This window comes from Pseudomonas sp. 06C 126, assembly GCF_001855215.1.
GTDB classification, from domain to species: domain Bacteria; phylum Pseudomonadota; class Gammaproteobacteria; order Pseudomonadales; family Pseudomonadaceae; genus Aquipseudomonas; species Aquipseudomonas proteolytica.
The window spans coordinates 114729-210764 of sequence record NZ_MIFU01000119.1 but is presented as its reverse complement, the minus strand read 5'-3'; the positions used below and the strand labels follow the sequence as shown (position 1 = coordinate 210764).

At 61.4% G+C, this 96036-nt stretch carries 91 protein-coding genes and 2 pseudogenes (1 of these 93 cut by a window edge); 48 read left to right on the top strand and 45 right to left on the bottom strand.

All coding sequences use genetic code 11. From position 1 onward, the window contains the following. Positions 1-153: pseudogene (locus BHC62_RS28380) on the bottom strand (ribonucleotide-diphosphate reductase subunit beta); the annotation flags it as partial. 466 nt (positions 154-619) lie between these two features. Here BHC62_RS28380 and BHC62_RS23610 point away from each other — a divergent pair. The 3 genes from BHC62_RS23610 (at position 620) to BHC62_RS23600 (ending at position 4400) form a co-directional block, all read left to right on the top strand. Further along, the gene (locus tag BHC62_RS23610; RefSeq protein WP_029294425.1) at positions 620-1060 is read left to right on the top strand and encodes a cytochrome c; all 441 of its coding nucleotides are present in this window, start codon (positions 620-622) and stop codon (positions 1058-1060) included. A 3-nt stretch (positions 1061-1063) separates the two neighbouring features. Beyond that, a complete protein-coding gene (locus tag BHC62_RS23605; protein WP_070996340.1) occupies positions 1064-2485 on the top strand; it encodes a cbb3-type cytochrome c oxidase subunit I in 1422 nt (473 codons plus the stop codon). A 73-nt stretch (positions 2486-2558) separates the two neighbouring features. After that, a complete protein-coding gene (locus tag BHC62_RS23600; RefSeq protein ID WP_070996339.1) occupies positions 2559-4400 on the top strand; it encodes a nitric oxide reductase activation protein NorD in 1842 nt (613 codons plus the stop codon). Here the strand turns inward: BHC62_RS23600 and BHC62_RS23595 are convergent. Further along, complete coding sequence (locus BHC62_RS23595) at positions 4394-4594, bottom strand: hypothetical protein (RefSeq protein ID WP_029294497.1); 201 nt, start codon at positions 4592-4594, stop codon at positions 4394-4396. The genes BHC62_RS23600 and BHC62_RS23595 overlap by 7 nt on opposite strands. Continuing rightward, positions 4591-5292 (bottom strand): Crp/Fnr family transcriptional regulator, encoded by a 702-nt coding sequence (locus BHC62_RS23590; RefSeq protein WP_029294499.1) that lies wholly within the window; start codon positions 5290-5292, stop codon positions 4591-4593. Before BHC62_RS23590 ends, BHC62_RS23595 begins: the two co-directional genes overlap by 4 nt. A gap of 514 nt (positions 5293-5806) precedes the next feature. On the opposite strand from BHC62_RS23590, the gene BHC62_RS23585 reads away from it, so the two are divergent. Then, the gene (locus BHC62_RS23585) at positions 5807-6994 is read left to right on the top strand and encodes an NnrS family protein (protein WP_070996338.1); all 1188 of its coding nucleotides are present in this window, start codon (positions 5807-5809) and stop codon (positions 6992-6994) included. A 10-nt stretch (positions 6995-7004) separates the two neighbouring features. Then, on the top strand, positions 7005-7436 hold the full coding sequence (locus tag BHC62_RS23580) for a hypothetical protein (protein WP_070996337.1): 432 nt from the start codon (positions 7005-7007) through the stop codon (positions 7434-7436). Positions 7437-7560: 124 nt separating this feature from the next. On the opposite strand, the pseudogene BHC62_RS23575 reads toward BHC62_RS23580, so the two are convergent. After that, a pseudogene (locus BHC62_RS23575) lies at positions 7561-8010 on the bottom strand (hemerythrin domain-containing protein); the annotation flags it as partial. Positions 8011-8188: 178 nt separating this feature from the next. On the opposite strand from BHC62_RS23575, the gene norR reads away from it, so the two are divergent. From norR to BHC62_RS23540, 7 genes are all read left to right on the top strand, one after another. Continuing rightward, positions 8189-9706 carry a nitric oxide reductase transcriptional regulator NorR gene (norR, locus tag BHC62_RS23570; protein WP_070996351.1) on the top strand — a complete coding sequence of 506 codons (1518 nt, stop codon included), beginning with the start codon at positions 8189-8191 and terminating at the stop codon, positions 9704-9706. A gap of 100 nt (positions 9707-9806) precedes the next feature. Continuing rightward, positions 9807-10454 carry a pyridoxamine 5'-phosphate oxidase gene (gene pdxH, locus BHC62_RS23565; RefSeq protein ID WP_070996336.1) on the top strand — a complete coding sequence of 216 codons (648 nt, stop codon included), beginning with the start codon at positions 9807-9809 and terminating at the stop codon, positions 10452-10454. A gap of 92 nt (positions 10455-10546) precedes the next feature. Further along, positions 10547-11101: a molybdenum cofactor biosynthesis protein B gene (gene moaB / locus BHC62_RS23560; protein ID WP_070996335.1), complete on the top strand. Its 555-nt coding sequence runs from the start codon at positions 10547-10549 to the stop codon at positions 11099-11101. Further along, positions 11098-12333: a gephyrin-like molybdotransferase Glp gene (glp, locus tag BHC62_RS23555; protein WP_070996334.1), complete on the top strand. Its 1236-nt coding sequence runs from the start codon at positions 11098-11100 to the stop codon at positions 12331-12333. Before moaB ends, glp begins: the two co-directional genes overlap by 4 nt. A 195-nt stretch (positions 12334-12528) precedes the next feature. Further along, positions 12529-13524 (top strand): peptidase U32 family protein, encoded by a 996-nt coding sequence (locus BHC62_RS23550; protein ID WP_029294516.1) that lies wholly within the window; start codon positions 12529-12531, stop codon positions 13522-13524. A gap of 10 nt (positions 13525-13534) precedes the next feature. Then, positions 13535-14425, top strand: coding sequence for a U32 family peptidase (locus BHC62_RS23545; protein ID WP_070996333.1), 891 nt, complete (start codon positions 13535-13537; stop codon positions 14423-14425). Continuing rightward, positions 14419-14895 carry an SCP2 domain-containing protein gene (locus BHC62_RS23540; RefSeq protein WP_070996332.1) on the top strand — a complete coding sequence of 159 codons (477 nt, stop codon included), beginning with the start codon at positions 14419-14421 and terminating at the stop codon, positions 14893-14895. The genes BHC62_RS23545 and BHC62_RS23540 overlap by 7 nt, the downstream gene beginning before the upstream one ends. A gap of 30 nt (positions 14896-14925) precedes the next feature. Here the strand turns inward: BHC62_RS23540 and ampC are convergent, their stop codons facing one another. Then, on the bottom strand, positions 14926-16068 hold the full coding sequence (ampC, locus tag BHC62_RS23535) for a class C beta-lactamase (protein WP_070996331.1): 1143 nt from the start codon (positions 16066-16068) through the stop codon (positions 14926-14928). A 132-nt stretch (positions 16069-16200) separates the two neighbouring features. On the opposite strand from ampC, the gene BHC62_RS23530 reads away from it, so the two are divergent. Then, the gene (locus BHC62_RS23530) at positions 16201-17085 is read left to right on the top strand and encodes a LysR family transcriptional regulator (RefSeq protein WP_070996330.1); all 885 of its coding nucleotides are present in this window, start codon (positions 16201-16203) and stop codon (positions 17083-17085) included. A gap of 217 nt (positions 17086-17302) precedes the next feature. Here BHC62_RS23530 and yghX read toward each other — a convergent pair whose 3' ends face one another. The 3 genes from yghX to BHC62_RS23515 are packed head-to-tail and all read right to left on the bottom strand — an operon-like array spanning position 17303 to position 19673. Further along, positions 17303-18190: a YghX family hydrolase gene (gene yghX, locus BHC62_RS23525; RefSeq protein WP_029294526.1), complete on the bottom strand. Its 888-nt coding sequence runs from the start codon at positions 18188-18190 to the stop codon at positions 17303-17305. A gap of 45 nt (positions 18191-18235) precedes the next feature. Next, a complete protein-coding gene (locus tag BHC62_RS23520) occupies positions 18236-18730 on the bottom strand; it encodes a PaaI family thioesterase (RefSeq protein ID WP_029294528.1) in 495 nt (164 codons plus the stop codon). A 52-nt stretch (positions 18731-18782) separates the two neighbouring features. Continuing rightward, on the bottom strand, positions 18783-19673 hold the full coding sequence (locus BHC62_RS23515; RefSeq protein ID WP_070996329.1) for a DMT family transporter: 891 nt from the start codon (positions 19671-19673) through the stop codon (positions 18783-18785). Positions 19674-19764: 91 nt separating this feature from the next. Between BHC62_RS23515 and BHC62_RS23510 the strand changes: the two genes are divergently transcribed. Next, on the top strand, positions 19765-21093 hold the full coding sequence (locus BHC62_RS23510; RefSeq protein WP_070996328.1) for a PLP-dependent aminotransferase family protein: 1329 nt from the start codon (positions 19765-19767) through the stop codon (positions 21091-21093). A gap of 75 nt (positions 21094-21168) precedes the next feature. On the opposite strand, the gene BHC62_RS23505 is transcribed toward BHC62_RS23510, so the two are convergent. From BHC62_RS23505 to BHC62_RS23490, 4 genes are all read right to left on the bottom strand, one after another. Then, complete coding sequence (locus BHC62_RS23505) at positions 21169-26163, bottom strand: glycosyltransferase (protein ID WP_083335478.1); 4995 nt, start codon at positions 26161-26163, stop codon at positions 21169-21171. 216 nt (positions 26164-26379) lie between these two features. Beyond that, positions 26380-28791 (bottom strand): TonB-dependent siderophore receptor, encoded by a 2412-nt coding sequence (locus tag BHC62_RS23500; protein WP_070996326.1) that lies wholly within the window; start codon positions 28789-28791, stop codon positions 26380-26382. Between the two features lie 65 nt (positions 28792-28856). After that, the gene (locus BHC62_RS23495; protein ID WP_070996325.1) at positions 28857-29792 is read right to left on the bottom strand and encodes a FecR domain-containing protein; all 936 of its coding nucleotides are present in this window, start codon (positions 29790-29792) and stop codon (positions 28857-28859) included. Further along, entirely contained in the window at positions 29789-30304 is a 516-nt protein-coding gene (locus BHC62_RS23490; protein ID WP_070996324.1) for a sigma-70 family RNA polymerase sigma factor, read from the bottom strand. The genes BHC62_RS23495 and BHC62_RS23490 overlap by 4 nt, the downstream gene beginning before the upstream one ends. Positions 30305-30929: 625 nt before the next feature. Here BHC62_RS23490 and BHC62_RS23485 point away from each other — a divergent pair. The 3 genes from BHC62_RS23485 to BHC62_RS23475 are packed head-to-tail and all read left to right on the top strand — an operon-like array spanning position 30930 to position 35005. Next, on the top strand, positions 30930-32339 hold the full coding sequence (locus BHC62_RS23485; RefSeq protein ID WP_070996323.1) for an NAD(P)/FAD-dependent oxidoreductase: 1410 nt from the start codon (positions 30930-30932) through the stop codon (positions 32337-32339). Next, positions 32326-33564 (top strand): NAD(P)/FAD-dependent oxidoreductase, encoded by a 1239-nt coding sequence (locus BHC62_RS23480; protein WP_070996322.1) that lies wholly within the window; start codon positions 32326-32328, stop codon positions 33562-33564. The genes BHC62_RS23485 and BHC62_RS23480 overlap by 14 nt, the downstream gene beginning before the upstream one ends. Before the next feature lie 25 nt (positions 33565-33589). Further along, on the top strand, positions 33590-35005 hold the full coding sequence (locus BHC62_RS23475) for an FGGY family carbohydrate kinase (protein ID WP_070996321.1): 1416 nt from the start codon (positions 33590-33592) through the stop codon (positions 35003-35005). A gap of 4 nt (positions 35006-35009) precedes the next feature. Here BHC62_RS23475 and BHC62_RS23470 read toward each other — a convergent pair whose 3' ends face one another. Further along, on the bottom strand, positions 35010-35789 hold the full coding sequence (locus BHC62_RS23470) for a DeoR/GlpR family DNA-binding transcription regulator (RefSeq protein ID WP_070996320.1): 780 nt from the start codon (positions 35787-35789) through the stop codon (positions 35010-35012). A 387-nt stretch (positions 35790-36176) separates the two neighbouring features. Between BHC62_RS23470 and eutH the strand changes: the two genes are divergently transcribed. The 8 genes from eutH to BHC62_RS23430 all read left to right on the top strand — a co-directional run bounded on the left by eutH (position 36177) and on the right by BHC62_RS23430 (position 45282). Then, complete coding sequence (gene eutH, locus BHC62_RS23465) at positions 36177-37421, top strand: ethanolamine utilization protein EutH (protein WP_029294550.1); 1245 nt, start codon at positions 36177-36179, stop codon at positions 37419-37421. 56 nt (positions 37422-37477) lie between these two features. After that, complete coding sequence (locus BHC62_RS23460) at positions 37478-37834, top strand: DUF1937 family protein (RefSeq protein ID WP_070996319.1); 357 nt, start codon at positions 37478-37480, stop codon at positions 37832-37834. Between the two features lie 180 nt (positions 37835-38014). After that, a complete protein-coding gene (locus BHC62_RS23455; protein WP_070996318.1) occupies positions 38015-38866 on the top strand; it encodes a DUF1989 domain-containing protein in 852 nt (283 codons plus the stop codon). Positions 38867-39118: 252 nt separating this feature from the next. Continuing rightward, positions 39119-39754: a glutathione S-transferase family protein gene (locus BHC62_RS23450; protein WP_070996317.1), complete on the top strand. Its 636-nt coding sequence runs from the start codon at positions 39119-39121 to the stop codon at positions 39752-39754. Positions 39755-39777: 23 nt separating this feature from the next. Continuing rightward, positions 39778-40797, top strand: a complete 1020-nt coding sequence (locus BHC62_RS23445) for an LLM class oxidoreductase (protein WP_070996316.1) — start codon at positions 39778-39780, stop codon at positions 40795-40797. 81 nt (positions 40798-40878) lie between these two features. Then, on the top strand, positions 40879-41385 hold the full coding sequence (locus BHC62_RS23440) for a sigma-70 family RNA polymerase sigma factor (RefSeq protein ID WP_070996315.1): 507 nt from the start codon (positions 40879-40881) through the stop codon (positions 41383-41385). Continuing rightward, complete coding sequence (locus BHC62_RS23435; protein WP_029294565.1) at positions 41382-42347, top strand: FecR domain-containing protein; 966 nt, start codon at positions 41382-41384, stop codon at positions 42345-42347. The genes BHC62_RS23440 and BHC62_RS23435 overlap by 4 nt, the downstream gene beginning before the upstream one ends. Positions 42348-42444: 97 nt before the next feature. After that, positions 42445-45282: a TonB-dependent receptor gene (locus tag BHC62_RS23430; RefSeq protein ID WP_070996314.1), complete on the top strand. Its 2838-nt coding sequence runs from the start codon at positions 42445-42447 to the stop codon at positions 45280-45282. A 103-nt stretch (positions 45283-45385) separates the two neighbouring features. Here BHC62_RS23430 and BHC62_RS23425 read toward each other — a convergent pair whose 3' ends face one another. Then, positions 45386-46195 carry a helix-turn-helix domain-containing protein gene (locus BHC62_RS23425; RefSeq protein WP_029294569.1) on the bottom strand — a complete coding sequence of 270 codons (810 nt, stop codon included), beginning with the start codon at positions 46193-46195 and terminating at the stop codon, positions 45386-45388. Positions 46196-46341: 146 nt separating this feature from the next. Between BHC62_RS23425 and BHC62_RS23420 the strand changes: the two genes are divergently transcribed. Both BHC62_RS23420 and BHC62_RS23415 read left to right on the top strand, forming a co-directional pair. Next, on the top strand, positions 46342-46653 hold the full coding sequence (locus BHC62_RS23420; RefSeq protein WP_070996313.1) for a DUF2834 domain-containing protein: 312 nt from the start codon (positions 46342-46344) through the stop codon (positions 46651-46653). After that, a complete protein-coding gene (locus tag BHC62_RS23415; RefSeq protein ID WP_070996312.1) occupies positions 46650-47081 on the top strand; it encodes an MAPEG family protein in 432 nt (143 codons plus the stop codon). Before BHC62_RS23420 ends, BHC62_RS23415 begins: the two co-directional genes overlap by 4 nt. Here the strand turns inward: BHC62_RS23415 and BHC62_RS23410 are convergent. Beyond that, the gene (locus tag BHC62_RS23410; RefSeq protein WP_070996311.1) at positions 47071-47673 is read right to left on the bottom strand and encodes a glutathione S-transferase family protein; all 603 of its coding nucleotides are present in this window, start codon (positions 47671-47673) and stop codon (positions 47071-47073) included. The genes BHC62_RS23415 and BHC62_RS23410 overlap by 11 nt on opposite strands. A 107-nt stretch (positions 47674-47780) precedes the next feature. Between BHC62_RS23410 and BHC62_RS23405 the strand changes: the two genes are divergently transcribed. Beyond that, positions 47781-48683: a LysR substrate-binding domain-containing protein gene (locus BHC62_RS23405; RefSeq protein ID WP_070996310.1), complete on the top strand. Its 903-nt coding sequence runs from the start codon at positions 47781-47783 to the stop codon at positions 48681-48683. Between the two features lie 135 nt (positions 48684-48818). Then, entirely contained in the window at positions 48819-48995 is a 177-nt protein-coding gene (locus tag BHC62_RS23400; protein WP_070996309.1) for a DUF2188 domain-containing protein, read from the top strand. Positions 48996-49092: 97 nt separating this feature from the next. Here the strand turns inward: BHC62_RS23400 and BHC62_RS23395 are convergent, their stop codons facing one another. Further along, entirely contained in the window at positions 49093-49377 is a 285-nt protein-coding gene (locus tag BHC62_RS23395; protein ID WP_029294579.1) for a hypothetical protein, read from the bottom strand. A gap of 295 nt (positions 49378-49672) precedes the next feature. On the opposite strand from BHC62_RS23395, the gene BHC62_RS23390 reads away from it, so the two are divergent. Continuing rightward, the gene (locus BHC62_RS23390) at positions 49673-50407 is read left to right on the top strand and encodes a tellurite resistance TerB family protein (protein ID WP_070996308.1); all 735 of its coding nucleotides are present in this window, start codon (positions 49673-49675) and stop codon (positions 50405-50407) included. Positions 50408-50465: 58 nt separating this feature from the next. Here the strand turns inward: BHC62_RS23390 and BHC62_RS23385 are convergent, their stop codons facing one another. From BHC62_RS23385 to BHC62_RS23360, 6 genes are all read right to left on the bottom strand, one after another. After that, positions 50466-51194 carry a hypothetical protein gene (locus BHC62_RS23385; RefSeq protein ID WP_143007584.1) on the bottom strand — a complete coding sequence of 243 codons (729 nt, stop codon included), beginning with the start codon at positions 51192-51194 and terminating at the stop codon, positions 50466-50468. A gap of 266 nt (positions 51195-51460) precedes the next feature. Further along, on the bottom strand, positions 51461-54172 hold the full coding sequence (gene mgtA, locus BHC62_RS23380) for a magnesium-translocating P-type ATPase (protein ID WP_070996306.1): 2712 nt from the start codon (positions 54170-54172) through the stop codon (positions 51461-51463). A gap of 204 nt (positions 54173-54376) precedes the next feature. Continuing rightward, positions 54377-54661 (bottom strand): hypothetical protein, encoded by a 285-nt coding sequence (locus BHC62_RS23375; RefSeq protein ID WP_070996305.1) that lies wholly within the window; start codon positions 54659-54661, stop codon positions 54377-54379. Between the two features lie 309 nt (positions 54662-54970). Next, positions 54971-55582, bottom strand: coding sequence for a LysE family translocator (locus BHC62_RS23370; protein WP_070996304.1), 612 nt, complete (start codon positions 55580-55582; stop codon positions 54971-54973). A 52-nt stretch (positions 55583-55634) separates the two neighbouring features. Next, complete coding sequence (locus BHC62_RS23365; protein WP_070996303.1) at positions 55635-56462, bottom strand: AraC family transcriptional regulator; 828 nt, start codon at positions 56460-56462, stop codon at positions 55635-55637. Positions 56463-56503: 41 nt separating this feature from the next. Then, positions 56504-57787 carry an arsenic transporter gene (locus BHC62_RS23360; RefSeq protein ID WP_070996302.1) on the bottom strand — a complete coding sequence of 428 codons (1284 nt, stop codon included), beginning with the start codon at positions 57785-57787 and terminating at the stop codon, positions 56504-56506. 142 nt (positions 57788-57929) lie between these two features. Between BHC62_RS23360 and BHC62_RS23355 the strand changes: the two genes are divergently transcribed. The 4 genes from BHC62_RS23355 to BHC62_RS23340 all read left to right on the top strand — a co-directional run bounded on the left by BHC62_RS23355 (position 57930) and on the right by BHC62_RS23340 (position 59764). Continuing rightward, on the top strand, positions 57930-58145 hold the full coding sequence (locus BHC62_RS23355; RefSeq protein WP_003212603.1) for a hypothetical protein: 216 nt from the start codon (positions 57930-57932) through the stop codon (positions 58143-58145). A gap of 191 nt (positions 58146-58336) precedes the next feature. Continuing rightward, a complete protein-coding gene (locus BHC62_RS23350; protein WP_070996350.1) occupies positions 58337-59032 on the top strand; it encodes an AzlC family ABC transporter permease in 696 nt (231 codons plus the stop codon). After that, positions 59029-59340: an AzlD domain-containing protein gene (locus BHC62_RS23345; protein WP_029294610.1), complete on the top strand. Its 312-nt coding sequence runs from the start codon at positions 59029-59031 to the stop codon at positions 59338-59340. Before BHC62_RS23350 ends, BHC62_RS23345 begins: the two co-directional genes overlap by 4 nt. A gap of 70 nt (positions 59341-59410) precedes the next feature. Continuing rightward, a complete protein-coding gene (locus BHC62_RS23340) occupies positions 59411-59764 on the top strand; it encodes a hypothetical protein (RefSeq protein WP_029294612.1) in 354 nt (117 codons plus the stop codon). A gap of 137 nt (positions 59765-59901) precedes the next feature. Here BHC62_RS23340 and BHC62_RS23335 read toward each other — a convergent pair whose 3' ends face one another. The 11 genes from BHC62_RS23335 to BHC62_RS23290 all read right to left on the bottom strand — a co-directional run bounded on the left by BHC62_RS23335 (position 59902) and on the right by BHC62_RS23290 (position 70098). After that, positions 59902-60606 carry a YoaK family protein gene (locus BHC62_RS23335; protein ID WP_029294615.1) on the bottom strand — a complete coding sequence of 235 codons (705 nt, stop codon included), beginning with the start codon at positions 60604-60606 and terminating at the stop codon, positions 59902-59904. An 80-nt stretch (positions 60607-60686) separates the two neighbouring features. Continuing rightward, on the bottom strand, positions 60687-62321 hold the full coding sequence (locus BHC62_RS23330; protein WP_070996301.1) for an ABC-F family ATP-binding cassette domain-containing protein: 1635 nt from the start codon (positions 62319-62321) through the stop codon (positions 60687-60689). Between the two features lie 255 nt (positions 62322-62576). Continuing rightward, positions 62577-63593, bottom strand: a complete 1017-nt coding sequence (locus tag BHC62_RS23325) for a DNA topoisomerase IB (protein WP_070996300.1) — start codon at positions 63591-63593, stop codon at positions 62577-62579. A gap of 66 nt (positions 63594-63659) precedes the next feature. Beyond that, the gene (modC, locus tag BHC62_RS23320) at positions 63660-64745 is read right to left on the bottom strand and encodes a molybdenum ABC transporter ATP-binding protein (RefSeq protein WP_083335477.1); all 1086 of its coding nucleotides are present in this window, start codon (positions 64743-64745) and stop codon (positions 63660-63662) included. Further along, a complete protein-coding gene (modB, locus tag BHC62_RS23315; RefSeq protein ID WP_070996299.1) occupies positions 64745-65425 on the bottom strand; it encodes a molybdate ABC transporter permease subunit in 681 nt (226 codons plus the stop codon). The genes modC and modB overlap by 1 nt, the downstream gene beginning before the upstream one ends. Further along, positions 65426-66181 carry a molybdate ABC transporter substrate-binding protein gene (gene modA / locus BHC62_RS23310; RefSeq protein WP_371128931.1) on the bottom strand — a complete coding sequence of 252 codons (756 nt, stop codon included), beginning with the start codon at positions 66179-66181 and terminating at the stop codon, positions 65426-65428. 113 nt (positions 66182-66294) lie between these two features. After that, positions 66295-67359 (bottom strand): nitronate monooxygenase family protein, encoded by a 1065-nt coding sequence (locus BHC62_RS23305; RefSeq protein WP_070996297.1) that lies wholly within the window; start codon positions 67357-67359, stop codon positions 66295-66297. 70 nt (positions 67360-67429) lie between these two features. After that, the gene (gene ada / locus BHC62_RS23300; RefSeq protein WP_070996296.1) at positions 67430-68506 is read right to left on the bottom strand and encodes a bifunctional DNA-binding transcriptional regulator/O6-methylguanine-DNA methyltransferase Ada; all 1077 of its coding nucleotides are present in this window, start codon (positions 68504-68506) and stop codon (positions 67430-67432) included. Positions 68507-68900: 394 nt separating this feature from the next. Further along, complete coding sequence (gene alkB / locus BHC62_RS23295) at positions 68901-69569, bottom strand: DNA oxidative demethylase AlkB (RefSeq protein ID WP_070996295.1); 669 nt, start codon at positions 69567-69569, stop codon at positions 68901-68903. Positions 69570-69601: 32 nt separating this feature from the next. Continuing rightward, positions 69602-69769, bottom strand: a complete 168-nt coding sequence (locus BHC62_RS28655) for a hypothetical protein (protein WP_092236342.1) — start codon at positions 69767-69769, stop codon at positions 69602-69604. Positions 69770-69795: 26 nt separating this feature from the next. After that, positions 69796-70098, bottom strand: a complete 303-nt coding sequence (locus BHC62_RS23290) for a DUF1883 domain-containing protein (protein WP_003173824.1) — start codon at positions 70096-70098, stop codon at positions 69796-69798. 213 nt (positions 70099-70311) lie between these two features. Here BHC62_RS23290 and BHC62_RS23285 point away from each other — a divergent pair, with 213 nt between their 5' ends. The 4 genes from BHC62_RS23285 (at position 70312) to BHC62_RS23270 (ending at position 72720) form a co-directional block, all read left to right on the top strand. Continuing rightward, a complete protein-coding gene (locus BHC62_RS23285) occupies positions 70312-70662 on the top strand; it encodes a hypothetical protein (protein WP_029294633.1) in 351 nt (116 codons plus the stop codon). A gap of 182 nt (positions 70663-70844) precedes the next feature. Then, positions 70845-71495, top strand: coding sequence for a cytochrome c (locus BHC62_RS23280; RefSeq protein ID WP_029294635.1), 651 nt, complete (start codon positions 70845-70847; stop codon positions 71493-71495). A 68-nt stretch (positions 71496-71563) separates the two neighbouring features. Continuing rightward, entirely contained in the window at positions 71564-72415 is an 852-nt protein-coding gene (locus BHC62_RS23275) for a c-type cytochrome (protein ID WP_371128930.1), read from the top strand. Between the two features lie 74 nt (positions 72416-72489). Further along, positions 72490-72720: a hypothetical protein gene (locus BHC62_RS23270; protein ID WP_029294639.1), complete on the top strand. Its 231-nt coding sequence runs from the start codon at positions 72490-72492 to the stop codon at positions 72718-72720. A gap of 9 nt (positions 72721-72729) precedes the next feature. Here the strand turns inward: BHC62_RS23270 and BHC62_RS23265 are convergent, their stop codons facing one another. Together BHC62_RS23265 and BHC62_RS23260 are read right to left on the bottom strand one after the other, a co-directional pair. Next, entirely contained in the window at positions 72730-73011 is a 282-nt protein-coding gene (locus BHC62_RS23265) for a hypothetical protein (RefSeq protein WP_029294641.1), read from the bottom strand. 145 nt (positions 73012-73156) lie between these two features. Next, positions 73157-73342 carry a hypothetical protein gene (locus BHC62_RS23260; protein WP_029294643.1) on the bottom strand — a complete coding sequence of 62 codons (186 nt, stop codon included), beginning with the start codon at positions 73340-73342 and terminating at the stop codon, positions 73157-73159. A 308-nt stretch (positions 73343-73650) separates the two neighbouring features. Here BHC62_RS23260 and galU point away from each other — a divergent pair, with 308 nt between their 5' ends. Together galU and gorA are read left to right on the top strand one after the other, a co-directional pair. Next, on the top strand, positions 73651-74490 hold the full coding sequence (gene galU, locus BHC62_RS23255) for a UTP--glucose-1-phosphate uridylyltransferase GalU (protein ID WP_029294645.1): 840 nt from the start codon (positions 73651-73653) through the stop codon (positions 74488-74490). Between the two features lie 101 nt (positions 74491-74591). Next, the gene (gene gorA / locus BHC62_RS23250; protein WP_070996293.1) at positions 74592-75950 is read left to right on the top strand and encodes a glutathione-disulfide reductase; all 1359 of its coding nucleotides are present in this window, start codon (positions 74592-74594) and stop codon (positions 75948-75950) included. Here gorA and BHC62_RS23245 read toward each other — a convergent pair whose 3' ends face one another. Continuing rightward, positions 75951-76958 carry a DNA-binding protein gene (locus tag BHC62_RS23245; RefSeq protein WP_070996292.1) on the bottom strand — a complete coding sequence of 336 codons (1008 nt, stop codon included), beginning with the start codon at positions 76956-76958 and terminating at the stop codon, positions 75951-75953. A gap of 195 nt (positions 76959-77153) precedes the next feature. On the opposite strand from BHC62_RS23245, the gene BHC62_RS23240 reads away from it, so the two are divergent. The 3 genes from BHC62_RS23240 to ahpF all read left to right on the top strand — a co-directional run bounded on the left by BHC62_RS23240 (position 77154) and on the right by ahpF (position 80463). Then, entirely contained in the window at positions 77154-78086 is a 933-nt protein-coding gene (locus tag BHC62_RS23240; RefSeq protein ID WP_070996291.1) for a site-specific integrase, read from the top strand. 132 nt (positions 78087-78218) lie between these two features. Next, complete coding sequence (ahpC, locus tag BHC62_RS23235) at positions 78219-78782, top strand: alkyl hydroperoxide reductase subunit C (RefSeq protein ID WP_010210361.1); 564 nt, start codon at positions 78219-78221, stop codon at positions 78780-78782. Between the two features lie 127 nt (positions 78783-78909). Continuing rightward, positions 78910-80463 (top strand): alkyl hydroperoxide reductase subunit F, encoded by a 1554-nt coding sequence (ahpF, locus tag BHC62_RS23230; protein ID WP_070996290.1) that lies wholly within the window; start codon positions 78910-78912, stop codon positions 80461-80463. 120 nt (positions 80464-80583) lie between these two features. Here the strand turns inward: ahpF and gloA are convergent, their stop codons facing one another. Continuing rightward, the gene (gene gloA / locus BHC62_RS23225) at positions 80584-81105 is read right to left on the bottom strand and encodes a lactoylglutathione lyase (protein WP_070996289.1); all 522 of its coding nucleotides are present in this window, start codon (positions 81103-81105) and stop codon (positions 80584-80586) included. Between the two features lie 192 nt (positions 81106-81297). Here gloA and BHC62_RS23220 point away from each other — a divergent pair, with 192 nt between their 5' ends. Then, the gene (locus BHC62_RS23220; RefSeq protein ID WP_070996288.1) at positions 81298-81834 is read left to right on the top strand and encodes a DUF4946 domain-containing protein; all 537 of its coding nucleotides are present in this window, start codon (positions 81298-81300) and stop codon (positions 81832-81834) included. A gap of 198 nt (positions 81835-82032) precedes the next feature. Here the strand turns inward: BHC62_RS23220 and BHC62_RS23215 are convergent, their stop codons facing one another. From BHC62_RS23215 to BHC62_RS23205, 3 genes are all read right to left on the bottom strand, one after another. Then, positions 82033-82398 (bottom strand): histone-like nucleoid-structuring protein, MvaT/MvaU family, encoded by a 366-nt coding sequence (locus BHC62_RS23215; protein WP_029294664.1) that lies wholly within the window; start codon positions 82396-82398, stop codon positions 82033-82035. A 198-nt stretch (positions 82399-82596) separates the two neighbouring features. Continuing rightward, on the bottom strand, positions 82597-84138 hold the full coding sequence (locus tag BHC62_RS23210) for an EAL domain-containing protein (protein WP_070996287.1): 1542 nt from the start codon (positions 84136-84138) through the stop codon (positions 82597-82599). Positions 84139-84352: 214 nt separating this feature from the next. After that, positions 84353-85240: a LysR family transcriptional regulator gene (locus BHC62_RS23205; protein WP_070996286.1), complete on the bottom strand. Its 888-nt coding sequence runs from the start codon at positions 85238-85240 to the stop codon at positions 84353-84355. A gap of 78 nt (positions 85241-85318) precedes the next feature. Between BHC62_RS23205 and BHC62_RS23200 the strand changes: the two genes are divergently transcribed. Next, positions 85319-86248: a DMT family transporter gene (locus tag BHC62_RS23200; protein WP_070996285.1), complete on the top strand. Its 930-nt coding sequence runs from the start codon at positions 85319-85321 to the stop codon at positions 86246-86248. A 269-nt stretch (positions 86249-86517) separates the two neighbouring features. Further along, a complete protein-coding gene (hppD, locus tag BHC62_RS23195) occupies positions 86518-87594 on the top strand; it encodes a 4-hydroxyphenylpyruvate dioxygenase (RefSeq protein ID WP_029294672.1) in 1077 nt (358 codons plus the stop codon). Positions 87595-87641: 47 nt separating this feature from the next. On the opposite strand, the gene rarD is transcribed toward hppD, so the two are convergent. Then, the gene (rarD, locus tag BHC62_RS23190) at positions 87642-88523 is read right to left on the bottom strand and encodes an EamA family transporter RarD (protein ID WP_029294674.1); all 882 of its coding nucleotides are present in this window, start codon (positions 88521-88523) and stop codon (positions 87642-87644) included. 133 nt (positions 88524-88656) lie between these two features. On the opposite strand from rarD, the gene BHC62_RS23185 reads away from it, so the two are divergent. Both BHC62_RS23185 and BHC62_RS23180 read left to right on the top strand, forming a co-directional pair. After that, positions 88657-89133: an Lrp/AsnC family transcriptional regulator gene (locus tag BHC62_RS23185; protein ID WP_070996284.1), complete on the top strand. Its 477-nt coding sequence runs from the start codon at positions 88657-88659 to the stop codon at positions 89131-89133. A gap of 145 nt (positions 89134-89278) precedes the next feature. After that, positions 89279-92053: a hypothetical protein gene (locus tag BHC62_RS23180; RefSeq protein ID WP_070996283.1), complete on the top strand. Its 2775-nt coding sequence runs from the start codon at positions 89279-89281 to the stop codon at positions 92051-92053. 64 nt (positions 92054-92117) lie between these two features. On the opposite strand, the gene BHC62_RS23175 is transcribed toward BHC62_RS23180, so the two are convergent. The 4 genes in view from BHC62_RS23175 to BHC62_RS23160 are tightly spaced (at most 54 nt apart) and all read right to left on the bottom strand, a layout consistent with a single transcriptional unit that may run on beyond the window. After that, positions 92118-93128, bottom strand: coding sequence for an aldo/keto reductase (locus tag BHC62_RS23175; RefSeq protein ID WP_070996282.1), 1011 nt, complete (start codon positions 93126-93128; stop codon positions 92118-92120). A gap of 54 nt (positions 93129-93182) precedes the next feature. Further along, positions 93183-94355, bottom strand: a complete 1173-nt coding sequence (locus BHC62_RS23170; RefSeq protein ID WP_070996281.1) for an acyl-CoA dehydrogenase family protein — start codon at positions 94353-94355, stop codon at positions 93183-93185. A gap of 8 nt (positions 94356-94363) precedes the next feature. Beyond that, positions 94364-96004, bottom strand: coding sequence for an ABC transporter ATP-binding protein (locus BHC62_RS23165; protein WP_070996280.1), 1641 nt, complete (start codon positions 96002-96004; stop codon positions 94364-94366). Continuing rightward, on the bottom strand, positions 96001-96036 hold the final stretch of the coding sequence (locus tag BHC62_RS23160; RefSeq protein WP_237150430.1) for an ABC transporter permease. 732 nt of this gene lie beyond the right edge of the window; only the last 36 of its 768 coding nucleotides appear in the window; its start codon lies beyond the right edge, outside the window; its stop codon occupies positions 96001-96003. The genes BHC62_RS23165 and BHC62_RS23160 overlap by 4 nt, the downstream gene beginning before the upstream one ends.

Sequence of the window (96036 nt, the reverse complement as noted above, 5' to 3'; positions counted from 1 at the left end):
GTCATTGGCGGTCACGGCGCGGGCTTCGATGGCAGCGGCGGCGCCGGCACCGTCGAGGCGGTCCATGTTGGCTTCGGTGGCGTGGCCGGCGTTGGCGCCGCGGATCACGGCGGTGCCGGTGTCTTCGTTGTCGACTTCATCCCAACTCAGCATGAAATACTCCTTCCTGGTCTGTTCTGACGGCGTATGAAACCGTCCAGAAAATTCGATAATTACCGGCTTCGCACACTATGTAGTGGTCGGATTCCTGGGTGGGCACACTATATGGTGTGTAGGAAATATGGTCAACGCACAAGATATGCGGTTTTCGGTCACTGCCTGGCGCAGGTTCAGCCATAACGCCTGGGTGGCTGGACGGGGCGCCTAAGGTCAATGTGGGAGCTGGCTTGCCTGCGATAGCGGTTCACCAGCCTCCGGAGATGGCTGACTGAACCACCGCTTTCGCGAGCAAGCCCGCACACAGGGGGCGTAGGCTTGAGCGAGCATGCAAAAAAACCATCTGTAGCCAACCGCCCAATCAATACCCGACCAAAACCATCGGCATTTCTTGATCGCCATCAAGCAGGTTTTACCCCCCGGCTTTCTATCATGGTCCCCGCCAAGCAATGAGGAAGCGACCATGTCAGAGACCTTCACCAAGGGCATGGCCAGGAATATCTACTTCGGAGGAAGCGTGTTCTTCTTCCTGATATTCCTGGCCCTGACCTACCACACCGAACAAACCTTTCCCTCTCGCAGCAATCAGGAGCTACTCACCGAATCAGTGGTGCGCGGCAAGGGCGTCTGGGAGCGCAACAACTGTGTCGGCTGCCACACTCTGCTGGGCGAGGGCGCGTACTTTGCGCCGGAACTGGGCAACGTGTTCAACCGCCGTGGCGGCGAGGAGGCGTTCAAGCCGTTCCTGCATGCCTGGATGAAGATGCAACCGTTGGGCGTTCCCGGCCGGCGCGCGATGCCGCAATTCAACCTCAGCGACCAAGAGGTGGACGATATGGCCGAGTTCCTCAAGTGGAGCTCGAAGATCAACACCAACGGCTGGCCGCCAAACAAGGAGGGCTGAGGGATGCGTACCGTCAATCCATATCTGAAATTCCAATCCCAGGCCGTGGCCAAACCCTACTTTGTGTTCGCCCTGATCCTGTTCCTGGGCCAGGTGCTGTTCGGTTTGATCATGGGCCTGCAATACGTGGTCGGCGACTTTCTGTTCCCGTTGATCCCCTTCAACGTGGCCCGCATGGTCCACACCAACCTGCTGATCGTCTGGCTGCTGTTCGGCTTCATGGGCGCCGCTTACTACCTGGTGCCGGAAGAAGCCGACCGCGAGTTGCACAGCCCCAAGCTGGCAATCCTGCTGTTCTGGGTGTTTGCCGTGGCGGGGGTGTTGACCATCCTCGGCTACTTGCTGGTGCCCTATGCGGCCCTGGCCAAGCTGACCCACAACGAACTGCTGCCGACCATGGGCCGTGAGTTCCTGGAACAGCCGACCATCACCAAGATGGGGATCGTGGTCGTGTGCCTGGGCTTTCTGTACAACATCGGCATGACCCTGCTCAAAGGTCGCAAGACCACGGTGAGCATGGTGATGATGACCGGGCTGATCGGCCTGGCGGTGTTCTTCCTGTTCTCGTTCTACAACCCCGGCAACCTGGCACGGGACAAGTTCTACTGGTGGTGGGTGGTGCATCTTTGGGTCGAAGGCGTGTGGGAGCTGATCATGGGCTCGATGCTGGCTTTCGTACTGATCAAAGTCACCGGTGTCGACCGTGAGGTCGTGGAGAAATGGCTGTACGTGATCATCGCCATGGCCCTGATCACCGGGATCATCGGCACCGGTCACCACTTCTTCTGGATCGGCGCGCCCGAGGTGTGGTTGTGGGTTGGCTCGATCTTCTCGGCCCTGGAGCCGCTGCCATTCCTGGCGATGGTGATGTTTGCCTTCACCATGGTCAAACAGCGCCGGCGCCAGCACCCGAACCGGGCGGCCACGTTGTGGGCCAAGGGCACCACGGTCACGGCGTTCTTCGGCGCCGGGGTCTGGGGCTTCCTGCACACCCTGGCACCGGTCAACTTCTACACCCACGGCACCCAATTGACCGCCGCCCACGGCCACCTGGCGTTCTTCGGCGCCTACGCCATGATTGTCATGACCTTGATCAGCTACGCCATGCCCCGCCTGCGCGGTATCGGTGAAGCGCCGGATGCACGCTCGCAGACCTTGGAGATCTGGGGCTTTTGGATGATGGTTCTGTCGATGGTGATGATCACCCTGTTCCTGACGGCGGCCGGTGCCGTGCAAGTCTGGTTGCAGCGTTGGCAGGTAGACGGTGTGGCACTGCCGTTCATGGCCACCATGGACCACCTGACCGTATTGTTCTGGGCCCGACTGGCCAGTGGCGTGGTGTTCCTGCTGGGCCTGCTCTGCTACCTGTGGAGCTTCCGGCAGCGGGGCAAGGGCTTGGACTCTGCCGTCCCCGTGACTGCGTGAGCGGTCAACGTTAATCCCCAAGAGGGCGGCCCGGCAGGTAGTGCGGGCCGTTTTTATGTCTGGAGCACTTCACATGGCCTTTACCCTTGAGTTGGAAGAGTGGGTCGGCAGTGTCTGGCACCGCTTTATCACCCGCCGCGCCAGTGCGGACTTCCCCGAGGCGCGGGTCGACCTGGTCGACCGCCAGCGCAGCCTGGCCCTGCTGTTCCGCGCCCTGGGCGGCGCCCACGCAATTGCCCTGGAGGCCGCCAGCGAGCGCGACCTGCTGCTGCGGCGCAACCTGTTGATGCGCATCGCCGGCACCTGCCGGCAAGCCCCCCTGGCCTCGTGCGATGGCCATCGCCTGCGCCTGCCGGCAAGCCTGGCGGTGTTTCCTTCGGCCGCCCTGAACCTGGAGTTGTACCGCTGGCTGGCGCTCCTGGCCGCACACGCCGGGCCGATGACCCACTGGGCCCGCGACAACCAGCGCTGGACCTGGCTGCTGTTGCAGCGTTACCCGGCCATGCTCCCCAGCTATCAGCGCCTGGTGGACGCCCACCTGCAATTGCGCCCGGATCCCGCCAGCCTCAACCCATCTGAAGCTGCCGTGGAAAAGGCCTTGCGCAAGGCCCTGTGCGAACCCGGCAGCATCCGCCAGTTACCCCGCAGCGAGCGCGCCGCCTGGCCGCTGCCCCTGTGGCTGTATCCACCCTTGCACCTGCACAGCCCGCAGGCCGGCGATCTGGATGACGAGGGCGATGACCTGGCGACTCGCCCCGGCGAACAACAGGGCGCGCCCAAACAAGCCAACCGGGTAGATGACAACAGCCGCGACGGCGGCCTGTTGGTGGTGCGCCTGGAAAACCTGTTCAGTTGGACCGAACACGTCGACCTCGACCGCTGGGCCGATGACTCCGAGGACGAAGATGCCGCCCGCGTTGCCGAAGACCTCGACCAGTTGAGCCTGTCGCGCCAGCGCGTGCGCAAGAGTGGCGGCTTGAAGCTGCACCTGGATCTGCCACCGGCCGATGTCGACGACATTCCCTTGGGCGAAGGCATCAAGTTGCCGGAGTGGGATTACCGCCAACAATGCCTGCAAGCCAACTTCGTCAACCTGCAACTGATGCAACCCCGCGACAGCACGCCCCAGCCGCTGCCGGCACGCCTGCTGCCCCAGGCTGCGCGGTTGCGCCGCCAGTTCCAGCAGCTGCGTACCGACCGTCAATGGCTGCGTCAACAGCCCCAGGGCGCGGAACTGGACCTGCAGGCGTGGCTGGATTTTCATGTCGAGCGCCAGCACGGCGCGTGCGCCGAGCGCGGTCTGTTCAAGGAGCAGCGCCTCACCCGGCGTGACCTGGCCTGTTTGCTGCTGGCCGATGTGTCGATGTCCACCGACGCCCACCTCAACGATACGCAAAAGGTCATCGATGTGATCCGCGACAGCCTGTTGCTGTTTGGCGAGAGCCTGGCGGGCCTGGGTGATGCGTTTGCCCTGTATGGGTTTTCATCCTTGCGCCGCCAGCAGGTGCGCCTGCAACAGCTCAAGTCGTTCCAGCAACCCTATGACGACCACACACGCGGCTGCATCCAGGGCCTCAAGCCGGGTTACTACACCCGTATGGGCGCGGCCATCCGCCACGCCACCCAGACCCTTGGCGCGTGCAAGCAACGGCGCAAACTGCTGTTGATTGTGACCGATGGCAAGCCCAACGACCTGGACTTGTATGAGGGACGTTATGGCGTGGAGGACACCCGCCAGGCCGTGATGCAAGCGCGGCGCCAGGGCCTGGTGCCGTTCTGCATCACGATCGACAAACAGGCCGGTGATTACCTGCCGTACATGTTCGGCGCCCACGGCTACACCTTGATCCGCCAGCCGGAGCAGCTGCCGCTACGCTTGCCGCAGCTGTACCGGCAGTTGACCGAAGATCAGTAAAAGTCCCGGGGCAGCCACAAGAACATGGTGATGCAGAACACGGCCAGCCCCAGGCAAAACCATTGGAAACGTTTGAGTCGCCGGGCCTCAAGGCTGGCGGTGGAGGCGGGCAGGGGCATGGCGCAGCGTGCGCAGGCTGGCTGCGTTGGCGGGTTGGCATGTTGGCAATACAGGCACACACACGCGGCGCTCATTCAAATTGCTCCAGGCGCAGGCGATCAAGAATGGCGATCTGCCGACCGTCCTGGGTGATGATTTTTTCATCGATCAGCCGGCGAATGATCCGCGAGAACGTCTCTGGCTGGATCGACAGGTGCCCGGCGATCAACTGCTTGGCCATGGGCAATTCGAACGAACTGTCGGCGCTGTGCAGGCGCACCAGTTGCGTCAGCAGGTAGCGCACCACGCGGTGGGTGGCGTTTTTCAGGGACAGGGTCTCGATCTCGTTGACCCGCTGGTGCAGGCGCACACACAACTTGCCCAGCAGCGCGAAGGTCAGGCGGCTGTTGCTGTGGAGCAGGCGCATATAGGTGGCGTTGGACAGGCGATACAACTGCGTCGGGCACACCGCCTCGGCGCAGGCCACGTAGTTGGGGGTGTCCATCAGCATCATCGCCTCGGCGAAGGTCTGCCGCTCGCCGATCACTTCAAAGACTTTCTCCTGGCCGTCCGGGGTCAGGCGGTAGATCTTCACCGCGCCGGCGATCACGAAGTAAAACCCCTCGGCCGGCTCGCCCTGGCGGAACAATGGTTCGCCCTTGTCGACACTCAGCAATTGACTGCTGGCCATCAACTCATCCATCTGCTCTTCGTTGAGCGGCTCGAACAGGTGATGGCTGCGCAGGATCTGATGATGCACGCGGTGCAGGACCCTCGGTGCGTCGGTGATCATACAAGCCACAACGACAGGCCACTGGCCGCCGCCATCATCGAACCGAGGATCACGAACCAGGCGAGGGGCTGGATGACTTTTTTCATGGGGACTCCGTGGGGCAGGGTAATGACGGGATAACCGGGTAGAGCAAGAGCTGGGCCAAAGAGAGGGCGTTGCAGAATGCGGGCTGTAGCGTCACCAGGGTTTGAATGACCCTATCAATAAGGGTTTTTTTAACCCTCTAATGGTCATTTAAACCCTCATTATCAGCGCCGATCCCATGTAGGAGCTGGCTTGCCTGCGATGCAGGCACCTCGGTCTCCCAGTAAAACCGCGGCGATGCCATCGCAGGCAAGCCAGCTCCCACCCGTGATTGCGGTGGGCATAAGGAGCCGGCCCGGCCCTTGCAATACCAATCCCGCGACGGCCCCCAGGATATTGCGCCGCCTCGAAGCCCTGCTTGATCTGCGACAAGGGCCGGGCGCGGGCAATCCCGGATGATCGGGCCGGCAATGACTTGAGGAGTGGTGGTATGCAAGTGCTGGATCGACGCAAGGCCATGTCGATAACCCCGTTGTTTCGCCTGGCTTTCCGGCCATTTTTCCTCGGTGGCTGCCTGTTGGCGTTGCTGGCGGTTCCCCTGTGGTTGCTGGCCCTGGCCGGCGACGCAGGCTGGCAGCCGGCGGGAGGCTGGCTGGCGTGGCATCGCCATGAACTGCTGTTCGGTTTCGCCTTGGCGATCATCGGCGGGTTCCTGTTGACGGCGGTGCAGACCTGGACCGGTCGCCCCGGCATCAGCGGTACGCCGCTGGCGATGTTGACCGGGGTGTGGCTGGCCGCACGCCTGGCCTGGCTGTTCAACCTGCCGTGGCCGCTGTTGGCCGTGCTGGAACTGACCTTTCCCCTGGCCGTCGCCGGCTTGATGGGCTGGACCTTGTGGAAAGTGCGGCAACAGCGCAACTACCCGATTGTGCTGGTGTTGCTGCTGTTGACCCTGGCCGACGCCCTGTCCCTGTATGGCTTGCTGCGCGGTGACGAAGGCTGGCAGCGCCAGGCGGTGTTGACCGGGCTGTGGCTGGTGGCGGCGATGATGGGCTTGATCGGCGGTCGGGTGATTCCGTTTTTCACCCAGCGTGGCCTGGGGCGCACGCAAGCCGTGAAGCCCTGGCCGTGGCTGGATTACCTGTTGTTGGTAGGCTCGGCGCTGGTCGCTCTGTTGTATGCCAGCGGTGTCGCGCTGATGCCCAGCCTCTGGGTTGGTTTAGTGTTTGCCCTGTTGGGGATCGGTCACCTGGTGCGCCTGGTGCGCTGGCACGACCCTGGCCTGTGGCGCGTGCCGCTGCTGTGGTCGCTGCACCTGGCCTATGCCTGGTTGGCGGTGGCGTGCCTGGGCATGGCGCTGTGGCACGTGGGTGTCCCATTGAACCCGAGCCTGGCGGTGCATGCGCTGACGGTAGGGGCGATGGGCGGCTTGATCCTGGCGATGATCGCGCGGGTCAGCCTCGGTCATACCGGCCGGCCACTGACGCCACCCAAGGGCATGACCCTGGCCTTCACCCTGTTGAACCTGGCCTGCCTGAGCCGGGTGCTGCTGGTACTGATCTGGCCGTACGCCGCGCTGTGGCTGGCGGGCCTGTGCTGGACCCTGGGCCTGGGCGTGTATCTATGGCGCTATGCCCCAATGCTGTGGCATGCGCGGGTTGACGGCCATCCGGGCTAGGAGAACGGGAATGCTGTATTCGTGGCTATTGATTGTGCATCTGCTGGCGGCCATTGCCTTTATCGGCACGCTGTTCTTCGAGGTTTTTATCTGGCACCGCGCCCGTGAAGAGTTGGCGTGGTCGGCGCAGTTCACCAGCGACCAAGCCATTGCCCGGCGTTCGCGGCAGGTGCTGCATGGCGTGGTGGTGCTGTTGTATGGCGCGGGCATCGGCCTGGCCTGGCATTACCGCGGCGTGCTGGGCGCGCCATGGGCCAGCCCTTTTTCGGCGATGTTGAGCCTGAAGATCCTGTTGGCGCTGAGCATCATCGGGCACTACCTGCTGCTCGCGTACTGGTTGACGCAAAAGCGCCTGAGCCCGCTGCGGGCGGTATGGATTCGCCGCAGCATCCTTGGGCATATGGTGCTGATCGTGATCCTGGCCAAACTGATGCTGCGTTAAGACACCTCGATCCCTTCCTGTAGGAGCGAGCTTGCTCGCGAGAAACTCACGGACAACGCGACTACCCAGGCAGCCCGCGTTTTGGTTGATGTTCTTCGCGAGCAAGCTCGCTCCTACAGGTCGGTCAGGCCTTTAGTGCGCGGACAAACAACACGTCGTTTTCCAGATGAATATGCTCCAGCAAATCCCCATGAAACACCTCCAGCCCGTGATACAAGGCCCGCCAGGTATTGCACGCATCGCTGGGCGGTTGGATGTGGTTGGTCAGCGCCTGCAACTGTTCCAGGGCCTGGCCATGTTGTTCGTGTTCAAAGCGCATGACCTGGATCGGCGGCGCAGCCTGGGGGCCCAGGCCCATTTGCAGCATTGGGAACAGCACTTGTTCTTCCTTGAGCATATGGCCCTCCAGTTCCTGCTCGATGTCACGCAGCAAGTCGGCCAGGCCATTGGGGCAGGCCAGGTGGTGACCGTGGACCTGCTCGACGCGGCTGGCCAGGCGAATCAGTTCCGGCAGTTGTTCGCGGTGGCGGGCGTGGTAGCGCTCCAGCAAATGTTCGATCAGTTGCGCCTGGGGCAGGGTGTCCGGGGCGATGGTGTTCATGGGGTTTCCTCATCAAGTGAACAGATGAAGCGGTGATTGCATGCCGTGTGCCATCGCCAACTTATTGAAAAATAGAAATTAATTTTTTGTAGTGGTCAGGATCACCCTGATGCTGCACGGTAGAACCGACCATACAAGGGTAGTAATGACCATGCTGCGTGAAAGTCTGTCGGCCGACCTGATTGTCGAATTGCCCAACGCGGTGCGCCTGCAACGCCTGGTGCAGACCCTGCGCGAATATTTCCATAGCGGCGCCGTGGGCCTGTTGCGCCTGGATGGCGACGACAGCCTGCGCCCCGTGGCCACCGTGGGCCTGGTGCATGAGGCCCTTGGCCGGCGCTTTGTGATTGCCCAACACCCGCGCCTGGCAGCGATCATGGCCTCCCGCGAGCCGACCTGGTTCGAACCCGACAGCCGCCTGCCGGACCCGTACGACGGGCTTCTAGACAGCCAGGTCGGCGAACCGCTGCCCGTGCATGACTGCATGGGCGTGAGCCTGTTCGTCGAAGGCCGGCCCTGGGGCGCGATTACCCTGGATGCGCTGCATGCCGGAACCTTCGATGCCAATGCCCGCGAGCAACTCAAGCGCTGCACCCTGCAGATCGAGGCGGCGGTGCGCGTCACGCGCCTGGAGCAGGAAAACCGCAGCCTGCGCCTGTCGCGCAGCGAACCGGTGGCGGGTTCGCCCAGCGTCGAAGACGGCGAGATCCTCGGCCAGAGCCCGGTCCTGCATCAACTGCTCAACGAGCTGGATGTGCTCGCCGACTCGGATTTGCCGGTGCTGTTGCTCGGCGAAACGGGGGTGGGCAAGGAGCTGTTTGCGCGGCGCCTGCATCGCCTGTCTCGGCGCAGCAAAAAGCCGCTGATCCAGGTCAACTGCGCGGCGTTGCCGGAATCTTTGGCCGAGAGCGAGCTGTTCGGCCACGTCAAAGGCGCGTTTTCCGGGGCTACCAGTGACCGTGCCGGGCGTTTTGATGCGGCCAACGGCGGCACGCTGTTCCTCGATGAAGTGGGCGAGCTGCCGCTGAGCGTGCAGGCCAAGCTATTGCGCACCTTGCAGAATGGTGAGATCCAGCGCCTGGGCGCCGACAAGCCGCTGCATGTGGATGTGCGGATCATCGCCGCCACCAACCGCCACCTGCCCGAGAGCATTCGTGAAGGGCTGTTCCGCGCCGATCTGTACCACCGGCTGTCGGTGTACCCGGTGCCGATCCCGGCGTTGCGTGAGCGCGGTCACGATGTGCTGCTGCTGGCCGGCCATTTCCTTGAACTCAACCGTGCGCGGCTGGGCTTGCGCGGTTTGCGCCTGTCGCCTGCGGCCGAGCAGACCCTGCTGGCTTATGCCTGGCCGGGCAATGTGCGCGAGCTGGAACATGTGATCAGCCGCGCGGCCTTGAAGCAGTTGAGCCGGGGTGGCAATCGCAACCAGATCATGACCCTGGAAGCCGAACTGCTGGACCTGGACAGCGCCACCTTGGCGCAGGCCCCTGTCGTTCAAGCCCCGGCGCAGGCGTTCCAGACCTTGAACGACGCGGTGGACGATTGCCAGCGCCAGAAGGTGCGCCAAGCGTTGAGCCTGTCGGGCGATAACTGGGCGAGCGCCGCGCGGATGCTCGGCCTGGACTCCAGCAACCTGCACAAATTGGCGCGGCGCCTGGGCCTCAAGTAGCAACGCTGCGACGCCATGCCGCGGCGCGCAGTTGATCGCGGTCAAGGTGCCGGGCGCCTCGGCTGATCAGACTGTGGCGAACTGACCGGAGGTTCGCCCCATGCCCCTTTCCCTGGCGCAGATGCGCCGCAACTACACCTTGTACGGTTTGCGGGATGACCTGGTACAGGACGATCCCCTCGTGTTGTTCGGCCAGTGGCTGGAGCAGGCGCGCAAGACCGAAGTGGCGCCTGTGGAGGCCAACAGCATGGCCCTGGCCACGGTCGATGCCGAGGGCCGCGCCCATTGTCGGATTCTCTTGCTCAAGGGCTTCAGTGCCGAGGGCTTCACCTTTTTCGGTCACTACCAGAGCGCCAAGGGTCAGGAACTGGCGAGCAACCCCAGCGCGGCCATGACCTTTTTCTGGCCGGGCCTGGAGCGCCAGGTGCGCATCGAAGGCACCGTCGCACGCCTGGCACCGCAGCTGTCCGACGACTACTTCCATTCGCGGCCGCTGGCCAGCCAGGTGGGCGCCTGGGCGTCGCCGCAAAGCCAGCCCTTGGCCCATCGCGCCGAACTGGAAGGGCGCCTGCGCGACGTCACCCAGCGCTTTGCCGGCCAACAACCGCCGCGCCCGGCAGAGTGGGGCGGCTATTGCTTGCAACCCGAGCGCGTGGAGTTCTGGCAAGGCCGCCCCGACCGCCTGCACGACCGCCTCGATTACCGTCGCCACGACGGCACCTGGCAGCGCAGCCGCCTGGCCCCCTGAATCCGCCTAGAGGTACCTCCTCGGAGGAATAGGCCCGCAGACCTTTGCGGTGCAGGCTTGGGCCATTGCTCATTTATCCCGGGATTTTCACCATGGCACACCTGACTCAACGCAATTTTGTCTCACTGAACATCGCCGTCCTGACCATCAGCGACACACGCAGCTTTGACAACGACACCTCCGGGCAGACCCTGTGCGACCGCGTGCAGGCGGCCGGGCACGAGTTGATCGACCGGGCGCTGGTGGTGGACGACATCTACCAGATCCGCGCACGCATTTCGCAGTGGATCGCCGACCCCCAGGTGCAGGTGATCCTCACCACCGGCGGCACCGGCTTCACTGCGCGGGACAACACCCCACAAGCGGTACTGCCGTTGCTGGACAAGCATGTCGAAGGCTTTGGCGAGCTGTTTCGCCAGGTGTCCGTGCCAGAGATCGGCATGTCGACCCTGCAGTCGCGCGCCCTGGCCGGCATGAGCAACGGCGTGCTGGTGTGCTGCATGCCCGGTTCCCCCGGCGCGTGCCGCACCGGTTGGGACAAGATCCTGCTGGGGCAACTGGACAGCCGCACCGGGCCGTGTAATTTCGCCCCACACCTCAAACCCCAGGCCGCGCAAGCGCTGGAACCCTGCGAGGCGCGGTCATGAGCACATCGGTGTGTGAAAGCGGTGAATTGATCCCGGTGGACGAGGCCATCGAACGCCTGTTGGCCCAGGCACCACCCCCACCGTCCACCCAGCAGGTGAAAACCGCCCAGGCCTTGGGCCGGGTGCTGGCTGGCGATATTTTTTCCCCGGTCAACCTGCCGGCCTGGGACAACAGTGCCATGGACGGCTACGCGCTGTGCGCCGCAGACCTGCCGGCCGAGGGCGGCTACCTGCGCCTGGCCGGGCGGATTGCCGCTGGCGACGCCGCCGCGACGGCGTTGAGCAGTGGGCAGACCATGCGCATTTTTACCGGTGCTCCCTTGCCGTCCGGGGCCGACACCGTGGTGCCCCAGGAGCGTTGCCGGGTCTATGGCCAGCGTATCTGGTGCCCGCCCATGCGCACCGGCGAACACGTACGCAAGCAAGGTGAAGAGGTGACCCAGGGCGCCTTGCTGCTGCCGGCCGGCAAGCGCCTGCGCGCCCAGGAGTTGGGATTGCTCGCGGCGGCCGGGCTGGCTCAGGTCAAGGTCTACCGGCCGCTGCGGGTGTGCCTGTTGAGCAGTGGCGATGAGTTGCGCGAACCGGGCGATCACCTGGCGCCGGGGCAGATCTACAACAGCAATCGCCACTGCCTGGCGGCACTGCTGCAAGGCTGGGGCGTGGAAGTGCATGACTATGGCGTGATGGCCGACGAACTGGCCGTCAGCCGCGATGCGTTGACCCTGGCCTCCTCGGAATGCGACCTGCTGCTGACCTCTGGCGGGGTGTCGGTGGGCGAGGAAGATCACCTCAAGCAGGCGATCGAGGAACTGGGCCGCGTGGACTTCTGGCGCCTGGCGATCCAGCCGGGCAAACCCCTGGCCTTTGGCGATGTGGCGGGTAAACCGTGGATCGGCTTGCCCGGCAACCCTTCGGCGGCGCTGATTACCGCGTTGGTGGTGGTGCGCCCGTTTCTGTTGCGCGCCCAGGGTGTGACTGACGTCACCTTGGTGCCGATGCTGCTGCCTGCCGATTTTACCTGGACCCAGCGCAACCGCCGCCGCCAATACCTGCGGGCACGCCTGGCGCCGGGCATCGACGGCCAGGCGCGCATCACCCTGCACCCACGGCAAAGCTCGGCGATGTTGAGCGCGGCGTGCTGGGCCGATGGCCTGGCGATTGTGGAGCGTGAGCAGTTGGTGGAAAAGGGCGGCCTGGTGCGGTTCGTGTCCTTCGCCGAACTGATGCAGTAACTGCTGGCGCTGCCGATGGTGGTGGTCAATGTGGGAGCGGGCTTGGGTGGGAGCGGGCTTGCCCGCGATAGCGGTGTATCAGTCACCATAAATGTCGACTGGTAGGCCGCCATCGCGGGCAAGCCCGCTCCCACACAAGCCCCACACAAGCCTGCAGCGACACAAGTGCGATAGTTTTTTTGATGAGGATCAACCATGCAACTGGTCTGCCCGGCAGGGAACCTGCCTGCGCTCAAAGCCGCCGTGCGCCAAGGTGCCGATGCGGTGTACGTGGGGTTTCGCGACGACACCAACGCCCGGCATTTTGCCGGGCTGAACATGGACGACAAGCAGTTCGACGGCGCCGTCGCCCATATCCGCCAGCACCAGCGCAAGCTGTATGTGGCGGTCAACACCTACCCGCAGCCCAAAGGCTGGGAGCGCTGGCAACGGGCAGTGGATCGCGCCGCCGACCATGGCGTGGATGCGCTGATTGCCGGTGACCCGGGCGTGCTGCAGTACGCCAGTAGCCGCCATCCGCAGATGGCCTTGCACCTCTCGGTACAGGGTTCGGCGACCCATGCGGCGGCGTTGCAGTTCTACGCCGAGCGCTATGGCATCCGCCGTGCGGTGCTGCCACGGGTGCTGTCGCTGGCCCAGGTCAAGCACGTGGCTGCCAGCAGCTCGGTGCCGATCGAGGTCTTCGGTTTCGGCAGCCTGTGCATCATGGCGGAGGGCCGGTGCCATCTGTCTTCGTACATTACCGGCGAATCCCCGAACCTGTGCGGCGTGTGCTCGCCGGCCAAGGCCGTGCGCTGGAGCGAAGACGCCGACGGCCTGAGCGCGCGCCTGAGCGAAGTGTTGATCGACCGCTATACCCCGGACGAACCGGCGGGCTATCCGACCCTGTGCAAGGGCCGTTTCATGGTCGATGGCAAGCGCTTCCACGCCCTCGAAGAACCCACCAGCCTCGATACCCTGGACCTGATTCCCGAGTTGATCGCTATGGGTGTGGAAGCGGTAAAAATCGAAGGCCGCCAGCGCAGCCCGGCGTATGTCGAGCAGGTCACCGGGGTCTGGCGCGCGGCGCTGGACGCCCACCGCAGTGCGCCGGAACGCTTTGTGGTCAAGGACCAGTGGCGCAGCGTGCTGGCCGGTCTATCCGAAGGCAGCCAGACCACCTTGGGCGCCTACCATCGTTCGTGGCAATGAGGAACCGCACATGAAACTCAGCCTGGGACCGGTGCTGTTTTATTGGGATAAGCAACAACTGGGGCAGTTCTACTCCGAGATGGCCAGCTTGCCGCTGGATGTGATCTACCTGGGGGAGACCGTGTGCTCCAAGCGTCGCGCGTTCAACCTCGATCAATGGTTGGGCCTGGGCCGTGAATTGCACTCGGCGGGCAACGCGCAAATCGTGCTGTCGAGCCTGACCCTGATCGAGGCCGCCTCGGAGCTGTCGAGCCTGCGCCGCCTGTGTGACAACGGCGAGGTGCTGGTCGAGGCCAATGACATGGGCGCCGTGCAACTGCTTGCCGAGCGCAAGCTGCCCTTTGTCGGTGGGCCGGCGTTGAATTTGTACAACGGCCACGCCCTCGTGCAACTGCTGGACGCCGGGATGATGCGTTGGGTGCCGCCGGTGGAGTGCTCGGCCGCGCTGATTGGTGATGTGTTGGAGCAGGTGCGTGAACTGGGCCGGCCGTTGCCGGAAGTGGAAGTCTTTGCCTATGGGCATTTGCCCCTGGCCTACTCGGCGCGCTGCTTCACGGCCCGAGCGGAAAACCGGCCCAAGGATGACTGCCAGTTCTGTTGCCTGAACTACCCCGATGGCATGGCCTTGACCAGCCAGGAAGGACAGGCGTTGTTTACATTGAATGGCATCCAGACCATGTCGGCGGATGTCACCAACCTGCTGGCCGACTATCCAGGGCTGGTGAGTTGCGGCGCCGACCTGCTGCGCCTGAGCCCAAGGGCGCAGGGCATGGTGGGCATCGTCGAAGCCTTTGACCGGGTGCGCCAGGGCGCCACGCCGCCGGTGTTTGTCGAGGGCTGCAATGGCTACTGGCATGGCCAGGCCGGGATGTTGCGGGTCGAGGAGGTGGGGCTGTGTTGAATCGCAAGCAATGGCTGCTCAAGGGCGCCGACCGTTTATTGCCGCTGATGCGCAAGGTGCCGTTTGTGGTGCAGCGCCTGGCGTTGCAACAGGCGTTGAACCGCTGCCTGGCCGAACCCTTGCGCGATGGCGGCTTTGAACTGCTGCGCGGGCGCTGGATGTGCCTGCGCATTCCCGATCTGGGCTTGCGCTGGTACCTGACCCTGGGCCGCGACGGGCTGCGCATCGCCGAGCGGGCCGAGGCTCAGGTGACCATCAGCGGCAACTGGCGCGAGTTCCTGCTATTGGCCAGCCGCCAGGAAGACCCGGACACCTTGTTCTTCCGCCGGCGGCTGGTGATCGAGGGGGATACGGAGTTGGGGTTGGGCCTGAAGAACCTGATCGACAGCCTCGACCCGGACGTGTTGCCGCCCTGGTTATGGCGCAATCTGGAACGGGCCGGTAAAGGCCTGGCGACAGGAGCGACCTGATACCCCTGTGGCAAGCCTGCTGCTACCGCTTCAGTGGTCCATGGCCTGCAAGATTGCATGGGCCGCTTTCACCCGCTCGGCATTGGGGTAGTTCTTGTTCGCCAGGATCACGACACCGATGCCTCTGCTCGGCACATAAGCGATATAGGCGCCAAAGCCGCCGGTCGAGCCGGTCTTGTTTACCAGGGTATTGGCGCGCAGCGGCTGGGCGGGTGTCAGCCACTTGACCGGATGCGGCTCCATGGCCATCGGCGTCGAGTTGCCTTCGACCAGGGCGTCGACGCTTAGCGGGTAGGCGTACATCTCCCAGCCGAGCCCTTGGGTGGTGCCTTCTACCGTGTAATAACCCGTGTGCGTGGCGGCAATCGCCTGTTGCAGCGGCTGCTCCAGCGACGCCGGGTGCATGTTCAGCGCCATGTAGCGAGCCAGGTCGGCGGGGCTGGTCTTCACCCCGTAGGCTTCGCTGTCCAGTGCACCGGGGCTGACGCGCACCGGCTTGCCGGCCTTGTCATAGCCCTGGGCATACAGGCCCATTTGCGCCTTGGGCACCGTGAGATAGGTGTGCTTGAGACCGAGCTTGGGCAGTAGGGTCTGTTCCATCGCCACGTCGAAGGGTTGCTGCAGGCTTTGCGCCGCCAGATAGCCGAACAGGCCCAGGCTGGGGTTGGAGTACTGGCGCTGGGTGCCGGGGGCGAAAGCGGCTTTCCAGTGCTGGAAGTAGCCGATCATCTGCTGGGCATTGTCCGCCTCGCTGGGGAACTGCAACGGCAACCCGCCTGCGGTGTAGGTGCCCAGTTGGAGCACGCTGATGTGCTCGAACAGGCTGCCGCGCAAGGCTGGCAAATAGTCGCTGGCGGGGGCAGAGAGCTTGAGCTTGCCGGTGGCCTGGGCATAACCGGCCAGGGTGGCGGCGAAGGTCTTGCTCACCGAGCCGATCTCGAACAGGGTGTTTTCGCTGATGGGCTGTAGGCTGTCCTTGGCGGCGATACCGTAGTTAAAGTATCGGGCCTTGCCGTCTTGCACGATGGCGACTGCCAGGCCGGGAATTGCCTGTTGCTGCATCAGGGGCTTGACGCTGGCGTCCACCACCTGGCGCAGATTGTCGGCGGCCATGCAGTTGCCCGCGCCGAGCAATAGGCTGAGAATCGTGACGTTGCGCACGTGTTGGTACATGATGAGGTCGCTTCCATGAGGATGATCGGAGGTATCACAGCCTGCGCAGGCGTGGCCAAGATAGGCAGTTTCAGGGCCCTGGACAACCGATGATATCTCGCACCAGTCATTAGAAAAATTTGGGTTTAAACCATGTTGCGTTCCCATCTGCCCCTCAACGCACTGCGTGCGTTCGAAGCCTCCGCCAGGCATTTGAGCTTTACCCGGGCGGCCATCGAGCTGTGCGTGACCCAGGCGGCGGTCAGCCATCAGGTCAAGAGCCTGGAGGCACAGCTCAACGTCACGCTGTTCAAGCGCCTGCCCCGTGGCCTGATGCTGACCCGCGAAGGGGAGACGTTGTTACCGGTATTGCGCGAGTCCTTCGACCGTATCGCCCAGACCCTGGGCCAGTTCCAGGCCGGTCACTACCGCGAAGTGCTGACGGTGGGCGCAGTGGGCACGTTTGCGGTGGGCTGGCTGCTGCCGCGCCTGGGGGATTTCCAGGCGCGCTACCCGTTTATCGATCTGCGCCTGTCGACCCATAACAACCGCGTGGATGTGGCCGCCGAAGGCCTGGATTACGCGATCCGGTTTGGCGCCGGCGCATGGCACGGCACCCACGCCTGTGAGTTGCTGGCGGCGCCGCTGACGGTATTGTGTGTGCCAGCGATTGCCCGCCAGTTGCACGGCCCTGGCGATGTGCTCAAGCACACGTTGTTGCGCTCTTATCGGGCCGATGAATGGAGCCTCTGGTTCCAGGCCGCCGGGTTGCCCGCCGACACCCTGGTGCCGCGCAGTATCGTGTTCGACTCGTCCTTGGCGATGATGGAAGCGGCGCTGCAGGGCAATGGCGTGGCCCTGGCGCCGGCAATGATGTTCTCGCGGCAGTTGGCCCAGGATGTGATCCGCCAGCCGTTCGACGTGGGGATCACCACGGGTAGCTATTGGCTGACGCGCTTGCAGTCGCGGGCAGAAACCCCGGCCATGCTGGCGTTTCGGCAATGGCTGGAGGAGGTGGTGGCGATTGAGATGGCTTGAGCGGCCTTGTTGTGGTTGTGGCGAGCGGGCTTACTGTGGCGAGCGGGCTTGCCCCGCGCTGGGCTGCGAAGCAGCCCCAAACCCTGCGCCCTCGGTCTCTCTGATACAACTCAGCGATCTTGTTGGGGCTGCTACGCAGCCCAGCGCGGGCGATGCGGCGTTCCGACAAGCCCGCTCGCCACAACCACAACCACAACCGCAAGACCAACATTACTGATCAGGCAAGGTACTTGCGGAACCAGCCCAACGTACGCTCCCACGCCAGGTTCGCTGCCGCTTCGTCGTAACGTGGGGTCGAGTCGTTGTGGAAGCCGTGGTTGGCGCCCTTGTAGATATACGCTTCATAGGTCGTGCCTGCGGCCTTCAAGGCGCTTTCATAGGCCGGCCAGCCTTCGTTGATTCGTGTGTCCAGCTCGCCAAAATGCAACATGATCGGCGCCTTGATCTTCGGCACGTCCTTGGCGTCGGGTTGGCGTCCGTAGAACGACACCGCCGCGCCCAGTTCCGGGTAGGCCACCGCCGCTGCATTGGTCACGCCACCGCCGTAGCAGAAGCCGGTGATTCCCACTTTGCCGGTGCTGGCGTCGTGGTGCATCAGCCATTCGATGGCGGCGAAGAAATCATTCATCAGCTTGGTCGGGTCGACGGTCTGTTGCAGTGCCACGCCTTTTTCGTCATTGCCGGGGTAACCGCCCACCGAGCTGAGGCCATCGGGGGCCAGGGCCATGAACCCGGCTTTGGCCAGGCGTCGGGCCACGTCTTCGATGTAGGGGTTGAGCCCGCGGTTTTCATGGACCACCACCACCGCCGGGCATTTGCCCTCGACCTTGGCCGGGCGTACCAGGTACCCACGCACTTGGCCGGTGCCCTTGGGCGAAGGGTAGGTGATGTAGTCGGCCACGATGTCCGGGTCGGTGAACTTCACCTGCTCGGCCAGGGCGTAGTTGGGGCTCAGGGACGCCAGCAACGCCGATGCGGTCAGCCCGCCAAAGGTGAACAGCGCTGCACGGTCGAGAAACTCGCGGCGGTTGATCTTGCCGTGGGCGTAGCCGTCGTAGAGTTCCAGCAGTTCAGGGGCGAAGTCTTTGGCGGTCAGGCGAGGCATCGGCAGGCTCCTATAGCGGCGTGTGGCGTTGAATGTAGACCATTGTCAGGCTTGCCGGCCATGGGCGGTGTCCGCCAGGCGCCCGGTATCGACCCGCACGAAGATCGAATCGCCAATCGCCGTCAGCACACCATCGGCGTACACCTCGCACACCACGCGGCTTTTGCGCCCGACCTCACCCTCCACCCTGGCGCGCAAGGCCAGTGGCACACCCATTGGGGTCGGCTTGATAAATTTGATGCCCAGGTTGCCAGTCACGCAGTCGATGCGCGGCAACTCGCCCGGTTCGCGCTGTTCGGCACGGTAGTGATAGGCCATGGCGGTCCAGTTGGAATGGCAATCCACCAACATGGCGATCAGGCCACCGTAGACCAGGTCCGGCCAGCCGCAGTATTGGGCCTCGGGCAGGTGCTCGGCGACGATATGGATGCCGTCCTCAGCCCAACGGCTCTTGATGTGCAGCCCATGGGCATTGCGCGGTCCGCAGCCGTAACAGACGCCGTCCGGCGCGGTGGTGTCTTGCAGGGAAGGGGTGTGCATCGTCGATCCTTATTGTTCTTTGGCCAATCCCTGAGCCTAAAGGCGCACGCCCCTAACGTGCAAACTTCTTCGCCCCGGCCACGCAGGCAATCACCGCGACGGTCACGGCCAGCATGCCCAGGCTTACCTGTTCATGCAGCAGGCTGGCGGCCAGCGCCAGGCCGAAGAACGGTTGCAGCAGCTGCAACTGGCCGACGGCGGCGATACCGCCCTGGGCCAGTCCGCGGTACCAGAACACAAAGCCGATCAACATGCTGAACAACGCGACGTAGCCCAGGCTGAACCAGGCCGGCAGGCTGATCCCGACGAAGGAGGAGGGCGCCAGTAGCAACGTCAGCGGCGCCACCACGGGTAGCGCCACCACCAGCGCCCAACAGATCACCTGCCAACCGCCGAGGGTGCGCGACAGTTTGCCTCCTTCGGCATAACCCAGCCCGCAGGCCAGCACGGCCAACAGCATCAGCAGGTCGGCGATGGGTGCGGCGTTCAAGCCCTGCGCCAGGGCATAACCCATGACCAGCAGGCTGCCGAGGATCGAAAACAACCAGAACACCGGCCGCGGCCGCTCGCCGCCGCGCAGTACGCCGAACACGGCAGTGGCCAGGGGCAGCAAGCCGATAAACACGATGGAATGGGCGGACGTCACAGACTGCAAGGCCAGCGCGGTCAGGAGCGGGAAACCGAGCACCACGCCGAGGGCGACAATCAGCAGCGGTGCCCATAGCTCGCGCGTCGGCCGCCTGGCCTTGAGCAGCCACAGCAGGCACAGGCCCGCCATGGCGGCGAGAGTTGCCCTGGCCACGGTGAGAAACACCGGGTCGAACTCCAGCACCGCGACCCGCGTGGCCGGTAGCGAGCCGCTGAATATCAGCACGCCAAGCAAGCCATTGATCCAGCCACTGCGGCTGTGTTGGGCAGTGATAATCCGGGAAGTCTGTTCCATGCAGGGCGTGCTCGATAAGTGAGGGTTGCGTGACCGGCATCCTAGGACTGAAGATTGGGGCAATCAAAAAATTGTCATGGATACATCGCCCATGCCCCGTGCCCGTTACAAAACCTTGGTGGACGCCTTTGCCCGGGATATCCGTGCTGGCACCCTGATGCCCGGCACCCGCCTGCCGACCCACCGCCAATTGGCAGCCAGCCACGGCCTGGCGCTGGTCACGGCCAGCCGGGTGTACAGCGAACTGGAGGCCATGGGCCTGGTCAGCGGCGAGACAGGGCGCGGTACGTTTGTACGTGAGATCGCCCTGGCGCCGGGCCAGGGCGTTGGGCAGGTTGCCGTGGCGGCGGGCATGGTTGACCTGAACTTCAATTATCCGTCCTTGCCGGGCCAGGCTGACCTGCTGCGCACTGCGCTCCGCCAGTTGGCGTTGTCGGGCGATCTGCAAGCGCTGTTGCGCTACCAGCCCCAAGCCGGGCGCTTGCACGAACGGGCGGCGATGGCGCGGCATCTGCTGCACCGCGGTTTAAGCGTCGCGGCCGAGCAGGTGTTGGTGGTCAGCGGCGCGCAGCATGGGTTGGCGGTCAGCATGATGGCCAAGCTCAAGCCGGGCGATGTGGTGGCGGTGGACGCACTGACCTATTCGGGGTTCAAGGTGCTGGCCGAGACGCTGCACCTGGAGATCGTCGCGATCCCGGTCACGCCCACTGGTCCTGATCTTGCTGCGCTTGAACAGGTCTGTCGGCGGCGCCCCGTGCGGGCGCTGTATTGCATGCCGACATTGCACAATCCCCTGGGGTGGGTCCTGGACCTTCAAACGCGCCAGCAACTGGTGCGCATCGCCCGTGAGCATGGGCTGATTCTATTGGAGGACGCGGCCTACGCCTTCCTCGCCGAACACGCGCCGCCACCGCTGGCGCAGTTGGCGCCGGAGCGCACGCTGTACATCGGTGGCTTGTCCAAGAGCGTTGCCACGGGCCTGCGCGTCGGGTTCGTGGCGGCGCCACTTGAGTGGGTGCCGGCCCTGGAGCGCACGGTCATGGCCACCGTGTGGAACGCGCCTGGGGTGATGACGGCCATTGCGGCGGGCTGGATCGACGATGGCACGGTGCTGCAACTGGAAGCGCAAAAGCGCCAGGACGCACAGGCCCGGCAGGCATTGGCGGCCCAGGTGCTGGCGGGGCTGGACTACATTGCCCATCCTGCGTCGTATTTTTTATGGTTGCCGCTGGGGGAAGACGCGCGGGCCGATCAAATCACCATGGCGCTGGCACGGGAGAATATTTCGGTGTCTGGCGCAGAGCCCTTTGCGGTGTCCGAGCATGTGCCCCATGCGATTCGCCTGGCGCTGGGCTCGGTGGACAAAAACGCGCTGCGTGCGGCGCTGTTGAGGGTGCGGTGGGTGGTGGCGGGTTATTGAGATTGGCCGAGGGGCGTAAAGCCCGTTCGACCCTCCTGCGCCGTGGCGAGGGTCGAACGGTGCACGGTTCAGCCGCTAGGCGTTGATCCAGGAGTGTTCAGCGCCAATCTTGACTTTGAACTGGTGGTACAGCGGCATGTAATGCTCCTTGGCCCTTTGCACCTTTAGGCCGAGCAGGTCGGGTGGGGTAATGCCTTTGCTCTGGTAGTAATTGCGAGCGTTGGCTTCGATGTTGACGATTGGCCCGGATGAGACGCCCCGCCCGTCGACGAGCTTTGATTCTTTGGTGAGGCCATCAAAGCCCAGGTCGTACATGTCCGGTCGTTTCGATTTAAGGATGTCATTGAACAGGTTGGGGCCCACCGTATCGAAAATCTTGCGCTCATAGGCTGCGAATTCCGGGGTGTATTGCACACGACCATCGGCCCCTCTGGAGGCCGTGGGCCGATTAGCGGCGAAATAGGCCTTGTTCTCGGCAAATCGTTTGTCCATATCGGCGATCACTTGGCTAATCACCGGGTTGCCAGGTTGCGTTGCAAAGTTGCTGGTGTTGTAGAACGGTTTGTAGTCCGTGAGGCTATGGGCAACAGGCCGATTAAGGAGGACGTCATTCGCTCCGGCATTCACTACGGCACTGCCGATATTGGCTTGGATTACATCATCGGTATCGAGATAAATGCCGCCGTATTTGTTCATGATCGGATAGCGCGCGACATCCGAGGCCGCCGCCAGGTTCTTGCCTTGTCCTTGGCGAAAGTAGTCGTACATTTCACCATTTTTCAGTTGCTTGAACACCTCATCGTCATTGAGGTTCATCACGGTCAGGCCAGGGGCTTTGCGCTCCAGGTCAGCTTTTATTTTTTGAAAGATGGCGGGGTTGTCGGCATCCACGTGCAGGATGGATTTGTACCCCGGGACCTTGGCTGCATTGTTGGCCATGTTTTCCACCAGGTTTGGCGGGATATTCTGCCCGGCCCAAAAATAGTGCAGCTGTTGGGGCAGGGGCTTTATATCTTTGGGGATGGAAACCGTTGTCGGCGCGGCAACATCTACAAACTGGAAGTGATGGGCGTCAGTCTGCTTGGCCTTTTTCAACTCACTGAACGGCCCCCGCTGCCATTTGCCTTTGCCACTTCTCCAGAAATACGTAGCGCTGTGCGCCTCAATACCGGTCGAGACGTTGGTGGCTTTCCATGCACCGGCTGAACTGTCGAAGGTGACGCTATGGTCCACGCCCTTGTAGTTGAGCGAGTAGGGGGAAGGTGGGTTATTGGTGACTTTGATGTCGTCTATCGGCACGACATAAGTGCTGTCGCCAAGCTTCCAGGGCGTGGGCGCATTTCCCGTACCGCCGAGCAGACGGTGGCTGCGTGAGGTGGGTTCCCATCCGCCGGCACCCAGGTCCCGCACGGGGATATCCGGGCCTGCGCCGCCCGCGTGACAGATCACGCGCTGGCCTTCGCTCAAGCGCGACTCATACAACTGCCCATCGACTTTTACATATTCCTTGCGGCTGCGGCCCACATAGATATTGCTCTGTGGGCCCTTGAGCTGGAGCTCGTCTAGCACGATATGTTTGGCTTCATAACCCAATAAGTCGGTGTTGAGCGATCGCACCTCGCCATTGGCGGCCACCTGATTGGCTTTGAAGTCTTTTAGCGGCGGGCCGAAGGCGCGTTTTTTCAGCGTGTCGTATTGATGCCAGTTGCCTTGGAACATCACCACCGGGCCCTCAACCGTTTCTTGCCCAACCTTGAACGTGCCGGTGGCCGCCAAGCCATGCTCTTGGCTTGCCGCTTGCGCGCCATCCTGGCTGCCGATAGCACGCAGGCTGTTGGGGTCATTTGCCTTGGGGGTATCCACCGCAAATTTTTCCAGGGCTTTGCCGTAGGCCTGTTTTGTACGTGGGTCAAAGGCGTACCACTTGTGGGTCGCCTCATCGAATTTAGCCAGGGTTCTGCTTTCAGCGGCGCCATTGAGCGCCTTGTAAGTGCCTTCGGCCAGGTCGGGTTTTTTGGCCAGTTCAAGCAGATTGATGCTGCGGTAAGAACCGCGCAGGTATTTAACTCCCTTGTGAGCGGTACGCCCCAGGCTCACCACGCCGCGGGCCAAGTCATCCACACCGCCCAATGGGTTGAGCGCGCCGATTGCCGCCCGGCCAATGATCTTGCCGGCGTTGGCAACTTTTGAAAGGGTCGAGGCCCCAACAGCCAGGGCTTTCGCGCCTTTGGCCGCAGCCCCCAGGCCCACGGCGAAACCGAAGATATCAAAGGCCAGGTCGACAATGCCGTTACCGACTTTTCCGTCGATAAAGTTCTTTATCGCGGAGCGGAACGGGATCAGATTCAACGCCACTTCTTCAAGGACTTTGTACGCCGGTACTTCTGTCTGAAAGGTTGTTGCGCCTTTGGCGTAGGCCTCGACCGCCGGCAGTTCCATATCGGTGATTATCGCATCGGCAATGTACTGGGTCCTGGGACTACTGAAACTGTTGGGTGCGCTGTGTGCCGCTGGCTGTTCATCTGTTATTGCGGGCGAAGATTGCCCCGTCGGTTTGACCGTATCAAAGCGTTTACCTTCCGAGTAGTGCACAAAGCTGCTGCGGGGCTCGAGCTCCTTGTAGGCCTGATCTGGCCGTCGAGTCACGGTGCCTTTCAAGCGGTCGATGGCGTAGGTCATGACCTTGCCATTGCGTTCGGTCTCGACCAGCAGCACGCCCGGCTCCACACGAATCGGGTGATCGGCACGGTGGTAGCGTATTTCCTTGCGCACGGATATTTTGCCGAACTCCAGGTTCTCCCGATCTTCCAGCGGCAGTTTCGAGATAAGCAGCTTGATTTGCGCCGACGTAGCTTTTTTGACGGTGTGAGCGTAATCGGCAAATGTCTTTTTGAAGATTTCCAGCGGGCGCGGCAGGTCTTTGAGCTTGGGTAAAACCTTGTTGAAGTCGACCGCGTTCGAAGACGAGACCCAGGCGGCCGGTCGGCCATCAGCGGGAATCTTGACTTGGTCAAGTGTCACAACCTGTACAAAACCCCGGCCAAATTCGCCCCAGTTATCGGCCGAAACCGGCGCGCCAAGCAGTGCGCGGCCATCGATATACAGATCCAGTATCGAGTAGGGGCCGGGAAAGAACCTGCTGGATGGCTGCGAGTCGATGCATTTTTTTTCGAACAGTGCCGGGTCCATGTCCGGCAGCGCTTTCTTCAACTGCTCCAGGGCTATGGCCTTGGTCGTAGGCATCTCTGAGGGGGGCGATTCGGCAGCTTCGCGTAGCTCGCGAACCTGCGCATTGAAGGCCTCGCGCACGGCATCGACTTCGGCTTTGGTCACGGGGTAACGCATGCCGTTGGCGACTCCCCAGTCCTTGATCGCTTCGTTCTGCGCGGCAGATTCAACCTGGCGCTCTTCAGCGGTGATCGGCGCTGTCTCGGCTTCGAGCATGACTTGTGCGTAGGTCATGGTTGCCGTTGCCCCTGGCGCTTTTGCTTCAATGCGCGCGGTCGCTGTGACGAAGCTGACCCAACTGTGGGTGCCCACCACCACCTGTTTGGGAATGTCCTTGACCAGGAAGGCGGGCGCCCGGTTGGCCAGTAACAAGTGCGCCTGGACCAGGGCCTTCTCCGGCGACGACGCTCGGTCGACGTCGAGCAGGTGGGCAGCCAATTCCTCGATGATGGTGGCGGGCGACTTGCCGGTGTTGGCCGGCGAGATCAGTCGGTAACCCTGGATCTCGCTGGGCGGTTTACCCGTGCCGCTGTCCAGCTCCACGTTCATCGCCGCCAGGGTCCAGTCGTTGGCAGTGCCTTTGATGCTGCGCGCCTCGAATGTGGATGCGATGGCATTCCCCAGTTGCTGGCCCCTGGGCGAATTGATCAAGTTGGCAATCAACAGGCGTGGATTGCGCAGCTCTTCAGGGGTGATCGGCCGATTGTTCAGCAGATAGTCGAGCACGCTCCTGAAGGGCGATAACGAGACATTGCCGAACTTGCCGGCGCTTATGTCCGTGCGCAGTTGTGCCTGGCTGCCCTGGTCAAGAGGGGCGGGCCAGGCCAGCGCACCGCCCAGGTTGCCATGGGGGGCAGCCTGGGGAGGCGGGGTGCCAAGGGCAGTTGCCAGGTTTTCCAGTTGTTGGTGGGTGGTGGGGATATCCCAGCCGTGATCCTGCAGCAATTGCAACAGGCTGAGCTCATTCCAGGTGCCGCGATTGGCGGGCTGATAGCTGCCGTCGAATGACAGGCTGACGGTCCTGTTCTTCAATTCATCTTTGATCTGCCCGGCACTGTGGCCGCCGTCTTTTACGGCGCTCGCCAGGTGACGCAGTTGGTTGCTGGCCTGGCTGCGGTTGTAGACGTCGCCCAGGTAGGCCTTCTGGACCAGGAGCGCGTTGTCGCTGCGCGCTTGAATCAACGTGCCTGCGGTCGCCGGATCAAGTTGCTTGAACCCTTGGGCCCGGTCTATCTCTTCTGCACGCCGGCGCATGGACGGCCCGGTCAGGTTCTGTGGCTCATTGTAAAAATTGCCCACGAGCGAATAGGGAACCGGCTGGTCAAGGTCGCTTTGCGGGGGGGTGAAGGTGGTATCGCCGTGGCCGGCATCAATCACCCGTGCGGCCTGCAGGATTGGCCCGCTGATCGCGGCCCAGTGCCTGTCGTCTTGCCCAAGGGTGTGACGCTTTTGTTCGGGATCCAGATGACGTCGGCGCTTGAAAGAAATTTCGCCGGTATTCAGATTGAGGGTGATGGAGTCCGGGCTGATGCCTTTTTCGTCCATCCACTGACGCACGTCGGGGGATTTGAGGGTGTCTCGCAAATGCGCCCACCACTGGCCGAAGGTGGAGTCTGGCGCAATGGTGTTGATCGTGACATTTTTCTCGCGATTGGCGGCCAGGATCAGCGCCGAGTGGTACTCCATGGCCAATGCGCGATCACCGTCAGCGCGCGCACTTTGGGGCGATTGCGCCGGCGGTGGGGCATCACGCTTGGGTCGAGCGAGCGCCAGCGCCTGGGCAGGATTGGCTAAGGCGAGCGGGTTAGGGTGTGCGGGGAGGCGATTGGAAACAGTGGTCATAAGGTCGGCTGCCTGAAGGTACGAGAGGGGGCTACGGCGGTTGTGGTCTCAACCTTGTGTAGCGATTTCCCGCAGGTGATTCCCTCGCTCGGCCAGCAGTCCATTTGCCTTATGTTTCATGGGATTGTTCTGAAGCAAAAAATCCCTGGTTTTCAACCGCTGCAATCGAGCGTTGAAAACCAGGGATCTGCGTGACACCTACACCCTGCGTGTGGCTCAGAAGCTCCAGCGCGTGGTGAGCATCACGTTGCGCGGGTCACCGTAATAAGCGGTGTTATAGAAGCCGATGTTGGTGTAGTACTTCTTGTCGAAGGCGTTGTTCAGGTTCAGGGTCGCCGACAGATTCTCGGTCACCTGATAACGCGCCATCACGTCCACCAGCCAATAGGCCTCCTGGGCAAACTCTTCATTTTTGCTTTTGTAGCGGTTGTACAGCTCTTGCCAGCTGCGACTCTGCCAGCGCGCACCACCGCCTACGGTCAGGCGGTCCAGGGGGCCCTTGAGTTTGTACGTGGTGTAGAAACTGAGCTGGTCCTGCGGCTCCCAGGTCGAGACTTTCTTGCCGCTTTCGTCGCGGATGATCTTGTGGGTGTAACCGGCCTGGGCCTGCCAGCCGGGCGCCAGTTCCCCGGACATTTCTGCTTCAAAACCCTTGGTCTTGGCTTCGATGCCCTTGGAGGCATAACCCACGGACGGGTTGGTCGGCGCGGCGTTGTATTCGGCGTCGGGTTCTGCACGGTGGCTCTGGTGTACTTCAAAATAGGCCAGGCTGGTATTGAGTCGGCCGTTGAAGAATTCACCCTTGATGCCGCCCTCGTAGTTCTTGCCTTCGGAGGGCTCCAGCAGCTTGTTGTTACGGTCGCGGTTGTAGCTTTCCGGCATGAAGATGTCGGTGTAGCTGGCGTAGGCGGTGAAGTTTTCGTTCAGGTCATAGGTCACCCCGGCGTAGGGCACCAACCGCCCGGTTTCCGTGGAGTCGTCGGTGCCACGCAGTTTGTAGTTGGCGACGCGGCCGCCAAGGAACAGGTTCAGCGGGTCGGCCAGGCTGAAGCGCGAGGTCATGTAGCCCGCGCTTTGGCGGGTGGTCAGGTCGTTGATGTAGGTGGGCGCGCCCCAGTCGGGTTCGGCAAAATTGCCATCGAAGTTCCAGAAGTCCACCACTTTGCCATTGGCGTGTGTGGGGCTGCCGTAGTCCTTGCCTTTCCAATGGGAGTTGGAGGCCGAGCCACCCACGACCAGTTCATGCTCACGGCCCAGCAGGCTGAACGGGCCGCTGAGGTATACATCGGCGGAATTGGCGCGGGTCAGGCCGGTGAATTTGTTGGCATACACCGTCGACAGGCCAGTGTCGGGGCTCGGCGCACTCTGGATCGAACCCAGGGGCGCGTCGTAGCCGCTGAGTTGGTGGGTCACTTGCGCCTTGGCTACCCAGCCGTTGGCGAAGCTGCGCTCCAGGGTGGCGAAGGCACCCCGGTTGTACTGTTCCCAGCGGCTCCACTTGGCGCCGTTGTTGTACGAGCGCTTGACGTCGATGCGGTCGCCCTTGGTGTTGAACAACGGCCGGCTGCCGGACCAGCCCGAGCTTTGCGGATCGTTGTTCTGATAGTCAAAGCCCACGGTCAGCAAGGTGTCGTCATCGAGGTCCGCTTCCAGCGAGCCGAAGTAGACGCTGGTCTTGCGCTGGTAGCGCTCCATGAACGAATGCTTGTCCTGATAGGCCGCCACAGCGCGCCCACGGATATTGCCGCTGTCGGTCAAAGGGCCGCTGACGTCGACTTGGGAGCGGTAGTTATCCCAGCTGCCGGCACCCAGTTCGATACTGGCCTTGAAGTCGCGGGTGGGCTTTTTGCGGATCAGGTTGAGGGTCGCGCCCGGCGCCCCGGCACCGGTCAGCAGGCCGGTGGCGCCCTTGAGAATCTCCACACGGTCGTAGATCGCCATGTCGGTCAGGGTCTGCCCCGACGAGTAGGCCGAGTTGCGCAGGGTCGGGATGCCGTCGTACTGGAAGTTTTCGATGGAAAACCCACGGGCAAAATAGTTGGTGCGCTCGCTGTCATAGGTCGACACGGTGATGCCGGGGGTGTGGCGCATCACATCGTCAATGGCGTTGAGGCCGAAGTCGTCCATGTGCTGGCGAGTGATCACGGTGATCGACTGTGGGGTCTCCTTGGGCGTCAGGACCATGCGCGTGGCGGTGGCGATAGTGCCCGGGGTGTAGGACCCGGTGCCCTCGGTGACGGTGCCCAATTGGTTGGAGGTGATTTCGGTGGCAGCCAGTGCCAGGGTGCCATTGGCTTGGGGCAGTGCCTGCAACTGGTAGCCATCGGCACTGGCCTGCGCGGCGAAGCCGGTGCCTTCCAGGACCTTGGCAAAGCCATCCTCCACGTTGTAGCTGCCGCGCACGCCAGCACTGTTCAGACCGGCCACCTGTTGCGACTGGAACGCAATCGGTGCGCCGGCAGCCTGGGCGTAACGGCTCAGGACTTCGCTGAGGGGGCCAGGGGCTATATCGAAGGCCTGGACCTGTTGCTGCGCGTAGGCAAAGGCCGGCAGTGCCAGCGGCAGGCAGCCAAGCAGCAAGCGGCTGGCCAGCAGCAGGCTGCCACGGGTGGAGGGGTTGGAAGACATGTAATCGGTGCTCCTTTGGATGTTGGCCAAGGAAAGGACGCGGCAAAACCGAAAACACGCAGACTTTATTGAGAATTGTTCGCGCTGTTTTTCAACGACACGCGAGTGACCCATGGGGTGTAGTTGCTGACCTCGATCGGCAGCGTGCGCTGGAGCAGGCGCAAGGCGCGCGCCGGGTCGTCGAACGGCAGCATCACCGTGACCCGCAGGCCTTGCAGGGCCTGGCGATCGAACAACAACAGGCCGCTGCGATGGCGGCCCAGGCGCTCCAGCACATCCGTCAGGGGCTCGTCGTTGGCCAGCAACTGATGGGTGTTCCAGGCCGCTTCATGGGCGCGGGCATCGAATTTTTCTACGTTGCCCGGGCCTTGTGCATCGAGTCGTACGCGCTGGCCGGGGTTGAGGGTCAATTGCTGGGTGGCGCTGTCGATGCGCGTAGACGATTCGAGCATCCTGACCACCGTTGCCTCGCCACTGCGTTCGACGATAAAGCGCGTGCCCAGGGCGCGAATGCTGCCTTGTGGGGTATCGACATAAAACGGGCGCTGGGCATCCTTGGCCACGTCCACCAGTAATTCACCGTGCAGCAGGCGCACCCGGCGTTGGTTGGCGTCAAAGTCCAGGTCCACCGCCGAACCGCCATCCAGTTGCAGGGTGCTGCCATCGGCCAGGCGTTGTTGCTGCCATTGGCCGCTGGCGGTGCTGAGGTCGGCGAACAGATAGCCGCGCTGGCTGTACTGATAGGCTGGTAGGGCGAGCAGGCCGATCAACAGGCTCAGGGCCAGGCCCTTGATCGCCTTCGGTTGGCGTGCCCGGCGCAATGCCGCACGGGCCGGAGCCTGCTTGAGGGGCGACAGGTGGCCCTGCAGGCGCGCGATAGCCAGTGGATGTTGTGGGTCGGCGGCGAGCCAGGCATGGAAGGCCTGCTGGCTAGCGGCGTCGGCCTGATGGTCGAGGCGCACCAGCCATTGGGCAGCCTCGCGCAGGATGGCCGCATTCATGGCTGGGCGCACGCGTCGCAGACCAGCAGGGCGTGCACCAGGTCCTGTTGCACGGTACGTAACGAAACCCCCAGACGTTCGGCGATCTGGGCCTGATCCAGGCCATCGAGGTGGCGCAGGATAAAGGTCTCGCGGATCCGCGGCTTCATGCGCGCCAGGGCCCGGTCAATCGCTTCGAGCACTTGCACTGCCTGCAGGATCTGCTCGGGCGAGGGCGCCTGCTCAAGGTACTGGGCACAGCGTTCCAGTTCGTCCTGGTAGGCCCGCTCCAGGCGGCGCCGGCGATTGCGGTCCATCAACAGACGGCGGGCCACGGTGGCGAGGTAGGCCTGCGGCTCGCGGGGCGCCACGTACTGCCCGGCCGACAGCAGACGGATAAATGTGTCGTGCGCCACATCGGCGGCGTGATGGGAGCAATCCATACGGCGGCGCAGCCAGCTTAACAGCCAGCCGTGGTAGCCGCGGTACAGGGCTTCAAGCGTCGCGGCTTCGGCGGGCTGGGCTGGTTTCATGCGAAAAATTCGTAAGTGGGAATTAATCTTATTCTAGTTGTTTCTGGCGGAGAGCTGCAATGGGCGAGGCAAGCTTGGTCTCAGGAACGGTCCTTTCGACGTCTTTATAGAGGTAGCCAAAAAACTTCTGGAGGCGGTATTGGTTAATACCTCGGATTCTATGTGGTTAGTGGTTGTAAATCGGTCAATATTATTTGGATTGAGTGACTGAACAGTCGTAATGGCTGGCGATATTGAGCCAATTAACGCTCGAAAACCCCTTTACGCCAGCTCTGTAAACCGCAATCTAGGCAGGCCGGGTGTGAAAAAGTAGCAATGCTTGATGTGGGCGGGTAGTCGGGTAGCACTTTTTTGGCGTATTGACCGAATCCACAGTAACGTCGTTTTGACCGAGCCGGGGTTATGCGCAACGAATCGGTCAGTTTTTCCTCGTTGCGTTTAAAGCGCCGGCATCAATAAACACTCGGTGTTTGCCTGGGAGGTTGGGCGCGACCGACGACGCAGCCGCTGGGCTGTGAATGAACCGCCTTGGCCAATCGGTCATTCCAACCTGGGTTCAGTCAGTGGCATATGCCCTGCACCTACCCCGGGCACATCCTGCGCTCACTTCACCATAGGCTTGATCATGACCAAACCCTTCCCGAATCAGAGTGGTATCTACGACGTCATCGTTGTTGGCGGTGGCGTTGTGGGATGCGCGATGGTCCGGCGCTTTACCCTGGAAGGGGCGCGGGTGCTGTTGCTGGAAAAAAGCCCGGACATTCTGTCTGGAGCGAGCAAAGGCAATAGCGCGATTTTGCACACCGGCTTCGATGCGCCAACCGGCAGCCTGGAGCTGCAATGCATGAAGGACGGCTACCAGGAATACCTGCAGATCCACCAGAAGATGTCGCTGCCGCTGCTCAAGACCGGCGCGATGGTGGTGGCCTGGAACGAGGAGGACCTGGGCAAGCTGCAAGGCATCGTCGAGCAGGCGCACGCCAATGGGATTGCCGATGTCCGCCTGATCGGCCGCGAGCGGGTGCGCGCCCTGGAGCCGAACCTGGCACACAATGCCCTGGGGGCGGTCGAGGTGCCCGGTGAGTTTCTGATCGACCCGTGGTCGGCGCCCCTGGGGTATCTGCTCCAGGCGATGATCCATGGGGCACAGGTGCGCTTCAATACCGAGGTCAATGGCGGTTATTTCGACGGCGAACTCTGGGCCCTGGAGACCACCAACGGGTTTATCCGGGGGCGCACGATCATCAACTGCGCCGGGTTGTTTGGCGATGTGCTCGAGCAACAGTTGCTGGGCGCATCGAGCTTTTCCATTCACCCGCGCAAAGGTCAGTTCGTGGTATTCGACAAGGCCGCCGCGCGCTATCTGGGCAACATCATCCTGCCGGTGCCCAATGAACGCACCAAAGGCATCGTGTTGACCCGTACGGTCTACGGCAACCTGCTGGTGGGGCCGACCGCCGAAGAACAGGAAGACCGCGTGCACGCCGGCCTCGACGGCGATGTGCTGCGTCAATTGGTGGACGCCGCCGTCGAGCGGATTCCGGCGCTCGAAGGCATGCCGGTCACCGCCACTTATGCCGCGCTGCGCCCCGCCACGGAAAAGAAGGAGTACCGGGTGCAGCGGGTCGAAGGCAAGAACTGGATCAGCGTCGGCGGCATCCGCTCCACCGGCCTGACCGCGGCGCTGGGCATTGCCCGGCACGTGTTCAGCCTTTATCAACGCGAGCACACACCGGTCCCTGCGCAAATCCTGCAATGGCCGACACTGCCCAACCTTGCCGAACATTTGCCGCGCGACTATCAGCGCCCGGGCTACGGCGAAATCGTCTGCCACTGTGAAATGGTGACGCTGCGGGAAATCGAGAATGCCTTGGCCAGTGCGCTGCCGCCCGGTGACCTGGGTGGTTTGAAGCGCCGCACGCGGGCCTGCATGGGGCGCTGCCAGGGCTTTTATTGTGGCGCGCGAGTGGCGCAGTTGAGCGCTGGCCATCTGGCCGTTCCCCTTGCAACAGGTGTTTGTCATGCAGCCCATTGAAGTCGAAAACATTGATGTCGCGATTATCGGTGGCGGCCCGTCGGGGCTGTCGGCGGCGATCACCCTGCGCAAGCTGGGCGTCGACAAGGTCGTGGTGCTGGAGCGTGAGCCCGAGGCGGGTGGCATCCCGCGCCATTGTGGGCATCCGCCTTTTGGCCTGCGTGAATACGGCAGGCTCTACACGGGGCCGGCCTATGCGCGCAAAAACGTCGCGCAGGCGTTGAAGGCAGGGGTGCAGATCCGCGTCAAGCACTCGGTGACGCAGATGGGCGAGGGCGGGCGCCTGGAACTGGTCAGCCCGGAGGGCGCCAGGGTTATCCAGGCACGCCGGGTGTTGATCGCCACCGGGGCCCGGGAAACGCCGCGCTCGGCGCGCCTGCTGGGCGGCGACCGCCCGCTGGGGGTCATCAATACCGGTGCGTTCCAGTCCTATCTGTACCTGGAACACCTCAAGCCCTTTGAGCGCCCGTTGATTGTCGGTACCGAGTTGGTCAGCCTGTCGGCGGTCATGAGCTGCCGACGTGCCGGGATCCAGCCGGTGGCGATGATCGAGGCCAATCAGCGGGCCACGGCGCGCTGGCCGTTGTCGCTGTTTCCGCGGTTGTGCGGGGTGCCGATGCATTTCGGCGCGCAACTGCTGCAGATCCATGGCACCGGGCGCGTGGAGGGTGCGACCGTGCGCCTGGCTGACGGCCAGACCACCACCTTGGACTGTGACGGCGTGCTGCTCACCGGCCAGTTCACCCCCGAATCCAGCCTGGTGCGCTTGAGCGAGCTGCGGCTTGACCCGAAAAGCGGTGGCCCGCACATCGATCAATACGGGCGCTGCAGTGATCCGGCCTACTTTGCCGCGGGTAATCTGCTGCGTCCTGTCGAGACGGCAGGCTGGTCGTTTCGCGAAGGCCATAAGATCGCTACGATGATCGCCCGCGACCTGCAGGGGCACTTGCCGGCTGGTGCGCCGAGCGTCGAGATCGCCTGCCAGGGCGACTTGAAACTCTGCGTGCCGCAACGCTTGAGCCCGTCTGCCGTGGCGGGTATGCAGCACCTGCAACTGCGGGTCAGCCGTGAGGTGAAAGGGCGCCTGGTGGTACGGGCCGATGGCACGCAAATCTGGTCGCGTGCCGGCAGCTGGTTGCCGGAGCGGCGGATCCTGATCCCCATCGCCCGCCTGAACCTGCCCCAGGGCGTACAGCAACTCGAAGTCGACTTTGTCGGCCACTAACAAGACCTGCCGAGGAGTCTTTAACATGCGGATTGCCGCGCTCGATCAAGGCACCACCAGCACCCGTGTGCTGGTGGTGAGTGACAATGGGTCTGCTGATATCCAGCTCTCGTTGCGCCATCAGCAACACCATCCCCACCCCGGTTGGGTGGAGCATGATCCACTGGAGTTGCTCAATAACCTGCAGCGTTGTCTGGAGGCCACCGGCCAGGTGGATGCCATCGGTATTGCCAACCAGGGTGAAAGTTGCCTGGCGTGGGATGCCAAGACCGGCGAGCCGTTATCCCCGGTGATCGTCTGGCAGGACAATCGCACCTCGGCCGAGATCGCCCAGTTGCGCGGCGACGGGGGCGAAGCCCTGACCCTGGAGCGTGCGGGGTTGCCGTTGGATCCGTATTTTTCGGCGAGCAAGCTGGCCTGGATCGTACGCAACCTGCCGGCTGCGCAAAGCGCCTTGAAAGCCGGGCGGCTGCGCCTGGGCACCACCGATGCGTACTTTCTCGATCGCCTGACCGGGGTCTTTGCCACCGACGTCACGACCGCCTCGCGCACTTCGCTGATGAACCTTTCGACCGGGCAGTGGGACAGCCAGCTCTGCGAGCTGTTTGGCGTGCCCATGGAAACGTTGCCGCAGATCCGCGACACCGTCGGCCACTTTGGCGAGATCGGCGCCACCCCGGTCACCGCCTCGATTGTCGACCAGCAAGCCTCACTGTATGGCCATGGTTGCCGCAACGAGGGCGACGCCAAGATCACCTACGGTACGGGGGCGTTCGCCCTGACCTTGACGGGCGAGCAGATCATCCGAGCGCCGGACAAAGGCCTGCTGGCAACCATCGCCTGGCAGATCGACGGCAAGCCCACGTATGCCATGGACGGTGGTGTCTACGATGCCAGCGCCGCCGTGGAGTGGGCCGGGCGGCTTGGCTTGTTCAGCGATTTTTCAGAGCTGGCGGCCTTCGACGAACCGCCGGCCATTGGTCGCCAACTCGCGTTTGTGCCGGCGTTGTCCGGGCTCGCTTGCCCCCACTGGGACCGCAGCGCGGCAGCCCTGTGGGTGGGCATGAATGGCAGCACCACGCGCCAGGATATGTGCCAGGCCGTGCTGGAAGGCGTGGCGTTGCGCAGTGTTGAAGTGATCACGGCCATGGACGGTTTTCTCAGCGTCACCGATCACCTGTCCATCGATGGCGGCCTGGCGCGCAGTCCATATTTTGCGCAGTTCCTTGCTGATGCCTTGCAGCGTTGCATCGTCACCCAGCGCTTCGATGAGCTGACGGCGTTCGGCTGCGCAGCGCTGGCAGCCAAAGGCCTTGGCGTGGCCCTCAAGCCGCCGCGTAACACCAGCACCAGCTTTCACCCGAAAGTCAGTGCCGCGCAAGCCCAGCAGTGGCGTGTCACGTTCAGCGATGCGGTGACCCGTTGCCGCGACTGGCGCTGACGGCTTACCACTCCGGCCGGCTCAGGGCAGGGGCCTCCAGGACTTCCACCTGGGCCTCGGCCAGGGCCTTGGCCAGTTCACCCAAGGGTTTGCGGTCGATGATCAGGCGGTCGATGCGTTCCAGCGGGAATACCTGGAACAACGCGCGCTTGCCCATCTTCGAGGAATCGGCAATGACCGTGAGGTAGCGCGTGCGGGCGATCATGGCGCGGGTGATTTCCGCCTCTTCGATGGAGAAGTCGAACGCCCCGTCGGTGTTCAAGGCGCCAATGGTGACCACCGCATGCTCTGCGTTGAAGCGCGCGATCTGCTCCATGGCCAGGGCGCCGATATTCTGTTCCGATTCAGGGCGGTATTCGCCACCGATCATGAATACGCGATTACCACTGGCGCCAATGGCGGAGGCGATCAACAAGGAGTTGGTAATGACCGTGATGCGGTTGAGCTTTGCCAGTTCACGGGCAAAGAACAGGGTGGTGGTACCGGTATCGATCAGCAGGCTGTCGCCCGGCGCATAGAGCCCGGCGGCAAACCGCGCCACCGCACGTTTCTCCTGGGAGAATTCGTTCATCCGGGTCTGGAAGGCGTTCTCATGTTCGCCGCTGGGTGGCAGCGAGGCACCACCATGGAACTTGGTGACCTGGCCATCGTCGGCCAGGGCCGTGAGGTCGCGGCGAATGGTCTCTTGCGAGGTGCTGAGGGTGCGCGCCAACTCATCGACTGAAATGCGTTCACGCTGGCGTAGCAGCTCAAGGATATGTTGGCGTCTTTCATTGGGGCGCATGGGGATCGATCCTCTTGATGCTACGTGAGTGCGCCAGCGGTGCGCAGCGCTGTTACCGAGGCACTCAAATGATGCCGCAGCAGCGTGTGTTGGGGCGCTTGAGCGCCAGCGCAGATGGCGTGAACTTGGTATTGGCGTTTGCCGTTCACGGGCTTAGAGTCCGCTGCCTTGAAAGGTATGACCAGAGATTACGCAATAGAATTGACCGATTCCAGTGTGTTTAACCCGCAAAACCACAAGAAACACACGATTGGCATGGGAAGTGGTTAGTTATAGGGTGTGAAAGCGCAACAAATGGGGCTGTAAAACGCGTTTGGCCAATGGAGCGACCGAACTGGGGCGTACTCCTACAAAAACAATTGATTCAGTACAGATGGAGCGAAAGCAATGGCGGAATTCGGCAACTACGTTATTTACCTGATCATGATCGGCGCGGTGGTGGGCGCGTTTGCGTCCGTGATCAAGCCCGACAGTGGCCTGGGCAAGGAGTTTGTCAACGGCATCCACTCCATCGGCCCGGTGTTCCTGGCGCAGGCGGGCATCATGGTGGCGATCCCGTACCTGTCCAAGTTCATCGAGGTGGCCCTGGGGCCGTACTTTGGTGCGATGGGTTCCGACGTGTCCATTGCGGCACTGTCGATCATCGCCGTGGACATGGGTGGCTACCAGCTTGCCGATGCCCTGGCGGCGAACCGCGACATGTGGATCACCGCTATGATCGTGGGCTACACCTCCGGTGCGACCATCGTCTACCTGATCCCGGTCGGCCTGATGATGCTCGAGCGCAAGGACCACAAGTACCTGGCGCTGGGGGCCATGGCCGGGCTGATCAGCATCCCGTTTGCGGTGCTTGCGTCGCTGATGATGATCACGGCCTTCAACCTGCCGGTGCGTGACATCGTCTCCACCACCTCGCCGGCCCTGCATTACCTGAGCCTGGGTTTTGTCGACTGCGTGCGCTTGCTCGCGCCCTTGTTTGTGTTCTGTTTCCTGCTGGCTGCCGGCCTGCGGTATCGGGCGTCGTGGATGGTGGCCGGGTTTTTGGTGTTCGGTAAGTTGATGGACGCGTTTATCAAGATCGTCCTGGCGCTGGCCATCGTCGAGCACTTCACTGGCTTCTTCATGAAAAACTTCGGCGTATGGGGCTTCGACCCGATGTTCGCGGACGAGAAGGAATTGTTCCGCGCCATCGAGATTGCCGGCTATATCGGCATCATGCTCGCCGGTACTTTCCCCATCTGCTACCTGTTCAATCGCTACTGCAAGAAACCCATGCAAGTGCTGGGCAAGCACATCGGGCTGTCGGCCGATGGCGCGGCGGCGTTTGTCATGGTGTTTGCCAATATCATCGCGGTGTATCACCTGTTCAAAAAGATGAATGCCCGGGACAAGGTCCTGTGCGTGGCCCTGGGTGTCTGCGCGCAAGCGACCATTGGTGATCACCTGGCCTTTACCGCCAACTTCCAGCCGACGCTGATCATGCCGATCCTGCTGGCCAAGCTGTTCGGTGGCCTGCTCGCCGTGGCAATCGCGATCAAGATCTCCGTGCCCGCCGCCCAGCGCTACGAAGCCCAGGAACGCGAGCGCGAAGAGGCCGACGCAGCGGGTGTACCAGTCGCCCAGCCGGTATGACGCCAACCGTTTAATCACCGCAAGGGTGCGAGCCCTTGCCTTGCCCTGAGGTAACAATGAGAAAGATTTTTCTGGCCTGCCCCTACAGCCATGCCGATGCGTCGGTCACCCATGAGCGCTTTATCCAGTGCAACAAGGTGGCGGCCACAATCATCGAGTCGGGTCATGGGGTGTTTAGCCAGGTGTCGATGTCGCACCCGATCAACCTGGCGTTTGAAGGCAAGGACAGCGCCACCATCGGCAAGCTGTGGGCACCGGTGGATGCGCTGTTCATGGACATGATGCAAGAGCTGATCATCCTCGACCTGCCGGGCTGGGACCTGAGCTCGGGGATCAAGCGCGAAATCGAGTTCTTCAAGAATCGTGGGCAGAAGGTCAGCCTGTGGTCGGAAGTTTCTAACGAGTTCATCTGACAACGTATAACCCTTGTGGGCGCGGGCTTGCCCGCGATAGCAGTGTGTCAGTCAAGTATTTCTAACCTGACCCACCGCTATCGCGGGCAAGCCCGCTCCCACATTGGTTTGTGTGTGCTCTTCAAGTCACGCCCGCCCCGTTGTATGGTTTTGCCAAACCCTGCCAACGAGGATCCCACCATGTACAAGGACTATCCCGCCGCTTACCAAGTCAGCAAGGGTGCAGCCTTGCAGGTCGACAAGGCGTTTTACGACCGTGTGCGCGAGTGCGGGGCAGGGCGCACCCTGGTCGAGCAGTTCGACGTGCCGATCCGCACCGGTCGCGCGTGGAAGGTACCGGCCGGCCATGTGTTCCGCGTGACCACCCCGGTCGGGCCGCAGGTCGGCGATTTCAATGTGTGGAATGCCAATGACCCGCGCGAGCGCATGTGGGCTGCGCGCACCCGCCAACTGCAAGGCGCCCATGTCAGCACCTACGACCGCCTGTGGTCGAACCTGCCGTTCCTGCGGCCGATGGTCACCATCACCGATGACAGCCTGGCCGGCTACGGCATCGACGAGCACGGCGGGCGCCTGCACGATCTGCTGGGCACGCGTTGCGATCCCTACGTGAACAAGATGCTCACCGGCGAGGACTTCCACCATCATTGCCATTCCAACCTGACCCGCGCCGTATTGCCCCATGGCCTGACCGAGTTTGATGTGCACGACGTGTTGAATATCTTCCAGTGCACCGGCCTGAATCACGACGACATGTACTTCATGAAGGCATGCCCGGCCAAACAAGGCGATTACCTGGAGTTCTTTGCCGAGATTGACTTGTTGTGTGCGCTGTCCACCTGCCCGGGCGGTGACCTGTCGCTGCCGATGTGGGGCCCGGATGCCCAGGACCCGCTGACGGTGTGCCGGCCGCTGGGGGTGGAAGTCTACCGGCTCGACGACGGGTTGCTGGAGGGTTGGAAGTCGCCTGAGCGCGCCGCGTACAACGGCAATCACGGCTTGTTGATTCCCAAGGCCGCGTGGGAAAAATAATCGAGTGGGGAAGGAACGCGCTATTGCTTTATGTGGGGCTTCTGTGGGAGCGGGCTTGCCCGCGATGCGGTGGATCAATCGGCACACTAGCTTGCTGACACACTGCTATCGCGGGCAAGCCCGCTCCCACAGAAGGGTTTAGAAAATCTAAAACAGTGGTTAAGAACGTATCGTTTCCACGCCCACTTTTACCTCACTAGTATGGCGTTCAAGCAATTTCGCCGAAGTTAGCTTGAGTGAGGTAAACCGACCATGCACAGCCCTGATCTGGTGCTCTACACCGACAGCTCGCCCAATGGTTTCAAGATCACCATCGCCCTCGAAGAAATGGGCCTGGCCTACACCCTGCGTCATGTCCAGATCGATCACGACGAGCATCGTCATCCGGATTTTCTGGCGCTCAATCCCCATGGGCGTATTCCGGTACTGGTTAACCGCGGCGCTGGCATCACCCTGTTTGAGTCCGCCGCGATCCTGCTGTACCTGGCGCAAAAGAGCGGGCAACTGTTGCCCCCTGCCGGCCCGGCGCATTGGGCGGCGATTACCTGGTTGATGTTTCACAGTTCAAGCGTGGGGCCGTTGTTGGGCCAGCGCGTGCATTTCGAACTGTTCGACGACAGCGCCAACGCCACGGCAATCCAGCGTTATCGGCAACTGACCGAAGCGGCCTTTGCCACCCTTGACCAACAATTGGCCGCCAACCCCTGGTTGGCAGGGCAGGCCTATTCCATCGCAGATATTGCGACCTTTGGCTGGATGCACATTGCCCGGGTGATTGCCTTCGATTTCAGTCAGTACCGGCACCTGAGCGCTTGGTATGAGCGGGTCAACCTGCGCCCGGCCGTGCAACGCGGTATCCGCCTGCCTGCCCCTGCCACCGGCCCCTGAGTGGCCCATTCCGAGGACCCTGTATGAACTCCACCGCCACCTGTGGCGCCAACGCGTCGGCCTTTGCCAACCACCCCGGCTACCGGCGCATGTTTGCGCCGGATCAACTGACCCTGGGGATCTTCCTGCCGCTGCGTTTCTATGAGGGCGACATGGCGGTCCTCGCCGGCCAGGCGCAATGGGTCAGCGAGATCGATCGCCTGGGCTTTGCCGCAGTCTGGGTGCGCGACGTGCCCTTGTTCGATCCTTCGTTTGGCGATGCGGGCCAAGTGTTCGATCCGTTTACCTATCTGGGCTACCTGGCCGCCCATAGCCGGCAGATTACCCTGGTGACCGGCAGTGCAGTGTTCTCGTTGCGTCATCCGATTGACTTGGCCAAGGCCGCCGCGACCATTGATCGATTGTCCGGTGGCAGGCTGGTGATGGGCATCGCCTCGGGCGACCGTGCCGTGGAGTTTCCGGCCTATGGCCTGGAGCACGGTGCGCGTGCCGAGCGTTTTGCGCAGTCGGTGGACTACTTCCGGCAATTACTGGCGGCCACGGCGCCCACTATTGAGTCACCCCTTGGGCAACTGAGCGATGCGTACTTGTTGCCCAAGCCGGTAACGGGGCGCATTCCCCTGGTTGTCACCGGGTCGTCGCGCCAGTCGATGCAGTGGCTGGGGGAGCAGGCCGATGGCTGGCTGACCTACCCGGACAGCACCCATAACGTGATGGGGCCAAGGCGCCTGGCGGAAAAAATCCGCGCCTGGCGCGATGGGATTCCAGGGGGTGGCTTCCGCCCGCATATGACCAATGAATGGATCGACCTGGCCGATGACCCGGACTTCCCGCGGACGCCCATGCAAGGTGGCTATGTGCTCAAGACCGGGCGCAAGGGCCTGATCGACCTGCTTGGCGAGTGGCGTGAAGCGGGCGTCAATCATGCCGCCCTCGGGATCCAGATGGCCCAGCGCCCGGTGGCCGAGATCATTGAGGAACTGGCGCAAGAGGTGTTGCCGCTGTTTGCGGCACTGGCTGGCCCCGAACCCCATCTGCAATAGTGGTAGCAGCGGGCGCTGTACAAGCGTCAGGTCCAGACACTAAAATGAGAAGTATTATCATTACTGCTCATTGGACCTGACATGTACGACGACAGTCTCGTCTCGCCCGTCGAACAACTCTACACCCGTCATCACTCCTGGCTGCGCGGCTGGTTGCAGCGTCGCCTGGGGCACAGCGCCGATGCCGAAGACCTGGCGCACGACACCTTCATCCGCGTGTTGCGCACGCAGCAGGATGTGCGTGAGTTGCGCCAACCCATGGCATTTCTTGCCGCGATCGCCAATGGCTTGCTGATCAACCGCTGGCGCCGCCAGGCCATTGAACGGGCCTACCTCGAGGCACTCGCCGCGCGCCCCGAAGCTGAGGAACCGTCGCCCGAAACGCGTTACCTGATGATCGAAACCCTGCTGCAACTCGACTCGCTGCTGGTGGGCTTGTCGATGCAGGTGCGCAAGATCTTCTTTTTGTCCCAGCTCGATGGCCTGACGTACCCGCAGATCGCTACGCAATTGAGCTTGAGCGTGGCCCAGGTACAGCGGGCGATGGGCAAGGCTTTCAGCGTGTGCTACGCGAGTCGTTTTGAATGACGGGCATTGCGGTTGCACCGAAAATCCGCGAAAAGGCTATCGATTGGATCGTCAGGTTTGAGTCCGGAATGATGAGCCCGGCCGATCACCAGGCGTTGCAGCAATGGCGACTGGCGAGCGCCGAGCACGAATACGCCTGGCAACGCGTCACCAGCTTGCCCCTGACGCTGCAGCCCGGTGCCCACCTGTTGGCGGATGCCACCGCGCGGCGGGCATTGGAATCTGCCGGGGCTGATCCGCTACGGCGCCGGCAGGTGCTCAAGTGCTTGCTGGGGCTGGGGCTGCTGGGTGGCCTATCGTGGCAGGGCGCCGATTCGACGCTGGTGCGCGCAGCCTTTGCCACGTACCGCACGGCGACCGGTGAGCGCCATCGCTGGACCCTGGCCGATGGCAGTTCACTGTGGCTGAACACCGCCAGTGCCGTCAGCCTGGACTTCAGCGCCTACCTGCGCAGTGTGCAGTTGATCGAGGGCGAGGTGGCGCTGGATGCACAGGTCGAGTCACGCCCGCTGCAACTGGTCACGCCGGATGCGCTACTGAGCAGCCGGGAGGCCAATCTGCTGGTGCGCCACGATCAGCAGGGCACGTGGATTACCGTATTGCGCGGCTGGGTCGACGTGAGTTCGCCGCGCAACCCGTCACCAGTCGCGGTGGCGGCGGGGTGGCAGACCCGGGTGGATCGCCAGGGTGTGGGCGCGCCACGCCAGAGCGATGGGTTTCTGGCCCAGGCCTGGTTGCGCGGGATTCTGCCTGCCGAGCGTATGCGCCTGGATGTGCTGCTCGCCGAACTTTCCCGCTACCGGCCGGGCGTCTTGCGCTGCAGCGAGCAGGTGGCGGGGTTGCGCGTGACCGGGAGCTTCCAGCTGGACGACACCGATGCTGCGCTGGCGTTGGTGGCCCAAGCGTTGCCGGTGCGCATCGAGCGTCGTACCCGCTATTGGGTGACTGTGGTGCCGGTCTGAAAATTTTTTTACGTTCCCCCCGCAGTTTTTCAAAACTCGCTTGGCCTATAGGAATAACCCACCGAGACAGGTGGGCCTTCACCTCTAGGAGCCCTGCATGATTTCTCCCGCAAGTGTCTTGCGCACCCGCACATTGGGTCTGTTATTACTCAGCCTGCAACCGCTGTACAGCACCGCGGTTTTCGCCCAGGCCGAGCGTCAGCCCTATAGCATCGACGCCGGTCCCTTGGACCAGGCGCTCTCGCGCTTTGGCGTGCAGGCGGGTATCAGCATGGCGGGCAGTTCGACGCTGACGGCGGGCAAGCGCAGCAACGGCCTGCACGGCAATTTCAGCACCGAAGCGGGCCTGGCGCAGCTGCTGGCGGGCACCGGCCTGAGTTTTCAGCGTCAGGCCGATGGCAGTGTTCAATTGCACCCGGCAACCACTGCGGTGGTGCTGCCGTCGCAGAAAGTCACCGGCGAGGACCTTCAGAAGAAAGCCGTCTACTCGGCGCCACGTTCAGCGGTTTACATCTCCCCGGAAGAAGTGCAGCGCTTTGCCGTGATTTCCCCCGGCGATTTGCTCAAGGGCCAGCCTGGGGTGCAGGTGGGCGACAGCCGCAATGGCGGCGGCCTGGATGTGAATATCCGCGGGATCCAGGGGCAAAGCCGGGTCGCGGTCACGGTCGATGGCTCGCAACAGGCGCTGGATGTCTATCGCGGTTATGCAGGCACGCAACAACGTAGCTACATCGACCCCGACCTGGTCAGTGACGTGGCCATCGACAAGGGCCCCAGCCTGACCTCCAGCGCCATCGGCGGCACGGTAGCGATCCGCACCCTGGGTGTCGATGACATCCTGCGTGATGGCAAGAACGTGGGCCTGCGCCTTAAGGGCGACGTGTGGAACAACGGCGTGGAGCCTGCCTCGCGCAACAGCCATTCGGCCACCGAAAGCCTGTATTCCGAGCCGCACCAGCATCGTGGCGGCCTGTTCGGTTCCGATTCGGAGTCGGGCAGCGCGGCGTTTGCCTACACCCACGAGCTGTTCGACGTGGTGGCGGCCTACGCCCATCGCAACCAGGGCAACTACTTCTCCGGCAAGCACGGCCAGGACCGCTACCGCACCTATGACCGCTATGGCCGCGAGAACATGACGGTGGCCACCACCTACAACCCCGGTGAAGAGGTGCTCAACTCCTCGGCAGAGACCGAATCGATCCTGCTCAAGACCACCCTGCGCCCGGCCGACGACCACACCTTCGACTTCGGCTACATCCGTTACGATGGGCGCATAGGCGAGATCATGCCGTCGGACATCTTCCGTTTCGGCACCGGTGGCATCTACCAGTACCCGCGCGGCCGCACCCAGATCGATACCTACACCGCCCGTTATCACTACCTGCCCACGGGCAATATGCTGGTGGACCTGACGACCAACCTATGGATGACCGACGCCCAGACCAGTCAGTTGACCTCGGTGCTGGCGCCCAAATCCCAGGCCTATCGCTCGGACCGCAACTGGACCCGCCAGGCCGATCGGCGCATCGGCGGGGACCTGGCCAATACCTCGCGTTTTGAAACGCAATACGGCGATTTCAAGTTGGACCTGGGGGGCTCGTTCCAGCTCGAGGAGCTGCAGCCGCAAAAGGGCGTGGTCACCACGCAGAACGATATCAACGCCAACCGCAGCCTGCGTGACGGTTCGCGCAAGGAGTTCAGCCTCAACGGTAAGTTGGAGTACCAGCCGATTGAAGAACTGACGTTGTGGGGCGGCGGGCGCTACACCTACTACCGCACCAAGGACCATGTGCCGCACGCCACCGCCCAGCGCGAGGAGCGTGAGTTGCGCTACGTGAATGTGATCAAGCCGGGCAGCTACGGCAACATGCTGTGGTTCCCCGACGAAAACGGCCAATACACCGACGCCACCGACCCGCGCCTGAACAACGGGATTGTCTTCAGCGACACCAACAATCCATTCGACGGCCCGCGCTACAACGACTACGGGGGCATTGGCACACGGGTCTATCCGTCACAGGTGGGCGAGGTGGTCACCGGCTACACCTATTCGGGCAAGCAGAGCGACAGCAAGGGCGCCTTTTCACCGGCCATCGGCATCAACTATGAGATCGCGCCGGATACCTTTATCTACGCCTCCTACACCCAGGGCCTGCGCATGCCCTCGCTGTTCGAAACCAGCCAGGGCACCTTGCAGACCATGCCTGGCAAGGGCCTGAAACCGGAGCGTTCGAGCAACTGGGAAATCGGTGCGAGCACCCTGCAAAAAGGCCTGCTGACGGACAACGACACGGCGGCGATCAAGCTGGCGTACTTCAACAACACCATCAAGAACTACGTGACCCGTTACTACGACCCAAGCCCTGGGCTGATGGGCCTGATGAACTTCAGCAATACCGACAGCTTCAAGACCAGTGGCCTGGAGTTGCAATCGAAATACGACGCCGGCTGGGTATTTGCCGATCTGTCGTCGACCTACTACCTGAAGACCGAAACCTGCGACTCGGCCTTCGCCGCGCGCTTGCGGGCCAGTTCCACCCGCTGGCAGAAGCTTGACGACACCCCCAACTGCACGCCGGGCAGCTTCATGGGCTCGTACACCAACACCCAGAACCCGCCACGGGTCGCCGGCAACCTGACCTCGGGCCTACGCTTCTTCGACCAGACCCTGACCGTTGGCGGGCGCTTGACCTACACCTCGGGCCCGACCGTCACCGCAGACAAATCCTGGCAGACCGGCGCCACCACCCCGCAACTGGTCTACCGCGAAGTGGCGCTGGTGGATCTGTTCCTCAACTACAAGTGGCAGGACCACACCAATCTCAATGTGTCGCTGGATAACCTGACCAATCGTTACTACCTGGACCCGCTGGCCCAGAGCTTCATGCCGGCGCCGGGGCGCACGTTGCGTATGGGGCTGGTGACCAAGTTCTGATGGCGTGGCGCAAATTCTGCGCCCGGCAGAGGTCCTCCGTGGGAGCGGGTTTGCTCGCGAAAGCGCTGTATCAGCAGCGGATGCCCGTCCTGAAACACCGCTCCTACAAGGTTAGAGAATGTTCGTAGGCGGCAGTCATGACGTGCCAGGTGTGGGGGTTGGCCGGGATCAGGTGCTCGATCCGCAATGAGGTGACGGTGATGTCCTGGGGCATGCCGAAGGTGGTGAAGGTGGACATGAAGTCCAACTGCCCCTGCCGCGAATTGATGCGCGTCAGCACCAGTGGCGGCAGTTCATGGGTCAGTGTTGTCGAGCCTTGTGGCACCGGCAGGCTTTCCAGCAGCGTGGCCAGGGCCGGGTTGCCCAATGCTTCCCGGGCCGCCCGTTGCCAGGCGAGGTTGCGGATTTCGTCGGCATTGAGCAAATGGTCGCCCAGGCCACCCGGTTGCAGCAGGGTCGTCAACAGGTTCAGGCCTTGTGCTGCGTCGGGCGCTAGGCCCACCAGGTCAAACAGGACCTGGGTGCTGGCGTTGGCGGCGAGTACTTCCCAGTGGCTGCCCAGCACGATGGCCGGTGCTGGGTTGTTGGCCTTCAGCACATGGTTGATGGCCTCCCGAATGGCATCCATCGCCGGCGCAGCCAGCGGCGTAGCCTCATAGCGTGGGGCGTAGCCGGCCGCGAGGAACAGGCTGTTGCAGCGTTCCAGCGGCACGTCGAGGGCCCCGAGCAGGTTGTGCAAGGTGCCAGGGCTGGCCTTGGCCCGGCCGGTTTCGATACAGCTCAAATGGCGCTGGGAAATACCGCTGATCAGCGCCAACTCCAATTGACTCAATTTCGCCTCGCGGCGCAACTGCCGCAGTTGCGTGCCGGCATTGGTATCGGGCGTGGCTCGGGGGAAAGGTGGGCGGCTCATGGGTTGACTCTGGCAGGGCGGGGCGGTTGGCGTCCATGACCTCACAGGTCATTGAGATGGCGACGACGTTATCACTAATGTGCAGCTTATTGGGGCCCTCGCCACAACGGCTTCACTCACCTTTACCTATCTAGAGGAAGGACCCTATGCACAGACCCTACATCGCCCTTGCCAGCCTGTTGGCGTTTTCCTTGTACACCCTGGGCACCTTGCTCTGGGCCGAGCAGTCGCTGCTGGCGTTCGGCCTGGAGTTGCTATCCAGGCCCGACACCGCCCAGGTGGTGATCGACCTGTACCTGATGGCGGCCCTGGCCTGTGTGTGGATGTACCGTGATGCCCGCACCCGGGGCCGGTCGCTGGCCAGTGTGTTGCCGTACTGGCTGCTGACGGCGGTGTTCGTCTCGGTCGGGCCGCTGCTGTATATCGTGGTCAACGGCTTTGCCAGGGGCCGGCAATGAGTAGTCCCCTGCATCTGTTTGCCGTCTGTGTGCTGGTGCTGTTTATCAAGATGCTGGGGATTTCCTGTTACCAGGGTTTTTTCCGCCTCAGGCACCGTGCATTCACCAATCCTGAGGATGCCGGTTTCTTCCAGCGCCCGGCCAATGCCCAGGAACTGCTGCCAGTCAGCCGGGCCGCGAAAGCCTGGGCCAATGACCTGGAAAACATTCCGCTTTTTTTCGTTCTCGGCGGGCTGTGCCTGGCGCTGGACGCCCCGGCAGTCGCGACGGCCTGGCTGTTTGGCCTGTTCACCGTCGCGCGCGTAATGCATACCCTGATGTACCTGGGCGGCCGCCAACCCTGGCGCACCCTGGCCTATGGTGTTGGCCTGGCGTGCCTGCTGGGGCTGGCGGGGTTGGTTGGCGCGGCGTTACTGCCTATTCGATAGGGTATTTGCCGAACGCCGGGTGTTGCTCGGCCCATTGGGCGTGGCGCTGCAAGTTGGGAAAGTCCTCGGCTTTGACCACCGAGGGCACGGCGTACCTTGAAAACGACCAGGCCACCGCGGCGCTCAGCGACGCTAGGTTCAAAGGCTGGCCAGGAGCGTTGGCCAGCAGTTTTTCCAGGCCCCCGTAGGCTGCCAGCAGTTGCCCGGTTACTCGCTCAAGCCACGGCTCATGTAGTTTTTCTGTGGGGCGCAGGTTGTGCTCGTAGTAGATCTGTACGCTCTTGTCGCAGGCAGCCAAGGCCAGGCCGATCACTTGCAGGTCCCGCGCACGGGCGGCTGCGGTCTGGGGCAGGAGCTTTTTATCGGTCGGCGCCAGGCTTTCGAAATAGTCCAGGATCAGGCTGGAGTCCATCAGCACCGTGCTGTCGTCGAGCACCAGTGTCGGCGCCTTGACCACCGGGTTGATCCTGGCAAATTCAGCGAAGGTACTGAACACCGACAGCGACTGCTGCTCAAAATCGACCCCATACAGGTCCAGGGCAATCGCTACGCGGCGCACATAAGGTGAGTCGAGCATGCCAACCAGTTTCATGAAGCCTCCATTCTTGATGGTGTGATTGTTAATTGCGGATTACTTTATAGCGGCCAAAGTCCTTTCAATATCTATATTTTTTACCTTAAAAGGTTAGTCAATCTTACATGAGCGCTTTTCCGCCCCTGACCTCCCTGCGCAGTTTCGAAGCCACCGCCAGGCTTGGTAGCGTCACCCTGGCGGCCAAGGAGTTGCATGTCACCCATTCGGCCATCAGTCAGCAGATCAAGGTTTTGGAGCAAATCGTCGGCCTCACGCTGTTCGTGCGTGAAGGGCGCGGCTTGCGCATCAGTGAAGATGGCCGGCTGTACGCGTTGCAGATCCGCCAGGCCCTGGGCGATATCGCCGACGCGACGCGCTTGATCCAGGCCCAGCCCAAGCGGGACGAGTTGGTGGTGGCGGTGTTGCCCTCATTTGGACGCTCCTGGCTGCTGCCGCGACTGCCAGCGTTCCAGCGGCTTTACCCGCACATCAGCATTCGCTTGCAAGCCACCCTGGCCATTACCAACTTGCATCAAGAGTCGGTAGACATGGCGATCCGCATGGGCAAGGGCGAATGGGAAGGAGTGGAGCAGAAACTGCTGTTTCACGACGAAGTGGTGGTGGTCGCCGCGCCCCATTTCAACGGCGGGCAATTGCCGCGAACCCCCGAGCAAATCGTGCACAGCCCGATTATCTACAGCAATGAATCCTGGCAGCCGTGGTGCCAGGCCGCTGGCATTGAAATGAGCACCGAACGCAAAGGCCTGTGCAGCAATGACTCCAACCTGGTACTGGAAGCGGTCCGGCTGGGCCAGGGCATCGCCCTGGAGCGGCGTAGCCTGGTGCATGACGCCATTGTGCGCGGGGAGCTGGTGCAACTGTGCGATATCAGCGCGCCGTATGCCTACCCGTATTGGTTGGCCTGGCCACCTCGGGAAAGCTCGGAAAGCAAACAGCGGGTGTTTTCCGAGTGGCTGCATGGGGAAGTGCAGTGCTACATGGCGCAATTGGCGAGCATCGAGCCCTGATTGCAGCGACCACAAAATATCGTGTCACAGGGGCGGTCGCTGCAGTCTGCGACGTTCGGTAGGCGACAGTGCCTGGATCGAGCGTATGGTGGATCGGGCAACCCGTGGATTATCTCTGGAATAGGAGAGGTGACTATGAGCGTTCCCCTGTTGAACAAGATGCATCTCAATGGCTATGACATTGCCCGGGTCAACAGCGGCCCGTGGCGCGTGTGCACCAAGGATGATCGATTGGCTTCCTTTGGCTCCCGTGAGCAGGCAATGGCCTATGCCGCGACGCTACCGGGCTACAAGGTGCGTGCACGACCTTGAGCCTACCGGCTTGCCCGCGATGGTGTCGGTTCAGGCAGCACTGCTGCGCCACACAGGCCGCCATCGCCGGCAAGCCGGGGCCTACAAATGGGCCGATCTAGACGAAAGGCTGGCCGCTGAACCCGCGTGGCAGGCGCTGCAGGCCGGGTAGGGCAGTCAGGCGTTGGGTCCAGGCGCTGCGCCAGTCATTGCTGGCCTGGCCCGAGCGGGCCTTGCGTGCCGCGCGGCGCGATGCATTGCGCTGGTTGCGGCGGGCTTCCTTGTAGGCATCGGTGTTGCGGCAGGTACGGCATTTGACCCGGTTCAATTCGACCGTGGATGTGAGGTTATTGCCGTGATGGCCGCAAGCGAGGTGCCCAGCGACCTTGAAGTGAGTGACCATGTCAGCGTCTCCTTCTGTGAGGGTACGCGGCACCGCAAATCTGTTGATGCTCGCGCTCAAGGCCAGGCCGGTTGAGGCTGTGCCCTTATATTTCCGACACCATGTGCGGGCCTGCGTTCACCGCGCGCCTGGGTGCGTCGAATCTGAACAATTCTCTCGGGCGTTACAGGTCAGCGGCGGATTTGCTGGGGTACAGGCCGGTCGGCAAAACCACGCGTGCTGGCCGATCTTGGCGTTATAGGCAGCAGGGACTATTGTTGGTTGTCTGGCGCACAGCCCATAGGAGGGCGATACCATGAACACCAGTGCTCTACTGGAACAACTGCTACGGGCAGGTCAAGCCTCGATGTCGCAGCAAGGCGGTTCGGCGGCTCCCCAGGGCGGCGCGGGAGGTCTCGGCGGGTTGGGTGGCCTGCTCGGTGGTTTGCTCCGGGGTGGCGGCTCTGCACCCTCTGCGTCTGGTGGTGGCGGCCTGGGCGATCTGCTGGGTGGCCTGGGTGGTATGTTGGGGGCAACCCCGGCGGGCGGTTCGACCCAGGCGCGCAGCGGTGGTACCAACTACGCGGCCCTGGCGTCATTGGGGATGATGGCATTCCAGGCGTATCAAGCCTGGCAGCGCCAGCAGGCTTCGGCACCGCAACAGGCCTTGCAAACGGTTGATCAACTCTCCGGCTCCGACGTCGAGGCCCATAGCCATGCAGTGCTGCGTGCATTGATCGCGGCGGCCAAGGCGGATGGACGGATTGATGAGAAAGAAGAACTGTTGATCTCAACGGAGATCAAGCGCCACACCGACGACCCCGACCTGCAGCAATGGCTCGATGCCCAAGTCGCCAAGCCTTTGGATGCGCGGGATTTTGCCGAATATGCCGGTGACCCGGCCGTAGCCGCCGAGGTCTACCTGGCCAGCGTGATGCTGGTGGATGACCAGCAGGACGCCGAGCGCAACTACCTGGATGAACTGGCGGGAGCGCTGGGCATCGAGCCTGAGTTGCAGGTGCATCTCGAACAGCAAGCCAAACCGGCCTGATACCCGATACCCATGTAGACGCTGCCTCGCGCAGCGAAACAGCGTCTACATCAGTCCTTCAGAATCGCAGGGTCGCCCCCGTGGTCAACCAGCGGTCGCGATCCCCCGTCAGGTTGCGCCCGACCACCAGGTCTACATCCACCTGCTTTCCCAGATGCACCCGCGGCCCAGCCTGCCAGGCCTGGTCGCCGTGCTGCTGGCCGTAGCGCTCCGCCAGCAACGTCAGAGAGTCCGCCACGCGGTATTCCAGGCCGGTGCCCCAGGTCAGCCGCTGGTTTTGTTCGCCATCGTCATAGGCGTGGCTCCAGCCGGCATTGAGGTTCAGGCGCAGTGTTTCAAACGCTTGCCAGGTCAGCGGTACGCCCAGGTCTGCGCCGTCGAATGGGTGCCGACGGTCCACTGCGATATGCGCCGCCGCCGCCCAGGCGATCTCCACGCCCGCATCCTGCCAGGCCCACAGAGACCCCTTGAGTTGCGGGCTGAGGTGGCTCAGCCCAGGCTCATCCTCGATGGCGGCGCCCCATTGCAGATTAGGCAGCGCCCTTGATGTGCAGGCTGCGGAGAGGGTGGTGCGCTGTGTTGAACGGGTGTAGCCAGCGTCGACATTGCATTCGCCCGGGGCGTTGATCGCGCCATCGTCCACCACGTAGCTACCGCCTGCGGCAAAGGCCTTGGACAGCAGGCCCACGGCCAGGGTGGCGCCGATAAAGATCAGGTTGCGGCGCAGCGCCCGTTGCCGCGACGCCGGTAGCCAGGTGAAGGCCGAAAAGAGGGAGTGTTTGTGCATGGTCTCATGCTCCAATTGAACGAGTGTCTGTAGTGATTGGGCGTGGCGAGCGGGCTTGTTGTGGCGAGCGGGCTTGTCGGAACGCCGCATCGCCCGCGCTGGGCTGCGAAGCAGCCCCAAAACCTGCCACCTTGGGCTATCTGATAGAACTCAGTGACTCTATTAGGGCTGCTTCGCAGCCCAGCGCGGGGCAAGCCCGCTCGCCACACCAAGCCCATCTGCCACAAAAAATAGCTGCCACACCCAGCCCGCTTAGCGCCGCAAACTCAGTACCACTGCTTGAACCGGCGGATGTAGAGGGTCTTCATCAGTTGCGCCACGCAGCAGTAGGCCAGCAGGGTGCCGACCAGCCATGGGAAGTACGCCCAAGGCAACGGTTGCAGACCCACGAGGGTGCCCAGGGGTGAGAAGGGCACATAGATCCCCAGCGCGATCACCAGGCTGGTCATCAGCAACACCGGCCAGGCCGCCGTGCTCTGGAAGAACGGGATCTTGCGGGTGCGCAGCATGTGCACCACCAGGGTCTGGGAGAGCAGCCCTTCGACGAACCAGCCGGACTGGAACAGGGTCTGCATTTCTACGCTGTTGGCCGAGAACACGTACCACATCAGGGCAAAGGTGGTGATGTCGAAGATCGACGAGGTCGGCCCGATCCAGATCATGAAGCGCCCGATGTTCTGCGCGTCCCACTTGCGTGGCTTGGCCAGGTACTCCTTGTCCATCTTGTCCCACGGCAGGGCCAGCTGGGAGATGTCGTACATCAGGTTTTGCAGGAGCAGGTGGATCGCCAGCATCGGCATGAAGGGAATGAACGCACTGGCCACCAGCACCGAGAACACGTTGCCGAAGTTAGAGCTGGCCGTCATGTTCAGGTACTTCATGATATTGCCGAAGGTCTCGCGGCCTTTAAGCACACCTTCCTCGAGGACCATCAGGCTCTTTTCCAGGAGGATGATGTCGGCGGATTCCTTGGCAATATCGGTCGCGCTGTCTACCGAGATACCGACGTCGGCATCGCGCAGGGCTGGCGCATCATTGATGCCGTCGCCGAGGAACCCCACGGTGTGACCGTTGGCCTGCAAGGCCTTGAGCACCCGGGACTTTTGCAGCGGGGTCAGCTTGGCGAACACCGTGCGTTGTTCGACCTGCTGCTTGAGGGTGGCATCGTCCATGGCCTCGATGTCCACGCCCAGCAGCGGCTCGCCGGGCTCCAGGCCGACCTGGCGGCAGATGGTGCGGGTGACCACGGCGTTATCGCCGGTCAGCACTTTGACGGTGACACCGATCTCTTGCAGCGCGGCAATGGCCGGGCCGGCGGTTTCTTTTGGCGGATCGAGGAACGTCAGGAAGCCGTGGATCACCAGGTTGCGTTCATCGGCCGGGGTGTATTGCTGGCGCGCCAGGGCCTTGGGGATGTTGCGGGTGGCGACCACCAGCACGCGGAAGCCGTCCTCGTTGAACTCGCTGGCGGTGTGTAGCAATTCCTGGCGACGCCGCTCATCCAGGGCCACGGCGCTGGCGCCTTCCATCACATGGGTGGCGATATCGAGCATTTCTTCCACGGCCCCCTTGCACACCAACAGGTGATCGCCGTGGGCGTCCTTGACCACAATCGACAGGCGGCGACGGACAAAGTCGAAGGGCAGTTCATCGACCTTGCTGTAGGCAAACGGTACCTGGAACTTGGGATTGTGCTGGGAGAACGCCAACACCGCCTGGTCCATCAGGTTCTTCATGCCGCTTTGGTGGTGGCTGTTGAGCCAGGCCAGGGACAGCACCTGGTCGTCCCGCTGGCCGAAGGCGTTGACGTGGTGCTCGAGGATGATTTTGTCCTGGGTCAGGGTGCCGGTCTTGTCGGTGCACAGCACGTCCATCGAACCGAAGTTCTGGATCGCATTCAGGCGCTTGACCACCACTTTGCGCTTGGCCATGGCGTTTGCGCCCTTGGCCAGGTTGGCGCTGACGATCATCGGCAGCATTTCCGGGGTCAGGCCCACGGCCACCGCCAAGGCAAACAGGAAGGCGTCGCCCCAGTCGCCCTTGGAAAACCCATTGAGGAAAAACACGATGGGCACCATCACCAGCATGAAGCGGATCAACAGCCAACTGACGCTGTTCACCCCACGGTCGAAGGCGGTCTGGACCCGGGAGCCGACGATGGCCTTGGCCAGCGAGCCAAAATAGGTGCGTGGTCCCGTCGCAACCACCACCGCCTGGGCGCGGCCGCTGACAACGTTGGTACCCATGAAGCAAATATTGGGCAGGTCCAGCAGGTTGCTCTGGTCCGTGGCGCTCGTGGTAGCGGACTTTTGCGTGACATCGCCCAGGGTGTCGTACTTCTCCACTGGCAGGGCTTCACCGGTCAGCACGGCCTGGCTGATAAACAGGTCGCGGGACTCGATCAGGCGGATATCGGCCGGGATCATGTCGCCGGCCGACAATTGCACGATATCCCCGGCCACCAGGTCGCGCATCGGCACTTCGCGCAGGGTGGGTTTGGCGCCGACCTGCTCACGGCGTAGCACCGTGGCAGTGGTGCGCACCATGGCCTTGAGGGCTTCGGCGGATTTGGCCGAACGGTGTTCCTGCCAGAAGCGCAGCAGGCTGCTCAGGGCGACCATGGTCATGATGATAATGACCTTGGTCAGGTCCACTTCTTCACCGGCGCGCAGCGGCAGCCAGTAGTCGGTGACAAAGCTGATCACCGCGAGGGTCAGCAGCACGTAGATGAAGGGGTTGTTCAGGGCCTGGAGGAACTGCACCACCGCATGGGGCGGCTTGTCGTGGGCCACCTCGTTATAGCCTTCGCGTTGCAGGCGGGCGCTGGCATCCAGTTCGGTCAGGCCGTCTTTGGTTGCCCGGACGTTGGCCAGGGTGGCCGCCAGGCCGTTTTGCGCTTCGCGGGCGGCGCGCATCGACAGTTTGCTGGCATTGGCGGTGTTGTTGTCTGGACGTTGTTTAGTGTTTACGGCGCTCATGGTTTTTACTCCTGTCGACATACCCGTTACTTGCCTGGCAGGCGAGCGCAAGTATGCCGATTCGCAATGTTTGCGATCAGTTCCAATAACTTTAAAGAGGCGAGTTAATTAACGGGCGCGCAGAAAACTACGGCTGGCTTAGTTCGCAAGGAACGCCAGTTAATTAATTGACCAATAATCAGGAAGTTGCTGTTTCCAGCTGGCTTATGCCACGCGAGCGCTGAGCATCAGGCGCGCTTGGGCAAGCAGGCTGGAAACGCTCCGTCTCTGCGGATCTTGAGGGTCGGCGTGGTCCCATTGCTGAACCAGGTGGCCGGTGGTGGGGCACAGGCGCCAGTGCGCCTGCAGGTGTGCCTGGCTGATACGCGGGGAAGGGCAGGCAAAGGCCGTGCGCACTGGGGCAACGCCCACGAAAGTACGGCACAGCTTGGCACGCAGGGCTGAGGCCAGCGTGCGTACATCAGGTAGAACAAGGGTTTGGAAATTCATAACACACCTCGGGACCGGACTGGCGCCGGCGCAAGGCAGTTACGTTGGAGCATCAAGCTCTAGCGCAGCTTACCCGGCCTTGAAGGCGAGTCCCGTCATTACACTGGGTTTGGCGCCCGACCCCCGCATTCGCAGGTGAAGGACAGCAACTAGATACTGTGTCCATTGGCTTCTTTTGTGAGGTTGAAAAAAGGCCCGAGTTGCAGGCACGGGCAATCTACTCAGGCAGGCAGTGGATGTCAATCAATAATCAACCTGTTTGTGGGTCGTTCAGACTTCATTCAGATTGGTGTTATTCAATATATAAGTTCAAAGGCTGTAGGCGGCCAATAACGCCAGATAGATCAATACCAACCCACAGGCGCCATGACTGATTCGTTGCCAAGTTGGCGAGGCGTTCTTTCGCAAGACATTCACCAACCCTGCGATCAAAAAGCACGACAGGATCGAGGCCAGCATAAAACCTGCGAAGAACATCAAGGTCTGGCCGTGGCTCGGGGTGGCGCCAACGATGCCTGACAGGGCACTGCCCAAGGCACCCCAGTACACGATGTTCTTCGGGTTGGCCAAAGAGATGGCGGCCCCGGCCATCAGCGCATTGCGCCCGCTGCTGGCTGGGGCGCTGTCGGGTTGCGGCAGGCGCCAGGCATCCAGCAGGCTGCGCAGGCCGAGCCAGGCCAGGTATAAGGCGCAAACAGCCGTCAACGGTACGCGCACCGCCTCGTGCTGGATCAACAGGGCCATGCCGGTGAGGCCGATCACCGCCCACGTGGCATCGCCCACCAGCGAGCCTATCTGCACCAGCAGCGCTGGCGTGAACCCATGCAACAGGCCCCGGCGTAGCGTCTCTGCGAGCACGGCGCCGGGGGACAGGCAAAACACAAAGCCAAATACCAGCGCAGAAAAAAAGATCGTCAACATCACCCCCCCCATGATTAACCGGTAACTCTTGTAGGAGCCGGCTTGCCGGCTCCTACAGGTCAGTTTGAGGGCGGGGCAGGTGTGCTGTCTTGGACCGGATTGCGCTTTGATAGCGGCCAGGGGTAATGCCATAGGCCGCACGGAAGTGCCGATTGAGATGGCTCTGGTCGGCAAAACCCAGGTCATGGGCAACCTCGGCGGCGCCCAGGCCACTGCGCAACAAGCCTTGTGCGCGGCGGGTGCGCAGTTGCATGGCCCATTGGCGCGGGCTCAGGCCGGTTTCTTTCTGGAAGGTGCGCAAGACGTGGAATTTGGACAGGCCCAACTCGTCGCCCAAGGCCTCCAGGGCCACACCCTGATGCAACTGCGCGGCGAGCAGTTCCTGGGCCTGGGCGACTAGCTTTGACCCCGCACTGGCACCTGCCGGCAGGCGCACACCACTGAGCCTGACCACCTCGGCCAGCAGCAACACCAGCGCCTCTTCGTTGAGCCCGCGTACCAGCGGGTCGACGCTTAATGCCCCCTTGGCGGCCTGCGCCAGTTGCGCCGCCAACGCGGGGGCAAAACATAGCGCGCGGTCGAACTCCAGGTGCGCCAGCCCGAGGTCGCTGGCCAGGCGGTCGGCACCGGCGTACAGGCTGACAAAGTGCCAGGGCGCGCCCTGGGCCGCGCCGCCACCCTGGATCTGGCCGGGGTTGTACAGGGTGATACTGCCGGGCCCGGCCTCAAAGGTGCGGCGGTCCAGCCAGACCTGTTCCTCACCGATCAGGTTGACGCCAATCACGCACTCGTCGTGGCTATGGCGGGCAAACGTCAGGCCGCTACAGGTGGTGCTGCTGATTTCGTAGTGGCCCAGCCAGGCGTGGTGCGAGGAACTCATCGGGTGGGCTCGGTGGCGGCAAGTGGCCAAAGCATACCTTTTTAGACACTCAGTCGCAGGGCCAGCGCGGCCAGGGTGATCAGCAGCACCGGCAGGGTCAGCACGATACCCACCTTGAAGTAATAGCCCCAGGTGATGCGGATGCCCTTGCGCGCCAGAATATGCAGCCAGAGCAGGGTCGCCAGGCTGCCGATAGGCGTGATTTTCGGGCCCAGGTCGCTGCCGATCACATTGGCGTAGATCATCGCTTCCTTGACCACGCCCACGGCATGGCTGGCTTCGATGGACAGCGCACCGATCAGCACGGTCGGCAGGTTGTTCATCACCGAAGACAGCAGCGCCGTCAGCAACCCGGTGCCCAGCGCCGCGCCCCACACGCCGTAGTCGGCGAAGGTGTTGAGCCAGGTGGCCAGGTAAGTGGTCAGGCCGGCGTTGCGCAGGCCATACACCACCAGGTACATCCCGAGGGAGAAAATCACGATCTGCCAGGGGGCTTCCTTGAGCACCTTGCGCGTGGATATCTTGTGGCCTTTGGCGGCGATCACCAGCAGCAACAAAGCGCAGGCGGCCGAGATGGCACTGATGGGAATGCCCAGCGGTTCCAGGGCAAAACAGCCGACGAGTAGAATGCCCAGCACCCACCAGGCGGCGTGGAAAGTCGCCGGGTCGTGAATGGCGCTGGCCGGTTCGGGCAGGTCGGCGGGGTCATAACTTTGCGGGATATCACGGCGGAAGAACCACAGCAGTACCGCCAGGGTCGCGGCGACACTGACCAGGTTGACCGGCACCATGATCGCCGCGTACTCGTTGAAGCCGATCTTGAAGTAGTCCGCCGAGACGATGTTCACCAGGTTGGATACCACCAGCGGCAGGCTGGCGGTGTCGGCGATAAACCCTGCGCCCATCACGAACGCCAGGGTCGCCGCGGGTGAGAAGCGCAGCGCCAGGAGCATTGACATGACAATCGGCGTGAGGATCAGGGCGGCGCCGTCATTGGCGAACAACGCCGAGACCAGCGCGCCCAGCAGCACCATGTAAGCAAACAGCCGCCGGCCTCGGCCACGGCCCCAGCGTGCGACGTGCAACGCGGCCCAGGCGAAAAAACCGGCCTCGTCGAGGATCAGGCTGATGATAATCAGGGCGACGAAGGTACCGGTGGCATTCCAGATGATCTGCCACACCACCGGGATGTCTGCCAGGCTGATCACGCCACAGGCCAGGGCGAGGATCGCCCCCATTGACGCACTCCAGCCTACCCCAAGGCCTTTGGGTTGCCAGATGACCAGCACAATGGTGAACAGGAAGATGGCGACGGCAGCAAGCATCAAGGACATTCTCCGCGGGGTGGCGATTCGACATTTGATTGACCTGTGACAAGGTACTGGGATTCCGTGGCAAGTGCTTGAAATTAAAATGAAACACAACTGTCCTAAAGTGCCCGCCATTGGTGATAAAGGAAGTAACTGTGTGACCCGTGCCACTCGTAACCTGCGCAAGACCCTCGATTCTGTCGCGGACAACAACGAAACCGCGGCTTTCGACTTGATGCGCGCGGTCGAAAAACTCAGCGATGAAGTGCTGCGTCAGCGCCTGCTCAACACCATCCACCGCCTTAACCAGGATGCCCACGAACTGCGGGAGGCCAGGGATGCGGTGGAGCGGGTGTCGGTCAAGCTGGCGTGATAATGGCACGTGCCTCTAGGGCCGGTGAAGTGGCGGCATTTATTGATGAGGCTGCCACGGCCCTGCAGCAATAGTTCCGCTGGGCAACCCTCTGTCCCTGCGCCGGGGCGTTGCCTGCTGCAAGATCGTTCAAGACAATCCTGATTAGCGCTGCCATGCTTATCGACTGTCTGTCGATGAGCCTGTTGTCCATGCCTACTGCCTTGCCGCATTACGCTTTCGCCCGCGGCGCGATTGCGATCATTCCTCTTTCATTGGCCTGCGCCCCATGGGGCCTGTTGGCCGGCTCCCTGGCGATTGACGCCCAGTTCACCCCGCTGGAAAGCCAGGGCCTGTCGGCCATTGTGTTCGCCGGTGCCGCGCAGTTGGTGGCGATTGGCATGGTCAAGAGCGGCGCCAGTCTGATTGCCATTTTGCTCACGACCTTGCTGCTGACCTCCCAGCACTTGCTGTATGGCATGCATATGCGCGCCACCCTGTCGCCTTTGCCGGCGCGGTGGCGCATGAGCCTGGGCTTTTTGCTCACGGATGAGTTCTTCGCGTTGGTCAGCCAATATGACCGCCAGACCTTCAACCGCTGGTATGCCCTGGGTGTGGGCCTGACGTTCTATGTGGCCTGGAACCTGTTTACCCTGGCCGGCATCGTGCTCGGCAAGAGCATCCCCAACCTCGATCAACTGGGCCTGGAGTTCTCCATCGCCGCAACCTTTATCGCCTTGATCACCCCGGTGGTGCGTGATGTGCCGACGGTGGTGTGCGTGGCGGTGGCCTTGCTGTTTTCGGTGCTGCTCAGCTACTGGCACTGGGAGTCGGCGGTGGTGGTGTCGGGGTTGCTGGGGATGTGTGCAGGGTATGCCTGCAAACGCTTGGGAGTGGGGCAGCAATGATTTTTGTGATGATTATCGGCATGGGCCTGGCGGTGTTTTTCAACCGTTACCTGTTTCTTGAGCCGCGCTTGCCGGTGCGCCTGAATCGCGGCGCGCGGGAGTTTCTCGGGTTCGCGGTGCCCGGCATGTTGACGGCCATTTGCGGGCCGATCATTTTCCTCGCCGAGCACAAGCTCAACCTGAGCCCCACCAACCCTTACTTGTTGGCCGGGGTCTGCGCGGTGGCCTTGATGTTCTGGACCCGCAGCGTGTTGACCACGGTGCTGCTGAGCATGGCGCTGTTCTATCTGTTCCGCTGGTTGCTTTAAGTGTTCTTGTGACGGCTATCGCCACGAGGTTTCAATGGTAAAGTCGCGTTTTTTCCAAGGAAGCGATGGCATGCGGAAGGTAGTAATAGGTGCGTTGGTCCTGGCGGCGCTGGCCGGTTGCGCAGGTTCGAAGATGAAAGACGCACGCTCTGGCGCGCCCTATAAAACCCTGGCCTCAGACAAGGCCGCATTGGTCGTCGCCCAGTGCATCCAGTTCGGCTGGCAGGACGAGGCGGTGTTCGGTGTGGACGCCGGCGGTTTTATGGAGCCGGCGCAAGGCGGGGGCCATACGGTCTACACCACGGGCGGTGACTACTTTGTCGACGTGCGCAGTGTCGGCAGCAGCACTACCGTCAGTTACTACGCAGCCGAAGATAATTTCGCGGCCAAGCGCCGCCTGGCCGCTGCTGCGACCTGTCTGTAAGTTGCTTCCTTAGAATTCTTCAGAAATGCCCGGCGGACACCCCGCCGGCTTTGCCTTAAAATGCCCGCGCTTGCCCGACATGATGGCTCTTTACCAGTACATGGATGTCGAGGCCTAAATGTCGGGCAAGCACCTTTTCAGCGTGGCATATAGCCCAGGTGCCAGCGCCGCGGAATCTTCAGCGACACCAGCCCCAGCAGCGCCGACAACAGGCCGCTGACCAGCAGGGCCTTGATCCCCAACTGATGTTCGAGCAAGGCGCCAATCACCGCGCCGACAAACATCCCAGCCCACGGGATCAGCTGCACGCGCCAGCCATTACGGCGCTCCCCCAGCATCCAGCGCCCCAGCCCGCGACCGAAACGCGACAACGCGCCGGTCACGTAAGTCAGCCCCACGGGCAGGCCATTGACCTGTTCCACCGCCGCATTAAGCATGCCCATGGCGATGATCGCGGCCAGCACCGCGGGTAATTGCTCGGCCATCGGCCACGCCGCCGCGCCGCACAGTAGCGTGGCGATACACAGCAACAGCGGCAACGCGTGGCGCTTGCTGATGCGGCTGATGATCACCCCCAGCGCATTGCCCAGGATAAACGTCGCCACCAGCAGGGTGAGGCGCCCGGTCAGCCCCAGGTCGCCTTCACTGATCGCCACCGCCAGCCGCGTGGTGTTGCCACTCATGAACGAGACAAAATCCCCACTGGCCATAAAGCCGATGGCGTCGGTCATGCCGGCCAGCACCGAGAGGCTGGCCACCAGTGTCAGGCCGATGCGCCCCCGCCATTTGTGCTGGTGCTGCAGGGCGGTATTGATCAGGGGTTTAGGGGAGGAGGGCAGCACGGCGAGAGGTTCCTCAATGAGATTATCCGGCCACTAACGTAGGACGCTTTCGGGTTGACTGCAATGACTTGGCACATCCTTCAGTGCACCTCCAGGCGCCAGCCCATGGCGTCCCAGGTCAGGACATGGGTCGGTTTGAGCGCGTTGAGAAACACCGCGTCATGGGAGACCGCAATCAGAGCGCCGGCAAACCCCTGTAAAGCCTGCTCGAAGGCCATTACCGACTCCAGGTCCAGGTGGTTGGTGGGCTCGTCCAGGAGCAGCAGTTGCGCGGGGATCTTGCGCCATAAAGCAATCGCCATCGCCGCCTTCAAGCGCTCACCCCCGCTGAGTTGGCCGATGGGTTGGGTGACGCGCAACGCGTCCAGTTGCAACAGCGCCAGGCGGGTGCGCAGTTGGGCTTCGGCCAGGGGCGTGTCCATCAATTTGAGTTGTTCGACGATCGATTGCCCATCGTCGAGCAGGGTCAACTGCTGGTCGAGATAGGCACAGGGCACATGAACCGTGCATTGGCCGCGGATGGGTTGCCATTGACCCGCCAGCAGTTTGAGCAGGGTGGACTTGCCGCAGCCATTGGGCCCATGGACCGCGACCCGCACCGGCCCGCTCAGGCTCGCGTTGATAAAGGTGCTTGGCGCGCGCTGATTGAGCCAGGGCAACTGGCAGTCGGCCAGGGTCAGCACTTGGCGACCTGCGGGCAGGGGCGTGCCGGGCAAGGCGAGGAAGGTCGGCGTTTCGTCCACCACCCGTTCGTGGGCGGTGCGTACGCGTTCATTCAACGCCTGCTTTTGCTGCACATGGGCGCTGCGCACGTTACTGACGATTTCGTTGGCGGCGCCTTTCCACCTGGATTTGGTGAAGGCGTCGACATTGGCGGTCTGCGCATATTTACGGGCGCTGGCGGCGTGGCGCTGGAAGCTGTCGATATCCTTTTTCAAGCGTTGATGCTCACGCCGCCGATCCAGCCGGGCGTGTTCCAGGGCCGCCTGGGCGGCGTGTTGTTCGGCATGGCGCTGCGCACGATAGTCGTCGTAATTGCCGCCATAGAGCCGGGCCCCGAGGGGTGACAGCTCGATGATCCGCCCCAGGCTATTGAGCAGACGCCGGTCATGGCTGACCACCACCAGGCCACCGCGCCAGGCGCTGAGGGTCGCCAACAGCCAGTCGCGGCCGGCGCTGTCGAGATGGTTGGTGGGTTCGTCGAGAATCAGCAACTGCGGCGCACGCAACAGGGCGCCAATCAGGGCGATCCTGGCCAATTGGCCGCCGCTCAGTTGTGCGGCGGGCTGATCGGGACTGATCTGCGCCAGGCCGGCACCGTCGAGCGCCTGGCGCAGGCGCTCGGCCAGGTCCCAGCGATCGTCGATCAGTTCCAGGTCGTCAGCTTGCGCTTGACCCTTTGCCAGGCGGTCAAGAGCGGCCAGGATCTGCGCACAACCGCTGACCTGGGCCACGGTCTGCCCTGGCAGCAGCTCAATGCTTTGTGGGACATAGGCGATACGGGCCGAGGACTTGATAACGCCATGCGATGGCTCAAGCACGCCGGCCAACAGACGGGCCAACACACTCTTGCCCATGCCATTACGGCCGACAATCCCGGTGGGGGTGTGATCGATAGAGAAGTTGAGGTCTTCCAACAGCGTCTCGCCATTGGCGAATTGGAAACCCACGTGATGCAAGGAAACAAGTACAGGCAGCCGGTTGACGTCAGTCATCAGCACCTCCAGAACAATGTGGCACAAGCCAACAAGCGCGCCAGGCGGCTCGTTGCGTTTACATGTTGGAAGGCTTAGTTGTTCACGTCGGCGGTCGTCCTGCGGTAGGAAAGGTCCGATAGCCTAGCGCAGTTGCGGCATATTTCCTACGCCTTTGGCAAGGTCAATGCCGCCTGTACGAGCGAGCTTGCTCGCCAAGCGCGTGTATGCAGGATAAACGCGGTGTTCTCGAGTTTTTCGCGAGCAAGCTCGCTCCTACAGTTGTTCGAGAAACATCGCAAGGCCCACTTCTTCGGCCTTCAGGCCCTTGCGTACCCTGGGCCTGGGCAGCTTCGCCAGCGCGCCCAGGCTGAAGTGCTCGAGCACGGCCGGGTGGATGTAGCACTTGCGGCACACCGCCGGGGTGTTGCCCAGCTGCCGGGCGACATTCTTGACCATCTGCACCACATGCCTTTTGGCATCCGATTCCGGTTGCCATGCCAGTTCGCGCAAGACTGCCAGGGCCTGGGCGCTGCCGGCCCAGGTGCGATAGTCCTTGGCGGTAAAGTCGGCCCCAGTGAGGCTGTGCAGGTACGCGTTGACGTCAGTGGAGCTGACGGTATGCCGCTCGCCGTCTGCGTCCAGGTACTGGAACAGGTTCTGCCCCGGCAACTCCAGGCAGCGTTTGAGCACGCTCGCCAGGCGCCGATCCTTGATGCTGACCTGGTGCTCGACACCGCTCTTGCCACGGAACTGGAACTGGATTTCGCTGCCCTTGATATCCACGTGACGGGTGCGCAACGTGGTCAGGCCATAGGAGCGGTTATCGCGGGCGTATTGGCTGTTGCCGACGCGGATCAACGTGGCATCGAGCAATAGCACCACGGTAGCCAGGACCTTCTCCCGATTGAACCCCGGCGCCTCGACCTGTGCTTGCAGCTGCTTGCGCAGTTTGGGCAGTGCATTGCCGAACGCTTGCAGCCGTGAGTACTTGTCGCTGTCGCGCACTTCGCGCCAGCGTGGGTGATAGCGGTATTGCTTGCGGCCCCGGGCGTCACGCCCAGTGGCCTGCAGGTGCCCCTTGGGATCGGCGCAGATCCATACGTCGGTATAGGCCGGCGGGATAGCGAGGGCGTTGATCCGCTGGATTTCGGCGGCGTCGGTCAGGCGTTGGCCGTGACTATCGAAATACTGGAACTTGCCCCGCAGTTTGCGGCGGCTCAAGCCTGGTTGAGTGTCGTCAACGTAGTGCAGGTCACGGGGCAGGTCCACGGGCAGGCTGGAGTCGGGCATGGGGCAGAGTCCTTGGCAACAAATCAGGCCGGTATGGCTGATTGACCGCAGCCCTGTGCCGTCCGTTCAAGCCAGTACCGCGACCGCCTTGATCTGTGCCCACAGCGCCTGGCCGGGATGCACCTGCAGTTGGTCCCGCGAGTAACGGGTGATCCGCGCCAGCAGCGGTGTGCCCGCCGCGTCGAGCCGCACCAGCACATGGGCGCTGTTGTCGGCGGGGATCTCCTGGGTCACGGTCACGGGCAAGCAGTTGAGGATGCTGCTGTGCTCCCCGGGTTGCAGGCTGAGGCTGACATCCCGGGCCTGGACCTTGAACCGCAGGTGCTTGCCCAGGTCGAGCGGGGCATGGGCCACGCGCATTTGCAGCGGGCTGTCGGGCAGTTGCAGGGTCAGCAGTTGGTAGTGGGCGTCATGGCTGCTGACGGTTCCATTGATAACCACGCCGGCATCGTCGCCACGGGCCAGTGGCAGGTCGAGCCGCGCCAGGGTTTCGCCGATCGGGCCGCTGGCCAGGGCCTTGCCCTCACTGAGCAGGACAATGTGATCGGCCAGGCGCGCCACTTCATCCTGGGCATGGCTGACGTACAACACCGGGATTTCCAGTTGGTCGTGCAGGCGCTCCAGGTACGGCAGGATTTCGCCTTTGCGCTGGCTGTCGAGGGCGGCCAGGGGTTCGTCCATCAGCAATAGCTGCGGGCTGGTGAGCAGGGCGCGGGCGATGCCGACGCGTTGACGCTCGCCGCCAGACAAATGCTGCGGATGGCGATCGAGCAGGTGGCCGATGCCTAGCAATTGCGTGGCCTGGGCCAGGTCTACGCGGCGCTGGCCCTTGGGGATGCGCTTGAGGCCGAACTCCAGGTTGGCCAGCACCGACAGGTGGGGAAACAGGCTCGCCTCTTGAAACACATAGCCGAGGGCACGCTTGTGCGGTGGCACAAATACACCGTTGCGGCTGTCTTGCCAGACCTGATCGTTGATCTGCACAAAACCATCGCCGGCCCGCTCCAGCCCGGCAATGCAGCGCAGGCACGTGGTTTTGCCCGAGCCCGAATGCCCGTAGAGCGCGGTGACGCCGCGCCCCGGCAGCTTCAGGTCAACATCCAGGGCAAACCCGGAATAGTTCAGTTGCAGGCGCACTTCAATCATCGACATCAGCTCCAGCCTGCCTTGGTTTTACGGCTGGAGTAGAGCGCCAGCAACACCAGGAAAGAAAACACCACCATGGCCCCGGCCAACCAGTGGGCCTGGGCGTACTCCATGGCTTCGACATGGTCGTAGATCTGCACCGAGACCACGCGGGTCTTGTCGGGGATATTGCCACCGATCATCAGCACCACGCCGAACTCGCCCACGGTGTGGGCAAAGCCAAGGATCGACGCGGTGATAAATCCGGGGCGGGCCAGCGGCAGGATCACGCTGAAAAACGTATCCCAGGGATTGGCTCGCAGGGTGGCAGCGACTTCCAGGGGCCGGCTGCCAATGGCCGAGAACGCGTTTTGCAACGGTTGCACCACAAACGGCATGGAGTAGATCACCGAGCCAATCACCAGGCCGGCAAAGCTGAAGGTCAAGGTGCCCAGCCCCAGCCATTGGGTGAACTGCCCGAGGTAACCGTGGGGCCCCATGGTCAGTAGCAGGTAGAAGCCAATCACCGTCGGCGGCAGCACCAGCGGCAGGGCGACCACCGCGCCTATCGGCCCGCGCCACCAGGAGCGCGTGTGCGACAGCCATAGGGCGATGGGAGTGCCGATGATCAGCAGAATCACGGTGGTCAGCGACGCGAGTTTCAGGGTCAGCCAGATCGCGGAAAAATCGGCACTCGATAGCGGCATTTACAGTTGATAACCGTAGGATTTGATAACGGCAGCGGCTTTAGGCCCCTTGAGGTAGTCAACCAATGCCTTGGCGGCCGGGTTGTCCTTGCCTTTGTTGAGGATCACCGCGTCCTGTTTGATCGGGTCATGCATCTCGCCAGGGACGATCCACGCCGAGCCGCTGCTGACTTTGCCGTCTTTGTAGATCTGCGACAAGGCCACAAAACCCAATTCGGCATTGCCGGTGGACACGAACTGATAGGCCTGGGTGATGTTCTGCCCTTCGACGAGCTTGCTCTTGACCTGTTCGGTCAGGCCCAGTTTGGCCAGCACCTGGGTGGCAGCGAGGCCGTAGGGTGCAGCTTTCGGGTTGGCAATGGACAGGTGCTGGTATTCATTTTTCTTCAGCACTGCGCCCTTGGCATCCACATAACCTTCCTTGGCCGACCACAGCGCCAGGGTGCCCACCGCGTAGGTGAAGCGCGAACCCTTGACGGTGTCGCCTTCGCTTTCGAGTTTTTGCGGGGTGGTGTCGTCAGCGCTGAGGAACACTTCAAACGGCGCGCCGTTCTTGATCTGGGTATAGAACTGCCCGGTCGCCCCGTAGGCGGCGACCAACGTGTGGCCAGTGTCCTTTTCGAAATCAGCGGCGATGGCCTGGATCGGTGCGGTGAAGTTGGAGGCGACCGCCACCTGGACTTCGTCGGCCTGGGCCGAGCCCAAGGTAAAGAGCGCGATCAGGGCGGTAGGGGCCAGGCGTGAGGCGCGGATCATCATGAAGCAGCTCCTTGGAGTGCCGACGTGGCGGCTTGTTAGAGTTAGTCGCTATGTACGTGAATATATAGCGGTTCGCCATCGTCGGTACAGTGCAAAGTTGCCTCAGGGGTCTAGCCCTTGTTGAGTTGTGCCAGCGCCTGGCGGGCCAGCCTCAGGGTCAGCTCGCGTGTTGGCAGATCCTGGCCCAGGCGCAACGCCTGGCCGGCCCACAGGCTGCTGAAGTCGGCTTCATCCAGGGCGCGCAACGGCATCAACGCACCACCGGCCAAGGGAAACGCCGGGGCTGTGGGGTTAATTGGCCCCAGTTCGCGCATCACCCGATTGACGATCCCTCGCGCCGGGCGGCCGGTGAACAGGTTGGTCAGTGCCGTTTCGCTGGCCGGGGCACTATGCAGCGCCTGATGGTGGGAGGGCGTGATAGTGGCCTCGGGCGTGAACAGGTAGGCCGTACCGATCTGCACGGCCGAGGCGCCAAGGGCGAACGCGGCGACGATCCCCCGCGCATCACCGATCCCGCCGGCGGCGATCACCGGCACGTTGACCGCATCCACCACCTGGGGCACCAGGGCCATGGTGCCGATCTGGCTGGTCAGGCGGTCGTTGAGGAACATCCCGCGATGCCCGCCCGCTTCATAGCCCATGGCGATGATTGCATCGCAGCCATGCTGTTCCAGCCAGATCGCTTCTTCAACCGTGGTCGCGGACGACAGCACTTTTGCACCGGTGGCCTTGACCCGATCGAGCAGAGACTTTTCCGGCAGGCCGAAGTGGAAACTGACGACCTGCGGGCGAAACTCTTCCACCACTTCACAGGCGGCATTATCGAACGGTGCGCGATTGGAGACCGGGGTGGGCGCGTCAAAATCGGCGCCCAATTCCCGGTAATACGGCTCCAGGATCTGCTTCCACTGGTGATCGCGCTCGGAGTCGGGTGCCGGCGGCTGATGGCAGAAGAAATTGACGTTCAGCGGGCGCTCGCTGGCCTGGCGAATGGTGGTCAGGGCCTGGCGCAGTTGATCGATGCTCAAGGTGGCGGCAGGCATGGAGCCGAGGGCGCCGGCCTGGCTTGCGGCGATCACCATCTGCGGGCTGGTGCTGCCGGCCATGGGCGCCTGGATGATCGGCAGTTCAATGCCCAGCAGGTCAAGAATCCGCGTGTCTGGCCAGGTGCTCATGGGGTGCTTCTCCATTGGATTAACGGTCTGGCCCTTTTAACAGGGGCGGCCCAGGCAAGGCCAGTCTGTATTATTCACTGGACGTCGCCGATTGTTCATGCGGGGTGTTGTGTTCGCGCTGGAGCAACTGCTGCTTGCGCTCCACGCCCCACCGGTAACCTGAAAGATGGCCATCGCTGCGGACCACGCGGTGACAGGGAATCGCCACGGCCAGGCAATTGGCGCCGCAGGCCTGGGCCACGGCGCGAAATGCGGTGGGCGCGCCGATGCGCTGGGCGATCTCGGCATAGCTGGCCGTGCTGCCTACCGGAATTTCCCGCAAGGCCTGCCAGACCCGCTCCTGGAAGGCGGTGCCGCGCAGGTCCAGGGGCAGGTTCAGGCCCAGGGCCGGAGCTTCGATAAACCCCACCACCTGGGCAATCAACTGTTCAAAGTCGGGGTCGGCGCCGATCACATTGGCCTGGGGGAACTGGTCTTGCAGGTCGCGAGCCAGCTGATCCGGATCATCGCCCAGCAAGATGGCACACACGCCACGATTGCTCTGGGCCACCAGAATTGCGCCCAGCGAACACTCGCCGACAGCGAAGTGAATGTCGTTATGGCTGCCACCGGCCTTGTAGTCGCTGGGCTTCATGCCAAGCAACTGGTTGGCTGACGCGTAGAAGCGGCTGTTGGAGTTGAAGCCTGCATCGTACAGCGCGTCGGTCACCGACTGATTGTCCTGCAGGTGCGCCCTGAGCTTGCGTGAGCGATGGGCGCGGGCGTAGCCCCTCGGCGTCAACCCAGTCAGGGTCTTGAACACCCGATGGAAATGGAACGGGCTCAGGCCGGCGCCTTGGGCCAGGTCCTCCAGGGAGGGCAGCGCCTCGGCCTGCTCGATCTGCCGGCAGGCCGCAGCGACCAGGTGCGCATGGCGCTGCGCGACCTGGGTTTGATCGGCCGAGGTACGTTTATTGGGGCGGTAGCCGGCTGCTTCGGCCTGCTGCGGGGTGTCGAAAAACTCGACGTTCTTGCGCAGTGGCTGACGTGCGCTGCTGCTGGGGCGGCAATACACGCCGGTGGTCTTGACCCCGTAGACGAACGTCAGGTCCGCTGTGGCATCGCGGGCGACAATCGCGGCCCAACGCAGGTCATCTTCAGTGGTCATGGCAATGGCTCGACAGCGCAACAGTGTCACCCAGAATAACCGCTGAGGTGGAGTTGGACACTCCGTTACTTGCGGTCGAATTCACCCTGGCAATGACGCTTGCCGTAGCGCGCTCAATGTGGCGAGCGGGCTTGCCCCGCGCCGGGCTGCGCAGCAGCCCCAATAGCCTCACTAAGTTGTGCCAGGTACACCGAGGTGGTCGGTTTTGGGGCTGCTCCCGCAGCCCAACGGGGGCGATACGGCGTTCCGGCAAGCCCCCTCGCCACAGGGTTGCAACTTACTGTGGATCGCAGGTTTCCTGTGGCGAGCGGGCTTGCCCCGCGCTGGGTGGCGAAGCCGCCCCAAGAGCCCCGCCAAGTTCTACCAGACACACCGAAGTGCCAGTTTTCAAGGGTCAGCCTGCCTTGCGAAACGTCAGGTTGATCCGTTGTGGGCCCATGCGCGGGTGTACGCCGTGTTTGATCGGCAGCACGCCATGAAAGCGCAGGCGGTCGACACCGCCCCAGACCACCACATCGCCATGGAACAGGGAAGTTTTCTGGGGCTTGTCACTGCGCTGATGGCCACCGAACAGAAACACCGCCGGCAGCCCCAGGGAGAGCGAGACCACAGGTGCACTGAAGTCGCGCTCGTTTTTGTCTTGGTGCAGCGACATCCTTGCGCCTGGAACGTAGCGGTTGATCAGGCAGGCGTCCGGGGCAAAGCCCTCGAACCCCGCAGCGGCGGCTGCCGTTGTCGCCAACTCGCGCAGGACGTTCGGCAATGCCGGCCAGGGCTGTTGGCGCTCGGGGTCGATGGGGCTGTAGCGATAGCCTTGGCGGTCAGTGGTCCAGCCCAGGTCACCGCAACTGCTCAACGCGGCCGACATGGTAAAGCCACCGGGGGTGACCATTTGCCGGAACGGTGACTGGGCCAGTACCGCACGCAACTCCGGTAACAAGCGCTCAAGCCAAGGCAGGGCATAGCCCCTGAGGACGTAAGACTGTTCGCCAATCTGCTCGCGACGGGCCGGCTGCTGCAAGGCCTCGTCGCTGAACAGATCGCCGGTGGAATGAGGGTCCATGTTGCACAATCACTCCGTTGCGGGTGAGGATTTTACAGGGCCTTGCTCACAGTGATTTCAGTTATCTGGTCACTGGCATCATGAATCTTGGCCAAGGCCTGTTGGGCTTCTTCGATGCTCGCCGCGTGTAACTGGGCAAATTCGAAGCGGCGCTCGCCGTTGAGTTTGTACTTGATGACGTATTTGGTGGTTTGAGTCACGGTCGTTCCTGTGGCGTGGGGCGCAATCAGCTGAGTTTGGTGCTGGTGCGGCGAACAATGCGGATTTTATGGGACAACGCCGGCTTGCGCGTAACGCTGATGGCACGGCGCGTTACCACGTCCAGGGTAATGTTCCAGAACCCGGTGCTCGGCGCGGTGATCTTGGCCGGGAACTTATCGAATGCACCGCCGTGATAAGTGTGGCGACCGCCGTTTTTGAAGCTGCGAAAATTCGCATCGCTCATCAGACGAATATTGCAGGTCTGCGAGCATTCAATGACGACAATATCCCCTTCGTTCAAGTGTTCGCGCTGGTGGATGAATTTCATGGGGGGTGTCTCCAGAAGGGCTTTTTCTGAAAAATCAGAACGATACGTAGGTTAAGATGGAGTTTATCAGCCCCAGCACGTTTATTATCGGGTCGTCGTCGACGTCTTCGACAATTTAAAACAGTTATTTACCGATATATCAGGGATAAATCCTACGTGGGCGGGAGAAAAATACCATCCCCGCTGTCGTAGGGTCTTTATCGGAGGTTTTGTATGAAGTGGAGTGTATTGGTTCTGGCCCTGGCAATAGGTGGATGTGCTTCGGTTTCAGACATCAAGCAGACACCGCCGACACTGGCGGTTATCTCCGGGAAAAAACCGCAGGAATACGCGGCGTGTGTGGTGCAAAAACTGTCGTCGACCCGTCGTCCGTCGCAGATCGAACCTCACAAGGAAGGTGTGCGGGTGATTGTGCCGCAGAAGTTTTCGGCTGACCCTTCGGCCATTTTTGAAATCGAAGACCGCTCCAGCGGTAGCAGCATCAAGCTCTACGAGAGCATGTCCAATGTGCCGATTCGTCCGGGTGACGTGAAAAAAGCTGCGGAAGACTGCATTTCCGGCTGAGTTCACGGCGCCGCTCATACGCGATCAACTCCGATCAAGAAGCCCGGCCTGCGGTTGCAGTGCCGGGCTTTTTATTGTCCGCAATTTCTTACGCTGCGGTTGTGACTGTCAGCTCATTACCCTACCATTTGTAGGCTTATGCATTGTAGGTCTAAGCATATAACTATAAAAATGGAGTCGTGATGATGTCTGTGGAGAGAGTGTTGATGGGTGGCGCCTTGCTACTCATGCTCGGCAGCGCGCAAGCGCTGGAGGGCAAAAAGGTATTCAGTGAAGGTGGCGCGCAGCCTGGCGCTGCCGCGTGCATGGCGTGCCACGGGGCGGATGGCCTGGGGTTGGCTGCTGCGGGGTTTCCCAGGCTGGCGGGGTTGCCAGCGGGTTATTTGAGCAAACAACTGCATGATTTCAGAAGTGGCGCGCGTAGCAACCCGGTGATGACGTCGCTGGCCAAGGCGCTGACCGAGGAAGAAATCGCTGCGGTGAGCCAGACACTGGCGGCGATGCCGGCGCCGGTTGTGCCCGCCGGCCATCGCAGCGCTACCCCCACTAATCCTGCCGAAAAACTGGCGTTGCAAGGCGCCTGGGAGCGGCAGATCCCGGCGTGTGTCAGTTGCCATGGCCCGTCGGGTGTGGGGGTGGGCGAGGCGTTCCCGCCGTTGTCAGGGCAGTCTGCGGCTTATCTGGCTGCTCAGCTCAATGCCTGGCGCAGTGGCACCCGGCACAATGATCCCAATGACTTGATGGGGCATGTGGCCAAATCCCTGACCGATGACGAAGTGCAGGGGATCGCAAACTATTTCGCCTCCTTGCCTGGCCAGGAGGTCAAACCATGAAGAAGCTGTCATTTGCACCCGTGTTTGTCACGTTGATCAGTGCGCCTGCCTGGGCGGCACCGATTGCCATGGAAGATCAGTCGCAACTGAAGGTGCCCGCTGCGGTGCCTGCCGCTACGGCGTTCCAGCCGCCTCAGGAAAGCGAATTGCCCGACAACGCCTACGGCAAGCTGGTGATGCAGGGCTATGCGTTGTTCGTCGATACCAAGCGCCTGGCGCCACAGTTTGTCGGCAACGGCCTTAACTGCAGCAACTGCCACCTGGATCAGGGACGGTTGGCCAATTCGGCGCCGCTGTGGGGCGCCTACCCGATGTACCCCGCGTACCGAAAAAAGAACGACAAGGTCAACACGTTCGCCGAACGTCTGCAGGGCTGTTTCCAGTTCAGCATGAACGGCGGCAAGCCTCCGGCAGCCGACAGTCACGAGATTACCGCGCTGTCGACCTATGCCTACTGGCTGGCGAGCAAGGCACCTTTGGGCGTGGAGCTGCCGGGGCGCGGCTATCCCGAGGTGCCACCGCCGGCCAAAGGCTACAACCTGGCGCAAGGTGCCGAGGTGTACAAGGCGCAGTGTGCGGTGTGCCATGGCGCCGAGGGGCAGGGGCAGAAGGTGGGCGACAACTACGTGATGCCACCGTTGTGGGGTAAGGATTCCTACAACTGGGGCGCCGGTATGCATCGGATCAACACGGCGGCTTCTTTTATCAAGCACAACATGCCGCTGGGCAAGGGCGGGAGCTTGACCGACCAGCAGGCCTGGGACGTGGCAGCCTACGTCAATCGCCATGAGCGCCCGCAGGACCCGCGACTGGTGGACGGCTCCGTGGAGAAAACCCGCGTCAAGTTTCACGCCAATGATGGTGTGAATCTGTACGGGCAAACGGTCGATGGCGTGCTGATTGGCCAAGGCATCCGTTAAACTACTGCCTGAACACAAAAAATGCCGCTCAAACCCCGGGGTTTGAGCGGCATTGTCATTCTGGAAAACCAATTATGAAGCGTGAACGTGTCAAAGAGCGGCATGCAGAGGGTCACATCTCTGCGACCCATGTGATTCAAAATCCGGCCAATTCAGGGGAGTGGATCGTGTTTTTCAAGAAAAGCGGCGGGCGCAGCTTTTTCCTGGTGGATGATCATGATGAGGTCGAATCCTTTGAGAAGCTGGATGACCTGATCGACACCATCCGCGGCCTTGGCATCAAGTTCGCCGAGATTCACATGTAAGCGCCCGGTTTACTTGCAGACCACTACCACGCTGCGGCCCTTGAAGTTGCCCACATCGGCGCCCAGGGTCTTGTCGCTGTCCTTCAAGGCTGGCGTGCCTTCGGTGCCGACGATACGGTATCCGGTACCCGCGCAAGAGGCGTCGGCCTTCTCGTAGCAGCTGGCCCAGGAGTTGGCCTCGCCTGAACAATCAATGGTCAGGCCTTGTTCGCCGTTTTTCAGGTAAATGTCGGAAGTGGTGGTGCAGCCGGCGAGCGCCAGTACCGAGATCAGTGCCAGAATCTTGTTCATGTAAGGTTCGTCGTTGAGAAATGTTAAGGGGCGCGCAGACACTGTCGTGGGGCGTTTTCAGCGAGATTATAGCCAACGGCCATCAAGGTACAGACAATCACAAAAAAGCCCCGTTCACCGGGGCTTTTTGCGCAATCGCAAGGGCTTATTTGCCCTTTGGTCGTTTGCTCGACGCGTGGCCGGCCTCATCCACAAACACTTCGGCTACTGCAATCGCCTGGCTTTCGGTAGCGAATGCCCCGGCAACGCTGTCGCCATGAAAATTGATCAGGTGCCAGCCGTCTGCTCGCTTGGTGATCAGGTAGCCGTTTACGCCTTTTGGTTCTGACATCTATTAACAATCTCGTGGTCTGGTTCAAGCGAGCAATGATAGCGCCAAATGCCATGGGGGCGCGCAAGTTGTTGCAGGTCAGTGCCGAACCCCCTAAAGCGTGCTAAAAAGAATACGGCCCTTTGAAATCGGGGGGCGGGATGTTTTTCCGCCGTCATTGGGTTCGCTTGTTTGCACACGGGCGGAACTAACGCCGACATTTTTTCTCTATGTTGACATCGCAACGCCAGCAGCGCCCATTGTAAGGTCGCTGCGGCCTGATTAGACTGCGCCGAATTTCGTACGCACAGCCCTTATTAAGGACTTATATGATCAAGAAATGCTTGTTCCCAGCAGCCGGTTACGGCACTCGCTTCCTGCCAGCGACCAAGGCCATGCCTAAAGAAATGCTGCCGGTGGTAAACAAGCCACTGATCCAGTACGGCGTCGAAGAGGCACTGGATGCCGGCCTGAACGAAATCTCCATCGTTACCGGTCGTGGCAAGCGCGCCCTGGAAGACCACTTCGACATCAGCTATGAGCTGGAAAACCAGATCAAGGGCACCGACAAGGAAAAATACCTGGTTGGTATCCGCAAGCTGCTCGACGAGTGTTCGTTCTCCTACACTCGCCAAACTCAGATGAAAGGCCTGGGCCATGCAATCCTTACTGGTCGCCCACTGATCGGTGACGAGCCGTTCGCCGTTGTCCTGGCGGACGACCTGTGCGTCAACCTGGAAGGCGACGGCGTCTTGACCCAGATGGTCAAGCTGTACCAGAAGTACCGCTGCACCATCGTTGCGGTGCAGGAAGTCGATCCTTCGGAAACCAACAAGTACGGCGTGATCGCTGGCGACGACATTGGCGATGGCCTGATCCGTGTACGCGACATGGTCGAGAAGCCGGCGCCGGAAGATGCCCCGTCGAACCTGGCGATCATCGGTCGCTACATCCTGACCCCGGATATCTTCAAGCTGATCGAAGAAACCGAGCCAGGCAAGGGCGGCGAAATCCAGATCACCGACGCCTTGTTGAAGCAGGCCAAGGACGGTTGCGTGATTGCCTACAAGTTCAAGGGCCGTCGTTTTGACTGCGGTGGCGCTGAAGGCTACATCGAGGCGACCAACTTCTGCTACGAGCACTTCTACAAGACTGGCAAGGCTTACTGATTTAAGCATTGCCTGTTGAACCTCAAGAAAGCCACCTTCGGGTGGCTTTCTGGTTTTTTGGGCGCAAGCGGGTATCCTGATGCCCTGCCGAGGAGAGTGAAATGGCCTACGATTTTGATCTGTATGTAATTGGCGCCGGTTCCGGCGGTGTGCGAGCGGCGCGGTTTGCCGCCGGGTTTGGCGCAAAGGTGGCCGTGGCGGAAAGCCGCTACCTGGGCGGGACTTGCGTCAACGTTGGCTGCGTGCCGAAAAAGCTGCTGGTCTACGGTGCGCACTATGCCGAAGACTTCGAGCAGGCCAGCGGCTTTGGCTGGTCCCTGGGCGAGGCGAGCTTTGATTGGGCGACACTGATCGCCAACAAGGATCGCGAAATCAATCGCCTCAACGGCATCTACCGTAACCTGCTGGTCAACAGTGGAGTGACCCTGCACGAAGGCCATGCGCGCCTGACCGGGCCCAACGAGGTCGAGATCAACGGCCAGCGTTTCACTGCCAAAAACATCCTGATCGCCACCGGCGGCTGGCCGCAGATTCCCGAAATTCCAGGGCATGAGCACGCCATTGGCTCCAACGAGGCGTTCTTCCTTAAAGAGCTGCCCAAGCGAGTGCTGGTGGTTGGCGGTGGTTACATCGCGGTGGAGTTCGCCGGGATTTTCCATGGTTTGGGCGCACAGACGTCGCTGCTGTATCGCGGTGATCTGTTCCTGCGAGGGTTTGATGGTGCGGTGCGCAAGCACTTGCAGGAAGAGCTGACCAAACGCGGCCTGGACCTGCAATTCAACGCCGATATCGCGCGTATCGACAAGCAGGCCGATGGCAGCCTCAAGGCCTCCTTGAAAGACGGTCGTGTGCTGGAGGCAGATTGTGTGTTCTACGCCACCGGTCGGCGCCCGATGCTGGATAACCTGGGCCTGGAGCACACAGGGGTCAAACTGGACAAGCGTGGTTTTGTCGAGGTCGACGAGTTGTACCAGACTGCCGAGCCTTCGATCCTGGCCATTGGTGACGTGATTGGTCGCGTGCAATTGACCCCGGTGGCACTGGCCGAAGGCATGGCCGTGGCGCGTCGCCTGTTCAAGCCTGAGCAGTATCGCCCGGTGGACTACGCGATGATTCCTACGGCGGTGTTCAGCCTGCCGAATATCGGCACCGTGGGCCTGAGCGAAGAACAAGCCCGGGCCGATGGGCATAACGTGCAGATCTTCGAAAGCCGCTTCCGGCCAATGAAGTTGACACTGACCGAATGCCAGGAGCGCACGCTGATGAAGCTAGTGGTGGACGCCGACACCGACAAGGTGCTGGGTTGCCACATGGTCGGGCCGGATGCGGGCGAGATCGTCCAGGGCCTGGCGATCGCCCTCAAGGCGGGGGCGACCAAGCAGCATTTCGACGAGACCATCGGCGTGCATCCTACGGCGGCGGAAGAATTCGTCACCATGCGCACACCAGTGGCTGACTGATCAGCTTTCGGTTGCTGCCTCTGGCGCCGTTGCAACGACGGTGGCCAGGCGCAGCGCCTCGATGGTGGCCTGGGCCTTGATCAGGTCCAGTTCCAGGGTTTTGTGAGTCTGCTGTTGCTCGGCAAGTGCCTCCTGGCGTGACTGGCTGTCCAGCACGGCTACCCGCAGACGCTCCTGGAGCAGGGTGCGTTCGCTATCAATCAGGCTCACCTGTTCGTTCAACTTGAGCTGCTGGGCCTGATCTTTGCGGCTTTGTTCCTGCAAGGCGGTCAATTCCTTGGCCGTGACTCGGTGTTCGATCAATAGCCGCTCATTATCACGATGCAACTGGGTGATTTCATCCTGGCGCACCATGGCGCTCTGCTGTGCCTGGCGTAACTCGGCCTGGAGCTGCTGCAACTGGCCTTCATGGCGGCGTTGTTCCTGCTCGCGCTGGTCTTTGATCGCGTTGCGGTAGTGCTCAAGGGCATCGCGCGCGTGCAGGTGTTTTTCTTCCAGCGAACGAATCTGTTCGTCCTTATCCGAAATCCGCAGCTCGTAATCGCTGCACGCCTGGCTTAACCCGGCGTTACGGGTTTGCTCGGTCTGCAAACTGGTGCTGGCGGTTTGCAGGGCGGCGCTTTCTTCGGCGAGGGCGGCGGCCTGGATATCGAATTGCTGCTGGAGTTGGCTGCGCGCCGCTTCAAGCGCTTCTACCTGGGCGAGCAGGGCGCTTTTGTGCTGTTCGAACTGCGCCAGCGCCAGGTCGATAGGCTCCTGGGCTTTCTCTTTGAGGCGCTGGGCCAGGCGTGCGACCAGTTCGCCAAGCTCATCGTCGATGGGCGCTTCGGTGATGGAGAGGCGGGTTTCGCTCTCGTCCAGCTCCTTCAAATAGCGGTGGATGGTGGTTTTCGAGCCGGTATTGCCCATCTCGATGCGTACGGCGTCGATGCTGGGGTTTTCGCCACGGGCGAGGATTGCCAGGCGTGCCGTTTGAACTACTGCTTTATTGATGCCGCCGCGAGCCATGGGGTCTCCGTCGATTTGATACTGTGGTATGTATTATGTATATACGTACCATATCACAAATTAAAATACGTTTGAATTCATGATTTTACACATGGGATATTGGCGTATTATCCCTTGTCAGCGGTTGCCGGCCCCATCCGAGCCCAGCACCCGTACACCAACCCTTATAGGAGCCGGCTTGCCGGCGATAGCGGTATGAGTGATCTAGATCGTTACCTGAACGCCGCCACCCGCGATAACACCCGCCGCAGCTATCGCGCTGCCATCGAACACTTTGAAGTGAGTTGGGGCGGCTTCCTGCCGGCCACCAGCGACAGTGTGGCGCGATACCTGGTGGCCCATGCCGGGGTGCTCGCGGTCAACACGTTGAAGCTGCGGCTTTCGGCGCTGGCGCAATGGCACACCAGCCAGGGCTTTGCAGACCCCACCAAGGCGCCGGTGGTGCGCAAAGTGCTCAAGGGCATCCGCGCTTTGCATCCCGCCCAGGAAAAACAGGCCGAACCCTTGCAGCTCCAGCATCTGGAGCAGGTGGTCAGTTACCTGGCGGGTGAAGCTGAGCAGGCGCGGGCAGAGGACGATCGACCGCGCTGGCTGCGCGCCAAGCGCGATGGGGCATTGATCCTGCTGGGCTTTTGGCGCGGCTTTCGCAGTGATGAGTTGTGTCGGCTGCAGATCGAACACGTGCAGGCGGTGCCGGGCGCGGGCATCACCTTGTACTTGCCACGCAGCAAGAGTGATCGCGAAAACCTCGGTAAGACCTATCAAGCCCCGGCGCTGCTGCGCCTGTGCCCGGTGCAGGCCTATAGCGAATGGCTGAGCGCCTCGGCCCTGGTACGCGGCCCAGTGTTTCGCGGGATCGATCGCTGGGGCAACCTGGGCGAGGAGGGGTTGCATGCCAATAGCGTGATCCCATTGCTGCGCCAGGCCCTTGAGCGAGCAGGCATTGCCGCCGAGCAGTACACCAGCCACTCCCTGCGCCGTGGCTTTGCCACCTGGGCCCATCGCAGCGGCTGGGATTTGAAGTCGTTGATGACGTATGTCGGCTGGAAGGACATGAAGTCAGCCATGCGCTATGTTGAAGCGACGCCCTTTCTTGGCATGACGTTGGCCCGCGATCCGCTGCTTTAAGATTTCTTCTATTAATACAGTTGGTTGATAGCCAAAACCAATCGGCAGCATCAGGTTTGCCAATGAGCCATCGGCAATGAGACTGGGTAGGATTCACCCATCAACTTACTAACCCCTGACGGAGAGTCAACGATGCCTATCATCAACAGCCAAGTAAAACCGTTCAAAGCGACCGCTTACAAAAACGGCAACTTCGTAGACGTGTCGGACGCTGACCTGAAAGGCAAGTGGTCTGTCGTATTCTTCTACCCAGCCGACTTCACTTTCGTTTGCCCAACCGAACTGGAAGACCTGGCTGACAACTACGCCGAATTCCAGAAACTGGGCGTCGAGATCTACAGCGTTTCCACCGACACCCACTTTGCCCACGCTGCCTGGCACAACACCTCGCCAGCCATCGGCAAGATCCAGTACACCATGATCGGCGACCCGACCCTGACCATCTCCCGCAACTTCGACGTGCTGATCGAAGAAGCTGGCCTGGCAGACCGCGGCACTTTCGTGATCAACCCGGAAGGCCAGATCAAGATCGTTGAACTGAACGACGGCGGTGTTGGCCGTGACGCTTCCGAGCTGCTGCGCAAAATCAAGGCTGCCCAGTACGTCGCTGCCCACCCAGGCGAAGTGTGCCCAGCCAAGTGGAAAGAAGGCGAGGCCACTCTGGCTCCGTCCCTGGACCTGGTCGGCAAGATCTAAGTCTGTGATGTATCAAGGGCGGATTACCGCACCTAAGTAAGCTGCATCCGCCCTCAAAACGCCCGGGCGAGATTCGCTCGGGCGTTTTTTTGTCCGCAATAAACCGAATTAATAGGAAATCGCCCGTATGTTGGACGCCAATCTTAAAGCTCAGTTGAAGTCATACCTGGAACGGGTCACCCAGCCGATCGAGATCGTCGCCTCCCTCGACGACGGTGCGAAATCCCAGGAAATGCTTGCCCTTTTGCAGGACGTAACCAGCCTCACTACCCTGATTACCCTGAACACCGATGGTAACGACGGGCGCAAGCCATCGTTCTCCATCAACCGCCCGGGTGCCGATATCAGCCTGCGTTTTGCCGGCATCCCCATGGGCCATGAATTTACTTCGTTGGTGCTGGCCCTGTTGCAAGTCGGTGGCCACCCTTCGAAGGCCAGTGTCGAAGTGATTGAACAGATTCGTAGCCTTAAAGGTGAGTTCAACTTCGAGACTTACTTCTCGCTGTCCTGCCAGAACTGCCCGGACGTGGTCCAGGCGTTGAACCTGATGGCCGTACTCAACCCGAACATCCGCCACGTTGCTATCGACGGCGCGCTGTTCCAGGCTGAAGTCGACGAGCGTCAGGTCATGGCGGTCCCTAGCGTCTACCTCAATGGCGTGAACTTCGGCCAGGGTCGCATGGGCCTGGAAGAAATCCTCGCCAAGCTCGACACCAGCGGTATCGAAAAAGCAGCCGAGAAAATCAGCGCCAAAGACGCTTTTGATGTGTTGGTGGTCGGTGGTGGCCCAGCCGGCTCTGCGGCCGCCATCTACGCTGCGCGTAAAGGCATCCGTACCGGTGTGGCCGCCGAGCGTTTTGGTGGGCAGGTGCTGGATACCATGTCCATCGAGAACTTTATCTCGGTGCAGGAAACCGAAGGCCCGAAACTGGCCAGCGCCCTGGAAGCCCACGTGCGTCAGTACGACGTGGATATCATGAACCTGCAGCGCGCCAGCAGCTTGATCCCGGCGAAAAATCCCGGCGAACTGCACGAAATTCGCTTTGAAAGTGGCGCGACTCTCAAGTCCAAGACCGTGATCCTGGCGACCGGTGCGCGCTGGCGCGAAATGGGTGTGCCGGGCGAGCAGGAATACAAGGCCAAGGGCGTGTGCTTCTGCCCGCACTGCGATGGTCCGCTGTTCAAGGGCAAGCGTGTGGCGGTGATTGGCGGCGGTAACTCCGGCGTTGAAGCGGCTATCGACTTGGCCGGTATTGTCAGCCACGTGACCTTGCTCGAGTTCGACAGCAAGTTGCGCGCCGACGCCGTGTTGCAGCGCAAGCTCTACAGCCTGCCGAACGTTGACGTGATCACCAGTGCGTTGACCAGTGAGGTCAAGGGTGATGGCCAGAAAGTCACCGGCCTGGCCTACAAGGACCGCGATACCGGCGAGTTCAAGACCATCGACCTGGAAGGCATCTTTGTGCAGATCGGTTTGCTGCCCAACACCGATTGGCTCAAGGGCACCGTGGAGCTGTCGCCCCGTGGTGAGATCATTGTCGATGCCCGTGGCGAGACTTCACTGCCAGGCGTATTTGCCGCCGGTGACGTAACGACCGTGCCGTACAAGCAGATCGTGATTGCCGTGGGTGAGGGCGCCAAGGCTTCCCTGAGTGCTTTTGATCACCTGATCCGAGCGTAAGGCCTGAAACTAAAAAACCCATGAGCGATCATGGGTTTTTTTTGGGTGTTGCTTTTGTGGGAGCTGGTTGGCCTGGGATGCAATCGCCGGCAAGCCTGCTCCTACAGGGTATGCGCCCGTTTACAGCGGTGCTGGCTGGATGATCTCGACCCAGTAGGCGTCCGGGTCCTTGATAAACGCCAGGCTTTTCATGCGGCCATCGGTCAGGCGTTTCTGGAAATCACAGCCCAACGCTTCAAACCGCTCACAGGCCGCAACGATATCCGGCACCGAAATGCAGATATGGCCAAAGCCGCGTGGGTCGGTATTGCCATTGTGGTAGGAGAAATCGGCATCGTTTTCGGAGCCGTGGTTGTGGGTCAGTTCCAGGATGCCTGGGATAGACTTCATCCACTGGGTGCGCGCGGCGGCATCGGCCGGGATTTGCGCCTTATCGACCAGGGCGAGGAAGTACAGGCTGAATTCGGCTTCCGGGAAGTCGCGTTTCTCAACCAGGGAGAAACCCAGGACGCGGGTATAGAAGTCCAGCGATTTGGTGATGTCCTTGACCCGCAGCATGGTGTGGTTGAACACGAAGTTCGAAGTGGCGGTGTCGGGTTGGGCGGTGACGCCCGGGAAGGTGTTCAATTCGTGCAGGCTCATGGGCCCTCCAGAAAAAATGGGGCAGGCGCAGCTCGTGGATTGAGCGGCCCTTTGGCTTGCGGCAGATCTGTGCAGCGAAACCATGATACGCAAGCTGCGCCGGCCGCGCCAAATGAAAAACTCACGCGGGCCTTGCGAGCGGCCCATGGTCAGGCTCAAACTTTGCGGCTTGAACTTCGAGTGTTTTTTGCAATGAGCCGATTGAGCAAACCATTGTTGACCACCTTTTGCCTGATCTTCGGTTGTACCTCTGTATTGGCGGCCGAGCCCGAAATTCATTGGCCCAGCGGCTGGCAGGTGGAGGAGGTTGTCGCGGATGCCGATACGCCGGCCAAGCCGTCAACGGTTTCCCGTCAGCGCGCGATAAAGAACGATGAAAATGGCGAGACGCTGATGGTCATGGAGCTGACGGGCACGCCGATCGAGCCAGGGCATGTGGTCAATCTGCAAGGTGTATTGCTGGAGATGCGCAAGTCCATCCAGAAGGACTTTGCGCGCAGTGGTTATCAAAGTGTCTGCAACAAGATGCACGCGACCACCTTAAGTCATCTTGAAGCGCTGGAAACTACCTGCGTGATTACCGAGAACGGTCGGCATGTGCTCTCGCAAACACTGGTGGGCGCTATTGATACGAATAAGGCCTATGTTTTTTCATACGCCGGACAAGCGCAGGCTTATGAGTCGAGCAAAGACGAAGTCAGCGCGGTGCGTGCAAGCCTGAAACTTTGATCGGTGATGGCTAGATGGCTGACATGGTTGCGTGAGAAAAAACACATAACTATGGGGCCGTAGCGTAGAGCCACGGGTCGCTGAATGTGTACGAAGTGGAATGTATTTAGAAGTTCACTTGCGAAAGCGGCAGGTCATGAAAATCGCAGCGCACAAAAAAAGCCCCGCATCTGCGGGGCTTTTATTAGTGCGTCGGTATTAGCCGCGCAACCAGGAATCTACAGTGGCTGCGCCGTACTGTTCTTTCCAGGCCTTCAAGCCGCGGTGGTTGCCGCCCTTGGTTTCAATCAGTTCGCCAGTGTGTGGGTTGTGATACACCTTGACTACACGTGCGCGACGGGTTTTAGGGGCTGCGGCCACCTGAATCCCCGATTTGCCCGGGTTTGGATCAAGGATGGAAATGATGTCGCGCAGGCTCTTGCCGTAGGTTTTCATCAGCCCTTGAAGCTTTTCTTCAAATTCGATTTCTTTCTTCAAGCCAGCGTCGTTCTTCAGGGATTCCAGCTGGGCGAGCTGTTCTTGAAGGGCTTTTTCTGCTGCGCGAAATTCGGCGAGTCTGGACAAAATCTTTACTCCAATAGTGTATTTGGCTGATACCAACTGTAAACAAAGCTATAAGCCAAGAGCCTCAGCATGACTCGGTAAATGTGGCTCTCCTGCCAATTCGGCGCAGGCAGGAAAAATTGTAGTAGTTAATGAGTCACGAGTAAATCATGTCTTTTGTATAAATAACAATATTTCACAATGATGCTAGATCGATATTCAAGCGCCACGCAAAGATTGAATGAATGCGTCAAACGGCACTGGGCGGCCAAACAGGTAACCCTGCAAAAAGTCCACGCCTTGTGCCGCCAGATAATCGCACTGCTCTTGGGTTTCCACGCCTTCGGCGACGATGCCCAAGTCAAGCTTGCCCGATAACTCGATGATGCTGTCGAGTATATGCCGCGATAAAGCATCGGCTCCGATCATCGCCACGAAGCTTTGATCAATCTTCAAGTAGTCAACATTGAAGTTGCGCAAGTAACCGAGGCTGGAGTGCCCGGTGCCGAAATCATCAATGGCGATCATCACCCCCAGTTCGTGCAAGGCCTGGAACAACTGACGGGTGACGTCGGTGGGTTCGATCAGTTCGCGCTCGGTCAGCTCCAGGGTCAACAGGACCTGGCCCGGCTTGAAGGCCGCGAGGAACTCCCGGCAATCCTGCACCAACTCCAGGTCCTGGCAATGCCGGGCGGTGATATTGATGCCCACGTGGAAGTTCTCGCCCAGGCGGTCGGCATGGGGCGCCAGTTGTGTGGCAACCTGGCGCATCAGCGCGCGGGTCATGGGCACGATCAGCCCGGAGTGCTCGGCCAGGGGGATAAACAGGTCCGGGCGTACCAGGCCTTCCTTTGGATGCTGCCAGCGCATCAGCACTTCACAGCCGGCCCATTGCAGGCTGTCGCCGCGAACCACCGGTTGGTAGTACGGCACGAATTCATTGGCGCCCAGGGCCCGCTGCAGTTCATGGGTGGGGGCCGAGGAGCGTTTTTGCAGCCAGTGCGCGAGCGTGCCCGCCAGCACCCCGAAAAACACCACCAGGCTGAACAAGGCCGGGTAGCGCGCCTCCATGTAACGCCACACTTCACCTTCGGGCATCCCGGCTTCCACGCTGTAGGCATAACGCTGGGAACCGAGTTGGTGATGGGCCACGGCAAAGACCGGCGGCGCGCTGGTGTGGACTTGGCCGTCGCTGCCCAACCAATTGGGCCCCACCTGCAACACGAGGTCGGCGTAACGGCTGATCAGGCGCAGGGCATTAGTCAGGTGATAGCCGTCAATCGAGGCAAACGCCGCCTTGTCACCTTCCACCAGCCGGTACACCAGCAGCGCGGTATTGGGCGTGACCGGGTTGCCATTCATCAGCCACAGGCGGCCATTGACGTAGTCGTCGGGGTTGACCGCCGATACACGATCGCCGCCAAACAACGACGTGCAATAAATGGTTTTTTGCCAGGACAACGTGGTTGCGCGCACGAACGGGCGCCGCGTGACTTGCTCGCGCAGCGCCAGTTGCGCTGCGTTGTCACAGTCCTTGCCGGCCAGTGGCAGCAGTTCCTGGGCGGCGAGTGCGGTGTTATCGAGCATCAGGTCGAATTGGCGCACGGCCTCAATGGCTGTCTGCTCGGTGCTTTGCTCCAGGGTGCGTTGTGCCTGCACATACAGGATGAGCACACCCAGCAGAATCGGCAGCAGGCCGCACAGTATGGAGATCGAGTAACGGGCAGCGCGTTTGCGCGGGCCTTTGAGGGTAAGTGGCATGTGTGCAGCCTGTAGCGGAATGAGGGAGACGCCTGGTAACGGCTACAGGCAATACGTCGGATATCTGGAGGATAGTTGGCCTCTGGAAATTAGCATCTGCCGCACGTTGATCTAGCCACTTGACTCGCTGTGCGTGTGGGTATCTTTGCCAAACCTTGCAACACATTTTGACGGGGAAAGACTGTCTGGTCTATTGCGTCACTGCTTGGATGAGTCACCGCCCTGACAAAAAATCAGCGGTCACGCTCTGCGCCATCTGGATAAATGCCAGGGTTGCCGGAGACGACTGGCGCCGGTCCAGCACCGCCAAACCGATTTGCCGCGCCACCCTGGGCGTTAATGGCCGCTGCACGTAGCGTGGCTGATCGTCCTGGGGCAGCGAGGCCTGGGCCACTACGCTCACGCCCGCGCCCCGGCTGACGGTGTCCAGGGTGCTGAGCAGCTGCGAACAGCGGTAGCGCACGTTGGGTTTGAGCCGGGCACTGTGGAATAAGCGCTCTACCAACTCTGAAGAGCCGGCCTCGGTCAGGACAAACGGGTCGTGACACAAGTCCTTGAGTTTTACGCTGGCCTGGAGGGCGAGGGCATGCCCTACGGGAAGCAGGGCGACCATCTGGTCTTCGAACAGCGTAAAGGTGTCCAGGCGCTCCTGTTCCAACACCACAAAACCCACGTCGATGCGTCGCTCTTCCAGCCATTGCAGCACTTGACGGTCGGGGCCCTCATCCACATGCACCTCGATTCCCGGGTGGGCCTGGCGAAAGTGTTCAAGGATCCTGGGCAGCAGGTGAATGGACGCGGTTGGCCCGAAGGAGCCGATGCGCAGCGTCCCGCTTTTCATGCCTCGGGCATCGGCTGCTTCCTGTTGCAAGGTACTGGCCAGCCCGAGCATCGCCCGCGCCCTCAACAGCAATTGCTGGCCGATATCGCTGAGTTCGACCCGTGACTGCTGGCGACGGAACAGCTCCACCCCCAGTTCCTGCTCCAAAGACTTGATGGCATGGGACACCGCCGACTGGCTGATGCCCAGCCGATGGGCGGCGCTGGTGAAACCCTGCAGTTGTGCCACCAGCGAGAAGATTTCCAATTGTGTGAGGGTCATGAGGTTTTGCTCATTTTACGATGACTTGGCATTAGGAAAAGAATACGCCAATCAGCCTGCCAAATACCCAGGATCCTTATGCTCAGTTCAACCTTTGTGCTTGCTGGCGACCGCCTGACCTACGCCAAGCTCGCGGCCGTCACCATGATCTGGGGCGGCACTTTTGTTGCCGGCCGATTTCTCGCCGCGGATCTGGATCCCCTGCTGACGGCCAGCCTGCGCTTTATCCTGGCCAGCCTGGCGTTACTGCTGTTCATGGCCTTTGCCCGGATTCCCCTGGCGTGCCCTACGCCTGCGCAAATGGTGCGGTTGGTGCTACTGGGTTTTTTCGGAATCTTCTTCTACAACCTGTGTTTCTTCTATGGCCTGCATTTTATCAATGCCTCGCGCGCCTCCTTGATTGTGGCCCTCAACCCGGCGGTGATAGGCCTGGCGTCATGCTGGTGGTTCAAGGAGCGATTGGGGCGCCGCCAACTGCTGGGCATCGCGCTGTGCCTGGGGGGCGCCGCGTGTGTGATTGTCAGCCGCAACCCATTGCTGTTGCAGGGCAGGGCAGATGCGTGGATCGGCGACCTGTTGATTTTTGGCTGTGTGGTGAGTTGGGGCGTGTATTCCCTGGGTTCACGCACGCTGAACCATAGCCTTGGCCCCTTGCAGACGGTGACCTGGTCGGTGCTGCTGGGCACCTTGATGCTGTGCCTCGCCACCCTGGTGACTGGCCGGTTGACCGTGCAAGCGCTGGATGCCATCCATTGGCCGCATCTGTTGGGCCTGCTTTACCTCGGCGTATTGGGTTCGGCCCTGGCCTATATCGGTTATTACGACGGTATCCGGCGTATCGGCGCGACCCGCGCCGGTGTGTTTATCGCCCTCAACCCGCTGACGGCCGTGGTGTGTGGCGCGTTGCTGCTCGACGAGCAACTGAGCACTGCGATGTGCTTCGGTGGGGCGTTGATCCTGCTGGGCATCTACCTGGGCAATAAACCCCTTGCGCCCGCCAGGGCATAGGGATTTGATAAGGAATACGGACAAAGCTGTTTACGCTGTGTAGAATCGGTTTACGCATACAAGAATAAGCGCCTGTTTCCATGCAGGCCTCGTCCGTCAGAGACGCCCGTAAGAGAATGATCCAACCATGAAGCTACTCGGGTTCCAACTCATCTACGGTGACTTCCTCGCCCGCAGCGTGCGGGGCATTTCCTGTGCGCCACCTACCTACCTCATCCTTGCTGGCAATTAATTTACTTAATTCTAAAAAGATGATGAGGCGCCAAATCATGGCAGATCTATACGAAAACCCAATGGGCCTGATGGGCTTTGAATTCATTGAATTCGCATCGCCGACCCCGGGCACCCTGGAACCGATCTTCGAGATCATGGGTTTCACCAAGGTTGCGACCCACCGCTCGAAAAACGTGCACCTGTACCGCCAGGGCGCGATCAACCTGATCCTCAACAACGAGCCCAACAGCATCGCTTCGTACTTTGCCGCCGAGCATGGTCCGTCGGTGTGTGGCATGGCGTTCCGCGTCAAGGACTCGCAACAGGCTTACACCCGCGCCCTGGAACTTGGCGCCCAGCCGATCCATATCGAAACCGGCCCGATGGAACTGAACCTGCCGGCCATCAAGGGCATCGGCGGCGCGCCGCTGTACCTGATCGACCGTTTCGGCGAAGGCAGTTCGATCTACGATATCGACTTCGTGTTTATCGACGGTGTGGACCGCAACCCGGTGGGCGCAGGCCTGAAGGTTATCGACCACCTGACCCACAACGTCTATCGCGGGCGCATGGTCTACTGGGCCAACTTCTACGAGAAGCTGTTCAACTTCCGTGAAGCGCGCTACTTCGACATCAAGGGTGAATACACCGGCCTGACCTCCAAGGCCATGAGCGCCCCGGATGGCATGATCCGCATCCCGTTGAACGAAGAGTCGTCCAAGGGCGCAGGCCAGATCGAAGAGTTCCTGATGCAGTTCAACGGCGAAGGCATCCAGCACGTAGCTTTCCTCACCGAAGACCTGGTCAAGACCTGGGACGCGTTGAAGAAGATCGGCATGCGCTTCATGACCGCGCCGCCAGACACCTACTACGAAATGCTCGAAGGCCGCCTGCCAAACCACGGCGAACCGGTAGACCAATTGCAGGCCCGGGGTATTTTGCTGGACGGCTCGTCCGTGGCCGGCGACAAGCGCCTGCTGCTGCAGATCTTCTCGGAAACCCTGATGGGCCCGGTGTTCTTCGAGTTCATCCAGCGCAAAGGGGATGACGGCTTTGGCGAAGGCAACTTCAAGGCCCTGTTCGAATCCATCGAGCGTGACCAGGTTCGTCGCGGCGTACTGACCACCGACTGACAGGGCTTTTTGTAGGAGCGAGCAAGCTCGCTCCTACAGTTATTGGGTCAGGCTCTACGCTGCCGCATCAGGTGCTTGAACCCTTCAAACACCAACACCATCACTGCCAGCCAGATCGGGATATAGGTCAACCACTCACCCGGCCCGATACTTTCCCCCAGCAGCAGCGCCACCCCCAGCAACAGTACCGGCTCCACATAGCTGAGCAGGCCAAACAGGCTGAACGCCAACAGCCGGCTGGCGATGATGTAGCACACCAGCGCCGAAGCACTGATCAGCCCGAGCATCGGGATCAACCCATATAAGCCTTTGTGTGCATCCAGCACGGCGAAGCCCTGCTCGCCACTTTGGACAAACCACAGCGCCACCGGCAGCATCAGCGCCATATCCAGCCACAGGCCGCCCAAGTGGTCGGTCGCCAAGCGTTTGCGCAGCACGAAGTAGATCGGATAACCGATGATCACCAGCAGCGTCGCCCAGGAGAAACCGCCCACCTGGTACAACTCGTTAAGCACGCCAATCGCCGCCAACACCACCGCGATCAGTTGCAGCCGCGAGAGCTTTTCGCCATACACCAGGCGTCCGGTGAGGACCATGGTCAGTGGCAGCAAGAAGTAGCCCAGGGAGACATCCAGGCTGCGGCCATTGAGCGGTGCCCACATAAACAGCCACAACTGCACCCCCAGCAGCACCGACGACAGCACAATCCCACCGATCAGCTGTGGTTTGCCCGCAAGCAAACGCAGCAACTCCCACACGTGGCGCCACTCACCGCTGACCACCATGAACACCGTCATACACGGCACGGTCAGCAACATGCGCCAACCGAAAATCTCCAGGCCACTCAACGGCGTGAGCAGTGATGTGAAGTAATACATCACGGCAAACAACACCGAGGCCGCTACCGATAAAACAACGCCTTTAGACACGCAGTCCTCGCCAAACCGATTCAAACAAAAGAGGGGGAGATTCCAGGTGGGAATATATTGCTTTTGAGGTGAGACGTTTGCTCTGTTTTACGGCATCTTATGGGAAATTTTCTCACGCCCAAGGTTCGCCAGCATGCCCGTCAACCCTCCGCCGCCCCTGGATGATTTCGACCGCGCGATTCTCAAGCACCTGCAAAGGGACAACACCACCGCGCTGCGGGTGATTGGCGAGCAGGTCAACCTGTCGACCGCAGCGGTACAGCGGCGCATCAAACGCATGGAGCAGAGCGGGGCGATTAGCGCGAATACGGCGGTGGTCAATCAGGACGCGGTGGGCAAGCCGATCACGATCCTGGTGGAAGTGCACGCCGAGCGCACCCATATCGAAGACCTTGACGTGCTCAAGGCGCAGATGTCGATCCCCGAGGTGCAGCAGTGCTACTACGTCACCGGCGATGCGGACTTTATGCTGGTGGTCGTGGTGGAAACCATGAAGGCCTACGAAACCCTGGCGCGCACGCTGTTCTACGAGAACCGCAATATCAAATGGTTTCGCAGCATCGTGGTGATGGACCGGGTCAAGGTCAGCCTGGATGTGCCGCTGGGCTAAGCGGTTCATCGGGACCCGTGAAAACTTGGTAATACTTTGTCATCCATCATCTGGAACAAATTTGTAGGCAACATTCACATACATCAGTAATCCAGGCTGTGCGTCTCACGTGAGCCAGGGAAAACTCCGTAAAAGAAGATGACTGATGATGAAAACCGATGTGAATAGCTTGCCATCTACGCGGTATCCAACTCTTCCTCCTGAGGATACGCGTGCAGTTCAAGACGGGGGGAGGCGCGACCTGCGTTCTGTTGGCTCGTCGGCATCGGCGGTGGGCCCGGCAGGACAGCCTCAAGCGGCGAGCGAAGATGCTGGGGATGGGTTAACCAAAACCTCCGCAGTTTGGGTGAATTACCAGCACGGTATCAATCTTGCCGAAATGATTGAACCGGGGTCTTCCAAGCGGATGACTCGGGAGCAGTTGATCGCTTATCCCGGCAAAATGAGTGCTGAGGCTACGACGCCAGAGCAAGAGGCGCTGATTGCGTCGACAAGAATTGCACCTGCGTTGGATTGGGCCGTGGCCAATGGCATTCTTGCGAAAAAAAACGACTACTCAAAAGATGATATTCACAAAGCAGCGTCGGCGCTCGATTTACATCTGGAGGAGATGGCAAAGGCCATTACCAGTCTTACGACTCCAATGCCTATGCGCAAAAATTACTTTACCGGGACGCAGTGGGTGTCGCCCATCGCTGGGCACAACGATCCGGATAATAAGAAGTACCCAACCGCCCTCTATGACGACAAGAGGTTTGCTGACGACTTCAAGGCTGATCTTGCAAACAAAAAAAAAGCTTACGGTGTTCTTATAAAACAACTGATTTCGACGTTGAGCCCGGAAGACCGGATCGCCATAGAGCATGGTGCGGTAAGCACTTATGCGCTGAAGCCCCCCGGGGACAAAGACGACCTGGAACGTGGAAGTTTTTTGATTAAAGCAGTGTATAAGGGAAAAACAACGATCTATGAAATTGACCCTGCGCGCGGCATTGCACGCAAGCGAAATAATTATGCTGGCGTTTTCAATGGGAGTAGTGCGATTGGGCAAAAAAAACTTGAAGACGGCAGTTATTCCAAAGAGTTTTCTGTGTGGGACAAGCCGAGCCTACAGGGCGCTCAGTATCAACCTAAGGTTGATAGCCAGTCCGGTCTTCGGCCGAATAACGAGGTTTTTCATGCGAAGCTCTATACGTTAGAGCCTCTTGGCAAGTTTTCCGATGCCGAGGCCAGTTCAGGCGAACAAGCCACGCCGCAATCTTTATCCTCCAAGCGATCCAATGACATTGCAAATAATATCTCGGAGAAGTTGTTTTATGCTAAAGATCTGGATCTGCTGTATATGGCAGAAGAGGATCCCGAACGTGTAACCCAGGCCGAAAAAGACGATAGGAAGAATTATAAGGAATTCAGTGCGTCCAGGGATAAGCGTCGAGAGTTTCTGAAGGGATTTGTTCCCTTCTGGCACGGCATCGAGGCCATCATTGCAGGCCGCCCCATAGAGGGCGTTGCCAAGATATGGGTAGACCTGCTTTCTTTCACGTTGCCTGTCGGAGAAGTGGCGTCCAGTTTGAGCAAAGGGGCTGTTCGGGCCGTGAAATCGGCGTTTCCTCCGCTTTCCACCTTTACAAAAAAGATGCTTGGTTTTACTCGCAGTCCTGGCGTTTCGGGAGTCAAATGGGAGGGCGGTGTGCAGGGGATTAAATGGGCGGGGAACGCTGCCGATGATATTGGCAAGGGAGTCAAGCAGTTCAGACTCAATACGGCTCCGTTATCCAGGAGTGACGCGGGGATACGTGAGATAGAGTTTAATGGCAGCAAATATTTTGCTGCTGATAAACCGGATGCCGGGGACGGGACGCACTACCTGCTACGGGTGCCAGACCCAAAAGATCCATCGAAACTGGTAAGCAGCAGCACTGTCGCTAAGCCTAATGAAGCCGGCGTCTGGGAAGCAAGAGTTGGCTCGTCTTCTACACCTTCCAGTCAGAACAGAATTGACGGATGGAAAGAATATTTATTCGGAGAAAACTGGCAGCCCGTAGATCCATTTATTAACGACAAGTTCAGAGTTAAAATGGATAACGCAAAATACGGTCCTGATAGTGCAAGTTATGAGCGGGGTTACAATAGCGGAAGCCCGGACAGTATCGATGGCTACTATAAAGGCATGAAAAGTTCTCAGATCAAAGAGCTCGCTTTGAAGCCCGAGCGAACCTCAGAACAAATAGGTGTCTTGGTCAGGGTTCTGGAAAAACGTAAGGCGGGTAAAAGTCTTGAGGATTTTTTACATTTTAAAAGTGAGGTCGAGGCTGCAGGCGGTACCGCTAAAGGAATGCCACAAAATCTTTACCTGTCAGAAGTTGATGTGTTAAGTAATGGTGAGTGTGCTGCCCTCTCGAATAGCATGGCCCTGGCTATATCTCAGGGGAAAGAAGATGTGCTGATGGCTAACCTATATAAGGCTACAGTTGCGTCAAAAGATCCCAAGATCCTGAATTTCAGAAAGGATCTTAGTTCGCTGCATAATAATGTCGCTTACAGTTTCCATGGCAGTCAACCGGTTAAGAGGATGACCTACAAGGATATTATCGGAGAGCTGGGCAATGCCACGGCGACCACCACATTTAAGATAAGTGATAAGGGGCATGGCGTTATTGCCGGGGTGATTGTAGAAAATAATAATAAAAGTTTCTTTTTTTACGATCCGAATTTCGGGCTGGCCAAGTTTCCAACGCAGCAGGCTATGGAGAAAGCATTAGAGAGCCTGCTCAACAGCGGAAAAGTGGGGAGTACATTCAAACCTTTTGGTGCAGATCGCGCGATGCCTGAGTATGACGTCAGTGTCTTTAGTGACTCGGACTTCTATGTGCAGAGCGGGAGCATCAACCCAAACAGCTTTTTCGATCAGCCCCTATAGCGCTCGACTGTCAGTCACGTTTAATGCGGGGGAAACTCTTCCCCCGTTTTACTCAGATCATCCGTTAAGGCCGTACAGCTCGCCCCGAGACAAAGTGCCCCACATCATTGAACCCCGGTGTCGACGCATGCCCCGGCGTCACCAGCGAATCAATAAACGCCTCATCCTCAGCACTGATCTGCACCTCGAGCGCCCCGGTATAGGCGTCCCACTGCGCCTCGGTACGCGGCCCGACAATCGCCGAGCTGACCGCCTGGTTGTTCAGGACCCAGGCAATCGCAAACTCGACAATCCCCACGCCACGCCCTTGGGTGTATTGCTGGATCTGCTGGGCGATGCGCAGCGATTCCACGCGCCATTCGGTTTCCAGGATGCGTTTGTCCTGGCGGGCGGCGCGGCTGCCGGCTTCGGGGGTGATGTCCGGTGCGTACTTGCCACTGAGCACGCCACGGGCCAGCGGGCTGTAGGGCACCACGCCCAGGCCATAGGCCGCCGCTGCAGTGATCTGTTCCACCTCGGCCTGGCGGTTGACGATGTTGTACAACGGCTGGCTGATGATCGGCCGATCCACCCCCAGGCGTTCGGCCACGCGTACCACTTCGGCGATGCGCCAGCCCCGGTAGTTGGACAGTCCCCAATAACGGATCTTGCCCTGGCGGATCAGATCGCCAATCGCCGAAATCGTGACCTCCAATGGGGTGGCGTGGTCTTCGCGGTGCAGGTAGTAGATGTCCAGGTAGTCAGTGTCGAGGCGGGTGAGGCTGGCCTCCAGTGCGTTGAAAATGCGCTTGCGGTTCAGGCCGCTGCGGTTTGGCAGGCCGTCCGGCGGGCCGAAGCCGACTTTGGAGGCCACGACCCAATCGTCGCGATGCCGGCTGATGGCTTCGCCGACAATTTCTTCCGAGCGCCCGCCGGTGTAGACGTCGGCGGTGTCGATGAAGTTGATGCCCTGGTCCCAGGCCTTGTCGATGATGCGCAGCGAGTCTTCGGTGTTGGTCTGTTCGCCAAACATCATGGTGCCCAGGGTCAGTGGGCTGACCTTGAGCCCGGACTGGCCCAGTGTGCGGTAAATCATGGTGAACTCCTCAAAAGCGCAGACAGTTGCTATGCAATACCAGAGAGCAAGGCTCTAGAACAAGCCCGACGTCGGTGGCTCGGTGTCCTTGAGCCGATAGGCGCCGACCACCGCGGCCTTCCAGTGCCGGGGATTGTGGTTGGCCACGGTGCGCGCATTGCGCCAGTGCCGGTCGAGGTTATGGCTGCGCCCGGTAGTGGAAGCGCCGCCCACGTCGAACAGCAGTTCAGCGGCCTTGAGTGCCGACTCGGCGGCGATGTATTGCGCCTGGGCCACGTCAATGGCTGCGCGGGTCACCGACTGGTGATCCAGTGCATTGGCCCACGCGGCGTCGATGCGGTCAGCCGCACGCAACACCACGGCTTCAGCGGCAAACGCGCGTGCCGAGATCTCACCCACGGAAAACTCCACATAGGGATCGTCCACCGAGCGGCTGGCGCTGCTGTGCTTGATCGGCCGCGCATGTTCCTTTGCGAAGGCCACCGCATCGTCCAAGGCATTGCGCGCGATGCCGGCCTGCACCGCGCCGAGGAACAGTTGCAGGAACGGCGTGATGATCGAACGCTGGCCTTCCTCCACCACCCGTGTGCGGATTTCTTCGCGGCGCACCAGCACGTTGTTCAGGCGCGTGGTGCCGCTGGCGGTCAGGCGCTGGCCCATGGCGTCGAAATCATCCACCAGTTCCAGGCCTTCGCGGTCGCGGGGCACCACGAATGACACCGGCTCCTCGTTTTCATCCAGGGCTACTGCGCTGACCCAATCGGCATACAGCGCGCCAGTGCTGTAGTACTTGCTGCCATTGGCGCGAAAGTGTTCGCCCTCAGGCACGATCCGCGCGCTTACCTGGCCGTTGGCGCCACCGATTTCCCAGCCGGCGTTGCCGAACACCTCGCCTTGCAGGTAGTGGGCAAACCATAACTGGCGCTCGGCTTCGGACTTTTGCACCAGCAAGCTCTCGATAAAGGCAAAGCTGGGTCGCAGGGACTGGGCGATATTGGAATCCACTGCCGCCAGGTCGATCACGAACTGCACCACCTCGCGCACACTGGACTCGCTGCCGCCATAGCGCTGGGGAATCCGCAGGGTCAGCAGGCGCGCTGCGGCCAACTGGCGGATCTGCTCATGGGGCAGTTGCCGGGTGCGCTCGCGTTCGGCGGCGCCCTCGGCGATCTGCGGCAATAACACGGCGGCACGCTGCAACAGCTCTGGCACGGACAAAAAGCTCATGACAATCCTTATATGGCAATGGCATAGGTAATGAAGTGGTGCTCGGGCACCGGAGCCGGCCGGTCGATCTGCGGGATGGCGTCGAGCAGGGCGCGGGTGTAGGCATGTTGGGGGTGGTCAAATACGTCGCGCACGGTGCCGCTTTCCACGACTTCGCCGTCCTTCATCACCAGCACCCGTTCGCTGACCTGGTTGATCACGCCCAGGTCGTGGGAGATGAACAGGCAGGCCAGTTTCAGGCGTGACTTGAGGTCGGCCAGCAGCGCGAGGATCTGCGCCTGCACCGACACATCCAGGGCCGACACCGGCTCGTCGCACACCAGCACTTGGGGGTTGGGCGCCAGCGCCCGGGCAATGGCGATACGTTGCCGCTGGCCGCCGGAAAGCTCCAAGGGGCGGCGGTCGAGCACGCGGGCATCCAGGCGCACCAACTCCAGCAGCTCCAGGGTGCGTGCCGGCCATTCGCGGCGTGGCAGGCCCGCCACTTGCAGCGCCTCGTTCAGCACCCGGGCCACGGTGTAGCGCGGGTCAAACGAGCTTTGCGGGTCCTGGAACACCACCTGGATGCGCTGGCGCAGTTGGCGGCGTTGCTGATCGTTGAGTGCGCTCCAGGGCCGCCCGTTAAGCCACACATCGCCGGCGTCCGGGCGTTCCAGCCCTAGCAGCATGCGGGTGAGGGTGGTCTTGCCACTGCCGGACTCGCCGACAATCCCCAGGGTTTCCCCAGCCCGCAGGCTGAAGCTGGCGTTGTGTACCGCGACATGGGGCTGGCCGTCGGGGCCGATAAAGGTTTTTTGCAGGTTGCGCGCCTCGATCAACGGCAGGTCGAAACGCTCGACACTGGCCACCTTCGGCGCCGCCCGGTTCGGTCGTTGGAAATGCACGGCGCGCCCGGCCCGCAGCAGCGATTGGGTGTAAGGGTGCTGCGGATCATGCAGGATCGCCTCCACCGGGCCCTGCTCGACAATCACCCCGTGATGCATCACCGCCACCCGGTCCGCCAGGCGCGACACCACCGCCAGGTCGTGGCTGACCACCAGCATCGCCATGGCCTGGGAACGCAGGGATTCCAGCAGCGCCAGGACTTGCGCCTGTACCGTGGCGTCCAGCGCCGTGGTCGGCTCATCGGCAATCAACAGCCGCGGGCCTGCGGCAATCGCCGAGGCGATCAGGGCCCGTTGGCGCAGCCCGCCCGACAGTTGATGGGGGTACTGCAACGCGCGCAGTTCCGGTTGTGGGACACCCACCGAACGTAGCAATTCGATGACCCGTGCCTGGCGCGCATCGCGATCCAGTTGCGTGTGCAAGCGCAACGGTTCGGCAATTTCCTTGCCCACCGGGCGCAGGGGGTCGAGGGAGCCGAGGGCGTCTTGCATCACAAAGCCGATCTGCGCACCGCGCAGGGTCTGCCAGGCACGGTCGTCCAACTGGCGCAGGTCGATGTCGGCAAACGCCAGGCGTTCGGCCTGTACCCGTGAGCCGGCGCCGCTCAGGCCGCTCAGGGTGCGTGAGGTGACGGTTTTGCCCGAGCCAGACTCGCCCACCAGCGCCAGGCATTCACCGGCGGCCAGGCTGAACGATATGCCCTTGATAATCGGTGTGTGGCCAAACTGCACCCGCAGGTCTTGCACTTGAACTAACGTACTCATCGGGATTTACCCTCACTGCGTGCCAGCCAGTC

What these genes read in the sequence shown, in the direction of transcription:
- BHC62_RS23610 (WP_029294425.1), top strand. Translation starts at nt 620, where the DNA reads ATGTCAGAGACCTTCACCAAGGGCATGGCCAGGAATATCTACTTCGGA.
- BHC62_RS23605 (WP_070996340.1), top strand. Translation starts at nt 1,064, where the DNA reads ATGCGTACCGTCAATCCATATCTGAAATTCCAATCCCAGGCCGTGGCC.
- BHC62_RS23600 (WP_070996339.1), top strand. Translation starts at nt 2,559, where the DNA reads ATGGCCTTTACCCTTGAGTTGGAAGAGTGGGTCGGCAGTGTCTGGCAC.
- BHC62_RS23595 (WP_029294497.1), bottom strand. Translation starts at nt 4,594, where the DNA reads ATGAGCGCCGCGTGTGTGTGCCTGTATTGCCAACATGCCAACCCGCCA.
- BHC62_RS23590 (WP_029294499.1), bottom strand. Translation starts at nt 5,292, where the DNA reads ATGATCACCGACGCACCGAGGGTCCTGCACCGCGTGCATCATCAGATC.
- BHC62_RS23585 (WP_070996338.1), top strand. Translation starts at nt 5,807, where the DNA reads ATGCAAGTGCTGGATCGACGCAAGGCCATGTCGATAACCCCGTTGTTT.
- BHC62_RS23580 (WP_070996337.1), top strand. Translation starts at nt 7,005, where the DNA reads ATGCTGTATTCGTGGCTATTGATTGTGCATCTGCTGGCGGCCATTGCC.
- norR (WP_070996351.1), top strand. Translation starts at nt 8,189, where the DNA reads ATGCTGCGTGAAAGTCTGTCGGCCGACCTGATTGTCGAATTGCCCAAC.
- pdxH (WP_070996336.1), top strand. Translation starts at nt 9,807, where the DNA reads ATGCCCCTTTCCCTGGCGCAGATGCGCCGCAACTACACCTTGTACGGT.
- moaB (WP_070996335.1), top strand. Translation starts at nt 10,547, where the DNA reads ATGGCACACCTGACTCAACGCAATTTTGTCTCACTGAACATCGCCGTC.
- glp (WP_070996334.1), top strand. Translation starts at nt 11,098, where the DNA reads ATGAGCACATCGGTGTGTGAAAGCGGTGAATTGATCCCGGTGGACGAG.
- BHC62_RS23550 (WP_029294516.1), top strand. Translation starts at nt 12,529, where the DNA reads ATGCAACTGGTCTGCCCGGCAGGGAACCTGCCTGCGCTCAAAGCCGCC.
- BHC62_RS23545 (WP_070996333.1), top strand. Translation starts at nt 13,535, where the DNA reads ATGAAACTCAGCCTGGGACCGGTGCTGTTTTATTGGGATAAGCAACAA.
- ampC (WP_070996331.1), bottom strand. Translation starts at nt 16,068, where the DNA reads ATGTACCAACACGTGCGCAACGTCACGATTCTCAGCCTATTGCTCGGC.
- BHC62_RS23530 (WP_070996330.1), top strand. Translation starts at nt 16,201, where the DNA reads ATGTTGCGTTCCCATCTGCCCCTCAACGCACTGCGTGCGTTCGAAGCC.
- yghX (WP_029294526.1), bottom strand. Translation starts at nt 18,190, where the DNA reads ATGCCTCGCCTGACCGCCAAAGACTTCGCCCCTGAACTGCTGGAACTC.
- BHC62_RS23520 (WP_029294528.1), bottom strand. Translation starts at nt 18,730, where the DNA reads ATGCACACCCCTTCCCTGCAAGACACCACCGCGCCGGACGGCGTCTGT.
- BHC62_RS23515 (WP_070996329.1), bottom strand. Translation starts at nt 19,673, where the DNA reads ATGGAACAGACTTCCCGGATTATCACTGCCCAACACAGCCGCAGTGGC.
- BHC62_RS23510 (WP_070996328.1), top strand. Translation starts at nt 19,765, where the DNA reads ATGCCCCGTGCCCGTTACAAAACCTTGGTGGACGCCTTTGCCCGGGAT.
- BHC62_RS23505 (WP_083335478.1), bottom strand. Translation starts at nt 26,163, where the DNA reads ATGACCACTGTTTCCAATCGCCTCCCCGCACACCCTAACCCGCTCGCC.
- BHC62_RS23500 (WP_070996326.1), bottom strand. Translation starts at nt 28,791, where the DNA reads ATGTCTTCCAACCCCTCCACCCGTGGCAGCCTGCTGCTGGCCAGCCGC.
- BHC62_RS23495 (WP_070996325.1), bottom strand. Translation starts at nt 29,792, where the DNA reads ATGAATGCGGCCATCCTGCGCGAGGCTGCCCAATGGCTGGTGCGCCTC.
- BHC62_RS23490 (WP_070996324.1), bottom strand. Translation starts at nt 30,304, where the DNA reads ATGAAACCAGCCCAGCCCGCCGAAGCCGCGACGCTTGAAGCCCTGTAC.
- BHC62_RS23485 (WP_070996323.1), top strand. Translation starts at nt 30,930, where the DNA reads ATGACCAAACCCTTCCCGAATCAGAGTGGTATCTACGACGTCATCGTT.
- BHC62_RS23480 (WP_070996322.1), top strand. Translation starts at nt 32,326, where the DNA reads ATGCAGCCCATTGAAGTCGAAAACATTGATGTCGCGATTATCGGTGGC.
- BHC62_RS23475 (WP_070996321.1), top strand. Translation starts at nt 33,590, where the DNA reads ATGCGGATTGCCGCGCTCGATCAAGGCACCACCAGCACCCGTGTGCTG.
- BHC62_RS23470 (WP_070996320.1), bottom strand. Translation starts at nt 35,789, where the DNA reads ATGCGCCCCAATGAAAGACGCCAACATATCCTTGAGCTGCTACGCCAG.
- eutH (WP_029294550.1), top strand. Translation starts at nt 36,177, where the DNA reads ATGGCGGAATTCGGCAACTACGTTATTTACCTGATCATGATCGGCGCG.
- BHC62_RS23460 (WP_070996319.1), top strand. Translation starts at nt 37,478, where the DNA reads ATGAGAAAGATTTTTCTGGCCTGCCCCTACAGCCATGCCGATGCGTCG.
- BHC62_RS23455 (WP_070996318.1), top strand. Translation starts at nt 38,015, where the DNA reads ATGTACAAGGACTATCCCGCCGCTTACCAAGTCAGCAAGGGTGCAGCC.
- BHC62_RS23450 (WP_070996317.1), top strand. Translation starts at nt 39,119, where the DNA reads ATGCACAGCCCTGATCTGGTGCTCTACACCGACAGCTCGCCCAATGGT.
- BHC62_RS23445 (WP_070996316.1), top strand. Translation starts at nt 39,778, where the DNA reads ATGAACTCCACCGCCACCTGTGGCGCCAACGCGTCGGCCTTTGCCAAC.
- BHC62_RS23440 (WP_070996315.1), top strand. Translation starts at nt 40,879, where the DNA reads ATGTACGACGACAGTCTCGTCTCGCCCGTCGAACAACTCTACACCCGT.
- BHC62_RS23435 (WP_029294565.1), top strand. Translation starts at nt 41,382, where the DNA reads ATGACGGGCATTGCGGTTGCACCGAAAATCCGCGAAAAGGCTATCGAT.
- BHC62_RS23430 (WP_070996314.1), top strand. Translation starts at nt 42,445, where the DNA reads ATGATTTCTCCCGCAAGTGTCTTGCGCACCCGCACATTGGGTCTGTTA.
- BHC62_RS23425 (WP_029294569.1), bottom strand. Translation starts at nt 46,195, where the DNA reads ATGAGCCGCCCACCTTTCCCCCGAGCCACGCCCGATACCAATGCCGGC.
- BHC62_RS23420 (WP_070996313.1), top strand. Translation starts at nt 46,342, where the DNA reads ATGCACAGACCCTACATCGCCCTTGCCAGCCTGTTGGCGTTTTCCTTG.
- BHC62_RS23415 (WP_070996312.1), top strand. Translation starts at nt 46,650, where the DNA reads ATGAGTAGTCCCCTGCATCTGTTTGCCGTCTGTGTGCTGGTGCTGTTT.
- BHC62_RS23410 (WP_070996311.1), bottom strand. Translation starts at nt 47,673, where the DNA reads ATGAAACTGGTTGGCATGCTCGACTCACCTTATGTGCGCCGCGTAGCG.
- BHC62_RS23405 (WP_070996310.1), top strand. Translation starts at nt 47,781, where the DNA reads ATGAGCGCTTTTCCGCCCCTGACCTCCCTGCGCAGTTTCGAAGCCACC.
- BHC62_RS23400 (WP_070996309.1), top strand. Translation starts at nt 48,819, where the DNA reads ATGAGCGTTCCCCTGTTGAACAAGATGCATCTCAATGGCTATGACATT.
- BHC62_RS23395 (WP_029294579.1), bottom strand. Translation starts at nt 49,377, where the DNA reads ATGGTCACTCACTTCAAGGTCGCTGGGCACCTCGCTTGCGGCCATCAC.
- BHC62_RS23390 (WP_070996308.1), top strand. Translation starts at nt 49,673, where the DNA reads ATGAACACCAGTGCTCTACTGGAACAACTGCTACGGGCAGGTCAAGCC.
- BHC62_RS23385 (WP_143007584.1), bottom strand. Translation starts at nt 51,194, where the DNA reads ATGCACAAACACTCCCTCTTTTCGGCCTTCACCTGGCTACCGGCGTCG.
- mgtA (WP_070996306.1), bottom strand. Translation starts at nt 54,172, where the DNA reads ATGAGCGCCGTAAACACTAAACAACGTCCAGACAACAACACCGCCAAT.
- BHC62_RS23375 (WP_070996305.1), bottom strand. Translation starts at nt 54,661, where the DNA reads ATGAATTTCCAAACCCTTGTTCTACCTGATGTACGCACGCTGGCCTCA.
- BHC62_RS23370 (WP_070996304.1), bottom strand. Translation starts at nt 55,582, where the DNA reads ATGTTGACGATCTTTTTTTCTGCGCTGGTATTTGGCTTTGTGTTTTGC.
- BHC62_RS23365 (WP_070996303.1), bottom strand. Translation starts at nt 56,462, where the DNA reads ATGAGTTCCTCGCACCACGCCTGGCTGGGCCACTACGAAATCAGCAGC.
- BHC62_RS23360 (WP_070996302.1), bottom strand. Translation starts at nt 57,787, where the DNA reads ATGCTTGCTGCCGTCGCCATCTTCCTGTTCACCATTGTGCTGGTCATC.
- BHC62_RS23350 (WP_070996350.1), top strand. Translation starts at nt 58,337, where the DNA reads ATGCCTACTGCCTTGCCGCATTACGCTTTCGCCCGCGGCGCGATTGCG.
- BHC62_RS23345 (WP_029294610.1), top strand. Translation starts at nt 59,029, where the DNA reads ATGATTTTTGTGATGATTATCGGCATGGGCCTGGCGGTGTTTTTCAAC.
- BHC62_RS23340 (WP_029294612.1), top strand. Translation starts at nt 59,411, where the DNA reads ATGCGGAAGGTAGTAATAGGTGCGTTGGTCCTGGCGGCGCTGGCCGGT.
- BHC62_RS23330 (WP_070996301.1), bottom strand. Translation starts at nt 62,321, where the DNA reads ATGACTGACGTCAACCGGCTGCCTGTACTTGTTTCCTTGCATCACGTG.
- BHC62_RS23325 (WP_070996300.1), bottom strand. Translation starts at nt 63,593, where the DNA reads ATGCCCGACTCCAGCCTGCCCGTGGACCTGCCCCGTGACCTGCACTAC.
- modC (WP_083335477.1), bottom strand. Translation starts at nt 64,745, where the DNA reads ATGTCGATGATTGAAGTGCGCCTGCAACTGAACTATTCCGGGTTTGCC.
- modB (WP_070996299.1), bottom strand. Translation starts at nt 65,425, where the DNA reads ATGCCGCTATCGAGTGCCGATTTTTCCGCGATCTGGCTGACCCTGAAA.
- modA (WP_371128931.1), bottom strand. Translation starts at nt 66,181, where the DNA reads ATGATCCGCGCCTCACGCCTGGCCCCTACCGCCCTGATCGCGCTCTTT.
- BHC62_RS23305 (WP_070996297.1), bottom strand. Translation starts at nt 67,359, where the DNA reads ATGAGCACCTGGCCAGACACGCGGATTCTTGACCTGCTGGGCATTGAA.
- ada (WP_070996296.1), bottom strand. Translation starts at nt 68,506, where the DNA reads ATGACCACTGAAGATGACCTGCGTTGGGCCGCGATTGTCGCCCGCGAT.
- alkB (WP_070996295.1), bottom strand. Translation starts at nt 69,569, where the DNA reads ATGGACCCTCATTCCACCGGCGATCTGTTCAGCGACGAGGCCTTGCAG.
- BHC62_RS23290 (WP_003173824.1), bottom strand. Translation starts at nt 70,098, where the DNA reads ATGAAATTCATCCACCAGCGCGAACACTTGAACGAAGGGGATATTGTC.
- BHC62_RS23285 (WP_029294633.1), top strand. Translation starts at nt 70,312, where the DNA reads ATGAAGTGGAGTGTATTGGTTCTGGCCCTGGCAATAGGTGGATGTGCT.
- BHC62_RS23280 (WP_029294635.1), top strand. Translation starts at nt 70,845, where the DNA reads ATGATGTCTGTGGAGAGAGTGTTGATGGGTGGCGCCTTGCTACTCATG.
- BHC62_RS23275 (WP_371128930.1), top strand. Translation starts at nt 71,564, where the DNA reads ATGGAAGATCAGTCGCAACTGAAGGTGCCCGCTGCGGTGCCTGCCGCT.
- BHC62_RS23270 (WP_029294639.1), top strand. Translation starts at nt 72,490, where the DNA reads ATGAAGCGTGAACGTGTCAAAGAGCGGCATGCAGAGGGTCACATCTCT.
- BHC62_RS23265 (WP_029294641.1), bottom strand. Translation starts at nt 73,011, where the DNA reads ATGAACAAGATTCTGGCACTGATCTCGGTACTGGCGCTCGCCGGCTGC.
- BHC62_RS23260 (WP_029294643.1), bottom strand. Translation starts at nt 73,342, where the DNA reads ATGTCAGAACCAAAAGGCGTAAACGGCTACCTGATCACCAAGCGAGCA.
- galU (WP_029294645.1), top strand. Translation starts at nt 73,651, where the DNA reads ATGATCAAGAAATGCTTGTTCCCAGCAGCCGGTTACGGCACTCGCTTC.
- gorA (WP_070996293.1), top strand. Translation starts at nt 74,592, where the DNA reads ATGGCCTACGATTTTGATCTGTATGTAATTGGCGCCGGTTCCGGCGGT.
- BHC62_RS23245 (WP_070996292.1), bottom strand. Translation starts at nt 76,958, where the DNA reads ATGGCTCGCGGCGGCATCAATAAAGCAGTAGTTCAAACGGCACGCCTG.
- BHC62_RS23240 (WP_070996291.1), top strand. Translation starts at nt 77,154, where the DNA reads ATGAGTGATCTAGATCGTTACCTGAACGCCGCCACCCGCGATAACACC.
- ahpC (WP_010210361.1), top strand. Translation starts at nt 78,219, where the DNA reads ATGCCTATCATCAACAGCCAAGTAAAACCGTTCAAAGCGACCGCTTAC.
- ahpF (WP_070996290.1), top strand. Translation starts at nt 78,910, where the DNA reads ATGTTGGACGCCAATCTTAAAGCTCAGTTGAAGTCATACCTGGAACGG.
- gloA (WP_070996289.1), bottom strand. Translation starts at nt 81,105, where the DNA reads ATGAGCCTGCACGAATTGAACACCTTCCCGGGCGTCACCGCCCAACCC.
- BHC62_RS23220 (WP_070996288.1), top strand. Translation starts at nt 81,298, where the DNA reads ATGAGCCGATTGAGCAAACCATTGTTGACCACCTTTTGCCTGATCTTC.
- BHC62_RS23210 (WP_070996287.1), bottom strand. Translation starts at nt 84,138, where the DNA reads ATGCCACTTACCCTCAAAGGCCCGCGCAAACGCGCTGCCCGTTACTCG.
- BHC62_RS23205 (WP_070996286.1), bottom strand. Translation starts at nt 85,240, where the DNA reads ATGACCCTCACACAATTGGAAATCTTCTCGCTGGTGGCACAACTGCAG.
- BHC62_RS23200 (WP_070996285.1), top strand. Translation starts at nt 85,319, where the DNA reads ATGCTCAGTTCAACCTTTGTGCTTGCTGGCGACCGCCTGACCTACGCC.
- hppD (WP_029294672.1), top strand. Translation starts at nt 86,518, where the DNA reads ATGGCAGATCTATACGAAAACCCAATGGGCCTGATGGGCTTTGAATTC.
- BHC62_RS23185 (WP_070996284.1), top strand. Translation starts at nt 88,657, where the DNA reads ATGCCCGTCAACCCTCCGCCGCCCCTGGATGATTTCGACCGCGCGATT.
- BHC62_RS23180 (WP_070996283.1), top strand. Translation starts at nt 89,279, where the DNA reads ATGATGAAAACCGATGTGAATAGCTTGCCATCTACGCGGTATCCAACT.
- BHC62_RS23175 (WP_070996282.1), bottom strand. Translation starts at nt 93,128, where the DNA reads ATGATTTACCGCACACTGGGCCAGTCCGGGCTCAAGGTCAGCCCACTG.
- BHC62_RS23170 (WP_070996281.1), bottom strand. Translation starts at nt 94,355, where the DNA reads ATGAGCTTTTTGTCCGTGCCAGAGCTGTTGCAGCGTGCCGCCGTGTTA.
- BHC62_RS23165 (WP_070996280.1), bottom strand. Translation starts at nt 96,004, where the DNA reads ATGAGTACGTTAGTTCAAGTGCAAGACCTGCGGGTGCAGTTTGGCCAC.